At 58.3% G+C, this 114,764-nt stretch carries 101 protein-coding genes and 1 pseudogene (1 of these 102 running past the window's edge); 52 read left to right on the top strand and 50 right to left on the bottom strand.

What is annotated here, in order from left to right; all coding sequences use genetic code 11:
* Nucleotides 1-64: 64 nt before the first annotated feature.
* Complete coding sequence (locus RT657_RS01045; RefSeq protein WP_313651713.1) at nt 65-394, bottom strand: cupin domain-containing protein; 330 nt, start codon at nt 392-394, stop codon at nt 65-67.
* A 139-nt stretch (nt 395-533) separates the two neighbouring features.
* On the opposite strand from RT657_RS01045, the gene RT657_RS01040 reads away from it, so the two are divergent.
* The 6 genes from RT657_RS01040 (at nt 534) to RT657_RS01015 (ending at nt 7,367) form a co-directional block, all read left to right on the top strand.
* On the top strand, nt 534-1,172 hold the full coding sequence (locus tag RT657_RS01040; RefSeq protein ID WP_313651711.1) for an RpiB/LacA/LacB family sugar-phosphate isomerase: 639 nt from the start codon (nt 534-536) through the stop codon (nt 1,170-1,172).
* Between the two features lie 176 nt (nt 1,173-1,348).
* Nucleotides 1,349-2,464: an ABC transporter substrate-binding protein gene (locus RT657_RS01035; RefSeq protein ID WP_313651709.1), complete on the top strand. Its 1,116-nt coding sequence runs from the start codon at nt 1,349-1,351 to the stop codon at nt 2,462-2,464.
* Between the two features lie 164 nt (nt 2,465-2,628).
* Nucleotides 2,629-3,036: a DUF2231 domain-containing protein gene (locus tag RT657_RS01030; protein ID WP_313651708.1), complete on the top strand. Its 408-nt coding sequence runs from the start codon at nt 2,629-2,631 to the stop codon at nt 3,034-3,036.
* A gap of 12 nt (nt 3,037-3,048) precedes the next feature.
* A complete protein-coding gene (locus RT657_RS01025) occupies nt 3,049-4,350 on the top strand; it encodes a sorbosone dehydrogenase family protein (protein WP_313651706.1) in 1,302 nt (433 codons plus the stop codon).
* Nucleotides 4,351-4,973: 623 nt separating this feature from the next.
* Nucleotides 4,974-5,606, top strand: a complete 633-nt coding sequence (locus RT657_RS01020) for a DapH/DapD/GlmU-related protein (protein WP_313651704.1) — start codon at nt 4,974-4,976, stop codon at nt 5,604-5,606.
* Nucleotides 5,607-5,939: 333 nt separating this feature from the next.
* Nucleotides 5,940-7,367 carry a cytosine permease gene (locus RT657_RS01015; RefSeq protein WP_313651701.1) on the top strand — a complete coding sequence of 476 codons (1,428 nt, stop codon included), beginning with the start codon at nt 5,940-5,942 and terminating at the stop codon, nt 7,365-7,367.
* Nucleotides 7,368-7,426: 59 nt separating this feature from the next.
* On the opposite strand, the gene RT657_RS01010 is transcribed toward RT657_RS01015, so the two are convergent.
* Together RT657_RS01010 and RT657_RS01005 are read right to left on the bottom strand one after the other, a co-directional pair.
* Nucleotides 7,427-8,749 carry an MFS transporter gene (locus tag RT657_RS01010; RefSeq protein WP_313651699.1) on the bottom strand — a complete coding sequence of 441 codons (1,323 nt, stop codon included), beginning with the start codon at nt 8,747-8,749 and terminating at the stop codon, nt 7,427-7,429.
* A gap of 181 nt (nt 8,750-8,930) precedes the next feature.
* The gene (locus tag RT657_RS01005; RefSeq protein ID WP_313651697.1) at nt 8,931-9,944 is read right to left on the bottom strand and encodes a GT-D fold domain-containing glycosyltransferase; all 1,014 of its coding nucleotides are present in this window, start codon (nt 9,942-9,944) and stop codon (nt 8,931-8,933) included.
* Nucleotides 9,945-10,613: 669 nt separating this feature from the next.
* Here RT657_RS01005 and RT657_RS01000 point away from each other — a divergent pair.
* The 7 genes from RT657_RS01000 (at nt 10,614) to RT657_RS00970 (ending at nt 19,588) form a co-directional block, all read left to right on the top strand.
* Nucleotides 10,614-12,968: a membrane-bound PQQ-dependent dehydrogenase, glucose/quinate/shikimate family gene (locus tag RT657_RS01000; RefSeq protein WP_313651695.1), complete on the top strand. Its 2,355-nt coding sequence runs from the start codon at nt 10,614-10,616 to the stop codon at nt 12,966-12,968.
* A 298-nt stretch (nt 12,969-13,266) separates the two neighbouring features.
* Entirely contained in the window at nt 13,267-14,247 is a 981-nt protein-coding gene (locus RT657_RS00995; RefSeq protein ID WP_313651693.1) for a TIM barrel protein, read from the top strand.
* Nucleotides 14,248-14,304: 57 nt separating this feature from the next.
* Nucleotides 14,305-15,345, top strand: coding sequence for a substrate-binding domain-containing protein (locus tag RT657_RS00990; protein WP_313651691.1), 1,041 nt, complete (start codon nt 14,305-14,307; stop codon nt 15,343-15,345).
* Nucleotides 15,346-15,361: 16 nt separating this feature from the next.
* The gene (locus RT657_RS00985; protein WP_313651688.1) at nt 15,362-16,864 is read left to right on the top strand and encodes a sugar ABC transporter ATP-binding protein; all 1,503 of its coding nucleotides are present in this window, start codon (nt 15,362-15,364) and stop codon (nt 16,862-16,864) included.
* A gap of 32 nt (nt 16,865-16,896) precedes the next feature.
* Nucleotides 16,897-17,868, top strand: a complete 972-nt coding sequence (locus tag RT657_RS00980; protein ID WP_313651685.1) for an ABC transporter permease — start codon at nt 16,897-16,899, stop codon at nt 17,866-17,868.
* Nucleotides 17,868-18,725, top strand: coding sequence for a MurR/RpiR family transcriptional regulator (locus RT657_RS00975; protein ID WP_313651683.1), 858 nt, complete (start codon nt 17,868-17,870; stop codon nt 18,723-18,725). The genes RT657_RS00980 and RT657_RS00975 overlap by 1 nt, the downstream gene beginning before the upstream one ends.
* A gap of 2 nt (nt 18,726-18,727) precedes the next feature.
* Entirely contained in the window at nt 18,728-19,588 is an 861-nt protein-coding gene (locus tag RT657_RS00970) for a PfkB family carbohydrate kinase (protein ID WP_313651680.1), read from the top strand.
* Nucleotides 19,589-19,632: 44 nt separating this feature from the next.
* Here the strand turns inward: RT657_RS00970 and RT657_RS00965 are convergent, their stop codons facing one another.
* A complete protein-coding gene (locus tag RT657_RS00965; protein ID WP_313651677.1) occupies nt 19,633-20,664 on the bottom strand; it encodes an NADP-dependent oxidoreductase in 1,032 nt (343 codons plus the stop codon).
* Nucleotides 20,665-20,951: 287 nt separating this feature from the next.
* Between RT657_RS00965 and RT657_RS00960 the strand changes: the two genes are divergently transcribed.
* Nucleotides 20,952-21,353: a VOC family protein gene (locus RT657_RS00960; protein WP_313651675.1), complete on the top strand. Its 402-nt coding sequence runs from the start codon at nt 20,952-20,954 to the stop codon at nt 21,351-21,353.
* Between the two features lie 118 nt (nt 21,354-21,471).
* On the top strand, nt 21,472-21,990 hold the full coding sequence (locus RT657_RS00955) for a glutamate racemase (RefSeq protein ID WP_313652676.1): 519 nt from the start codon (nt 21,472-21,474) through the stop codon (nt 21,988-21,990).
* On the opposite strand, the gene RT657_RS00950 is transcribed toward RT657_RS00955, so the two are convergent.
* A complete protein-coding gene (locus RT657_RS00950) occupies nt 21,983-22,732 on the bottom strand; it encodes a DeoR/GlpR family DNA-binding transcription regulator (RefSeq protein ID WP_313652675.1) in 750 nt (249 codons plus the stop codon). The two genes, RT657_RS00955 and RT657_RS00950, sit on opposite strands and share 8 nt — an antisense overlap.
* 83 nt (nt 22,733-22,815) lie before the next feature.
* On the opposite strand from RT657_RS00950, the gene RT657_RS00945 reads away from it, so the two are divergent.
* Nucleotides 22,816-23,400 (top strand): NUDIX domain-containing protein, encoded by a 585-nt coding sequence (locus RT657_RS00945; protein WP_313651674.1) that lies wholly within the window; start codon nt 22,816-22,818, stop codon nt 23,398-23,400.
* A gap of 49 nt (nt 23,401-23,449) precedes the next feature.
* Here RT657_RS00945 and RT657_RS00940 read toward each other — a convergent pair whose 3' ends face one another.
* Entirely contained in the window at nt 23,450-24,550 is a 1,101-nt protein-coding gene (locus RT657_RS00940; RefSeq protein ID WP_313651673.1) for an NADH:flavin oxidoreductase/NADH oxidase, read from the bottom strand.
* A gap of 155 nt (nt 24,551-24,705) precedes the next feature.
* On the opposite strand from RT657_RS00940, the pseudogene RT657_RS00935 reads away from it, so the two are divergent.
* Nucleotides 24,706-25,041 (top strand): annotated as a pseudogene (locus RT657_RS00935) (LysR substrate-binding domain-containing protein); the annotation flags it as partial.
* Between the two features lie 18 nt (nt 25,042-25,059).
* Here the strand turns inward: RT657_RS00935 and uraH are convergent.
* Nucleotides 25,060-25,482, bottom strand: coding sequence for a hydroxyisourate hydrolase (gene uraH / locus RT657_RS00930; RefSeq protein ID WP_313651672.1), 423 nt, complete (start codon nt 25,480-25,482; stop codon nt 25,060-25,062).
* A 957-nt stretch (nt 25,483-26,439) separates the two neighbouring features.
* Between uraH and RT657_RS00925 the strand changes: the two genes are divergently transcribed.
* The 4 genes from RT657_RS00925 to RT657_RS00910 all read left to right on the top strand — a co-directional run bounded on the left by RT657_RS00925 (nt 26,440) and on the right by RT657_RS00910 (nt 31,330).
* Nucleotides 26,440-26,943 (top strand): sugar dehydrogenase complex small subunit, encoded by a 504-nt coding sequence (locus RT657_RS00925; RefSeq protein WP_313651670.1) that lies wholly within the window; start codon nt 26,440-26,442, stop codon nt 26,941-26,943.
* 20 nt (nt 26,944-26,963) lie between these two features.
* Nucleotides 26,964-28,568, top strand: coding sequence for a GMC family oxidoreductase (locus tag RT657_RS00920; RefSeq protein WP_313651668.1), 1,605 nt, complete (start codon nt 26,964-26,966; stop codon nt 28,566-28,568).
* Entirely contained in the window at nt 28,561-29,898 is a 1,338-nt protein-coding gene (locus RT657_RS00915) for a cytochrome c (RefSeq protein ID WP_313651666.1), read from the top strand. The genes RT657_RS00920 and RT657_RS00915 overlap by 8 nt, the downstream gene beginning before the upstream one ends.
* Before the next feature lie 1,096 nt (nt 29,899-30,994).
* Nucleotides 30,995-31,330: a gamma-glutamylcyclotransferase family protein gene (locus tag RT657_RS00910; RefSeq protein WP_313651664.1), complete on the top strand. Its 336-nt coding sequence runs from the start codon at nt 30,995-30,997 to the stop codon at nt 31,328-31,330.
* Nucleotides 31,331-31,602: 272 nt separating this feature from the next.
* On the opposite strand, the gene RT657_RS00905 is transcribed toward RT657_RS00910, so the two are convergent.
* The 4 genes from RT657_RS00905 to hipB form a co-directional block, all read right to left on the bottom strand.
* Nucleotides 31,603-33,648: an FUSC family protein gene (locus RT657_RS00905; RefSeq protein ID WP_313651662.1), complete on the bottom strand. Its 2,046-nt coding sequence runs from the start codon at nt 33,646-33,648 to the stop codon at nt 31,603-31,605.
* A gap of 399 nt (nt 33,649-34,047) precedes the next feature.
* Nucleotides 34,048-34,254: a type II toxin-antitoxin system MqsA family antitoxin gene (locus tag RT657_RS00900; protein WP_313651660.1), complete on the bottom strand. Its 207-nt coding sequence runs from the start codon at nt 34,252-34,254 to the stop codon at nt 34,048-34,050.
* Nucleotides 34,255-34,369: 115 nt separating this feature from the next.
* A complete protein-coding gene (locus RT657_RS00895; RefSeq protein ID WP_313651657.1) occupies nt 34,370-35,683 on the bottom strand; it encodes a type II toxin-antitoxin system HipA family toxin in 1,314 nt (437 codons plus the stop codon).
* Nucleotides 35,683-35,931, bottom strand: coding sequence for a type II toxin-antitoxin system antitoxin HipB (gene hipB / locus RT657_RS00890; protein ID WP_313651654.1), 249 nt, complete (start codon nt 35,929-35,931; stop codon nt 35,683-35,685). Before hipB ends, RT657_RS00895 begins: the two co-directional genes overlap by 1 nt.
* 184 nt (nt 35,932-36,115) lie before the next feature.
* Here hipB and RT657_RS00885 point away from each other — a divergent pair, with 184 nt between their 5' ends.
* On the top strand, nt 36,116-36,577 hold the full coding sequence (locus tag RT657_RS00885) for a GNAT family N-acetyltransferase (protein ID WP_313651651.1): 462 nt from the start codon (nt 36,116-36,118) through the stop codon (nt 36,575-36,577).
* A gap of 1 nt (nt 36,578) precedes the next feature.
* Here RT657_RS00885 and RT657_RS00880 read toward each other — a convergent pair whose 3' ends face one another.
* From RT657_RS00880 to RT657_RS00865, 4 genes are all read right to left on the bottom strand, one after another.
* A complete protein-coding gene (locus tag RT657_RS00880; protein ID WP_313651649.1) occupies nt 36,579-37,370 on the bottom strand; it encodes an inositol monophosphatase family protein in 792 nt (263 codons plus the stop codon).
* Between the two features lie 23 nt (nt 37,371-37,393).
* The gene (locus RT657_RS00875; protein WP_313651647.1) at nt 37,394-38,455 is read right to left on the bottom strand and encodes an ABC transporter ATP-binding protein; all 1,062 of its coding nucleotides are present in this window, start codon (nt 38,453-38,455) and stop codon (nt 37,394-37,396) included.
* Nucleotides 38,452-40,677 (bottom strand): iron ABC transporter permease, encoded by a 2,226-nt coding sequence (locus tag RT657_RS00870; protein WP_313651645.1) that lies wholly within the window; start codon nt 40,675-40,677, stop codon nt 38,452-38,454. Before RT657_RS00870 ends, RT657_RS00875 begins: the two co-directional genes overlap by 4 nt.
* Before the next feature lie 87 nt (nt 40,678-40,764).
* The gene (locus RT657_RS00865; protein ID WP_313651643.1) at nt 40,765-41,793 is read right to left on the bottom strand and encodes an ABC transporter substrate-binding protein; all 1,029 of its coding nucleotides are present in this window, start codon (nt 41,791-41,793) and stop codon (nt 40,765-40,767) included.
* A gap of 215 nt (nt 41,794-42,008) precedes the next feature.
* Between RT657_RS00865 and RT657_RS00860 the strand changes: the two genes are divergently transcribed.
* From RT657_RS00860 to RT657_RS00850, 3 genes are all read left to right on the top strand, one after another.
* Nucleotides 42,009-43,043: a substrate-binding domain-containing protein gene (locus tag RT657_RS00860; RefSeq protein WP_313651641.1), complete on the top strand. Its 1,035-nt coding sequence runs from the start codon at nt 42,009-42,011 to the stop codon at nt 43,041-43,043.
* A 263-nt stretch (nt 43,044-43,306) separates the two neighbouring features.
* The gene (locus RT657_RS00855) at nt 43,307-44,200 is read left to right on the top strand and encodes an SDR family oxidoreductase (protein WP_313651639.1); all 894 of its coding nucleotides are present in this window, start codon (nt 43,307-43,309) and stop codon (nt 44,198-44,200) included.
* 88 nt (nt 44,201-44,288) lie between these two features.
* A complete protein-coding gene (locus tag RT657_RS00850; protein ID WP_313651637.1) occupies nt 44,289-46,112 on the top strand; it encodes a glycoside hydrolase family 15 protein in 1,824 nt (607 codons plus the stop codon).
* A 92-nt stretch (nt 46,113-46,204) separates the two neighbouring features.
* On the opposite strand, the gene ampC is transcribed toward RT657_RS00850, so the two are convergent.
* The 3 genes from ampC to RT657_RS00835 all read right to left on the bottom strand — a co-directional run bounded on the left by ampC (nt 46,205) and on the right by RT657_RS00835 (nt 48,883).
* Nucleotides 46,205-47,359: a class C beta-lactamase gene (gene ampC / locus RT657_RS00845; RefSeq protein ID WP_313651635.1), complete on the bottom strand. Its 1,155-nt coding sequence runs from the start codon at nt 47,357-47,359 to the stop codon at nt 46,205-46,207.
* A gap of 30 nt (nt 47,360-47,389) precedes the next feature.
* Nucleotides 47,390-47,635: a hypothetical protein gene (locus RT657_RS00840; RefSeq protein WP_313651633.1), complete on the bottom strand. Its 246-nt coding sequence runs from the start codon at nt 47,633-47,635 to the stop codon at nt 47,390-47,392.
* Between the two features lie 66 nt (nt 47,636-47,701).
* Nucleotides 47,702-48,883, bottom strand: coding sequence for a glycosyltransferase family 4 protein (locus tag RT657_RS00835; protein ID WP_313651631.1), 1,182 nt, complete (start codon nt 48,881-48,883; stop codon nt 47,702-47,704).
* 638 nt (nt 48,884-49,521) lie between these two features.
* Here RT657_RS00835 and hpxO point away from each other — a divergent pair.
* Nucleotides 49,522-50,679, top strand: a complete 1,158-nt coding sequence (gene hpxO / locus RT657_RS00830) for an FAD-dependent urate hydroxylase HpxO (RefSeq protein ID WP_313651629.1) — start codon at nt 49,522-49,524, stop codon at nt 50,677-50,679.
* Nucleotides 50,680-50,720: 41 nt separating this feature from the next.
* Here the strand turns inward: hpxO and dcp are convergent, their stop codons facing one another.
* From dcp to guaD, 5 genes are all read right to left on the bottom strand, one after another.
* Nucleotides 50,721-52,766 carry a peptidyl-dipeptidase Dcp gene (dcp, locus tag RT657_RS00825; RefSeq protein WP_313651627.1) on the bottom strand — a complete coding sequence of 682 codons (2,046 nt, stop codon included), beginning with the start codon at nt 52,764-52,766 and terminating at the stop codon, nt 50,721-50,723.
* 61 nt (nt 52,767-52,827) lie between these two features.
* Nucleotides 52,828-53,604 carry a xanthine dehydrogenase accessory protein XdhC gene (gene xdhC / locus RT657_RS00820; protein WP_313651625.1) on the bottom strand — a complete coding sequence of 259 codons (777 nt, stop codon included), beginning with the start codon at nt 53,602-53,604 and terminating at the stop codon, nt 52,828-52,830.
* Nucleotides 53,591-55,957, bottom strand: coding sequence for a xanthine dehydrogenase molybdopterin binding subunit (gene xdhB, locus RT657_RS00815; RefSeq protein WP_313651623.1), 2,367 nt, complete (start codon nt 55,955-55,957; stop codon nt 53,591-53,593). The genes xdhC and xdhB overlap by 14 nt, the downstream gene beginning before the upstream one ends.
* Complete coding sequence (gene xdhA / locus RT657_RS00810) at nt 55,947-57,389, bottom strand: xanthine dehydrogenase small subunit (RefSeq protein ID WP_313651621.1); 1,443 nt, start codon at nt 57,387-57,389, stop codon at nt 55,947-55,949. The genes xdhB and xdhA overlap by 11 nt, the downstream gene beginning before the upstream one ends.
* Entirely contained in the window at nt 57,386-58,714 is a 1,329-nt protein-coding gene (gene guaD, locus RT657_RS00805) for a guanine deaminase (protein WP_313651619.1), read from the bottom strand. The genes xdhA and guaD overlap by 4 nt, the downstream gene beginning before the upstream one ends.
* A 398-nt stretch (nt 58,715-59,112) precedes the next feature.
* Here guaD and ydfG point away from each other — a divergent pair, with 398 nt between their 5' ends.
* Complete coding sequence (ydfG, locus tag RT657_RS00800) at nt 59,113-59,859, top strand: bifunctional NADP-dependent 3-hydroxy acid dehydrogenase/3-hydroxypropionate dehydrogenase YdfG (RefSeq protein WP_313651617.1); 747 nt, start codon at nt 59,113-59,115, stop codon at nt 59,857-59,859.
* Nucleotides 59,860-59,887: 28 nt separating this feature from the next.
* Here ydfG and RT657_RS00795 read toward each other — a convergent pair whose 3' ends face one another.
* Nucleotides 59,888-60,214, bottom strand: a complete 327-nt coding sequence (locus RT657_RS00795; RefSeq protein ID WP_313652674.1) for a YnfA family protein — start codon at nt 60,212-60,214, stop codon at nt 59,888-59,890.
* 249 nt (nt 60,215-60,463) lie between these two features.
* Here RT657_RS00795 and RT657_RS00790 point away from each other — a divergent pair, with 249 nt between their 5' ends.
* Nucleotides 60,464-60,787 carry a DUF1283 family protein gene (locus tag RT657_RS00790; protein ID WP_313651615.1) on the top strand — a complete coding sequence of 108 codons (324 nt, stop codon included), beginning with the start codon at nt 60,464-60,466 and terminating at the stop codon, nt 60,785-60,787.
* Between the two features lie 45 nt (nt 60,788-60,832).
* Nucleotides 60,833-61,129: a DUF1161 domain-containing protein gene (locus tag RT657_RS00785; RefSeq protein ID WP_313651613.1), complete on the top strand. Its 297-nt coding sequence runs from the start codon at nt 60,833-60,835 to the stop codon at nt 61,127-61,129.
* A 38-nt stretch (nt 61,130-61,167) separates the two neighbouring features.
* On the opposite strand, the gene RT657_RS00780 is transcribed toward RT657_RS00785, so the two are convergent.
* Complete coding sequence (locus RT657_RS00780) at nt 61,168-62,634, bottom strand: MDR family MFS transporter (RefSeq protein WP_313651611.1); 1,467 nt, start codon at nt 62,632-62,634, stop codon at nt 61,168-61,170.
* A gap of 393 nt (nt 62,635-63,027) precedes the next feature.
* Between RT657_RS00780 and RT657_RS00775 the strand changes: the two genes are divergently transcribed.
* The 4 genes from RT657_RS00775 to osmV are packed head-to-tail and all read left to right on the top strand — an operon-like array spanning nt 63,028 to nt 66,466.
* Entirely contained in the window at nt 63,028-63,744 is a 717-nt protein-coding gene (locus RT657_RS00775) for an ABC transporter permease (RefSeq protein ID WP_313651609.1), read from the top strand.
* 17 nt (nt 63,745-63,761) lie between these two features.
* The gene (locus RT657_RS00770; protein WP_313651607.1) at nt 63,762-64,673 is read left to right on the top strand and encodes a glycine betaine ABC transporter substrate-binding protein; all 912 of its coding nucleotides are present in this window, start codon (nt 63,762-63,764) and stop codon (nt 64,671-64,673) included.
* 9 nt (nt 64,674-64,682) lie between these two features.
* Nucleotides 64,683-65,330: an osmoprotectant ABC transporter permease OsmW gene (gene osmW, locus RT657_RS00765; protein WP_010244802.1), complete on the top strand. Its 648-nt coding sequence runs from the start codon at nt 64,683-64,685 to the stop codon at nt 65,328-65,330.
* The gene (gene osmV / locus RT657_RS00760) at nt 65,330-66,466 is read left to right on the top strand and encodes an osmoprotectant ABC transporter ATP-binding protein OsmV (protein ID WP_313651605.1); all 1,137 of its coding nucleotides are present in this window, start codon (nt 65,330-65,332) and stop codon (nt 66,464-66,466) included. The genes osmW and osmV overlap by 1 nt, the downstream gene beginning before the upstream one ends.
* A 476-nt stretch (nt 66,467-66,942) precedes the next feature.
* Here the strand turns inward: osmV and RT657_RS00755 are convergent, their stop codons facing one another.
* From RT657_RS00755 to RT657_RS00740, 4 genes are all read right to left on the bottom strand, one after another.
* Complete coding sequence (locus tag RT657_RS00755; RefSeq protein ID WP_313651603.1) at nt 66,943-68,319, bottom strand: nucleobase:cation symporter-2 family protein; 1,377 nt, start codon at nt 68,317-68,319, stop codon at nt 66,943-66,945.
* A 180-nt stretch (nt 68,320-68,499) separates the two neighbouring features.
* The gene (gene bioD, locus RT657_RS00750; protein WP_313651601.1) at nt 68,500-69,198 is read right to left on the bottom strand and encodes a dethiobiotin synthase; all 699 of its coding nucleotides are present in this window, start codon (nt 69,196-69,198) and stop codon (nt 68,500-68,502) included.
* Between the two features lie 112 nt (nt 69,199-69,310).
* The gene (locus RT657_RS00745; RefSeq protein ID WP_313651599.1) at nt 69,311-70,528 is read right to left on the bottom strand and encodes an ROK family transcriptional regulator; all 1,218 of its coding nucleotides are present in this window, start codon (nt 70,526-70,528) and stop codon (nt 69,311-69,313) included.
* Nucleotides 70,529-70,658: 130 nt separating this feature from the next.
* A complete protein-coding gene (locus tag RT657_RS00740; protein ID WP_313651597.1) occupies nt 70,659-71,552 on the bottom strand; it encodes a LysR family transcriptional regulator in 894 nt (297 codons plus the stop codon).
* A 95-nt stretch (nt 71,553-71,647) separates the two neighbouring features.
* On the opposite strand from RT657_RS00740, the gene RT657_RS00735 reads away from it, so the two are divergent.
* From RT657_RS00735 to RT657_RS00725, 3 genes are all read left to right on the top strand, one after another.
* Complete coding sequence (locus tag RT657_RS00735) at nt 71,648-72,895, top strand: MFS transporter (protein ID WP_313651594.1); 1,248 nt, start codon at nt 71,648-71,650, stop codon at nt 72,893-72,895.
* Nucleotides 72,896-73,053: 158 nt separating this feature from the next.
* The gene (locus RT657_RS00730) at nt 73,054-73,314 is read left to right on the top strand and encodes a hypothetical protein (protein WP_313651592.1); all 261 of its coding nucleotides are present in this window, start codon (nt 73,054-73,056) and stop codon (nt 73,312-73,314) included.
* A gap of 218 nt (nt 73,315-73,532) precedes the next feature.
* Nucleotides 73,533-74,717, top strand: a complete 1,185-nt coding sequence (locus RT657_RS00725; protein ID WP_313651590.1) for a sugar transporter — start codon at nt 73,533-73,535, stop codon at nt 74,715-74,717.
* A gap of 78 nt (nt 74,718-74,795) precedes the next feature.
* Here RT657_RS00725 and bhsA (RT657_RS00720) read toward each other — a convergent pair whose 3' ends face one another.
* Both bhsA (RT657_RS00720) and bhsA (RT657_RS00715) read right to left on the bottom strand, forming a co-directional pair.
* Entirely contained in the window at nt 74,796-75,053 is a 258-nt protein-coding gene (gene bhsA / locus RT657_RS00720; protein ID WP_313652673.1) for a multiple stress resistance protein BhsA, read from the bottom strand.
* Nucleotides 75,054-75,103: 50 nt separating this feature from the next.
* Complete coding sequence (gene bhsA, locus RT657_RS00715) at nt 75,104-75,361, bottom strand: multiple stress resistance protein BhsA (protein WP_313651588.1); 258 nt, start codon at nt 75,359-75,361, stop codon at nt 75,104-75,106.
* A 308-nt stretch (nt 75,362-75,669) separates the two neighbouring features.
* Between bhsA (RT657_RS00715) and RT657_RS00710 the strand changes: the two genes are divergently transcribed.
* Entirely contained in the window at nt 75,670-76,320 is a 651-nt protein-coding gene (locus RT657_RS00710; protein ID WP_313651586.1) for a TetR/AcrR family transcriptional regulator, read from the top strand.
* 32 nt (nt 76,321-76,352) lie between these two features.
* Here RT657_RS00710 and rhaM read toward each other — a convergent pair whose 3' ends face one another.
* From rhaM to rhaB, 4 genes are read right to left on the bottom strand one after another with little or no spacing between them, the layout of a single operon-like run.
* On the bottom strand, nt 76,353-76,667 hold the full coding sequence (rhaM, locus tag RT657_RS00705) for an L-rhamnose mutarotase (protein WP_313651584.1): 315 nt from the start codon (nt 76,665-76,667) through the stop codon (nt 76,353-76,355).
* Nucleotides 76,657-77,499: a rhamnulose-1-phosphate aldolase gene (gene rhaD / locus RT657_RS00700; protein ID WP_313651582.1), complete on the bottom strand. Its 843-nt coding sequence runs from the start codon at nt 77,497-77,499 to the stop codon at nt 76,657-76,659. The genes rhaM and rhaD overlap by 11 nt, the downstream gene beginning before the upstream one ends.
* Before the next feature lie 10 nt (nt 77,500-77,509).
* Nucleotides 77,510-78,766, bottom strand: coding sequence for an L-rhamnose isomerase (locus RT657_RS00695; RefSeq protein ID WP_313651580.1), 1,257 nt, complete (start codon nt 78,764-78,766; stop codon nt 77,510-77,512).
* A complete protein-coding gene (gene rhaB / locus RT657_RS00690; protein WP_313651578.1) occupies nt 78,759-80,231 on the bottom strand; it encodes a rhamnulokinase in 1,473 nt (490 codons plus the stop codon). The genes RT657_RS00695 and rhaB overlap by 8 nt, the downstream gene beginning before the upstream one ends.
* Before the next feature lie 291 nt (nt 80,232-80,522).
* Between rhaB and rhaS the strand changes: the two genes are divergently transcribed.
* Entirely contained in the window at nt 80,523-81,344 is an 822-nt protein-coding gene (rhaS, locus tag RT657_RS00685) for an HTH-type transcriptional activator RhaS (protein WP_313651576.1), read from the top strand.
* 10 nt (nt 81,345-81,354) lie between these two features.
* Nucleotides 81,355-82,221, top strand: a complete 867-nt coding sequence (gene rhaR, locus RT657_RS00680; protein ID WP_313651574.1) for an HTH-type transcriptional activator RhaR — start codon at nt 81,355-81,357, stop codon at nt 82,219-82,221.
* Between the two features lie 55 nt (nt 82,222-82,276).
* Here rhaR and rhaT read toward each other — a convergent pair whose 3' ends face one another.
* Nucleotides 82,277-83,311, bottom strand: a complete 1,035-nt coding sequence (gene rhaT / locus RT657_RS00675; protein WP_313651572.1) for an L-rhamnose/proton symporter RhaT — start codon at nt 83,309-83,311, stop codon at nt 82,277-82,279.
* Between the two features lie 359 nt (nt 83,312-83,670).
* On the opposite strand from rhaT, the gene RT657_RS00670 reads away from it, so the two are divergent.
* Nucleotides 83,671-83,994 carry a hypothetical protein gene (locus tag RT657_RS00670; RefSeq protein WP_313651570.1) on the top strand — a complete coding sequence of 108 codons (324 nt, stop codon included), beginning with the start codon at nt 83,671-83,673 and terminating at the stop codon, nt 83,992-83,994.
* Nucleotides 83,995-84,036: 42 nt separating this feature from the next.
* The gene (locus RT657_RS00665) at nt 84,037-84,135 is read left to right on the top strand and encodes a YoaK family small membrane protein (RefSeq protein WP_139805882.1); all 99 of its coding nucleotides are present in this window, start codon (nt 84,037-84,039) and stop codon (nt 84,133-84,135) included.
* 3 nt (nt 84,136-84,138) lie between these two features.
* Here RT657_RS00665 and RT657_RS00660 read toward each other — a convergent pair whose 3' ends face one another.
* A complete protein-coding gene (locus RT657_RS00660) occupies nt 84,139-84,405 on the bottom strand; it encodes a DksA/TraR family C4-type zinc finger protein (protein ID WP_313651566.1) in 267 nt (88 codons plus the stop codon).
* Between the two features lie 195 nt (nt 84,406-84,600).
* Between RT657_RS00660 and aldA the strand changes: the two genes are divergently transcribed.
* Entirely contained in the window at nt 84,601-86,037 is a 1,437-nt protein-coding gene (aldA, locus tag RT657_RS00655) for an aldehyde dehydrogenase (RefSeq protein ID WP_313651564.1), read from the top strand.
* Nucleotides 86,038-86,207: 170 nt separating this feature from the next.
* On the opposite strand, the gene RT657_RS00650 is transcribed toward aldA, so the two are convergent.
* Nucleotides 86,208-87,476 carry an MFS transporter gene (locus RT657_RS00650; RefSeq protein ID WP_313651562.1) on the bottom strand — a complete coding sequence of 423 codons (1,269 nt, stop codon included), beginning with the start codon at nt 87,474-87,476 and terminating at the stop codon, nt 86,208-86,210.
* On the bottom strand, nt 87,473-88,894 hold the full coding sequence (locus RT657_RS00645; protein WP_313651560.1) for a M20 family metallopeptidase: 1,422 nt from the start codon (nt 88,892-88,894) through the stop codon (nt 87,473-87,475). Before RT657_RS00645 ends, RT657_RS00650 begins: the two co-directional genes overlap by 4 nt.
* A gap of 137 nt (nt 88,895-89,031) precedes the next feature.
* Here RT657_RS00645 and RT657_RS00640 point away from each other — a divergent pair, with 137 nt between their 5' ends.
* Nucleotides 89,032-89,946 (top strand): LysR family transcriptional regulator, encoded by a 915-nt coding sequence (locus RT657_RS00640; protein WP_313651558.1) that lies wholly within the window; start codon nt 89,032-89,034, stop codon nt 89,944-89,946.
* 329 nt (nt 89,947-90,275) lie between these two features.
* Here the strand turns inward: RT657_RS00640 and RT657_RS00635 are convergent, their stop codons facing one another.
* Nucleotides 90,276-91,871, bottom strand: a complete 1,596-nt coding sequence (locus RT657_RS00635; protein WP_313651556.1) for an ABC transporter substrate-binding protein — start codon at nt 91,869-91,871, stop codon at nt 90,276-90,278.
* Between the two features lie 127 nt (nt 91,872-91,998).
* Between RT657_RS00635 and pepT the strand changes: the two genes are divergently transcribed.
* Complete coding sequence (pepT, locus tag RT657_RS00630; RefSeq protein WP_313651554.1) at nt 91,999-93,225, top strand: peptidase T; 1,227 nt, start codon at nt 91,999-92,001, stop codon at nt 93,223-93,225.
* Nucleotides 93,226-93,260: 35 nt separating this feature from the next.
* Here pepT and RT657_RS00625 read toward each other — a convergent pair whose 3' ends face one another.
* The gene (locus RT657_RS00625) at nt 93,261-94,037 is read right to left on the bottom strand and encodes a transporter substrate-binding domain-containing protein (RefSeq protein ID WP_313651551.1); all 777 of its coding nucleotides are present in this window, start codon (nt 94,035-94,037) and stop codon (nt 93,261-93,263) included.
* Nucleotides 94,038-94,101: 64 nt separating this feature from the next.
* Nucleotides 94,102-95,268, bottom strand: a complete 1,167-nt coding sequence (locus RT657_RS00620; RefSeq protein WP_313651549.1) for a methionine aminotransferase — start codon at nt 95,266-95,268, stop codon at nt 94,102-94,104.
* 121 nt (nt 95,269-95,389) lie between these two features.
* Here RT657_RS00620 and RT657_RS00615 point away from each other — a divergent pair, with 121 nt between their 5' ends.
* On the top strand, nt 95,390-96,271 hold the full coding sequence (locus tag RT657_RS00615) for a LysR substrate-binding domain-containing protein (RefSeq protein WP_313651546.1): 882 nt from the start codon (nt 95,390-95,392) through the stop codon (nt 96,269-96,271).
* Here RT657_RS00615 and RT657_RS00610 read toward each other — a convergent pair.
* The 4 genes from RT657_RS00610 to RT657_RS00595 all read right to left on the bottom strand — a co-directional run bounded on the left by RT657_RS00610 (nt 96,229) and on the right by RT657_RS00595 (nt 102,791).
* The gene (locus RT657_RS00610; protein WP_313651544.1) at nt 96,229-97,893 is read right to left on the bottom strand and encodes a methyl-accepting chemotaxis protein; all 1,665 of its coding nucleotides are present in this window, start codon (nt 97,891-97,893) and stop codon (nt 96,229-96,231) included. The genes RT657_RS00615 and RT657_RS00610 overlap by 43 nt on opposite strands.
* A gap of 216 nt (nt 97,894-98,109) precedes the next feature.
* On the bottom strand, nt 98,110-99,630 hold the full coding sequence (locus RT657_RS00605) for a carboxylesterase family protein (RefSeq protein WP_313651542.1): 1,521 nt from the start codon (nt 99,628-99,630) through the stop codon (nt 98,110-98,112).
* 415 nt (nt 99,631-100,045) lie between these two features.
* Nucleotides 100,046-101,389, bottom strand: a complete 1,344-nt coding sequence (locus tag RT657_RS00600; protein WP_313651540.1) for a VOC family protein — start codon at nt 101,387-101,389, stop codon at nt 100,046-100,048.
* Between the two features lie 67 nt (nt 101,390-101,456).
* Entirely contained in the window at nt 101,457-102,791 is a 1,335-nt protein-coding gene (locus tag RT657_RS00595) for an aromatic acid/H+ symport family MFS transporter (protein WP_313651537.1), read from the bottom strand.
* A 321-nt stretch (nt 102,792-103,112) separates the two neighbouring features.
* Between RT657_RS00595 and RT657_RS00590 the strand changes: the two genes are divergently transcribed.
* Nucleotides 103,113-104,033 (top strand): LysR substrate-binding domain-containing protein, encoded by a 921-nt coding sequence (locus RT657_RS00590; protein ID WP_313651535.1) that lies wholly within the window; start codon nt 103,113-103,115, stop codon nt 104,031-104,033.
* Here RT657_RS00590 and smrA read toward each other — a convergent pair.
* Nucleotides 104,030-104,596, bottom strand: coding sequence for a DNA endonuclease SmrA (smrA, locus tag RT657_RS00585; protein ID WP_128085869.1), 567 nt, complete (start codon nt 104,594-104,596; stop codon nt 104,030-104,032). The two genes, RT657_RS00590 and smrA, sit on opposite strands and share 4 nt — an antisense overlap.
* Before the next feature lie 316 nt (nt 104,597-104,912).
* Here smrA and RT657_RS00580 point away from each other — a divergent pair, with 316 nt between their 5' ends.
* On the top strand, nt 104,913-105,665 hold the full coding sequence (locus RT657_RS00580) for an FNR family transcription factor (RefSeq protein ID WP_313651529.1): 753 nt from the start codon (nt 104,913-104,915) through the stop codon (nt 105,663-105,665).
* A gap of 116 nt (nt 105,666-105,781) precedes the next feature.
* Nucleotides 105,782-106,738, top strand: coding sequence for a universal stress protein UspE (uspE, locus tag RT657_RS00575; RefSeq protein WP_313651527.1), 957 nt, complete (start codon nt 105,782-105,784; stop codon nt 106,736-106,738).
* A 46-nt stretch (nt 106,739-106,784) separates the two neighbouring features.
* On the opposite strand, the gene pntB is transcribed toward uspE, so the two are convergent.
* Both pntB and pntA read right to left on the bottom strand, forming a co-directional pair.
* Entirely contained in the window at nt 106,785-108,173 is a 1,389-nt protein-coding gene (gene pntB / locus RT657_RS00570; protein WP_313651525.1) for a Re/Si-specific NAD(P)(+) transhydrogenase subunit beta, read from the bottom strand.
* Between the two features lie 3 nt (nt 108,174-108,176).
* A complete protein-coding gene (gene pntA, locus RT657_RS00565) occupies nt 108,177-109,709 on the bottom strand; it encodes a Re/Si-specific NAD(P)(+) transhydrogenase subunit alpha (RefSeq protein ID WP_313651523.1) in 1,533 nt (510 codons plus the stop codon).
* Between the two features lie 537 nt (nt 109,710-110,246).
* Here pntA and ydgH point away from each other — a divergent pair.
* Both ydgH and RT657_RS00555 read left to right on the top strand, forming a co-directional pair.
* Nucleotides 110,247-111,200: a DUF1471 family protein YdgH gene (gene ydgH / locus RT657_RS00560; RefSeq protein WP_313651521.1), complete on the top strand. Its 954-nt coding sequence runs from the start codon at nt 110,247-110,249 to the stop codon at nt 111,198-111,200.
* Between the two features lie 205 nt (nt 111,201-111,405).
* Nucleotides 111,406-112,797, top strand: a complete 1,392-nt coding sequence (locus tag RT657_RS00555) for a basic amino acid/polyamine antiporter (protein ID WP_313651519.1) — start codon at nt 111,406-111,408, stop codon at nt 112,795-112,797.
* Here the strand turns inward: RT657_RS00555 and RT657_RS00550 are convergent.
* Nucleotides 112,794-113,207 (bottom strand): hypothetical protein, encoded by a 414-nt coding sequence (locus RT657_RS00550; protein ID WP_111139505.1) that lies wholly within the window; start codon nt 113,205-113,207, stop codon nt 112,794-112,796. The two genes, RT657_RS00555 and RT657_RS00550, sit on opposite strands and share 4 nt — an antisense overlap.
* Before the next feature lie 178 nt (nt 113,208-113,385).
* Between RT657_RS00550 and rstA the strand changes: the two genes are divergently transcribed.
* Entirely contained in the window at nt 113,386-114,111 is a 726-nt protein-coding gene (rstA, locus tag RT657_RS00545; protein WP_313651517.1) for a two-component system response regulator RstA, read from the top strand.
* A protein-coding gene (gene rstB, locus RT657_RS00540) for a two-component system sensor histidine kinase RstB (protein ID WP_313651515.1) crosses the window boundary here: on the top strand, nt 114,108-114,764 show its 5' portion. It continues 645 nt past the right edge of the window; 657 of the gene's 1,302 nt are visible here — the first part of the coding sequence; the start codon lies at nt 114,108-114,110; the stop codon falls past the right edge of the window. Before rstA ends, rstB begins: the two co-directional genes overlap by 4 nt.

Raw genomic sequence — 114,764 nt, 5'->3', positions numbered from 1 at the left:
GGGGCGGCGGGGAAACCCCGACGCTGGCGGAAGAGGAAAATGGCGGCCCGAGGAGCCGCATCTTTCACATTGTGGACAGAAAATCTTCCCTCTGCGGGGTGAAGGTATCCAGCAGCACGCCAGCCTCCAGACAGACACAGCCATGCACCACATCCGGCGCTTTATAGAGCGTGTCCCCGGCCCCGACTTCACGCGTTTCGTCGTTGATTGTGAAGGCAAAGCGGCCGCTGAGAACATAAGTCAGCTGCTCATGAGGATGATGGTGCAGCGGACCAATCGCCCCGGTCGCAAAAGTGACTTCGACCGCCATCAGGGTACCGCCATACGCCAGTACCCGGCGGGTCACGCCCTGTCCGAGGTCCTCGACTGGCTGCGCGTTATGATAGACAAACATCTGAACCTCCTGTGATGGCCGGGCGTGCGGTAGTCAATTTGTGATGGTACTCACAGCCTGCAGCCGAATTAATCCATGCACTTTAATCGCTTTTCATTAAAATGAAACGGTGTTTCATTTTAATTTGTGAGGACAGATCATGAAAATCGCGTTAATGATGGAAAACAGTCAGGCCGCTAAAAACGCCATCGTGCTGAAAGAGCTGGAAAGTGTGGCACAGCCGCTGGGGCATCAGGTCTTTAACGTCGGCATGAGCGACGAGCAGGATCACGCGCTGACCTATATTCATCTCGGCATTCAGGCCAGCGTGCTGCTGAACAGCCAGGCCGTGGACTTTGTGGTCGCGGGGTGCGGCACCGGCCAGGGTGCGCTGATGTCGCTGAACCTTCATCCGGGGGTGGTGTGCGGCTACTGCATCGATCCGGCGGACGCTTATCTGTTCGCGCAGATCAACAACGGTAACGCGCTCTCCTTGCCATTCGCCAAAGGCTTTGGCTGGGGCGCAGAACTTAACCTGCGCTTTATTTTTGAAAAAGCGTTTACCGGCGAAAAGGGGCACGGCTATCCCCCTGAGCGTAAAGAGCCGCAGGTGCGCAATGCCGGTCTGCTGAATCAGGTCAAAGCCGCCATGCTGAAAGAGAACTATCTGGACACCCTGCGCGCCCTCGATCCTGAGCTGGTGCGAACCGCCGTCAGCGGCCCGCGTTTTCAGCAGTGCCTGTCAGAACAGGGAAAAAATCAGGAGATTATCGCTTTTGTGCGTCAGCTGACGCACTGACGTTCACCCTGAGCGGAGGCCGGTGTGACCGGCCTTTTAACGTCCTTTCAGCGCCTCCGGCGCCCGCCGGTGTCGCAAAAACATTTCACTGAATGACTTCCCCTGACCGCCATTTTAGGTAATAGTAACGCCGCTTTACATTAATAATTCTCATTATCATTTATGTGGGTTTGACGATGAAAAAATGGTTTTTAGCGCTGGGAATGCTCGCGCTGGCAGGGACGGCTTCGGCCCGGATGATCACTGACGTCGCAGGTCGTCAGGTCGACGTGCCACAGGAAGCAAAACGCATCATTCTGGGTGAGGGGCGTCAGATCTATCTGCTGGCCGCGTTTGATACGGATGCGCCGTTCAGCCGGGTCATTGGCTGGCGTGACGATCTGCCGAAAGCGGACTGGGATGGCTATCAGGCCTATGAGAAACGCTACCCGGAAATTAAAAAATTACCGACCTTTGGCGGCGCAAAAGATGGCACTTTCAACGTTGAGCAGGCGTTAACCCTGAAGCCCGATCTGGTGCTGATGAACCTGGAGTCGAAGGCCGCCACCGATGAGGGCAGGCTGATTGAAAAACTGCAGGCCGTGGGTGTGCCGGTCGTGTTTATCGACTTCCGCGAAGCCCCGTTTGTGAACGCGGAGAAAAGTATCCGCATCATGGGCGAACTGGTGAATAAACCAGCGCGTGCCCAGGAGATCATCACCTTCCGCCAGCAGCAGATCGAGCGGGTCACTTCACGCCTGAAAAACTTCACCGGCTATCGCCCGAAAGTGATGATCGACCGTGCGGGTGGCTACAGTGATGAGTGCTGTATGTCCTTTGGCAGTGAGAACTTCGGACAGATGGTAGAGATTGCGGGTGGCCGTAATATTGCGAAAGGCATCATCCCGGGCACCTTCGGCACCCTGAATCCGGAGCAGATTATCGCCAGCCAGCCGGATGTGGTCGTCGTGACCGGCGCGAACTGGAAGAACTACAACACCGTGGGGAAATGGGTCGGCGTCGGCCCGGGGGCGAACGTTACCGACGCCACGGCGCGTCTTAAGGCGCTGATGACGCGCGATGCCTTTAAAACCCTGCCGGTGGCGCACAACGGCCATGTCCATGCTATCTGGCATCAGTTCTATGACAGCCCTTACCAGTTTGTCGCGATTCAGGCGCTGGCGAAGTGGCTGCATCCCGATCTCTTTGCCGATCTCGATCCGGATGCCACCTTCCGGGAGTTCCACGAGAAGTTTCTGCCGCTGCCTTATCAGCCAGGATACTGGGTCACGCTGCCTGCTGACAAATCCTGACCGGACAGGATGACAGGGACGTCATCCGTCAGAGTTGCAATTCCTACCGAATAAACCCTCTGTTTCTCTTCAGATTTACTAACCTTTTACAGGCGCGGGGTCGGTTGCTGTCAGTAGCGCGACGCCTGACCTGGTCCGCATTCACGTAAAAAATGGAGAGAAACATGCGTAATACCCTGGGAAGATCGGCGTTTGCCGTAACGCTGTATGCTCTGCTGGAGCCAGTGCCGCTGGGCTTTTTTGTCGCGGCCTGGCTGTTCGATATTCTCTATATGCAGACCTTTGTGCAGTTCTGGACTGATGCCGCAGGCTGGCTGATTGCGCTGGGGCTGATCCTGGCTATCGTACCGCGTATCATCGCACTGATTTACCTGTTCCGCGGCAGTGATAGCGCGGAAAAAGGCCATTTCTGGCTCTGGCTGGTCGCGATTGTAATTGCCATCGTTAATGCATTTATTCATAGCCGTGATGCGGCCGCGGTCATTCCGCTGGGCGTTACGCTTTCGACGCTGGTAGTGGCGCTGCTGCTGCTGGCTAATGTGCAACTTGCGTTACGCCACCGTAGCGCTTAGGGAGGAGCCATCATGAAGAGAACGCATAAAACGCTGCTGGCGCTGTCCGTGACGGCCCTGCTGGCAGGCTGCGATCAGGGCGCGCAGGTCGATCCACAGAAACAGATTGGTGCCAATCCCGAACTGCCGCAGGCGCGCAATTTCTTTATGCCGCCGATGCAGGTGCCGAAAGGCACACCCTGGAAAGCGGGCGAAATGCCAAAAGTGGCGCAGGGGCTGAAAATCGAGAAGATCGCGGAGAATCTGCAGCATCCGCGTCAGGTTTACGTGCTGCCGAATAACGATGTGCTGGTGGCGGAATCGAATGGCCCGCCTAAGCCGACCACCCGGCCGAAACAGCTGATTATGGGTATCGTGCAGAAAGCCTCCGGCAAAGGCGGTGCAGGCGGTAACCGCATTACGCTGCTGCGCAACGTCAACGGTAAATGGGAACAGCATCGCTTCATCGAAAATCTCCACTCCCCATTCGGGATGCAGCTGATCGGTAACACGCTCTACGTGGCGAATGCTGACAGCCTGGTGAAATTCCCCTATCGCGAAGGCGACACTGAGATCCGCACCGCGCCGGAAGAGGTGACGGAACTGCCGGGCGGACCGATCAACCACCACTGGACCAAGGCGCTGTTAGCCAGCCCCGATGGCAGCAAGCTCTATGTCGGGGTCGGCTCCAACAGTAACGTGACTGAGAACGGCATCGGTGCAGAGTATCGCCGTGCCGCGGTGCTGGAAGTGGACGCAGCCAGCGGAGCCAGCCGTATCTACGCCAGCGGATTGCGCAATCCTACCGGCCTGCAGTGGGAACCGCAGAGCGGCAAGCTCTGGGCGGTGGTTAACGAGCGCGACGAGATCGGCTCCGATCTGGTGCCCGATTATATGACCTCGGTGCAGGAGAAAGGCTTCTACGGCTGGCCCTACAGCTACTTTGGTCAGCATGTCGATACCCGCGCGGAACCGCAGCGTCCCGATCTGGTGGAGAAAGCGATCAAGCCTGACTATGCGCTGAGTTCGCACGTTGCGCCGCTGGGCCTGCTGTTCTACGGGGCTGATAACATGCCGCAGTACAAGGGCGGCGCGTTTATCAGCGAACATGGCAGCTGGAACCGCACCCCGCTGAATGGCTATAAGGTCATCTGGGTGAAATTTGAAAACGGTAAACCGGTGGGCGAGCCGCAGACGGTGGTCTCTGGCTTCCTGACGGATGATGAAAAACAGGTGCGGGGCCTGCCGGTCGGCCTGGCCAGCGATAAACAGGGCGGGGTACTGATCGCAGACGATGCGGGTAATACCGTGTGGCGCGTCAGCGCCGCTAACTAGCCTCTGCCCAAAGGGCTAAAGAGCGGGCATAAAAAAAGGATTTGGCGCGTTGCCAAATCCTTTATTTTTTTGTCCGCCAGCCCGGCTGGTAACCGCGCTGCAGACGAGGTGCTCAGCACTCTCCACAAAAGAGATTGTAAAATGTGCGGCTAAGGATTTCAAGTTTCGCCATAATGCTGTATGTTTATACAGGTGTTGAGTGTTGGGTATCGCCTCGTGATCGACTGGCCGCTCCCAGGGGCAGGTTTTTAAAATCCCGGCAGGCATCAGGTGGTGCTGGCCTGTGGCTTTAACCATGAGTGCCGCTCAGCCCTCTCCACAAGATGTGCTCAGGCGCCCGGCGGGTAGAGTCAAAGCCCTGGTTGCCGAAAAGCGCGCTCCTGTAAAAGGAGAAGGAAAGTGATGGAACTGACTAAGCTGATTCTGGATCTCATCCGGGTCATCTTGCAGATCATCGTTGCCCTTATGCAACTGACCGGTCAGGCAGGTTAACCGGAACTTGAAACAAGGCGGAGCTAACCACTCCGCCTTTTTTCTTTGTCAATTCTCTGTCATCAGAAGCGGATAAGGTGGTGCGGCAAAAGCACGCCGCAGGGGATGTGCTTATCCGGATTGGGAATGCAATGTCCATTATTGCCGTAATGCCTGCCCCCTTAGCCCACACCAGAATCGATGAGAGTGTGCGGATGCGGGAAACCTCCGTGGGTCAGCAGTGTGAAATCCTGGCGCACAGCCTGCTGGAATACAGCGAGCTGGGTGACTTCTCCTATGTCGGCGAGCACTGCTGCCTGGCTGACACCCAGGTAGGGCGCTTCTGCGCTATTGCCAACCAGGTGCGCATCGGTGCGCCGAACCATCCGATGGATCGCGCCTCTCAGCATCGCTTCACCTACTGCCCGGAGTATTACCATCCTGATGCCCGACGCGATCGGGACTTCTTTGTTGCGCGCCGGGCTGACCGGGTGATTATCGGTCACGATGTCTGGATCGGGCATGGCGTGATCGTACTGCCTGGCGTCACCGTCGGTGATGGCGCCGTGCTGGCCGCGGGCGCGGTGGTGACCCGCGACGTCGCGCCCTACAGCGTGGTGGGCGGGGTCCCGGCCCGGCCGCTGCGGATGCGGTTTTCGCCTGCTGTTGCTGCCCGTCTGCAGCGTATCGCCTGGTGGAACTGGCCGCTGGAGAAGCTGATGGCGAACCTGGCCGACTTTCAGCATGGCGACATTGAGGCGTTCTGCCAGCGGCACGCGGTATAGCCCCTGAGGGGGCATCAGGCGTGCAGGCCGATGCGGTGCGCCAGTCATAACCCATAGAGCCCTGTGGCCAGTCCGGACTCATCATCAGCGGGTGGTGGCGAAAGGGTAAACCTTCGCGTCCTGACGCCGCTATTTACTTCTTCTGAAAGGCCTGGCCGCGCGCGTTGCCGATCGGGCGTGCCGGTCTGTCGGTATCATCACATTTTCCAATGACCGCCTGTCTTGTAACTTCCCGCCGCGCATGACACTCTCCCTAATTGTATAGACATGTCATCTCAACCGGTCATCCGGCCCTGTTTGTTTTCTCTGATTCACTGCATCAGCGAGGGATCTATGTCGGTCAAATCATCTGCTACAGCGTATCCGGACGCGACGCAACCGCGCCTGTCAGAAACCCGCTCCATCGATTACATTCCGTTGCGCGAACGTCATGGGCATCCCTTCAGCCAGTTCACCCTCTGGTTTGGCGGCAACCTGCAAATCACGGCCATTGTCACCGGGGCGCTGGCCGTCGTACTGGGTGGCGATGTTGTCTGGTCGCTTGTCGGCTTACTGGTGGGGCAGATTATCGGCGCCGCAATCATGTCTTTGCATGCGCTACAGGGCCCGCGCCTGGGCTTGCCCCAGATGATCACCAGCCGCATGCAGTTCGGCGTTTACGGTGCCGTTATTCCCCTGGTGCTGGTCTGCATCATGTATGTGGGATTCTCCGCCAGCGGCACGGTACTGGCCGGACAGGCGCTGGCGAAACTGCTCGCGGTCAGCAATAGCACCGGGATGATCGTGTTCAGTGCCCTGATCGTGGTGATTGCGGTAATGGGGTACCGGGTGATCCATCAGCTGGGCAAGCTGGCGAGCATTATCGGTGCCCTGGCCTTCGCTTATCTCTTTATCACGCTCTTTGCGACGCATGACCTGGCGGCCGTCTGGCAGAATCGCCACTTCACCCTGGCAAATTTCCTGCTGGCGGTGTCGCTCTCGTCATCCTGGCAGATCGCCTTTTGCCCCTATGTTTCCGACTACTCGCGCTATCTGCCCGCAGACGTCTCCGCGAAGAAACTGTTCAGTGCAGTTTTTGCCGGTACCGTGCTCGGCACTCAGGCGTCCATGACGCTGGGTGTGATTGCTGCCGCACTGGCCGGAAATGCCTTCGCCGGCAATGAGGTCGGTTATATCGTCAGTCTGGGCAGTACCGCCGGCATGGCGATGGTGATCTACTTCGCCATCTGCTTTGGGAAAATTACTTTTACCACGCTAAACGCCTACGGCAGCTTTATGTCCCTGACCACCATCGTGTCGGGGTTTCGCCGGCAGACGACCCTGAGCCAGGGCGGGCGCATTCTGTTTGTTATCCTGATGGTTTCCGTGGCCTGCCTGATTGCACTGCTCAGTGAACCGGCCTTCCTGAAATCCTTCACCCACTTTCTGCTGTTTCTGCTGGCCTTTTTTGTGCCGTGGAGCGCCATCAGCCTGACCGATTTTTATCTGGTCACCCGCGGTCGGGTGGACGTCCCCGCGCTGGCCGATCCGGACGGTCGCTATGGCCGCTGGAACCTTGCGGGCATCGCGGTCTACTTTCTGGGGGTAATGGTGCAGTTACCTTTCATCGATAACCCGCTGCATCATGGTTCGCTGACCTGGATTTTTGCCGGAAATGATGTTTCGTGGATCGTGGGCTGGCTGGTCACGGCGCTGTTATGGCGGGTTGCCAGCCGCTGGGATCGCCGGGGAAGAGCTGAACAGATCAACAGCCACTTGTAACGCAATAAGCCGCCCGGGGGGCGGCTTACGTTTGTCAGCATAACGCTCAGCAAATCTGTTCAGGCCGTTGTCACCTCCACCGTGGCGGGCTGTGTCTCGGCTACCAGCGGTTTTTCCGGCTGCAGCAGCGTCATCGCCAGCATACTGCCGAACGCGATCAGCGCCGTCACCGTAAACATGGCGTTATAGCCATGATATTCCGCCAGCCAGCCGCAGAGCATCGGTGAGAGGATGGCGGCCAGGTTGGCAATCGCCAGCGTCATACCGCTGTAGGTGCCGACCGAGGCTTTGGGCGTCACGTCGATCACCACCGACCAGTAGACATTGTTCACCAGCGCATTCAGCGCATTGCCCAGCGTCATCAGGGCAATGATACCGGCGGCAGATCCCATATAGGGAATGGCCATAAAACAGCAGGCGGTGCCGCACAGCGTGACGGCAGCGAAAAGATTGCGCGCCAGTCGCAGATTGCGGAACCGGGCCAGCAGAGCGTCGGCGATTCGGCCGCCCAGCAGCACCGTGATGCAGGCACCGCTCCAGGGGATCATCGCCACGTACCAAAGCGAGTGCAGGTCATAGTGAAAATTGTCCTGCAGATACTTCGGCATCCAGGTCACCAGAGTAAAGGTGATGTAGAGGAAAGAGAAGTAGCCCAGCGCGTTACAGACCAGCGTCCGGCTGGTAAAAAAGCGCCACCAGGGCAGGGGAATGCTGTCGCCCGTGCTGCGGCGCTGACCGTTCTGTATTAGTGTGCGCTCGGCGGCGTTGGTGAAGCGACTCCTGTCCGGACTGTCGCTGAAGGTTCGGGCAAACAGCAGCATCGCCAGCAGCGAGATGACCCCCAGCAGGATAAACATCATGCGCCAGTCGTGGGTCAGCAGCAGCAGCCCAACCGCAATCGGCGCGGTCAGCAGGGCACCAACCTGCGTCGAGAGCAGGCCGATCCCCAGCGCAAACCCACGCTCGTTGTCCGGTGCCCAGTGCGCGATGGTTTTATTCATCAGCGCATAGGCGGGACCTTCGGCAAAACCGAACAGAATACGCAGCGCAGCAAACCCCATGAGGGCTGAGCCGCCAAACAGCGCTATCCCCAGCTCACCGGCCCACGCGGTAGCGATCTCCAGCAATGACCAGAGCACGCCCGCCAGCAGCCAGACTTTTTTCGTACCAATATGGTCAGCAAGAAAGCCGCCGCACAGCGACCCCAGCAGATAACCAAAGCCGAAATAGCCCAGCACGGCGCCAAGCTGGACTTTACTGAAGTGATACTCTGCGGCAATGGCGTTAGCGGCAAAGGAGAGGGCGCCGCGATCGATGTAATTAATCAGCGCGATCAGGAACAGCAGTGAAAACAGGGTATAACGGTAACGGCTTGGTTTCATTTCACATCTCCTGATGAAAGGTGTCAGGAGAGCAGAAGCAAATTTGATGCCGGAAAGTCAGTATTGTGAGCCAGCTCACGGCTGGCGGGCGCTGCGGGTGGCATAGGTGGCGGGCGCTGAGCCCGCTCATTATTTGCCTGCGCATCATTGCGGTGCAGGCCCTGCCTGCCGGTGGTGATGCTCAGGCAGCGTGATGCTGATTGCCGCTGGGATGCGGCAGCGGAACAATCACTGCATCCGCAGAGAGAACCGTCTCCGGCACTGTCCGGGCAGCGGCTTCGCCCACATGCAGCAGAATCTGCTGCTGGTAAGTCGCGTCTGCTATGCAGGTCTGTTCGCTTAACAGGACACCTGCCTCATTAACGTTTTTTCCCTCCACCTTTATTTTGTGGGTGGCACTGGCCAGCATCCACTCATATTCAATATCGACGTGACCACTATCAATACAGCGGATGCCGTGCTGACTTAAATCATGCGCCAGTACTGTAGCGGTCGGTCCTAATGAAATCAGGACCAGATCAAAATTAACGGCGTGGGCAAGCACGGCGTCAAACAGCGCCTCATAAACGGAAAAGGCGTTGCGGTTCAGCGTGGTAATTCTTTTCACTTCACTGGCGCCGTCCAGTAAATCATTGCCTAATCCCAGACGGGTTCCACTGCCTTCAACAATCAGGACCCTGCGGTTCTGATAAAGTTGTTTAAACTTGTCAAATATCCTGCCGGAGAGCTGCTTGCCTTTATAATCGTGATAAGGACGGGTGACCGATGTATTTCCATAGTGGTACTGTTTATTCAGCAGAGATTCATAATATTTAAAATAAAAAGATTTGTGAAAGAACCAGAACAGGGCCGACCCACTTCGCATATTTCGGGTAGTGCGAAACGCATCTGGCAGACAGATCAGGCAATTCGGATTTGCTGAAGAGCCCTGCTGCAGCACGGCTTTCAGCCTGGCTGAAAGTTTCGGGTCGAATGGCTGGAAACCGATGTTTTTATAGCGTGTCATTTCCAGTTCACCGTCGCCGTAACGGGCCAGCGATAACGTGGGTTCGCGTAATAGCAGATCGATAGTTTCCTCGATCGACATCACGGAATAACGTCTGACCCGTGCCTGCGCAGCAGGATAGCGAATTGCGGCATTGATAAACTTAAAGGGAAAACGAAACTTGCGATATATAGCGTGAAATGCGGACATAGTTAACCTGCCTGGTGAATTACTGCCAGAGAAAATCCCGCCTGACGGCCGGATAAATAGTGAGAATAATGAGGGAAGATAACACAAATAAATGCTGCATCCCGCTGCGGAATATCTTAAATCAGTTTTTCCGCGTAAAACTCACGCGTCATTAATCTATTCATAACGGCAGGCAGAATGGAAAAAATAATGAAATATCGGCGTCAACTGCCATTTTTAATAAATAAAAAAGCATTGACACCGCGCAGATGCTGCAATTTTCGACATTAATTATCGCGTACCCGATGTATTACCGGTTTTAGCAATAAGAGGTTCTCCGCAGCAGGAGATACAAATCATTATAATTATTTGATGCTTATTTCTGCTCTGTGACCCGACTTAAGCTGTTCTTACTGAAGCATTACTTGTCTGATATTTGTTCGCCTTTGAACAAAAGATGCGGTAACTGACCGCTTATGGTTAATTTATTGTGATGAATGTCGCGGTATCAGCCGTTCAGGCACGAAAAAAAGCCGCCGAAGCCCGCAGGAGTGCCGGATTTATAATAAATATTGCTAATCATTTACATATCAGCATGTTTTTACATATTTCATACATAAGTTAAGATCTCGTTGTAATTATGTTTTCATATTAGTTTTCTGATTGCCGCTAATGACCCGAGGATGGATCATGATAAATAAATTAACCAGTATAATCATGGCGATATTTGCTATTGCCCTGATTTACATGGGAGGGGAACTCCTGTCAGCAGGAGGCAGTGCTTTTTACATTGCGATAGGCGTGGGGGTTCTGGCCAGCGCAATACTGCTGCTGATGAACAGACGCAGTGCGCTGACACTTTATGCGCTGCTGATGTGGATAACGCTGTTCTGGATTATCCAGGAAGTGGGCTTTGATAAATGGCAGTGGATCCCGCGTGGCGATCTGTTCGGTCTGCTGGGCCTCTGGCTGGCTCTGCCGTGGGTAGTGCGCCCGCTCTATCAGGGTCAGCGCCGCTTTCATCCTTTGCTCGGCGGAACGGTCGGGCTGATGGTGCTGCTGGTTATCGGCCTCTGCTTCTACGATCCACTGCCGCAGCAGGGCACGATCACGACGCCACGCCAGAGTGCCGCCACCGGCGGTGCCGCTGACGCGTGGAGCGCCTATGGCGGAACCGCCGATGGTCAGCGTTTCTCAACGCTGAAGCAGATCACCCGGGACAACGTGAAAGATCTGGAAGTCGCCTGGACTTACCATACCGGCGATCTGCGTCAGGATGACGATGCCACCGAATACACCTTCGAAGCGACGCCGCTGAAAGCCAACGGCATGCTCTACTTCTGTACGCCGCACAACGAAGTCCACGCGCTCGACCCGGAAACCGGGGCGGTGAAGTGGAAAACCGCGCCGGATAAAAACCGCTCCTATCTGCAGCAGCACCAGACCTGCCGTGGTGTGAGCTACTACGACGCAGGCCAGGCCCAGGGGCAGACGGATACCGCGCCGGCGCTCTGCCGCAGGCGTATCTTCAATGCCACGACCGATGCCCGCCTGCTGGCGCTGGACGCAGATACCGGTAAACCCTGTGCGGACTTCGGTGACAACGGTGTAGTCAACCTGCGTGCCAACATGGGCGAGGTGCGTCCGCATGCGCTGATGCAGACCGCCGCGCCGCTGGTGGCGGGCAATCTGGTGATCGTCGGCGGCTCAGTGATGGATAACGGCTTCCACAGCGGCAACCCGTCGGGCGTGATCCGCGCCTATGATGCCGTCAGCGGTCGTCTGGTCTGGAACTTCGATCCGGCAAATCCGGAGAGCACCGCCCCGATCGCCCAGGACGCCACCTATCCGCAGGATACCCCGGTAGCCTGGGCGACCCTGAGCGCCGACCTGAAGAATGGTCTGGTCTACGTGCCCTTTGGTAACGCCTCGCCGGATGAGGTCGGTTTTGACCGCGATCCTGCCAGCAATACCGAAAAATTCCGGGATGCGCTGGTGGCGCTGGATCTGAAAACCGGTGCCTTTAAGTGGCGCTATCAGAGTTCGAACCACGATCTCTGGGACCGTGACAACCCGTCGCAGCCGTCGCTGGTGGATATCAACTATCAGGGCTCGCCGCAACCGGCGGTGATCCTGCCGACCAAAACCGGCAACCTGTTCGTGCTGAACCGCCTGACCGGCCAGCCGGTCTACCCGGTAGAGCAGGTTAAGGTCTCCGTGGATGGCATCAAAGGCGAGCAGTATGCGCCGACCCAGCCGGTCTCCAGCCTGAACTTTATTCCTGAGCCGCTGACGGAGAAATCCATGTGGGGCATCACGCCATTTGATCAGATGGCCTGCCGCACCACTTTCCGCAAGTTGCGTTATGACGGCAATCCGTGGACGCCGCCAACGGAAGCAGGCTCGCTGATCTTCCCGGGCAATATCGGCGTCTTTAACTGGGGTTCCGTGGCGGTCGATCCGCAGCGTCAGATGCTGATTGCCGCGCCGGTGCGTCTGGCTTACAAGTACAACCTGATCAAACGCACTCCGGAAACTGAAACCCAGCGTACCTTCACTAAAGACGGCACGCCGTACTGGAACGAAAACTTCCACGGTGAGTATGCGATTCATATCCAGCAGATGGCGTCAGGCCTCGGGATCCCATGTATCGCGCCACCGTGGGGTCGGATGGTTGGGGTGGATCTGACTACCGGCAAAACCGAATGGCTGCGCCGCGTGGGCACCACCCGCAACCTGAAGACCAGCTTCCTGCCTGGCCGTTTCCCGCTCGGCTTCCCGATGGGGATGGTCGCGCACGGCGGACCACTGCTGACGGCCGGTGATCTGGTGTTCCACGGGGCAACGGCAGATAACTACTTCCGTGCCTACGACAGCACCACCGGCGAACTGCTGTGGCAGACCGAGTTGAGCGCCGGTGCGCAGGCCACGCCATCCACCTTTATGGGTAAAGATGGCAAACAGTATGTGGTGATTGCCGCAGGCGGTCACGGCTCACTGGGCACCACGCCAGGCGACAGCGTCGTTGCTTTCCGGCTGAAATAATCCTGATCTGCTGAGCGCCGCCTGGCGCTCAGCGTTTTTTTGTCACCGCCGCCCGTTATCTCTTCCGTCCGCTTTTCTGCAGCAACCCGCTGTTTTTTACAGCCTGTACCGCGGTTTCCCGGCTTAAGGCTTTAATCACGCCCTGAAACTATTTCGTGATAGCTCTCCCAGTTTAGCGATTTGCTCCGTCCGGCAGGCTTGCGCATTCGGTCGCGAAGCGTAGATTAATACATAACTTCACAATTAGTCGTGAAAAAGAAAAGTACTTCACAATACGCTCTCTGAAGGATTGTCCTCTATGTCGGAACTGAAATTTGCAACCCGCCTCAACTCATTCGCCTCGGGCGCGCACCTCTACTGGCCCGATCAGCAGGGCAAACCTTCTGTGCTGCAGATGGTGGCCCGTGCCGGCAAGGTAAGGGGGTTAACGCATCTCGATCTCAACTTTCCGCAGCATCTCACCAGCGACATTCCCACGCTGCGTCAGGCGATTGACGATGCGGGCCTGGCCGTTAACGGCATGCAGATGCGCTGGGACGCTCCGCAGTTCAAAATCGGTGCCTTTACCCATCCGGACGCGAAAGTGCGTCGCGAAGCGATCGAGCTGACCAAACGCGGCATCGATGCAGGTCGGGAGTTCGGCTCACGGCTGATGACGCTGTGGATGGGGCAGGATGGTTTCGATTACTGCTTCCAGGCGGACTATAAGAAGATCTGGGAGGATGCGGTCAGTGCCGTGCGGGAAGTGGCGGAGTATGCGCCGGACGTTGATATCAGCATCGAATATAAGCCAAACGAGCCGCGCGCCTACAGCATCTTCCCCAACGCCACCACCTGCCTGCTGGCGGTGGAAGAGGCGGGCTGCCCCAATCTGGGGATTACGCTCGACTTTGCGCACGTGCTGTTTGCCAACGAGGTGCCGGCCTACGCCGCTGCAATGGTGGCGCGGCGCTCACGGCTGCTGGGGCTCGATCTTAACGATGGCTGGGGCAAACGCGACGACGGCCTGATGGTCGGCTCAGTCAACCCGCGCGCCACGCTGGAGTTTCTCTGGCAGATGCAGCGTGACGGCTATCGCGGGGCCTATTATTTCGACACCTTCCCTGATGCCAGCGGGCTGGACCCTATCCGGGAAGCGGAAAGCAATATCGCGACTGTGACCCGGCTGCTGCGGCTGTGCGATCAGCTGCACGGCAACATGGCGTTACTGGCGGCGATTGAGCGTCAGGATGCGGTCGCCTCCCAGCAGATCGTCAACGACATTCTGCTGGCACGATAACGGCTGATCCAGCCGCTCACATAAGAAAACCCTACCCAACATGCTGAGAATATAAAAATGAAAAAACTCCTGCTCGCTGTTATCGCCTCCTCACTGCTCTGCAGCACCGTCTATGCGGCCGAGCTGGCACCGCTGCAGTCCGACACTGAACCGGATCGTACCGACTGGACCCAGCTCGACAGCAAATATGGTGCACTGCCAAAAGTCGACAAATCGCTGAAGATTGGCGGCGTCTCCAAGACCCTGACCAATGAATACTGGCGTTCACTCGGCGAGGGCTACCAGAACGTGGCGAAAAAGTATGGCTTCACTCTGGCCTATCAGGCGGCGGCCAATGAAGATGACCAGCTTGGTCAGCTGTCGATTGCCGAAACGCTGATCTCGCAGGGTTTCAACGGCCTGCTGGTGTCGCCTCAGACCGATATCAACCTGGAGCCTGCGCTGGAGAGTGCCAGCAGCAAAAAGATCCCGGTGGTGAACGTGAATGATGCCGTGATGCCGAATGCGCGTTACTACGTCGGTAACGTGCAGAAAGATAATGGCGTGCGGGTAGCGAAGTGGTTTATTCAGCATCATCCGCAGGGCGGCAAGGTGGCGGTAATCGAGGGGCAGCCGGGCGTGTATGCCGCCGGACAGCGAACCCGCGGTTTCAAAGAGACGCTGGCGACGGCCGGTAAGTTCACGATTGTTGCCAGCGTGCCGGCAAACTGGAGTCGTGAGCAGGCCTTCAACGCCGCATCGACCATTCTGCAGCAGCATCCCGACCTGATTGGCTTCTACGCCAACAACGACACCATGGCGCTGGGCGTGGTGGAAGCGGTGCGGGCGCAGAATAAAGCGTCACAGGTTGCCATCTTCGGCACCGACGGGATCTCCGATGCCTACGCCTCTATTAAGCGCGGTGAACTCACCGGCACAGTGGACAGTTTTCCGGTGCTGACCGGCGAAGTGGCGATGGATGTGATGATTCGTCTGATCAACGGTCAGAAGCTGTCGCGCGTAGTGTCGACGCCGCAGGCGCTGATCACCAAAGAGAACGTCGATGCGTTCTCTACCAAAGACAACAACCGGCTGCGTCAGTTGCTGGCGCAGCAGTAAGTCAGCGGGAGCGGGTATGGAACAGTTTCGTTTAACGATGCGCGGCATCAGCAAAAGTTACGGTAACGCCGCCGCGCTGCAGGAGGTCGATTTCTCGGTGCGGCCCGGCGAGGTGCATGCGCTGATTGGGGAAAACGGCGCGGGGAAATCAACGCTGCTGAATATTCTCTCTGGCGTGCGCGGTGCGGACAGCGGAGAGATCAGCGTCGACGGCAGTCCGGTTCAGATCCGCTCGCCGCTCAGCGCCCGTCAGGCCGGGATCGCGATGATCCACCAGGAGCTGCAGCATGTGCCTGAGCTCTCTGTGGCACAGAACATGTTTCTGGGCCGCCCGCTGACCCGCGCCGGGGGCTGGTGGGTCGATAAAAAAGCGCAGCTGGCACGCGCCACCCTGATTCTGAAGACGCTGGATCCGACCATCGATCCCGACACGCCAATCAGAAACCTCAAGGTGTCGCAGCAGCAGATCGTAGAGATTGCCCGGGCGCTGCTGGATAACGCCCGCATCATCGCCATGGACGAACCGACCTCCAGCCTGACGCCACGCGAATTTGACCGGCTGGCGGCGTTAATCGGCGATCTCAAGGCGACCGGGGTGTCGCTGATCTACGTGTCACACAAGATGAATGAGATTTTCAGGGTCTGTGACCGCGCCACCATCATGCGTGACGGCAGGCAGGTTGGCGTGGTTAATATCCGCGATGAGGATGAGGAGAGTATCGTCGCCAGAATGGTCGGCCGGAAGATCGACAAGCCCGACCATCAGGCGTTCGTCAGCGACCGCGAAGTGCTGCGGGTCGAGGATCTGACGCGCGGCAGTGAGGTGGTCTCCGCCAGTTTCAGTGTGCGGGCAGGCGAGGTGCTGGGCGTGGCGGGGCTGGTCGGCGCGGGCCGCACCGAACTGCTGAAACTGATCGCCGGTATCGACAGGCGAACCCGCGGCACCGTGAGTGTTAACGGCAGGGCGGTCAGGAATTACAGCGTGCGCGCCGCAATTCAGGCCGGCATCGGCCTGGTGCCCGAAGATCGGAAAAAAGAGGGCATCATCAAAGCGCGGGCGGTGAAGATGAATATGGCCCTGCCGTCGATGCATCGCTTCACGGCGGCGGGCCTGATCAGTCAGTCCCGGCTGGGTCGCGAGGCGCTGCGGGTGATGGGCGATCTGCGCCTGCGGCCGCTCGACATCGAAAAGCCCATCGGCACGCTGAGCGGTGGCAACCAGCAGAAGGTGATCATCGGCCGCTGGGTAGCCGCAGATGCAGAGGTGTTCCTGTTTGATGAGCCAACGCGCGGCATCGACATCGGGGCCAAGTCGGAGATCTATCATCTGATTGAAAAGCTGGCCCAGGCGGGCAAAGCGATTGTGGTGGTGTCGTCGGAGATGACGGAGATCATCCGCATCTCCGACCGGGTGCTGGTCATGCGCGAGGGACGAATAACCAGAGAGTTAACCGGCAGCGCGATTACCGAAGAGAACATCGCCCGTTATGCCATTAAAGATATCGACCCAGGCGCCTGACCGCTGTCCTGACACTCATTAAGGTGATAATTATGACGACCCAGACCTCCACCAGGCCACGCAGCCGACCTGCACTGCGGCTGAAGTTTAATCTGCGCGATGCCGGCACCCTGATTGGCCTGTTTATTATCATGGTGACGTTTTCGTTTCTGTCGCCGGTCTTTTTTACCGTGCCCAATCTGCTGAACATCCTGCAGCAATCCTCCATTAACGCCCTGATTGCGCTGGGGATGACGATGGTCATCATTTCAGGCGGGATTGACCTCTCGGTCGGCCCGGCGGCGGCGCTCTCGGCGGTGCTGGGCGCAACGCTGATGGCGTCCGGCGTGCCGGTGCCGCTGGCGATCCTTGCAACGCTGGGGGTCGGCGCGCTGTGCGGACTCTTCAGCGGCACGCTGATTGCCTATGCCGGACTGCAGCCGTTTATCGTGACGCTGGGCGGCCTCTCGCTGTTCCGGGCCATTGCGCTGATTTACACTGGCGGCAATCCCATCTTCGGGATCCCACTGACGTTTCGCAGCCTGATCAACAGCGACATTCTGGGGATCCCGACACCCATTGTGATTGTAGCGGTGATTGCGCTGCTGCTCTGGACGGTGATGAACAAGACCCCGCTGGGAGAATATATTCTGGCCATCGGCGGCAATGAAGAGGCGGCGCGGGTTGCCGGGGTGCCGGTGAAGCGCACCAAGGTCACCGTCTATGTCCTGTCCGGCCTGCTGGCGTCGCTCGCCTCGCTGATCCTGATCGGCCGTCTTGGCGCGGCGGAGCCGACCATCGGTAACCTCTGGGAGCTGGATGCTATCGCGGCGGCGGCCATCGGCGGGGCTTCCCTGATGGGCGGCAAGGGCAGCATCTTCGGCACGCTGATCGGCGTGATCATCCTTGGCGTGTTACGTAACGGACTGACCTTGCTGAATATTCAGGCCTTTTACCAATTGCTCGCTACCGGCCTTATTATTATCATAGCGATGTTGATTGACCGGGCGACCCGAGGCAAATAATGAAGCAAGATCCGCGAGCCATTGGCGCTCAGATTCGCATGCGTTTGCCCCAGCTGACGCCGTTAGAACGGCGGGTCGCTGAGGCGATCATGGCCCGCACCGACATTACCGAGCACTCCTCTCTGAAAGAGATTGCGCAGGAGAATAATGTCTCTGAAGCGATGATCGTGAAGATAACCAAAAAGCTTAACTTCACCGGCTTCAGACACTTCAGAAGTGGTCTGATCTACTACAACCAGTCTGAAGTGGCGGGGCTGCATGCGGAAATTGAGCCGGATGATTCGTCGGAGCAGTTGCTGACCAAAGTGTTCAGAACCTCTATCCAGGCCATCGAAGAGACCTTATCGATCCTGGATGTCTCTGAATTCAATCGTGCGGCAGACATCATCTTTAAAGCGCGTCATATCGATCTCTACGCCGTGGGCGGTTCCGCCGCCGTCGCGCGGGATTTGTCGCACAAGATGCTCAAGATCGGCATCAAAACGACCGTCTATGACGACGCGCATATCATGCTGATGTCCGCCGCCGTGTTATCTGATGACGATGTGGTTATCGCTATCAGTCATTCGGGCGCCACACGTGCGGTGAACGATCCGGTCCGGCTGGCGGGAAAGAATGGCGCGAAGGTTATCGCCATCACCAACTACGCCGAATCCCCGATCGCGCAGAACGCCCATGTGGTCCTCAATTCAACCTCTCAGGGATCGCATCTGCTGGGTGAAAACGCCGCGTCACGCATCGCCCAGCTGAATATCCTGGATGCGCTGTTTGTCGCTATCGCTAAAAAAGATCTGAAGCGGGCGGAAAAAAACCTGATGAAAACCCAGCGTGCGGTTCAGGATTTGCGGGAATTCTAGCTATGAGCAAAATTGCAGTTACCGGCAGTCTTCATTACGACATTATGCTGGATGCGCCTCATCGCCCTGAAAAAGGCGAAACGGTAATGGGCAGCGCGTGCTGCTATAAGTCTGGCGGCAAGGGAGGGAATCAGGCGGTTGCGGCTGCGCACGCGGGTGCAGCGGTCCGTTTTGCCGGCGCCGTGGGCGACGACGCGCAGGGGCAGTTCCTGCGGGATCATCTGCAACAGGCGGGCGTAGACTGCGCGGCGGTCAGCGTGATCCCCGCGTCGCCCTCCGGGATGAGCGTCGCCATTACCGATGCTGAAGGCGATTACGGCGCGGTGGTGGTTTCGAATGCCAATCAGCATATCCCGCTGACGACCTTTGCAGAGCCCGGCTTCTGGCAGGATGTCTCGCTGCTGGTGCTGCAGAATGAGGTGCCGGAGGCCGTCAATCTCTGCGCCGCCCATGCTGCACGGCAGCGGGGGATTAGGGTCTGCGTCAATGCCGCGCCCGCCCGTGATTTATCGGCGGACTTTGAAGCCTGTATCGACCTGCTGGTGGTGAATGCCATTGAGGCGCGCGATATGTGCGGGATAAGTGTGCAGGATCTGCCCTCGGCGCGCGCAGCGGCCGACGCGCTGGCCAGCCGGTTTGCCCGCGTGGTGGTGACCGCTGGCGAACATGGGGTGGCGTACAGTGAATCAGGAGAGACCCGAACGTTGCCGGCAGAGAAGGTGACGCTGGTGAGTACCCACGGCGCGGGGGACTGTTTTGTCGGGGTGCTGTGTCAGCGCCTGAGCGGTGGCGCGACGCTGGCGGAGGCGGTCAGTGATGCGAACCGTGCGGCCGCCGGACATGTCTCCCGGCCGCCGCAGTAACGATCTCAGGCGTGCCACGCCACCGACGCGGCACGCGACCGTTATCAGGTACCGACCTTCACCACAGTCTTGCCGAAGTTTTTGCCGTTGAGCATATCGATAAACGCCTGCGGTGCATTCTCTAAGCCTTCGATCATGTGCTCGCGGTAGTGGATTTTCTTATTCTCTACCAGCGGCGTCATCGCTTTCAGGAACTCCGGATAGCGGTCGCCGTAATCCTGGAAGATAATAAAGCCCTGCATACGGATGCGTCGCTTCAGGATACCCGCCATGATCAGCGAGGTTCTGTCAGGGCCTTCCGGCAGCTCACGCTGGCTGTAAGCGGAGACCAGCCCGCAGACCGGCACGCGCGCTGCGGTGTTAAGCAGCGGGAAAACCGCGTCAAACACTTTGCCGCCCACGTTTTCGAAATAGATATCGATACCGTCCGGGCAGGCATTTTTCAGCTGCTCTTCGAAATCGGTGCTGTGGTGATCAATACAGGCATCAAAGCCCAGCGTATCGACCGCATAACGGCATTTCTCTTCACCGCCAGCCACACCGACCACGCGACAGCCTTTCTGTTTACCCAGCTGACCGACCGTGGCACCGACCGGGCCGGTTGCGGCGGCCACCACCAGTGTTTCACCGGCTTTGGGCTGGCCGATCTCCATCAGGCCCATGTAGGCGGTAAAACCTGGCATCCCGAGAATGCCCAGCGCCCAGGAGGGGTGCGGCAAATCATTGCCCAGCTTTGCAATCTCTTTGCCATCGGAGACGGCATACTCCTGCCAGCCACTCTGTGACAGCACCCAGTCACCGGTCTTAAAGTCGCTGTGTTCAGAGGCCGCGACCTGACAGACGGTGCCGCCGACCATCGGCTGATCCAGCTCGGCGGGCGCGGCGTAGGATTTACCCTCATCCATCCGGCCACGCATATAGGGATCCAGCGACAGGTAGATGGTCTTCAGCAGCACTTCACCCTCTTTGATTTCCGGCACGGGCTGCGCCACATGGCGGAAATTCTCTTTGGTCGGTTCACCCTGAGGGCGTGAAGCGAGTAACCAGGCGTGGTTCTGAGTTGCTTGTTCAGTCATCGTTTCTTCCTTTTATAGCCGGGCCATGCACGGAGCATCGCCGTTTGAATACCGGAAAGTGTAGATGACCACGGCGGGATTGCGTTTAGCGTGACGAGCGGTAAGCCACTGACGCTGCTGTGCGGGCAGGGCGCACAGGGTGCAGCGGCAGCGCGTCTGTGGAGAAATCACGGTGCTGATAATTCGTAGCAAATATTCACATCCGCTTGCAAAAAGGGTTACCGCACCCGGTGACACGGCGCAGAGAGCAACCTGTGATAGATGTGTCTTTTTAAAGGAGACGCGTTATGACGATTCAGCATCTGCGTATTGCCCGGCCGGTGACGGACCTGGCACTGAGCAGCCGGATCTGGTGTCACGGGCTGGGACTGCAGAATATCGGCGGATTTACCGGTCATCAGGGATTCAGCGGTGTCATGCTGGGGGCTGACGGGCTGGGCTGGCATCTGGAATTCACCCACTGTCCGGGCCATCCGCTTCTGCCAGCACCCACCGCGGACGACCTGCTGGTGCTCTATCTTCCCTGTCACGCGGAGTGGCGCGAACGCTGTGCCCGCATGGATGAGGCGGGTTTCCGGCGGGTGCCTGCGTTTAACCCTTACTGGGATCGGCAGGGCGTGACATTCAATGACCGGGACGGTTATCGTGTGGTGATCCAGCACGCAGCCTGGCTCTCTCAACCTTCCTGATAAACCGGAGCAGACCCTGAACATTCTTTGCTTACATACGGCGGCCAGCAATATTGCGATATTTGATGCGGCCGCGGCGGCCCTGGCGCAGAACGCGACACCGCTGAGCCATCTGGTGATGCCGGAACTGCTGGCGGAAGCGGAGCGCAGTGGCGGGATGACAACACCGTTACGTCAACGTCTCGCACAGCTGATCGCCTCGCTGCTGCCGTCGTTTGATGCCATCCTCATTACCTGCTCGACGCTGGGCCCGGTCGCCGACGATTTTCATCTGCAGGATCGCGTCATGCGCACGGATGCGATGCTGGCAAACGCGCTGCAACGTCATGCAGGCCCCTCGGTGGCGCTCTGTGCCGCAGAATCCACCCTGGCGGCGACGCGGGCGCTCTTCTGTCAGCCTGGCGGTCAGGTTGAGGTTGTGCTAGTGGAGGAGGCCTGGGCCGCGTTTAAGGCGGGGGAGATCACCCGCTATTTCTCGCTGCTTGCCGCAGCGGCGGAGCAGGCTTATCAGCAGGGCGCCGTTGCGGTGGCGCTGGCGCAAAGCTCGATGACGCCGGTCGCACAGCAGTTTCCTGCCGCGCAACGCCCGCTTACCGCGCCGTTTCTGGCTCTGCAGGCCTGTTACGATCTCAGATAATTGTCACGCCCTGCTGATGCAGCGCCTGGCTCAGCGCTTCGTCCGGCGCGGTTTCTGTGACCAGCGTGCTCGCCAGCGACAGCTCGCCAATGGCAAAGGCGGAGGCGGCGTTCAGCTTCTCTGCTGACGCCAGCACGACGGTTTCTGCGGCGCGGCCTGCCAGGGCCCGCTTAACCGTCGCCTCCTCAAAATTGCCGGTCGTCAGGCCCGCCGCCTGATGCACCCCGGTTACTCCCATAAAAAAGAGATCGGCGTTGATGCGGCTGAGTGACTCCAGCATCGCGGCCCCCACGGTGACGACGGAGTGCCGGTAGAGCTGGCCGCCCAGCAGAATAATCTCCACCTGAGGATGGCCGGCTAACGCCAGCGCCACGCTGGGGCTGTGGGTGATGGCCGTAAAGCGCAGCGTATCGGGCAAATGATTCACCAGTTCGGCGCTGGTGGTGCCGCCATCGAACAGCACAATCTGTCCGGGCTGGATCAGCGTCACCGCTTTCTGCGCGATGACCCGCTTCGAGGCGGTCTGCACGCTTTTGCGCGTTTCAAGCGTTCCCAGTGCAGCGGAAACCGGCAGCGCGCCGCCATGAACCCGTTGCAGCAATCCCTCGGCCGCCAGTTCACGCAGATCGCGACGGATAGAGTCCTCGGAAAGGCCGAAGCGCTGACTGAGATCGCGTGACTGCACCTGCTTTTCCTGCGCGAGCAGGGCGAGAATGGTCTGTTTACGTTGGCTGGAAAGCATAGAACGGGCCTGCATGTTTTTTCTTGAATTTGCACGATTCTGCATGATAGCGTGAAGGCTGTCTACTCATCCCGGAGATTACCATGCAGCCAGACGCCTCACGTGTGCGCATTATCCATGAGCAGTTACTGTCCGATAACTGGTATACCCTGAAAAAATATACTTTTTCGCTGCTGCGCCGCGATGGTCGCTGGCAGGAGCAGAGCCGTGAAGCCTACGATCGGGGTAACGGCGCGGTGATCCTGCTTTACAACCGTGATACCCGCCGCGTGGTGATGACCCGACAGTTCCGCTTTCCCGTCTTCCTGAACGGCCATGACGGTTTTCTGATTGAGGCGGCTGCAGGCCTGCTGGATAACGCTTTACCGGAAGCCCGTATCGTGGCCGAGGCGGAAGAGGAGACCGGTTTTCGCGTCACCAGGGTAGAGAAAGTGTTTGAGGCCTTCATGAGCCCCGGCTCCGTCACCGAAAAGCTCTACTTTTTTATTGCCGAATATGATGACAGACAGCGCAGCGGTGAGGGTGGCGGAATCGAGGAGGAAGGCGAAGATATCGAAGTGCTGGAGCTGGATTTCGACCAGGCGTTACGGGCGATCGATCAGGGGGAGATTGTGGATGCCAAAACTATCATGCTGCTGCAGCATCTGCGTCTGAAAGGAATTTTATAATTTCGCTTAACCGGGCAGACCGCTGTGCAGGCGGCCCGCCCGTTAAGGCTTACTGATCCTGCGTCAGGATGCCTTTCACATCGTGCGGTTCAGAACGCAGATACTGCGGCGGCACCTGAACTTTGCCATCCAGCGCGGCGGCGGCGTGCCACGGCCAGCGCGGATCGTAAAGAATACCGCGCGCCAGAGCGACCAGATCCGCTTCACCCTGTTGCAGCAGATCCTCAGCCTGCTGTGGCTCAGTGATCAGGCCAACCGCGATCACCGGAATTGACACCTGCTCACGGATATCCCGGGCAAACGGCACCTGATAATTCGGGCCGACATCAATTTTCTGGTCTTCAGACAGGCCGCCACTGGAGACATGGATATAGGCGCACTGCAGCGCTTCCAGTTCACGCGAGAAGGCAATCGACTGCTTAATTTCCCAGCCGCCTTCCACCCAGTCCGTGGCAGAGATACGTACGCCCACCGGCACCGAGGCAGGAACGGCATCGCGTACGGCTTTAAACACCTCCAGCGGGAAACGCATACGGTTCTCCAGCGAGCCGCCATACTCATCACTGCGCTGATTCGACAGCGGCGACAGAAACTGATGCAGCAGATAGCCATGCGCGGCGTGAACTTCGATAAGCTGGAAACCCAGACGCACGGCGCGCAGGGCGCTGTCGACAAAGGCCTGAGTGACCCGTGCCAGGTCGTCACGACTCATGGCAACCGGTTTGAACTCATCCGCGCTGTAGCTCAGATCAGACGGCGCGATAGTCTGCCAGCCGCCCGCATCCTGAGCTATCTGTTTACCGCCTTCCCACGGCACCGCACACGATGCTTTGCGTCCTGCATGACCCAGCTGAATACCGATCGGAATCGAAGAGTAGCGACGTACATCTTCCAGCACTGTTTTCAGCGCAGCCTCGTTGTCATCATTCCACAAACCGAGATCGCCGGGAGAGATGCGGCCAATGTCCTCTACGGCTGTGGCTTCAATAATCATCAGGCCCGCGCCGGAAAAGGAGAGCTGGCCAAGATGGATCCGGTGCCAGGCGGTCGCACTGCCCGCTTCAGCGGAGTACTGGCACATCGGCGCAATGACGATACGGTTATCCAGCGTAAGTTCGCCCAGCGAGACGGTGGAAAAAAGTTGGCTCATGTTATCTCCATGGTGTTATGACTGATGTGACAGGCAATAACTATAGCGGGGGATTGGCCGGGTCGGGGGGAATGCAACGTGACATTTTATGACGACGCGCTTTCCTGTGTTCATAGCAGCGGGGTTCTGGCGGGAGCCATTAAGAACGAGGGAACCTCTCGCCGCAGACCGGCAGGCCGTTTGCGTTTTGGTTTGAACGGCAGGGCAAAAAAATGGAGATCGTCACGCCGCATCGCATCGGGGTGAATGAGCGTCATGGCCATCTGGCGGCTGGGCTGGGAATTATTCAGGCGTTTAGTTACTGCCTGTCGCCGTTTCTGCAGCAGGGCCGCATGGTGGAAATCCTGCAGGCGTGGCATCCGGCGGGCTATCCGTTTCATCTGGTCTATCCGCATAACCGGCATGTTACTCAGCGGCTGCGGGTGTTTATTGAGTGGCTGGTGGCCTGTTTTCCGGCGAAAGTCGCGGGAGAGGGGGAATCCGGCACCTGAGTGCCGGATAAAGCGGGATCAGTTACCGCGATAGGTTGAGTAGCCGAAGGGGCTCAGCAGTAACGGAATGTGGTAGTGCTCGCCATTTGCGTCCATGTTGAACTCCACCGGGATTTCCGGGAAGAAGGTTTTCTGGTTGCTCTTTTTGTAGAAATCACCGGTTTTAAACACGACGCGGTAGCTGCCTGCACTGGCCATTTTATCCTGCGGGAAGAGGGCGCTGATGCGACCGTTATTATCGGTGACGCCCGAAGCCAGTTTCACCCAGTTATCCTGCTGCTTCTGGTCCAGTTCAACCTCAATTCCCGCCGTGGGCTGGCCGGTCTGCAGGTTCAGAACGTGGACGCTCAGGGGGTTTTTAGCGGCGGCAGGCTGCGCGGCAATAGCGGATGCGCCAGAGGTCATCAGTAAGGTGGCAATCAGAGCATAAGACGTTTTCATCAATGTTTCCTTTTATTGACTCGTTGGGTGACAGTGAGGAAAGCGTAAAGTGTCTGACAGCAAAGCGATATTTTTTGACGGCAAATGTGAAATTTCTGAGAGCAGGTAGCGTTACCTCTTTTAGTTACATCATACAAAACACTTTTTATACCAAAGCCCGGCGCACGCATTTAAAGCTGATCAGCAAAATGAATGGCTGATCGATCGTGTTATAAAAAGCGGGGCGGTAAGATGTTAACATCGATTTATATGAATTGAGTCAATAATTTACCAGCCGGACAGATGAATATAGCTAACCGTCCGGCCACTCCGGATCAGCGCGCAGCGCCATCACTGTCTGCAGGGCAGCGCAGTGGATCGTTGCCTGCTGAATCTCCAGATCATTGGGGCAGACAAGCGGGCCGTATCACGCGAAAAACGCACTCTTCAGGCCGTAATCGCCACCTTACGGCATTCTTATTTATGCACACCGGGCGTCTGAATGTATGACTGACTCACTCACGATGAAATAACGCTCTCTTAGACGAAATATATGGCAATAACACTTTCGTACTGTTTCTGATAATTAATCATTGCGGTTTTCCACTTTATTTCAGTGTCTGCTTTTAAGCCACGCATTGAAGCGGATTATTAACCTCCTGATAATCTGAATAACGCCGTGCGGTGCTTAATGGCGATCCCGGGCGCCGGTTGACGGGGGAAAGAAGAGGGCGACTGGCAACATTGAGAGGCGGTATAGCTGCTGTTTAATAACGGTTTAATATAATCGCCGCGCGCATAACGAGGAGCGTCTCAATTAAATAACGGTGCGCAATTAAATAATCAGCCAGCATCGTCTCGCTGTCGCGGCTTTATTTAACCGACAAGGCGTTGCTCTTTTATTGCTGGCAACCGCAGGCGCATTTGATTGACTTTGCTGCTCGCAGAAACACGAGCGGAAATTGACTGGACAACACTATGAATCACTATTCGCGCCGCCGCGCGCTGAAGATGATCGGGCTGGTCGCTGTCGCTACGGCTTCCGGTCATCTGCTGCCACTGCCGCGGCTCGATGCCGCCCAGCCGCTGGCACCGCTGACCGGACTGGATGATTTCATCCATGTTTCACGACTGCTGACTCAGCAGGACGATCTCAGCCCGGCTGTGGCACACGCGCTGATGCTGGCGCTGAACCAGAGCCATAGCACGTTCGCCCGTGATCTCGCGGCGCTGAACACACTGCTGCAAAATCAGCCCGGATTGCTGCATCAGGAGCGCCTGACGTTTTCGGCTGAAGATGCCGCCAGTGAGGCGCTGGCGAAGGCCATTCTCGGTGGCTGGTATACCGGCGTTGTTGGCAAGGGTAAAACTGCCCTGTATGTCACCTATGTGAATACGCTTTCCAGCCAGCTGGTCAGTGACAAAGTTGTGCCGCCCGGTTTTGCATACGGTCCTGTAGGAAGCTGGGCGAAACAGCCCTGACGAAGAGAGTTCTACTATCCATGAATAAACAAACCTCCCCCGACGTGGTCGTTATTGGTGCGGGTGTCAATGGTTCGCTACTGGCGACACGGCTGGCTAAAGCCGGTAAGCGCGTGCTATTGCTGGAGTCTGGCCCCAGAGTCGGCCGGGACGAACTGGTCGGGCGGTTTCGCGCTTCCGCGTTTAAGTCGGACTTTATGTCGCCGTATCCGTTTTCACCGCTGGCCCCACAGCCACGTTACACGCCGGAGCCCAATGATTATCTGCATCAGGCGGGCCCGCATCCGTTTGCCGCGCAATATATTCGTATCTTCGGCGGCACGAGCTGGCACTGGGCGGCGCAGCTCTGGCGCTTCGTGCCTAACGATTTCCGTCAGCACAGCCTGTATGGCGTGGGCAAAGACTGGCCGATCGGCTACCAGGATCTGGAAGAGTATTACTACCAGGCCGAGGCGATCGCCGGTGTCGGCGGCTCACCGGACAACGGTTCACCCCGCAGCAAGCCGTTTCCGATGGCGCGCGTTCCGGCATCCTGGCTGCAGCAGCGGGTGACGGCGCGGCTGGCGCCTGATTTTACGGTGCTGGATGACTGTACCGGGCGTAACAGCCGAAGCTTTGACGGCCGTCCTGCCTGTTGTGGCAACAATAACTGTATGCCTGTTTGCCCGATCGACGCCCAGTATCACGGCGGACTCGCGGCGCAGCAGGCAGAAGAGAGCGGGGTGCAGGTCATCACCGAAGCCGTGGTTTATCAGCTGGAGCATGATGCGCAGGGGCGGATCACGGCGGCCCGCTATTACGACTGGAACAAAGTCAGCCATCGGGTGACGGCAGAGACTTTTGTGCTGGCCGCCAACGCGATCGAAACGCCGAAGCTGCTGCTGATGTCCGCCAGCGACACATTCCCGCAGGGTATCGCCAACGCCCGTGACAACGTGGGCCGCAACCTCTGCGATCACCCGGCGATAAGCGTCACTTTTGATGTCGATGAGGAGATCTGGCCTGGCCGCGGGCCGGTCAGCCCGTGCTCGATAGGTCAGTTCCGCGATGGTGATTTCCGGCGGGAGCATTCGCCGTTCCGCATCGATATTTCTAACGCGTCGCAGGTCGCTGCGGTCACCAAAGAGGTGCTGGCAGAGGGCTACTTCGGGAAAAAACTGCAGGACGAAATCCGCTTCCGCGCGGCCCGGCGTCTCAGCATTAAAAATGCGCTGGAGCAGTTACCCGATCCCGATAACCGCGTCACCCTGAGCGACAACAAAGATGCGCTGGGTCTGCCGACGCCGTCGCTTTACTGGAATATTGATGATTACGTGGTCAGAGGCACGGCCAGAACGCGGGAGTGTTACGACGCCATCGCGAAACGGCTGGGTGCGACCAATATCCGGCACAGCAAAACCGGTAAATTCTCTAACCGTCAGCATATTACCGGCACACTCTCGATGGGCCGCGATCCGGCGACCAGCGTGACTGATGAATGGGGGCGGGCGCACGATCATCAGAACCTGTTTATGGTCGGAACCGGCGTCATGCCAACGGTCGGCACCTGCAATGTCACGCTGACGGCGATGGCACTGGCGCTGCGCACGGCAGACAGGATTCTGCAGGAGACCCGACATGGTTAAGTTCTGGTACGCTTTAGTGACTGCGGGCGCGTTACTGGCCGCCCCGGCCCAGGCGCAGTCGGCCGATCAGAATGAACTGATCCGGCGCGGTGAGTATCTGGCGATAGCGGGCGACTGCGGCGCCTGCCATACGGAGGAGGGCAAAGCGCCTTTCAGCGGCGGCCACGCCATTGTCAGTCCGCTCGGCACTATCTTCAGCACCAATATCACGCCGTCGAAACAGGCCGGTATCGGCGACTATACGGAAGCAGAGTTCGCGGCAGCGCTGCGGAAAGGGATCCGGGCCGACGGCAGCCGTCTCTATCCCGCGATGCCGTATACCGCCTACGCCAGACTCACCGATGAAGATGTCTCGGCGCTTTACGCCTACTTTATGCAGGGCGTCAAACCGGTGGATGAGCGGCCGCCACAGACGGCGCTGCCGTTTCCATTTAATCTGCGCATCAGCATGGCGGTCTGGGATCTGCTGTTCACCGACGACAGGGTTTATCAGCCCGATCCCACGCAGAGTGCGGCCTGGAACCGCGGTGCCTATCTGGTTCAGGGGCTGGCGCACTGCAGCACCTGTCATACCCCACGCAATCTGCTGATGGCGGAACAGCAGGATAACTGGCTAAAGGGCGCTTCGCTCGGCACCTGGTACGCGCCGGACATTACGGCACCGGCCCTGCAGGCAAAACCATACTGGACACAACAGATGCTGGCTGAGTATCTGTTGACCGGTCATGCGGCCAACGGCGCCACGGCAGGCGGTCCGATGCGGGAAGCGATCGACAAAAGTTTCTCGCGCATGACAGCGGAAGATCGTCAGGCGATCGCCACTTATCTGCTGCCCGCCGATGCTACCGTCACTAAAACCCCGGAGATGAGGGGATTGCAGCCGGTCGCGGGTGACGATCTGCCACAGACGCTGGCGACGCTCAGCCAGGGTGAACAGATCTATCGGGATAACTGTGCGTCCTGTCATAACTTATCGGGCCAGGGTCAGAACGGGCTGCCGGCACTGCAGAATCATCCCGTGCTGAATAAACCTGTGGCGGATAACGTGGCGATGGCCATTCTGGCGGGTATCTGGCCGGAAAAAGGTCAGGGCATGATTGGATTTGCCGGTTCACTGAACGACGAACAGATCGCCGCCGTGACCAACTACGTGATGCAGGATATGGGTCACAGTCAGGTACAAATCACGCCGGAGAGAGTTAATGCGCTGCGCGCTGGCGGTGACACGTCGCCGCTGAAACTCTTAGCACGCTTCGGCATGGGTGCAGCGGTGGTTGCGCTAATGCTGATACTGTTCCGAATCCGCAAGAAACGCGCAGCAAAAGTCTGAGTTGAAATCCCCGCAGGCGATTGTCGCGGGGATTTTATTTATCGGCCGGACTGCGTTCGTTAAAACCTGACTGTGGAGATGGCGGATTCAGGATGATGGCTGCTGACGCCGTTATCGATTCGACAATGCAGAGAGACAGTGAACGACACGGCAGGGAACAGCAGAGCAGGATAAGCCGGGACCCAATAACGCACCTTAATACCTTATTTAACATAATATACATTATGCGCTATTAAAGGTTATGATGGCCGGGCATCGCTGAACTGCTTCATTTCACTGAAACGGCCTTTTGACCCTGACTGCCAATCCGGTCCTCACTTCGGCCCACCTTCGACGATAGCCTCGCAGTTTATCCCATGATCCCGTTGGGCTTCTGATTTTCTGTTTTACGCGACGCGTCAGTCCGCCGCCACTGTTCTGACAGATTCTTCATGCTCTCTTTCCCGCTGATACGTCTGCTGTGTCGGACGCACTGATTCAACTGACTCGTGCTTTCAACGGCACTTATTCTGTTTAGGTTTCCGTTGCTAAGCGCGCTAATTCACTGGCGCGCATTCTGTGACGATCTCTTTTGCCGAATGCACTGATACTGCCCACTTTTAACGATGCGTATTCTGTTACGGCCTGCGATGCTGAACGCGCTCAGCCTACATGCACATTTTCGGTTGCCGCGAGTTCTGCGGATGAAGAAAAAACTGTGCAGATCTCTTCCCGCTTACGTGTCTCTGCCGATGTCTGCTGCTATGCAGACTTGCAGGCGTTCCCGCGCTGAATCTGAGGCGCTGACATGCGCGCACGTCCGATTTAATTACGTTGCAGCTGCTGATTATCATAAACGCCAGTTACGGTTCCGCTCGCCGCCCGCCCGTGCCAGCCCCTAATCCTGCTCTGGATTACACAGCGTACACACGAAAAATGACAACGCTACGTGAATTCTGAGGCAATTGTCTGGCCCACTGGCCCCGGAATTGATCAGAACGCGCCATTTCAGCCCCCCCTATTTTCGGTCCTGAATGGAAAATACCGGCGGCCGCATGACATCCGATTTCAGGCACGTTAAAGTTGCTGGCTCTGTGGGTTTGCTTAATGAGAGAAAATGAAACGCTTATTTGTCTATGGCACGCTCTGCCCGGGCCGCGAGAACGCCTATATCCTGGAAAAAATTGGCGGCGAATGGCTGGCCGGTTCAGTGAATGGCACGTATTACCCGCGTGGCTGGGGCGCGGCGGCCGATTTCCCCGGTATCATCCTGGACGAAAACGGCCCCGACGTGCCCGGCTATCTGTTTATCTCTGACCAGCTTGAAGCGCACTGGCCGATGCTGGATGCCTTCGAAGATGGCTATGACCGCGTACAGGTTCGCGTGCAGACGGACAAAAACCAGCAGCTAACCGCCTGGGTTTATCAGCTTCAGCCACCGGTCAGGGCCTGATCATTGCACCCTAACTAAGTGCGCGCGCCCTGCTCTTAAAATGTTTAAGGCGGGCGACGCCGTATCAGTATATGAAGCGTTAAATAGTGCAAGGTAATGATTTTAAACAGGTATAATGCCTTTCCTGATTTTCCCTCTCTGTCAGCCCTTTTTCCTGTAAGACTTTTTTATACAGGCACAATGCCAGACAGGTTTATAAGATCAGATCTAATGTATGATGTAACTAAAAAACCTGTTTTATTCAGCCTGGCAACTGGCACGGCCACCAGCGCCTACGCTGGCCAGCGCTGATGCGGAAACAGTGACACGCGAATGTTAAACAGATGAATCAGCGGCGCAACCGCCGCACGCTCCTGCCGGGCAATGCTCTCCAGCCGGAGCAGCAGCAGGTCCAGCTCCACCAGCAAATCCTGATGCGGCGCCAGCTGCAGCGTTTTCATCTTTCGCTTCAGATAGAGCGCCAGCTCATGAAACATCTGCCCGCTGTCGATACCGTGGCTCTCCAGCACCTCACGATAACGGGCATAGTAGTCATAGCAGTTAGCGCCCAGCCAGGTTTCAGTTATCAGATACCCTCCCACGACGATATCCGGTACCGGATCGAGCCGTTTACGCGGCAGGATGATGTTTACCCTGTCGAGCATCCGCGCAATAAATTGCTGGCGTGCCAGCAGCGTGGCGGCGTTGCGCTCCACCATTTTGGTAAAGCCCAGCAGATCACGCAGCCCCCGCTGCACCGCGCGTCGGGCAATCCATGAAGGCCGCTTATTGCGGATCAGCGCCGTCAGCACCACCGCAAACAGAATTCCTGTCATCGAGGAGATGGCCGCGTTGAGCGTCACAATCAGGTTCGGTACATAGTGATGGCTCAGCCCGATAAAACCGGGGATCTGAATCGCGACGCTCAGCCCAATCAGGTTGGTAGCCGGATTGGCGATAAGCAGACTCAGCAGCATCAGCCCCGGCAGCAGACAGATCATCAGCGCCTGCAGCGTATTAGCCTGCGGGATCAGAAACGCGATATAAAACAGACTGACCACCAGCGCAATCATCACCCCTTTCACAAACAGCTTCATCGGCGCTACCGGGGAGTCGACACCCGCGAAAAACGAGCTGACGATCGCCGCCATCAGGGGAGCATTCGCGCCGTCAGCCCAGCCGCTGCCAATCCAGAACAGGCTGGAAAGAAAGGTCGCGAGAAAAGCCGTCAGCGCCGACAGCCGCAACAGCCCTTTATCAATATGCCGGTGCTCACGAATATTGCAAATCGCGGAGCCGTCGCCGTGACTGTAGAGATCCCCGGCGCGCGCGCTGACGTTCTCATAGGCATCGGCAATACGCACAAAGTTCGCCATCCGTTCCAGCAGTCCTATCAGCAGCAGACTCTCTTCAGTTGCCAGCTGCCCTGCCCGCCACGCCTGTTCCAGCGTCTCCTGACCATCCGCAATCGCTTCACGCAGCCCGTGAATATCGTTAACCCGGTCGTGATGCAGCCACAAGAGAAACTGCTGAAAGAGATCGGTGACGCACGGCGGAAAACGGATATTCAGCTCAGCCAGCACGCCCAGCCGCGATTCAATGGCGGTCAGGGTGGGAAGCAGATAAGTCAGATGCTGATACTGCACGCTGACCAGACGGATAACGTTTCTGGCGGCCTCGCCCTCATAGACACAGTGGGTCAGCAGTGTTTCCACGTTCAGCGGATAGCCGGCCATCTGAATCAGGATATCTTCCCGCTCCAGCGATTTGTTCCTGGCCATTCCGCTGATCAGTTCATCGCACAATCGGCGGGCGTTCAGGAACCAGAGATTGACGCTCTGCCCCAGCAGATGGTGCATCGAAACCGGAAACACCAGCCGGTGAATCAGCGTACTGCAGAGGATCCCCAGCGTGATCTCTTCGATCCGTGAAATCACCGTATTGATGATGGCTGACGGCGTATCGACATCAGGAAAGCCCATAATGGCCGCACTGTAACCCGCCAGCATAAAGATATAGCTTTTAGGCGTACGGTCGTGCAGAGAAAGCCAGAGGCAAAGAGTCACCCATAGCGACACGCACAGGCTGAACAGCATCGGCGACTGCACCGTTTCAGGATAGATCAGCAGAATAAAGATGCCGCCCAGCAGTGTGCCCATCAGGCGAAACACGGATTTTGAGATGGTCGAGGCGGCATAAAGCTGCGAGGTGACGAAGACGGTGGTCAGCGCCCAGGCCGGTTTTTCAAAGTTAAGGAGCAGTGCGACAGAGAGTGCGATAAAGGCGGCAAGGGAGGTTTTGCAGGCAAACAAAAACGCGTTTTTGGTAAACCATTTCATCGAATGAGGGCAGCCAGAAGCTTTCTGAGGCGCGTATCCTGACAGATGCGCCCGTGTTTTACTCTCAGTTAAATTTTACAAATTATTACCAGCTTTACCGCATGCTCCTGCTGCGGACACGGTCGCGCATGGCGTGAAAAAAGTGTGCCTTTGCCCTTCTTCCCGATTGGCTTCCCGCCTAGTGTCTGTCTGCCAGATGTTCCCAGGCTAATCTTAAGGTTGGTCGTGTATGTTGCCACCCGCACACCGCAACGGCATGCTGTACTCAAAAGATGACTTATCTGCAATACGATTTTGCCTGCCTTGTGCAGGCTTTTTTTGCCGGAACGCTACCGCAGAACCGCACAGGCTGATAACGCCTGACGGACGCGTAAAAAAGCTCACTGACGGTAAGCTCACTTATCTGACCGGCACGCCTCCATTTTCCAGCGCTTCAGCCTTTTCCGGATACTGCTCAGCCGTTCCGGCGGTCATGATAACCGCCCCGCAGCGGATACAGTGATCGCCCTTCACATCCGGCACGACATCCGCCGGGTTCCCCGTATTCAGGCTGACATCACGCGTAGCGTAAACAAACGCTTCTCCTTCACATCCCGGACATTTCATCGCTGACTCCTTTGTTGACCCTGTCTGCTAAGGATAGACGACAGCGGCTGAGCCACGGTCAGCGGTCGACGCTTTCAGAATGGGCCCATGCCTGCGCCCCCGCTTTGACCGTCCGCTATGCCTGATGTCGTAACCGCTCCAGCATAATCAGTGAGTGACTGAAAATAGCGTCGGCGATATGCTGCGGAAAACCGGATGGCAGCGCATCGCGTACCGCCACAACCGCCTGGGGAAAAGCCCGGACAAAGAAGTCGAAAATTTGCTGCAGGGCATCCGTGTCGAAACTGACACTTCTGGCCGTGGCCATGAAATGACGCGGAAAGATTTTGTCGATCTCCGTTTTCTTTCCCCGGCTGGCGCGCAACCCCATCGCCAGCTTCAGGGCGCGCTTGTTCAGACCGGTGCCGCCCAGCACCGGATAGGCGGAAATCAGATCATAAAAGGGCGTCAGGCGATAGCTGCCGCCGCGCTCAATGAACAGGGAAAAATTCTTTGCGTGACCATCGGTTGCACCTATCAGCCACTGAAACACCTGAAACTGCATAAACCGGTAGCGATCCTCAATGGCGTTGCTCGACCCCATCAGGATCTGCATGATCTCCGCAATCCCCGGGCCGCCGTCCGACTCATATTTGGCCGACGACGGCAGGCCCAGCGCCTGACAGAAATCTTCCTGCGGCAGGCGAATAAGACGGGTTTTATCGCGTGACCAGCGGCGATCAAACCGTTCAACGGCCAGCGCACGCATCCTGCCAGCGCGGATCATGGTGGCCTGAGGCACATCGATACCGAGTGCGCGGGCCAGAGCCAGACAGAGGTACTCATTCTCCACGCTTTCGCGCATATCCAGCGTCGCAGCAGGCTGTTTAATCTCCCCAATCGGCAGCTTAATGATGTGCGATGTGGGCGTCGCGCCGGCCGGAATACTCCAGCCCTCTTCGGTCAGCAGCAGCGCAGTCTTCTCCTGCGCCCCGGCCACCGAAATACGGAAATCAGTCTCTTCACGCAGCATTCCCAGCGGAATCTCTGACTGATAGGCCGACAGCACGCTTTCGAGGCGGGCTTCATCCAGCACCTCATAGCGGGCGTGCAGCATGGGCAACGGCATATCGGGCGGCAACAGCATGGTCGCCCCCACGCTGTCCCGGCCTATCTCCTGCAGCAGATCGAACGGCTGGCGTGACCTGATCTGGTAACGTGCCACAATTCTGTCGCGGATCAGCGGGCTGTCCGGCAGCAGGTTATCGAAGAAATTGATCACGGCGTGAGAGGTGATCGCCCTTACCTGCAGCGGCATCGAGAGTGACAGCGGCCTTGAGAGCGGGTTACTCAGCCAGCCGGTGTCATACTGAAACTCATGTGCGCCGTTGCGCTGTCGGGTCAGTACGCCCACCCGCTCGCCGTTCATCCACGCTATCAGCCGCTGCATCACCACGCATCCTCATCGTCGACCTGTGGCGTTGCTGCCGCCGCTTTTTCCTGCACGTCCAGACTCAGTTCCAGCGACTGTAACAGTTTAAACAGCGTGGCCAGTGAGGTGTTGTCAGGTGCATTTTCGAAGTGAGAGATGGTGGCCTGTTTCAGGCCGACCTTCTTTGCCAGTTCACTCTGGGTCCAGCCATTACGCTGGCGGATCAGTTTCAGCCGGTTTGCCAGCTGAAGCGGGCTGTATATCATGGAACACTCCTCCGGAAAGCAGACGGTAAGCATAGCGCAATCATTTATCCCTTAAAGGGTATAAAGATTATTTTATCCCCGAAAGAGGATAAATGCAAAATTATACCTTGCGGGGGATAATGCGCGATTTATCCCTTTTGACGGATAAGCCGGAGGGTTCACTAACGGATGAAAGAGGAACAGGATGCAGGAATTTACCTTTATCCATCAGATGAATGACGGCGATCGGGCCGCCCTGCTCGCCGGCCTGGGCGACTATAACCAGACCTTTATCCAGCGTGATAACTGGGGACCCCTGGCGGTCGCCTGCCATGATCGGCTGGGAACACTGCGCGGTGGCCTGATTGCATCACGAAAAGGCAACTGGCTCTGTATCGATTATCTCTGGGTAGATGAAACGCTACGAAGTCACGGCGTGGGCAGCGCGCTGATCACTGCGGCGGAGCAGGAAGCGGTAAGAATGGGCTCGCGGTTTGCGCTGGTCGATACCTTCAGTTTTCAGGCCCTGCCGTTTTATCAGAAACAGGGCTATGCGCTGCAGATGTCACTGCCTGACTTTCCGCATGACGGTATGCAGCGCCACTATCTGACGAAAACGCTGGATCACGCTGAGGGTCAGTCCGCCAGCGTGACAGTGTCACAGTAGGTCAGAGGCCAGCGATACGGCGCAGATCGGCTTCCGCACCCGGTGCCACAGCCAGTACCTGTGCGCCTCGGGTGAGGCGGTCGCCCTCTGTATTAAACGGGTGGACCCAGCCGCCCGCCTCTTTCACCAGGCAATATCCCGCCAGGCAGTCCCAGGCGTGCATGTAAGGTTCGTAATAGCCGACCACCCGACCCGCCGCGACCCAGGCAAGCATCAGCGCCCCCGAACCAATCCGGATAAAGTTACCGCCCGCCGTCAGCAGCGCCGCCACGATCTCGCCCACCTGCTGCGGCGTCACATGACTGTTGGCACCAAAACCGGTGACGTGATTCTGCAGCGTCCGGGAAGGGTCGACGACCAGCGGGCGTCCGTTGAGCGTGGCACCCTGCCCCTGCGCCGCCACATAACACTCCTGATAGGTGGGCGCGAAGATCACGCCAATGACCGGCTCCCCGCCGCGCAGCACTGCCACCGACACACACCAGCTCGGCATCCCGTTGAGAAACGGACTGGTGCCATCGATAGGATCGACCACCCATGTATAGTCAGATTGCCCGGGCTGCAGGCCCGACTCCTCGCCCAGAAAACCATCCGCGGGAAAAGCCTCGCGGATGCGGCTGGCGATCAGCTGCTCCACGTCACGGTCAGCAATGGAAACAACGTCCTGCAGGTCATACTTCGTCTCAACCACCAGCGTCTCCCGGCGATGAAACCAGGATAAGGCGGTCGCGCCCCCTTCACGCGCTACAGCTTCAGCTAAAGCCAGGCGGGTCATGATTTCGTGCGTTTGCATAAGAGCTCCCAGAATTCATCAGATTAACGGGCAATAAGGGCCAGGCCCTGAGGCTTAAAGTTGATGCCGACCCTGGCCGCAAGCGGCAGGCGCTGCTCCATCTGCGGGTCAATAATGAACAGTGCGCCCAGCTCAGTCGCGACCTCATATTCGATATGGTCGCCCAGCCATGTACTATGGATCACTTCCCCCTGTAACGCGCCGGGGTCGCTATCCGACAGCGTGATAAACTGCGGCCGCACGGCTAACTGCGCAGGTCCGGTTCGGGCAGCCGGACTCCGGATCCGGAAGCGCTGCGTACCGAGGCGGATCAGCGCGTCCTCAACACCGGCCTCTTCCACCTCACAGGGCAGAATATTGGCTTCCCCCATAAAGTCGGCAATAAACACCGAGTTGGGCGCGTGGTAAAGCGTCTCCGGCGCACCCTGCTGGGCAATATCCCCCTCTTTCATGACAATAATCTTATCGGAGACGGCCAGCGCCTCCTCCTGATCGTGAGTGACATAGACAGCGGTAAAGCCGAGCCGCTGCTGCAGGTCGCGGATATCGGTGCGCACCCGACGGCGCAGACGTTCATCCAGGTTGGAGAGCGGCTCATCAAGCAACAGCACCTGGGGTTCCAGCACCAGCGCACGTGCGACTGCAATGCGCTGCTGCTGTCCGCCAGAGAGTTCTGATGGCAGCCGCTGCCCCTGATTGTCGAGACCGACCAGTTTCAGGCCTTCGTGCGCCCTTTCCTGCGCTTCGCGTTTGTTCATACCCGATGACAGCAGGCCATAAAGAATATTGTCGAGGGCGTTCATGTGCGGAAACAGCGCATAGGACTGAAAGACCATCGCCACGTCACGCTGATTAGCGGGCAGATGCGTGACATCTTTGCCACCGATCAGAATCCGGCCCGACGTGGGATGTTCCAGCCCGGCCAGCAGCCGCAGTGTGGTGGTTTTGCCACAGCCGGAGGGGCCGAGCAGCGTTACCAGCGTACCGGGCTCGACGCTAAGCGACAGATCCGGCAGCGCCGTAAAGCCGTCAAAGTGCTTGGTAACATGTTCAAAAACTACCGATCCGGCATGAAGGGTTGTCATACGGCGCTCTCCTGAGTCAGGGGGGGTGCAGAGGGTGCGGCAGCGATAACCGCAGGTCGGGTCGCACGGCGCAGGCGGCGTTCGCCCACCAGCAGCTGGAAGAGGCCAATGATCAGGAGCATGACGACGATCAGCACAGAGGAGTAGGCAATTGCGACGCCATATTCCCCATTCTCCACCAGGCCGACAATATAAGAGGTCGCCATATTGTACTGCGCGCTGACCAGGAAGATCACCGCACTGATCGAGGTGATGGCGCGCACAAAGGCGTAAACCAGCGCCGCGCTGATGGCAGGTTTCAGCAGCGGCAGCACCACTTTACGCAGGGTACGAAAACTGGTTGCGCCCAGCGTCAGCGAGGCTTCATCCAGGCTTTTGTCGAGCTGACTCATCGCTGCAATGCCGCCACGGACACCTACCGGCATATTGCGGAAGACAAAGCAGGCGATCAGGATCGTCGCCGTGCCGGTGATCTCCAGCGGTGGCAGGTTATACGCCATGACATAACTCACCCCAATCACCGTGCCGGGGATGGCAAAGCTCAGCATCAGCATAAATTCAAAGGTCTGACGACCGGCGAAGTTCTGCCGCACAATCAGCCAGGCAGTGAGCAGGCCCACGATGGCCGTGAGCGGCGCGGCGATCAGCGCAATCTCCAGCGTGGTCCAGAATGAATTCCAGGCGACCCCGCGCCAGACCAGCGTGCCCTGTTCAATACTGACGCTGAAAGCGCGGATGTAATGATCCAGCGTCAGCGCGTTATTCAGCCCCCATGACTGTACAAAGCCGCCGACCATGATCATGCCGTAGATCACCAGCGTAAAGAGGCCCCACGGGATCACCATGCCATATACGCCGTAGCGCACCGGGCGCGGCAGCTGTGCGTGACGGCCGCCGTCACCTTTACCGGTCACGGTGGCAAAACTCTTGCCCGAGAGCCACACGCGCTGCACCAGGAAAGCGATCAGAGTGAATCCCAGCAGAATCATCGCCAGCACCGCGGCGCGACTGGGATCGTTCTGTGCGCCAACCACCGAAAAGAAGATCTCTGTCGACAGCACGCCGTGACTGCCGCCCAGCACCATCGGATTACCAAAATCGGCCATGCTTTCGATAAAGCTGATCAGAAAAGCGTTGGCCAGCCCGGGTGCCATCAGCGGCAGCGAGATGCGGGTGAAAGTTCGCCAGCGGCTGCCGCGCAGCGTCTGTGAGGCTTCCTCCAGCGAGGGACTGATCCCCTCAACCACCCCAATCAGCACCAGAAAAGCCACCGGCGTAAAAGAGAGCACCTGGGCAATCCAGATGCCGGTCATGCCATAGAGCCAGCGGCCCGGCTCAACACCGAACAGCGTCGCCAGCGATTCCGTGACGACGCCGGAACGGCCAAATAGCAGAATAAGCGCCAGACCGATGACAAACGGCGGTGTAATAATCGGCAGGATGGTCAGCATCCGCAGTGCTTTTTTACACGGCAGTGACGTGCGGGTGGCCGCCAGCGCAAACGCCAGCCCCAGCAGTGTGGCCCCGCTGGCCGTCATCAGCGCCAGTCCCAGCGTACGCCAGGCAGTGCCGCAACTGCTGCCGGTGAAACAGCCGAGGCTCCAGATGGCCGGATCCTGCAGATTAGCGATCAGCCCGTCCGGCTTAAAGCTGCCATCGATATCCTGCACCGACGCGACAAACAGACTCAGGACCGGATAGATCACAAAGGTGGTGACCAGCGCCACCAGCAGCACAATCGACGCCACCACAAAGGCATCGCCCTTGAGCACACCGCGCTCGGCCAGCGCGAAGGAGAAGGTCAGTAAAAATAGCGTCAGCAGCAGCAGCGCACCGGCCCCCATCGCCGGTTGCCCCTGCGCCAGCGGCCCCGTGAGATGCTCCAGCCACAGCCAGTTCCAGCCACTGAAACCAATAGCATGCCCTTCCAGCACCAGAAACACGATGCCCGCGAGGCTGGATAACAGAAGCAGCGAGCTGCGGATGCGGCCGGACGGCAGGAAGAGGCAGGCTGCCGGGAACAGCCAGAGCCCCACGGCAATGGCGAGCCAGGGACGTAATGTCAGCTGGCCCAGCGCAGGGGCGCTGTTCTCATCGCGCCATAAACTGAAGATCCAGTCACCACTAAAAAAGCCCTGCTCCAGACTGTACCAGGGCAGCAGCGTCAGCGCGACAGCTCCTGCCAGCAGCACGCCGGTTAAGCGACGATTGTGCGCATTCATAAATCACCTCGATCGGGAAGCGGACATCAGGCTCGCGCCACCGCGGACTGGCACAGACCCGGCTCAGGCAGCCGGGCGCGCACCCTGTTACTGCGCGCTGGCACCAATCTCCTTGTCCCAGCGGCCCAGCAGCGCTTTGCGTTTGGCTGAGTCACCGTACGTTTTGAAGTCATAATCGATCAGCTTAATGCTCTCAAAGCGCGGCGCGTACTCGGAGATCGCTGCGTTGCGGTTGGAAGGCAGCTGGAACGATTTCGCCTCTTTCATGTGCGACTGCGCTTCTGCACTGAGTGCCCAGTCATACCAGCTTTTAGCATTGGTCAGGTTACGCGCCCCTTTGATGATCGACATCGAGCCTATCTCATAGCCGGTACCCTCACAGGGCGCGACAGGCTTGATCGGAAAGCCATCCACTTCCATGGCGACAGCATCATGCATAAAGACGATGCCGACGGTCGTTTCGCCGCGCGCGGCAGATTTGACGGGCGCCGAGCCGGACTTGGTGTATTGAGAGATGTTGGCATTCAGCTTCTTCAGATAGTCAAAGGCCTTGTCTTCACCCATGATCTGAACCAGTGTCGCCAGAGTGTTGTAAGCCGTACCGGAAGAGTTCGGATTGGCAATCTGAATTTCACCTTTGAACGCGGGATCGAGCAGGTCAGCCCAGCAGGCCGGAACCTTCAGCTTTTTCTCCGCCAGCAGTTTTGTGTTGTAGCCCCAGCCCAGCGCACCGGCATAAACGCCGACGGTGCGATAGCCGGAGATCTCTGCCACCTTTTGTGACCAGGGTTGCTGCTGGTCGAGCAGGGGTGAATGGTAAGCCTGGGTCAGGCCCTCTTCTGCAGCCTGCAGATGCGGGTCGCCAGTGCCTGCCCACCAGATATCAGTGCGGGGATTTCGCGCCTCACTGCGGATGCGGGCATAAGCCTCTCCGGCAGAGAGGCGCACCATACTGAGTCTGATATCGGGATGGGACTGACTGAACAGCGTGGTCATCTGTTCGCACACCACCACGTCCGCAGAACAGATCATATTGAGATTACCCGCAGCCGCAGCCGCAAAGGGCACCGCCGGGCAACTGGCAATTACAGCAGCAAGCAGAGAGGAATAACGCATGATGTTCTCCTGAAAGGCCGGATGACGCGGAAGCGCCATTTTTTGCACATGTGTGCAATCATTAGTACGGCTCGCCCTCCGGGCTGTCAATTGTGTTATTCCGCAATGACAGGTTCTGTCACAAATATGAAACATTAGTCGTTCCGTTATCTTTTGCACAGCCTTGCAATTTAGGGCAGACTCACTGCGGGCACTCTCGGGGGGAGGAAAAGAAAATGCAGCAGCTAAAAGCGGTCGTCAGCGCACAGGATGTGGCGGAGCGGGCAGGCGTCTCCCGCTCCGCGGTTTCGCGCACCTTTACGCCAGGTGCCAGCGTATCGGAATCCACCCGTCAGCGGGTGATAAAGGCGGCTGAAGAGCTGGGCTATCATGTTAATCACCTGGCACGTGGCCTGGTCAGTCATCGCAGCGGCATTGTCTGCTTAATCGCCTCTGAAGTGGATACCCCCTACCGCGCCAGCCTGGTGCGCTGGATGACACAGTATCTGCAGGAGGCGGGAAAGGTGGCGATGCTAATCAACACCGACCGCTCAGATGCGCGGGTGTCGGCGGCGCTGCAGCAGGCGATTAATTTTCGTGCCGACGCCTCTATTATTCTCTCCGGGATGCCGGACAGGGGTATTACCCAGCTTTGTTATAAGCATGGTCAGCACCTGGTGCTGATCAACCGCGATGAGTCCCTGCCCGGTACACTGAACATCAATCTCGACTCCCGCCCGGCTGCGGAGATGGCCGTCAATGCCTTTGTACGGGCCGGGTGCAGCCGCATTGCCTTCGTCAATTCACTGGCAGGCACGCCGAGCCTGCAGAAACGCGAAACCGATTTTCTGGCGGCTGCGCAGCGTGCAAACGTGGCCGTTCAGGTGGAACGGTTCGGCTCAACCTCCTATGAAACCGGGCAGATACTGGCGCAGCGCCTCCTGACACGCAATGTGCGCCCCGATGCGGTCTACTGTGCCACCGACCTGCTCGCCTGCGGATTTATGGATGAGGCACGGCACCGCTTCGCGCTACGTATCCCGGAGGATCTCTGCATCATCGGGCATGACAATATTGCCCAGTCGGGCTGGGCGTCTTACAACCTCACCACCTTTGCGCAGCCGGTGGAGCAGTTTGCCCGCGACGCTATCCGCTGGCTGGTGGAAACGGAGGCGCAGCCGGACGAACTGATACCGAAAACCGAACAGCATCAGGAGCGCAGAATATATCCGGTCGATGTTGTCTGGCGGGGTTCTGTCCGTGGTGGCTAATCGGCTTCTTTTTATTTTTCAATGGCACCGTTACCGGCTGAAATAATTTCCTGTCGGTTTTACGCTTCGTTTTAATTAATCCCGGCCTGCGCTGAAAAAATAGTGGGCCGCCCTGACACACAACCCCCATTTCTGTCTACGCTTTATCTGCATTATTCATTCACTCTGGTTTTATCTGCTCAATGAATCAGCAGTCAGATGTGACAAATATCACATTTGTGCCAGGCTTACTGTCTCAGATTACTCTGTTCAAGGAGCAAACAATGACAACACCAACGAATAATTCGCTCGAGATGAATCACTTCCCAAAACCTCCTTTTGAGGATCAGCCGCAGCAGGCACCAGGCCTGGCCAGCAAAATGATCCCGGTGCCGGATCACGGTGAAACCAGCTATCGCGGGGCCGGCCGACTGACTGGCCGCAAAGCGCTGATCACTGGTGGCGACTCCGGTATTGGTCGCGCCGTGGCGATTGCCTACGCCCGGGAAGGCGCAGATGTCGTCATTAACTACCTGCCGGAAGAACAGCCGGACGCCGACGAAGTGGTGAAATTAATCGAAGCAGAAGGCCGTAAAGTTTTCGCTATTCCCGGTGATATTCGCTCTGAAGCGTTCTGCCAGCAGCTGGTTAAAGAAGCTGCCGATAAATTAGGTGGTCTGGATATTCTGGTTAATAACGCCGGTCGTCAGCAATTTAATGAGTCCATCCGGACATTGAGTACGGAAGATTTCGACGCGACCTTTAAAACGAATGTTTATGCCATGTTCTGGATCACGAAAGCGGCGCTGGAATATCTGCCTCGCGGCGCGTCCATTATTAATACCTCGTCCGTACAGGCATTTAAGCCCAGCGATATTCTGCTGGATTATGCGCAGACCAAGGCCTGTATCGTCGCCTTTACCAAATCGCTGGCTAAACAGCTGGGTGGTGATGGTATCCGCGTCAATGCGGTCGCCCCGGGCCCGTACTGGACCCCGCTACAGTCCAGCGGCGGTCAGCCGATGGAGAAAGTCAAACAGTTTGGTGCGGATGCGCCGCTGGGCCGTCCGGGTCAGCCGGTTGAAATCGCCCCGCTCTATGTGACTCTCGCCTCAACTGAGAGCAGCTACGCCTCCGGCCAGGTCTGGTGCTCTGATGGCGGCACCGGCACGCTGTAATGCCCTGAAATGGCCGCCTGGTGCGGCCATTTTTTTGTCCTGCTTTTGTCACCCCATCCCCCGCCATACCGAACAGAGGAAAACGCGCATGCAGAACCCGATCTTTCATTCGCCCGTCAGAGAGGAGGGCTTTGCGGGGCTGGGCGACTATGCCGCAGTTGGCGAAGGCCGATCGGTCGCGCTGATTGCGCCGGATGGGTCGATAGACTGGTGGTGTGCGCCCAATCTCGACGCGAAACCGCTGTTTGACCGCCTGCTGGACGCCGGACTGGGCGGCTACTTTCAGATCGTGCCGACCGCGCCTTATCAGGTGTCCCGCTGCTACCGGGATAACAGTAACGTGCTGGAAACCCGCTTCGAAACGGAAAGCGGCACGGTGCTGCTGACCGAATCGATCAACAGTACGCTGGCGGGCCGCCTGCCCTGGTGCGAACTGGCCCGCCGCATCGAAGGCGTCAGCGGTGAAGTAACGTTAGCCATCACCCTGCGCTTTGGCACCGCGGCCGAAACCCGTTCGCCGTGGGTGGCGGACAATGAGAAAGGCAAAGTGTTTCACATCGCCGACATCATGACGATGTTTCGCACCAGCGACGACATCCGGATCACCCAACTTTCCGACGAACAGGTCTGCGCCACGCTGCGCACGACAGCGGGTTCCCGTTCGCTCTGTGCGCTACTGGTGACCGAAAGCGAGCCGCTGGCGGTGCCACCGCTGGAGGCGATCGATCAGCGCATCGAAACCAGCCATACCGGCTGGACCAGCTGGGTGGAAAATCTGAGTTATGCCGGCCGCTATCCGGCGCTGGTGAAGCGCTCTGCCCTGTCGCTGAAATTTCTCTGGTACTCACCGACCGGTGCGCTGGCTGCGGCGGCAACCACCTCGCTGCCGGAGGGCATCGGCGGCGAAAAGAATTACGACTACCGCTACGCCTGGGTGCGCGACGCCTGCCTGATTATCAAAGCCTTTGTCTATATCGGCGCACTGGAGGATTGCAAAGCGGCGTTCTCCTGGCTCTCCCAGACCATCATGCGGCACGGCGTCAGGCTGCGCGCCTGCTACGCCCTGAATGGAGATGAAGTGCCCGCCGAGCGTTATCCGGCGCTCACCGGCTATCGCCATTCACAGCCAGTTCGGGTTGGCAATAATGCCCGCGATCAGCTGCAGCTCAGCATGTATGGCGACATGCTGGTCACCGCACAGCACTTTATTGAAGCGGGACATGTGCTGGATATCACCACCTCGCGCATGCTGGGTGAGCTGGCGAACTGCTGTGCCGATCACTGGCGACAGCAGGATTGCGGCATCTGGGAATTGCCGGAGCTACAGCACTACACCCACTCGAAAATGGCCTGCTGGATGGCCCTGGATCGGGCCGTCGCACTGGCCGAAAACCAGCATATTGAACCGACCTGGCTGGGACGCTGGCAGCGGGAGCGCGACCGCATCCGCGACTGGATTGAATCTCACTGCTGGTCAGAACAGCAGCAGGCTTATCTCTTCTATGCAGGCAGTGAGGATCGTCTCGACGCCTCGCTGGCGCTGGTTCACAGCTACGGCAACGCGGTGAACCGGGAGCGTATGCTCGCCACCTGCCATGCTATCCGGCAAAACCTGGGCGATGGCAGCGCCATGCTCTACCGCTACAGCGGTGCCCGGGAAGAAGAAAGTACGTTTCTCGCCTGCGCCTTCTGGCTGGTGGAAGCCTGGGCGGAACTGGGCGAAACGGCGCAGGCAGACCAGGCGATGCGGGAGATTCTGGCGACGCTGGACGGTCAGGGCAACGTTGATATTTTCAATGAGATGTATGATGTGCGCACACAGCGCTGGCGCGGCAATATGCCGCAGGGACTGAGCCATCTGGCCCTGATCTGCGCGGCGCAGGCGTTGTCAGAAGCCGAAGCGCCGGCCTGAGGCCTGGCGCTTCTGTGGGCCGGCTGCAGCCGGAAGCGCGGGTCGAAGAAGAATGGCCCGATGACGCGTTTGCTGACGATCTCCGCCGACGATTACTCCGGGTTGCCCTGTTGCAAAGCCTGCAGAATCTGCCAGGCTGCCTGAACGCGCAGCGGATTCGGATAGTTTTTATTCGCCAGCATCACGATGCCGCAGTTTTTGGCGGGGATAAACGCAATGTAGGCCCCGAATCCGTTGGTCGCACCGGTTTTATGTACCCAGCTGGCGCGCTGCGACGGCCCGGCGGGCGTCAGCTGCGTCGCCGGACGAGCCTTCAGCGCCACGCTATTATCACTGTCGCCGATCAGCGTGTCGGCAGAGACAGGCCAGTCGTATATTTCCCAGCCCAGCCCCTGATAGAGCTTTCCAGCGCTGAAATAGCGCGACTGCGCGGTGCGCATGGCGTTCCGCAGCACCGCATTGCCTGCAGAAAGCCGGTTAGGATCCACGTTCGCCTGCATAAACGTGAGCATGTCACGTGCGGTTGATTTGATGCCGTAAGCTTCGGCATCCAGCATCCCGGGCGACACCCGCACTGGCTGACCGTTTTTATAGCCCCAGGCGTAGTTGATCATCATGGAAGTCGGCACGGTGATATAGGTGCGCGTCAGGTGTAAGGGCTGAAAAACATGCCGTTCCATCGCCTGCTCATAGTCGCCCTTCACCATCAGCGCGCCAAACAGGCCGATGCTGGCGTTGGAGTACTGACGCAGGGTGCCAGGCGCGGCCTGCGGCTGCCAGTTCTGATAGAAGCGCAGCAGCGACGTCTGGTCGGTCACCTCATCCGGCAGCTGCAGCGGCAGGCCGCCCGCCGTGTAAGTGGCCAGATGAAGCATCCGAACCGGCCGCCACTGGGCGCCAGTGAGCTGCGGCCAGTGCTTCTGTACGGCATCGCTGAGGCGGATGTCGCCATTGCGGATCTGCACGCCAGCCAGCGTGCCGGTAAACGTTTTACTGACGGAACCAAGTTCAAACAGGGTGTTTTCCGTGACCCGGCGGCGCGAATCGAGATCGGCCACGCCGAAATTCACAAACTGCGCCCGCCCTTTATAGAGCACCGCCACCGCCATGCCGGGGATCGACTGCTGCGCCATCAGCGGTTCGATCGTGGCTTTGACCAGAGAAGTGACCTGCTGTGAGGAGAGATCGGCGGCAACACAGCGGGCAGAAAGCGACAGCAAAACAACATAAAACAAGGACTTTTTCATCGGCAACCAGAGGTTCTTTACTGACAGAAATTACTTACATTGGCTGGCACAGGCCTGCACACACATCTGCGCCTCAGAGCTGCAGGATCCGTTGTCACGGGTATTGCAGTGAGACTGTTCAACGTAGCAGTTGGACTGGCAGGCGGAGAGGTCGCAGCGGGCCGCAGCGGGCGTCAGCTGAGGTACAGAGGCGCGGGCCGGAAAAAGCGGTGCGGGCTGAGCAAAGGCGCTGCTGCCCAGTAATCCGGACAACAGCAGAGTGACGATAAGTTTCATAAGCGTTCTCCTGTGGGACGTCCTCTGAGTATGGCTACTCTGGCGCGTCCCGTCAGAGAAATCTCACTAAACTGAGACAACCGGCGGGTGTTCAGTAGCATTCATCACGCCACGGCTGTAAATTTCGTTGAGCCGGGCAACATAACGCTGGGTGTCATGCTGCTCTCTGATGCGCAGAATGGCTGCCTCACCCTTCTCCTGCAGCATTTCAGGACGTTCAATAATGGCGAGCAGCGTCGATTTCAGCCCCTCCACCAGCGACCGGCGCAGCGCGGATTTCTGATCCGGCGAAGTGATACTGTATTCGCGGTCAGCATTCAGTGGACTGGTCAGCACCCAGCCTGCACTGACGGGATTGATCTCCGGCAGCGCCCGCACGTTACTGGTGATCACCGGGCAGCCGTTCGCCTGCATCTCCAGCACCGAAAAACCGTAGGTTTCCTGCCAGGTCGGTAATAATCCCGCATCACTCTGACGGAACAGCTGCATCAGCGCGCCGTTCTCCATCCGGGTGTGATGGGTAAAGCAGCGATAGCGTTTAATGCGGTTTTCGATGCCACGGCAGAACGCTTCATCATCCTGGAACTGACGATGCGCAACATTGTGGCGCCTGGCGAGATCGCCAATCAACTGCACATCCAGCTGCGACTCTTCCAGCCGGCGCTCTTCGAGCAGCTCACTGATGGCCAGCACCACTTCCGCGCCGCCTTTGCGGTAAAACTCATTACCGGCGAACGTCAGCTTAATCACGCCGGGCTTACGTGGGGCTTTCTGCTGCACAAACAGCTTCTGAGGCGGATGTATCACCACCGTTTTACGGCGAATCTGCTGCGCAACGTCCGGTCTGAACAGCTTCATCTGGATATTCAGCGTGGCATCGGAGATGGCAATCAGCCCCAGACAGTTATCTTTGAGCAGATAAGGGATCAGGCGCTGCAGCTCCGGGTTATCCTGTTTGGCGACGCCAGCCACAGGTAATACCCGCGGGAGCTCGGTTTCAAAGCTCGCCACCCACTTCTGGCGGGTGATGGCGACTTCGTTAAACAGATGCAGGATATCCGCCCGTGATGCGCCTGAAAACGGCACTGGCTGGAAAACAAAAATTTTATTTTTTTTAAGCAAACGCGTGCGTAACGGGTTAATAAAATAGAACAGGTTACGCGTCTTCAGATTGATATATTCATTATCCGGATTGACTAAAATATTGCGCTGCTCGGGATACTGGTTATTTGTGATTCCAATTTTCATGATTGCTTTCCGGAGTCCTTGTCATTGGCGTAATCTATATCATGTCAGGCTGAAAACTGCGTCCAGGCAATATCCTAAAAGCTTGTTCTGCCGCAGTTTGTCCGATTATTTTTAAACTTTTATCTGGCAACAAAATCGTCACAGTTATTTCTGTTTGTGAATTCCGGGCGGCTAATTACACGACTATCCGATTGTATCCTGAGCTTTTTTCACAGAATTAAATCGCGATCAGCATGTGATTGGCCGGACCAGTTGTTAATTAATTGTTTAAATATTTTTCGGACTTTTTAACGTTTTCCGTCCGCCTCATCGTTGATTATTTCTTAACTGACTTCAGGATGGCGGCAAACCTGCGTTAATGAGGCTCTCTGCCTGATAACACACGCCAATCATGCTCCGCACCCGGCCCCGGCCCCGGCCCCGGCGATGAAACGATTGATACAGCATTGCCGCAAATGCCCCCTGAGGAAACGGCGGTCTGCTTCATAACAGTGCGAGGACGTCGCCTGTCACACCGTATCTCCCTGTTCAGTAATCCTATAACCTCATGATTTAATTGGTGAGTAATGCTTTTATCATGCCGTGCACCTGCCTGGTACAAAAGTTGCAGGAGAGATGACAGGTATAAGGAGAGCATTATGAAAGCAATCGTGATTGGTGGCGGAATTGGCGGCATGAGCAGCGCCATTGCGCTGGAGAAAGCCGGGTTTGAGGTCGACGTTTTTGAAGCCGTAAAGGAGATGAAGCCGGTCGGCGCGGCGATTTCAGTCTGGCCCAACGGCGTCAAGTGCCTGAACGCGCTGGGCATGAAGGAGGCGCTGCGTAAGCTGGGCGGGAATATGGCTTACATGGCCTATCACGACGGCACCAGCGGAGCCGCCCTGACCCGCTTCAGCATGGCACCGCTGGTGCAGCAGGTCGGCGAATATCCCTGCCCGGTGGCGCGTGCAGAACTGCAGGCGATGCTGATCGACACCTTTGGACGCGAACGGGTACAGTTTGGCAAACGGGTAATCCAGGTCGAACAGAACGCACAGGGCGTCATCGCCACCTTCTCGGATAACAGCCAGGCTCACGGCGATTTTCTGATTGCCGCAGACGGCACCCATTCGGTGATCCGCGAATATGTGCTGGAGCAGAAGCTGGAGCGGCGCTATGCCGGTTACGTTAACTGGAACGGCCTTGTTACTATCGACGAAGCAATCGCGCCCGCCGACCAGTGGACCACCTTTGTCGGCGAGGGCAAGCGGGTGTCACTGATGCCGGTCAGCGGCAATCGCTTCTACTTCTTTTTTGATGTGCCTCTGCCAAAAGGATTGCCACAGGATCGCGCCACGGTAAAAGCGGATTTGACCGGTTATTTCCAGGGCTGGGCGGCGCCGGTGCAGCGGCTGATCGCCGCCATCCATCCTGAAACCACCAACCGGGTGGAGATCCACGATATCGAACCGTTCAGCCGGTTCGTTAAGGGCCGCATCGCCCTGCTGGGCGACGCCGCTCACAGTACCACGCCCGATATTGGTCAGGGCGGTTGTGCGGCGATGGAGGATGCGGTGGTGCTGGCCTCGACCCTCGCGTCCCATTCGCTGGGCATCGAGGATGCGCTGCTGCGCTATCAAACCCGACGGGTTGAGCGGGTTAAAGATCTGGTGCTGAAAGCCCGTAAGCGCTGCGATGTCACCCATGCACGCGACCCGGCCGTGACGGCAGCATGGTATGACTCCCTGAAAAGCGAAACCGGCGAGCGCGTGCTGGCCGGTATGTGTGAAACGATTGAGGGCGGGCCGCTGGGTTAGCCGGAGAAGCGGGCCGTCAGCATGACGGCCTGCTGCGTGGCTTAATCGTCCGTGAGACCGCGATTTTTCAGCATCGGCGCCAGCTCAGGCGCCGCGCCTCGCCAGCTTTCATAGAGGGTTTTGAGATCGCTGCTGTTACCCCGTGACAGAATCTTCTGCCGGAAAAGATCGCCGTTTTCCCGCGTCAGTCCACCCCGTTCGGCAAACCACTGATAGCCATCGTCAGCCAGCATCTGCGTCCAGATATAGGCGTAGTAGCCCGCCGCGTAGCCGCCACCCCAGATGTGCTGAAAATAGCTGGAGCGATAGCGCTGTGGTACCGCCTTCAGCGCCAGGTTGTCGCGCTCCAGCGCCTGCTGCTCAAAGTCGCCCACGCTTTGCGGCGCAGCATCAGCCCTGAGGCTGTGCCAGTGCAGATCCAGCAGCGCAGCCGCAAGCAGCTCACTCATTTCATAGCCTTTGTTGAACAGCGCGGCTTTTACCATCTTCTCGTGCAGCGCGGCAGGCATCGGCTCCTGAGTCTGATAGTGGCGGGCGTAGTGCCGGAACACCGCCGGCTCGCTGGCCCAGTGCTCGTTGATCTGCGAGGGAAACTCAACAAAGTCGCGCGGGGTTTCTGTGCCGGAGAGGCTCGGATAGCGCTGGCTGGCGAACAGACCGTGCAGCGTATGACCGAATTCATGGAACAGCGTAATGACGTCGTCCCAGCTCAACAGTGCAGGCTCACCGGCTGGCGGCTGGGTGAAGTTGCAGACGTTATAGATCACCGGCCTGCTCTCCAGCAGGGTCGACTGATTGACGAAGTTACTCATCCAGGCCCCGCCGCCTTTGCTGTCGCGCTTAAAAAAATCGGTGTAGAACAGCGCCAGCGGGGTATCGTCTGCATCGAAGATCTCATAAACCTGGACATCGGGATGATAAACCGGCAGATCCTGACGCTGTGTAAAACGGATGCCGTAGAGCTGTGTGGCCGCCCGGAAAACGCCATTGTGCAGGACCGAGTTAAGCTCGAAATAAGGTTTGATCTGGCTCTCATCCAGGTCGTAGCGGGCGCGACGCACCTGCTCAGCATAAAAACGCCAGTCCCAGGCCTGCAGGGTAAAACCGCCCTGCTGCTGATCAATAATCTGCTGGATAGCCGCCGCTTCCCGTCCGGCGCGCGCGCGGGCGGCGGGCACGATGTTGCGCATAAAGGCCAGCGCCGCATCAGGCGTTTTCACCATCTGATCCTGCAGCTTCCACTCCGCGTAGCTGGCAAACCCCAGCAGCCGGGCCTGCTCCGCCCTGACCTGCGCCAGCCGCAGAACCAGTTCGCGGGTGTCGTTTTCATCCCCTTTTTCCGTGCGTGTGGCACCCGCCGTAAACAGCGCCTCACGGGTGGCGCGGTCGGCGAGGCTCTGCAGCGCCGGTTGCTGTGTGGTGTTCTGCAGCACCAGCAGCCAGCGGTCCTCCAGCCCACGTGCACGCGCCTCCGCCTGAGCGACCGCGAGATCGGCGTATGACAGCCCCGCCAGCTGCTGCAGGTCACTGACCACCAGCCCGCCCGCCTTCGTGGCCGCCAGCAGCCGGTTGGTAAAGCGGGTGCTGAGGCGTGCCGCCTCCTGATTCAGCGCCTTAAGCGCCTGTTTCTGCGCTTCCGGCAGATTTGCACCCGCCAGCTGGAAGCGCTGCCAGATCACCTCAACCAGCCGTTTCGATTCGCTATCCAGTGTTGCGCGATCCAGGTAAACCGCGTCGAGCCGGGAGAAGAGCGACCGGTTGAGCATGATCTCATCGTTCAGCGCGGTAAGCTGAGGCGCGATCTCCTCATCGACCTGCTGCAGATAAGGGCTAGTGTGTGCGGAGGTCATGGCGCTGAAGACCAGATTCACCCGGTTCAGCAGCTGTCCGCTCTTCTCCAGCGCCTCGAAAGTGTTAAGAAAGGTAGGCGCGTCGCTGTTTCCGGCGATCGCGGCGATTTCCTGACGCTTCGCCTCAATGCCCGCCTGCAGTGCGGGCAGGAAATCCTGCTCCCTGATCTGGTCAAAGGGCGGAGCCTGGTAAGGCAGTGTGCTGACGCTAAAGAAGGGATTCTGACGGGCGTTCATGGTTCGCTCCTGATGGGCATCGCAAACTCTTATCCTGACAGGTTGCCGCCAGCGCGACAACTCAGCTGACTGGCTGCTGATAAACGCTGATGATTTCACCGGCAATCGCCACCGCAATCTCGGCGGGCAGCTTGCCTTTCACATCCGGCAGGCCAATCGGACAGCGCAGGCGCGTCAGCGTCTCGCTGTCGACCCCCTTGCCCGACAGCCGGTAGCGAAAACGCTGATTTTTGGTTTGTGAACCAATCAACCCGGCATAGCGAAAATCACCGCGCCTGAGCACCGCTTCGCACAGGGCGAAGTCGAGCGGATGATGATGAGTCATAATGATGAAGTAGCTGCCTGCCGGGGCCTGCGCTACGCAGTCGGCCGGGTCCTCCGGCTGGTGTGTCACGACGCCGGGCGGCACATGGCAGAACTGCGCCGCCCGGCTGTCGACCCAGTTTATGTGACAGGGTAACGTAGCCAGCAGATTAACCAGCGCCTGACCGACGTGCCCGGCCCCGAACAGCCAGATTTCCGGCTGCGCCTGCAGCAACGGCTCAAACAGCAGCGTTGTTCTGCCGCCGCAGCACTGGCCAAGCCGTGCACCGAGGCTGAACGCTTCAGTGCACGGCGCGCGGGTTCCACTCTGCAGCATCGCCCTGGCCTGGGCGATGCACTGAAACTCCAGATGCCCGCCGCCGATGGTGAGCCATGTCTCCTGCTGTGAGACAATCATCTTGCTGCCGCTGTCACGCGGCACCGATCCCTGTTCGCCGAGCACGGTGATCAGCACGCAGCTCTGACGTTTCTCCCGCAGCTGGTGCAATATGCCAATCCAGTCATGGTAGATCATCGGCGGCTCCTGTCAGGCGCTGCACGCCCTGGAAGATCCGTTCAGGTGTGGCGGGCGCATCCAGCAGCGGGTGCTGGCGGTAGTCGGCGACGCTGGCCACCGCATCCTGCAGGGCGCACCAGGCCGCGATTCCCAGCATAAAGGGAGGCTCCCCGACGGCCTTGGAATGAAACACCGTGTCTTTTGGATTTTTGCGGTTCTCTACCAGCGTGACCCGCAGATCGGCCGGAACATCGCTGATGGCCGGAATTTTGTAGCTCGCCGGGCCGTCGGTCAGCAGCTGCCCCTTGTCGTTCCACACCAGCTCTTCGCAGGTAAGCCAGCCAAGTCCCTGCACAAAGCCCCCTTCCACCTGACCGATATCGATGGCCGGATTCAGGGAGGCGCCGACGTCATGCAGAATGTCGGCCCGCAGCAGGCGGGACTCGCCGGTCAGCGTATCAATGATTACCTCGCAGCAGGCCGCGCCAAAAGCGTAGTAGTAAAAGGGTTTGCCCCGTCCCGCCAGCCGGTCATAGTGGATCCCCGGTACGCGATAGTAGCCGGTGGCCGAAAGCGGCACCTGATTCAGCCACGCCAGCTTCGCCACCTCGGCGAAGGTGTAATGTTTTTCCCCGGCACGCACCACGCCGTTGCGGAAACTCACTGCGGCGGCGTCGCACTGATGCAGTTCGCAGAGCATCGCAGTCATCCGGTCGCGCAGGATTTCCGCCGCATTCTGCGCCGCTTTGCCATTAAGGTCCGCGCCGCTGGAGGCGGCGGTCGGTGAGGTATTCGGCACTTTTCCGGTGTCAGTGGCGGTGATCTGGATCTTATCGACCTCAATCTGCAGCACTTCGGCAACAATCTGTGTCACCTTAGTGTTCAGACCCTGGCCCATTTCGGTTCCGCCGTGGTTGAGCTGCACGGTGCCGTCGGTGTAAATCAGGATCAGCGCGCCCGCCTGGTTGAGAAAGCTGGAGGTAAAAGAGATACCAAACTTCACCGGCGTCAGCGCCAGCCCGCGTTTCAGCAGAGGGCTGCGGGCGTTAAAGGCTGTGATCTCTGCGCGGCGAGCCGCATAGTCGCTGCTGCGTTCGAGCTGGTCCGTAATCTCATCCAGCAGGTTATCCTCCACCTGCTGGTGGTAATGGGTGATGTTGCGATCCTGCTTGCCGTAATAGTTACGTTTGCGCAGCGTCAGCGGGTCCAGACCGCGTTCGCGGGCAATATGGTCCATGATCTGCTCAATCGCCACCATGCCCTGCGGCCCGCCAAATCCGCGGTAGGCGGTGTTTGACGCCGTGTTAGTGCGGCAGCGATAGCCGGTAATCAGTGCATCCCCCAGGTAATAGGCGTTATCGGCGTGGAACATGGCACGATCGACAATCGATCCGCTCAGATCCAGCGAATAGCCGCAGTTTCCGGCCAGATCGATCCGGATGCCGCAGAGTCGCCCATCCTCCTCAACACCCGCCTCATAGCGTACGAAGAAGGGATGCCGTTTGCCGGTCACGCGCATATCGTCGCGGCGTGAAAGCCGCATTTTTGCCGCCCGCCCGGTCTGACGCGCCACGATGGCGCAGAGACAGGCGACGCCCGACGCCTGGGTCTCTTTGCCGCCAAAGCCGCCGCCCATGCGACGCATATCAATGGTGACCTGATTCAGGCTGATGCCCATCACCTCCGCCACCAGCTTCTGCACTTCAGTGGGGTTCTGAGTCGAAGAGAAAACCTGCAGCTGCTGGTCTTCCCCCGGGATCACCATCGCGGTCTGGGTTTCGAGATAGAAGTGCTCCTGACCGCCGATATGAAACGCGCCGCTGACCCGATACGGCGCACGCGCCAGAGCCGCGTCCACATCACCGCGCTGGTGAATATGCGGCTCCTGAACAAAACTGCCCTGTGCCAGCGCCTGCTCCACATCCAGCAGCGGCTCCAGTACCTCATACTCAATCACCGCCGCGGCCGCGCCCTGCCGGGCGGCGTCAGGCGTCTCAGCCGCTACTGCGATGACGATCTGACTCAGATACTCCACTTTCTCATGCGCCAGCAGCGGGTCGCCCGGCTCCAGTGGCCCGACATCATTAATGCCCGGCACATCCTGCCAGGTCAGGACGCTGACGACACCCGGCACGGCATAGCAGGGTTGCACATCAATATGCAGGATACGGGCGTGAGCGTGTTCGCTCAAACGCGGACAGAGGTGCAGCAATCCGGGCAGCTCCGGCTTGTCGTCGATGAACCGCGCTTCACCTGAGACATGCTTTTCCGCGCTCTCATGGCGGTTACTGCGACCCACGCCACTTTGCAGATCGGCGGCGTACTGCGCCTTGATAACCTCTTCGGTCAGTTCAGGACGGTTATGAGACATAGCGTGAGACCTCAAGACAGGTTATTTCGCCGTGATGACGATGCCAGAAGCGGCGGAGCAGGTTCTGCGCCACCTTAAGGCGATAGTCGCTGCTGGCGCGGAAATCGGAAAGCGGCTGGAAATCTTCAGCCAGCGCGGCTGCTGCCAGTGACACTGTCACGGCATCCAGAGGCTGACCGATCAGGGCCTGTTCACAGTGACGGGCGCGCTGTGGCGTTGCTGCCATGCCGCCAAAGGCGATGCGGGCGGCGCTGACGACACCCTGATCAAACTGCAGGTTAAAGGCAGCGAACACCGCTGAGATATCATCATCCAGCCGTTTAGAAACTTTCCAGGCAACAAAATTAGGTGACACCGTCACCTTGTCGATACGAATGGCGCGAATAAATTCCCCTTTTTCCAGCTGAGTCTGGCGATAGCCGGTAAAGAACTGGTCCAGCGGCAGGCTGCGCTGCGCATCGCCGTGCTGTAGCAGCAAGCTGGCATTCAGGGCCAGCAGCACGGGTGAGGCATCGCCAATCGGTGAGGCATTGGCAATGTTGCCGCCGAGTGTGCCCTGCAGACGAATCTGCAGTGAGGCGAAGCGCTGCAGCATCTCGCTGACGCCGGGAATGCGGCTGGCCAGAAAATCGCTGACCTGCTGCAGCGACGCGCCCGCCCCCAGCAGATAGTGGTCGTCAAATTCGCTGCAGACCTTCAGCGCGGCCACATGTTCAAGCGCAATCAGTACGCCGATCTTTTTATGCTGCTGTGTGATCTGCAGGCTGAGGTCGGTACCACCGGCAATCAGCTGCGCATCGGGATGCGCCAGACAGAGCGCGGCCAGCTGAGCGGGCGTTTTCGGCAGGAAGCAGCGGCGACCTTCACCGGCCAGCTCCTGTACCTCCGGACTGGCCAGCGCCTCAAGCCGCTGCACGGTGGTCACGGCCTGCTGCTCAAACAGATCGGACACCGGCTGCGAGCAGAGCTGTTCGGCGGCCGCCATAATCGGCCGGTAGCCTGTGCAGCGGCAGAGATTGCCGGCCAGCGCCGTTTCCGCCTCATGGCGATCCCAGCCTTCCGCCCGCTTTTGCAGGCTGAACAGCGACATCACAAAGCCTGGCGTGCAGAATCCGCACTGTGAGCCGTGGCACTCCACCATCGCCTGCTGCGCCGGATGCAGGGCGCGGCCATGACGCAGATCCTCCACCGTGATCAGCTGCCTGCCCTGTAAGGCGGAGACCAGCGTCAGACAGCTGTTGACCGTTTCATAGACCATTCTGCCGTCCACGACTTTGCCCAGGGTAACGCTGCAGGCGCCACAATCCCCCGAGGCGCAGCCCTCTTTGGTTCCGGTGCGCTGCTGCCGGGTGCGCAGATAGCTGAGTACCGTGAGGTTGGGATCGAGTGTCGCTTCCGTGACGAGCTGATTGTTTAACAGAAACTGGATCATGCGGCTTGCTCCTGTGATTCGCGTTGCCAGACCGGACGACCCGCGACCCAGGTCTGGGCAATATTACGGTCGTCGCCCAGCGTCATCAGGACAAACAGCTTTTCCCAGATATCTTTGCTGTTGCCAATCCGCAGCTGCTGCAGCGCAGAAACGGCCGGATCGAGCACCACGAAATCGGCCTCTTTACCCACGTTGAAATTGCCGATGGCCTGATCGAGATCCAGTGCGCGGGCGCCGCCCAGCGTGGCGTGATAGAAGGCTTCGGCGGCGCTGAGCCGGTAGTGCTGTAACTGCCCGACCTTGTAGGCTTCGCCCAGCGTCTGCAGCATGTTAAAGGTGGTGCCTGCGCCGACATCGGTGCCAATCCCGACGCTGACGCCCTGCTGCCAGCTGCGTTTCAGGTTGAACAGCCCGCTGCCGAGAAACAGATTGGAGGTGGGACAAAAGGCAATAGAGGATTCGGTATCATGCAGACATTGCCACTCCCGATCTTCCAGATGCAGGCAGTGCGCGAAGACGCTGCGACGGCCCGTCAGCTGATGATGGTGGTAGACATCCAGATAATTCTCCCGCTCCGGAAACAGCGCTTTCACCCAGGCCACCTCCTGCGGATTCTCGCTGAGATGGGTATGCACCCAGGTGTCCGGAAACTCCTGACGCAGCTGCTGGACTTTTTCCAGCAGCGCAGTAGATGAAGTCGGCGCAAAGCGTGGCGTCAGCGCATAGCTGAGCCGTCCGCGCTGATGCCAGCGTTCAATCAGCGCCCGCGTCTGCTGGTAACTCTGCTCCGGCGTCTCGGTCAGGTTATCCGGCGCATTGCGGTCCATCATCACCTTACCGGCAATCAGCCGCATGTTCAGGGCGTCGGCTGCGCTGAACAGGGCTTCAACCGACTGCGGATGAACCGTGCCAAACACCAGCGCGCTGGTGGTGCCGTTTGCGAGCAGCTGATGCAGAAAGAAGGCGGACATTCGTGCCGCGTGGTCGGGGCAGTGATACTGCGCCTCGACCGGGAAGGTGTATTGGTTGAGCCACTCCAGCAACTGCTCGCCAAAGGCGCCAATCATCTCGGTCTGTGGATAGTGAATATGCGTATCAACAAAGCCTGGCACAATCAGCTTACCGCGCAGGTCGGTGACGGGCTGGCCGGCAAGTTGTGTCGCGCAGTTTTCCCAGCTCTCCAGCCCCATCACATGCCCTTCGCGCAGCAGCAGTACGCCATCGTCCAGATAGCGGGCTTTACTGATGAGATCATCAGGATGCGTCACTGTGCCCATGAAATCGAAAAAGCTGGCGCGTATCGCCGTGTCGGTTGCTGAGAGCATGGTTTGTCCCTTCTGAATGCGCGATTAAGTATCTGCAAAATATCTCTGTTAAACATTGCAACCTGCGTGCCAGTTCTGAATATAAATAAAACCCTTACTAATCAGTTAAATGTGAAGAAATTCCGGCGTTGCGCAACAAAAACCCCTGGATGCAGGCAAGCAACCGTTTGCGAAACGGATGCAAACGGTTGCGATTCCGTTTCAGTTAAACAGTCTGATTTGAGTATGGCTAATCAGCGGAAAACCTGCCCCTTAACGGTGCAGCCTGCCCTGAAAAAGCGCAGCATTATGCCCGATAAAAACCGTTTACAGGCCTGGCTGCTTTTCTGCGCGCAGAAGCGGAAATGAAATGCTATGGTGAAGCCATCGATTGTGAAAATGGCATAAGGAACAGTGAGATGATTATTTTTGTCACCGGTGCAACCGCCGGTTTTGGTCAAAGCATCACCCGCCGCTTTATCGAAAATGGCCATAAAGTGATTGCCACCGGACGCCGCGCTGAACGTCTCAAAGCACTGAAAGAAGAGCTGGGTGACAACCTCTATACAGTGCAGCTGGATGTACGCAACCGGGCTGCCATTGAGGAGGCGGTCAGCCAGCTTCCGGCTGAATGGCGGAATATCGACGTACTGGTCAACAATGCGGGTCTGGCGCTGGGCATTGAGCCTGCGCACAAGGCTAACGTTGACGACTGGGAAAACATGATCGACACCAATACCAAAGGGCTGGTCTATATGACCCGCGCCCTGCTGCCGCAGATGGTGGAGCGCAACGTGGGGCATATCATTAATATCGGTTCAATTGCCGGTAACTGGCCTTATGCTGGTGGCAACGTCTATGGTGCGACGAAAGCCTTTGTGCGCCAGTTCAGCCTGAACCTGCGCACCGACCTGCATGGCACCGCGCTGCGCGTCACCGACATTGAACCCGGCCTGGTTGGCGGCACCGAGTTCTCTAACGTCCGGTTTAAAGGCGACGATGACAAAGCGGGTCAGGTCTATGAAGGTGCCACTGCCCTGACGCCGGAAGATGTGACGGAAGCCGTCTGGTGGGTCGCGACGCTGCCAAAGCATGTCAACATCAACAGCCTGGAGATGATGCCGGTCAGTCAGACCCTCGCGGGCCTGAAAGTCCACAAACCTTAAGTTTCATCAACGCCAGCACTGGCTGGCGTTATCCTCGTCCCCAGCCCAGCACAATAATCAGCATCCCGCTGAACGCGATCAGTGCCCCGCTCCAGTCCCATGCGCTTAACTTCACGCCGTCTACAATCCTCAGCCAGAGCAGCGCCGTCAGCACATAGACACCACCGTAAGCAGCATATACCCGGCCACTCGCAGCCGGATGCAGAGTCAGTAGCCAGACAAACAGCGCCAGGCTGACGGCCGCAGGCAGCAGCAGCCAGGCAGAGCCCCCTTTTTTGAGCCACAGCCACGGCAGAAAACAGCCGGTAATCTCCGCCAGCGCGGTAATGAAAAACAGTAAGGCGGTCTTAATCAGCACCGGTTCCTCTCCCGAACGTAAACAAATGACTCACCGCTGGTGAGCAAAGAAACGGCGATGATATACTAAAAGCCTCTGCCATCGGGCTGAAGTGTTGCAGAGCGACCGGGCTGATGCAGGCGCAGATCGCGCGCACGAGCCGGGTTCAGCGTCACCGCGGATCCCTCTGATGGGCCAGGTTCCAGGCATGCCCGCTGTTACCGCCGTCGCAGAGCGTATTGTTTGCGTTAACTAAAGGATAATGTAATGAAAAAAATAATCCCTGCCGTGCTGATGGTGCTGCTTTCCACCGCGGCCCTGACGGCGACAGCCAGTACCAATCGTCTGATCATTGAAGATGGCAGCTCTGCGCTGAGCAATGAGGCGGCGCGACAGGACAAAGAGCAATGGAATGACACGCGGATGCTGCGCAACAAGGTGAACACCCGTGTTGAAAAAGAGTTCGACAAAGCCGACCGGGCGTTTGATACCCGTGACAAATGCGAGCAGAGCCTCAATCTTAACGCCTACTGGGAACCCAACACCCTGCGCTGTCTGGACCGCCGTTCAGGCCGTCCGGTCACACCCTGAATTTGCGCTATAGTAATGACGGACGACTAACATAAGGAAGACGTGATGAAACTACAGAGAGTGTTGTTCACTGCGGCGTTGTGTACCCTGCCGCTGATGGTGCAGGCATCCTGTGAATCAGTTAAAGCCGATATCAGCCAGAAAATTATTCAGAACGGCGTACCCGAATCGGGTTTCAGTCTCGATATCGTCGCGAATGATCAGGTTGATCAGGCGGGCGGTCAGGTCGTCGGGCATTGTGATAACGATACACAAAAGATCGTTTACAAACGCTCAGGTAGCGACAGCGACGCCACTGTACCCGCCAGTGCCGGCAGTTCTCAGGACGCACCCGCCCAGTAGTCCGTTTCAGATCAGGGCGGCTTCTGCCGCCCTGCCTGCTAGTCCGAATGTTCCGGCCGCTGACGCGGCATCATCCACGCCACCCCTGGCGCCAGCAGCGCCGTCACCAGTGCCACAACAAAGACCCAGTGCAGGGATGCGGCAATCGCTGTCACCATCTGCTGCAGCGTCTCCGGCGACAACTGCTGACGGCTCTGGGCGGACATAATCTGCTGCACCGGATCCTGAATCTCTGGCAGACGCCACTGAAGATTCAGATTCAGCACCGCTCCCATAATGGCCGTACCCACCGCTGAGCCAATCATCCGGCTGAACATGATTGATGCGGTACAGATGCCGCGAATCTGATAATCCGCCTGATTCTGTACAGACACCAGAAAGGTGGTGCTGGTCATGCCCATACCGGTACCGATCAGGAAAGCGGTAAAGCCCGCCTGAAACAGTGAGCTTGCAGGCTGCAGAAGCAACAACAAGGCACTGCCGGTCACCAGCAGCAGTACGCCAAGCTGGGCGGTGAAGCGATAGGAGGTGCGCAGCATCAGTCTGCCACTGAGTGTACTGGCCAGCGGCCAGCCAATCGACATCATCGCCAGCACACTGCCTGCCTGCAGCGGTGAACCGCCACGGATGCCCTGAATCCAGGTTGGCAGAAAGGCGCTGATCCCCATCATGGCCGCGCCGATGATCAGATTGCCCGCATTTCCGGCCACCATCAGCCGGTTGCGCCAGATGACCAGCGGAAACAGCGGTGCCGTAGCGCGCTGCTCATGCCGTTTGAGCTGCCAGCCCGCAAACAGCGACACAAGCAGAAACGGCACCAGCCAGAAACCCAGCTGCTCCGCCTGCAGCAGCGCGATCAGCAAGGCAGTCACGCAAAGCATCAGCCAGCTGCTGCCCGCCACGTTCAGCGGCTGCGCCCTCTCTTCCTGCGGAGGCGACGGCAGCCAGCGCGCCAGCATCAGCATACTGATGACGCCTATCGGCAGATTAACCCAGAAAATTACCGGCCAGCTGAAGTGCTGCACAAGCCAGGCCCCGGTCAGCGGCCCAACTATCGCTGCTACCCCCCAGACGCTGGAAAGCCAGCCCTGAACGCTGGCGCGTTCGCGCGGTGAATAGATATCGGCCACGATGGTAGAGCTGAGCGGCATGATAGCGCCCGCGCCGAGGCCCTGAAAGGCGCGGAACAGAATGAGCCAGACCATAGAGTGCGCAAAACCGCACAGCACCGATCCCAGCAGAAAGATTGAGGTACCGATAAAAAACATCGTCTTACGGCCCACTCTGTCCGCCAGTCGTCCATAGAGCGGCACGCTGACCGCCTGCGTCAGCAGATAGATGGAGAAGACCCAGCCAAACTGCGAAAACCCGCCCAGATCAGCGATGATAGTGGGCATGGCGGTGGCGACGATGGTGACTTCGATAGCCGCCATAAACATCGCCAGCATACAGGCGATTAAGATCCAGTGGCGGTGTCCGGTCTGGCGTTGTGCGCTGACAGTCATAAGGTTCCTTTTTTTAACAGCAAGGCTAGCCGATAAACGGCTAACCGAATTTCCCGCACGTGCGCATTTTCTGCACCCTTTGTGACGGTGTCACTAAAAGTCGATGAATTTTTTTTATTGACGCATTAGCCCAGCCGCTACGTGGCTTTAACACCATTTTAACCTGTTTCTCCCCTGCCGCTTAAAGCCTGAAAAGCTGGCCTGTCAGGTAAAGGGCTGCTATAGCAATAAAGCATCTTATTCAGCATCGGCTGAATAAGCGTGGATAAACAGTCATTTTATCTACATTTTATCGCAGTTTCGGTTTTGGGTTCGGTGGTTATTATTTGCCGCATCTGTCGGACTGTTTATGGCAGTTATAACAATTGAGATCGTTATCAGGGAGAATTTCCTATGCAAAATGCTTCACTGGCGAAACGCGCCGGTCTGGCGCTGCTTGCAGTGGTCGCGGTAATCGCCCTACTGATCGCAGGCCTCGGCTGGGATCAGCTGGTGGCCCGCAAGGTCGATCTGCTCTACCTGGGGCAACAACACCTCTTCTTGGTGTTCTGGTCAATGCTGTGCGCGCTGCTGGTCGGTATTCCCAGCGGCATCCTGCTCAGCCGCCCTTTTGCCCGTCGCTGGGCTGAAACCGTCATGCAGATATTTAATGTCGGTAACACTCTGCCTCCGCTGGCAGTGCTGGCGCTGGCGATGGTCATCATCGGGATTGGCGACCGTCCGGCGCTGATTGCGCTGTTCCTGGCCTCGCTGCTGCCCATCGTCCGCAACACCTTCTCAGGTCTGAGCGCGGTGCCGCCGTCGCTGCTCGAAGCCGCAAACGGTATCGGCATGACCAAATGGCAACGTCTGCGTCAGGTTGAACTGCCCAATGCCCTGCCGGTGATCCTCTCAGGCGTGCGCATCGCCACCGCCATCAACGTGGGTACGGCGCCGCTGGCCTTCCTGATCGGTGCCAGCAGTTTTGGGGAGCTGATCTTCCCGGGCATCTACCTCAACGACTTCCCGACGCTGATCCTGGGCGCCGTCGCGACCGCCCTGGTGGCGCTGGTTCTGGATATGCTGCTGGCCGCGCTGGGCCGCTTTCTGAGTCCGCACGCCGCGGCCTGACCATAAGGAATTTTGCAATGCTAACGCGCTGGATCAAGAAAAGCGTTGTCGCGCTGACGGCAACCCTGCTGATAAGCCAGACGGCACAGGCCGCAACACCGCTGGTGATGGCGACCAAGAGTTTTACTGAGCAGCATATCCTTTCCGCCATGACGGTGCTCTGGCTGCAGAAGAAAGGCTTTGCGGTGGTGCCAAAACGCAATATCGCTACGACTATCGGCCGCAATGCGATGCTGAATAAGCAGATCGACATGGTCTGGGAATATACCGGCACCTCACTGATTATTTTCAACCACATCAGCCAGCCGATGTCCTCGCAGCAGGCCTATGAAACGGTAAAGAAACTGGATGCCAAACTGGGTCTGATCTGGCTGAACCCGGCACCGATGAACAACACCTACGCGTTTGCCATGACCCGGAAAGAGGCGGAAAAGCAGGGGATCAACACCATGTCGCAACTGGTGGCGAAGATTGAGCAGATCCGCAAAACCGACCCGGATAAAAACTGGCGGCTGGGTCTCGACCTGGAGTTCACTGGTCGTTCTGACGGCCTGAAGCCGCTGCAGAAGACCTACAACCTGGCGCTGGATCGGCCGCAGATCCGCCAGATGGACCCCGGTCTGGTCTATAACGCCATCCGCGACGGCTTTGTAAATGCGGGCCTGATCTACACCACCGATGGCCGGGTTAAGGGCTTCGATCTGAAAGTGCTGGCAGATGATAAGCACTTTTTCCCCAGCTATAACGTAACGCCCGTGGTGCGCCAGGATGTGCTGGCAAGCCACCCGGGGCTCGATACCGCACTTAATCAGCTCTCTGCGCAGATCACCGATGAGGCGATTACAGAGCTGAATAAGCGGGTCGATATCGATCATCAGTCTCCTGAAAAGGTGGCGCGTGATTTTCTTCAATCCAGAAACATGCTGTAAGGAGGCACTGTGGATACCCTTCACTACATCATGGATAACTGGAGCACTCTGCTGACCCTGAGCTGGCAGCACAGCTGGCTGGTTCTGGTGGCAGTTGGCCTGGCGATCGTCATCGGCGTACCGCTGGGCATTCTGATTGTCCGCGTCAGATGGCTGGCGACGCCGATTCTGGGTATCGCCACCGTGGTACTGACGATTCCAACCATTGCGCTGTTTGGCCTGATGATCCCGCTGTTTTCGCTGATCGGTCAGGGTATCGGTGCGCTACCGGCGATTACGGCCGTGTTCCTCTACTCGCTGCTCCCTATCGTGCGCAACACGCATACGGCCCTGGAAAATCTGCCGGATGGCCTGCGTGAAGCGGGTCGCGGTATCGGCATGACCTTCTGGCAGCGTCTGCGCTGGGTTGAGATCCCGATGGCGCTGCCGGTAATCTTTGGCGGTATACGTACCGCCGTGGTGATGAACGTTGGCGTGATGGCAATCGCGGCGGTGATTGGCGCAGGCGGCCTTGGCCAGTTACTGCTGGATGGCATCAGCGGCAGTGATATTCGTATGTTGATTGCCGGAGCACTGATGATTTGTCTGCTGGCTATTTTTCTTGACTGGCTGCTGCATCGTCTGCAGCAGGCGCTGACTCCAAAGGGGATTCGATAATGATAACGCTGGAAAACCTGACGAAAACCTTTACCCAGAAAAACGGCACCACCAACAAAGCCGTCGATAACGTCAGCCTGCATGTGCCAGCCGGGGAGATGTGCGTGCTGCTCGGTCCTTCGGGCTGCGGCAAAACCACCACGCTGAAGATGATAAACCGGCTGATCCCCGCGACCAGTGGCCGCATCTTGATCAATGGGGAAGATACCAGTACCCAGGACACCACCACCCTGCGCCGCAACATCGGCTATGTGATCCAGCAGATTGGTCTGTTTCCCAACATGACCATTGAGGAGAACATCACCGTGGTGCCGCGGATGCTCGGCTGGAACAAAAAGCAGTGTCATGAGCGGGCCACTGAGCTGATGAGCATGGTCGCACTCGATCCGAAAAAGTTTCTTCATCGCTATCCGCGCGAGATGTCAGGCGGTCAGCAGCAGCGTATCGGCGTGATTCGTGCGCTGGCGGCGGATCCACCGGTGCTGCTGATGGATGAGCCCTTTGGTGCGGTTGACCCGATCAACCGTGAAGTCATCCAGAACGAGTTTCTGGACATGCAGCGTCAGCTGAAGAAAACGGTGATGCTGGTGAGCCACGACATCGATGAGGCGCTGAAGCTGGGCGACCGCATCGCGGTATTTGGTCAGGGGAAAATCGTGCAGTGCGCCAGCCCGGATGAGCTGCTGGCGACCCCGGCCAATGCGTTTGTCGGCTCCTTCGTCGGCCAGGACCGCACGCTGAAACGTCTGTTACTGGTGCAGGCGGGTGACGTGACCGACCAGCAGCCGACCATCACCGTGCGGCGCTCAACGCCGCTGGAAGAAGCGTTTGGCACCATGGATGAGAATGATATGCGCTCGATTACCGTGGTGGATGAGGATGGCAAACCGCTGGGCTTTGTGAAGCGTCGTGAGGCGCGAAACGCCAGCGGCCGCTGCGAAGAGAAGCTGCACACTTTCAGGGTGACAGGTAAAGCGGAGGAGAACCTGCGCGTTGTGCTCTCTAAACTCTATGAGCACAACACTGTCTGGATGCCGATCGTCGATGAAGAGGGTCGTTATAGCGGAGAGATTTCGCAGGATTATATCGCGGACTACCTCAGTTCAGGCCGGACACGCCGTCGTCTGAATCCGTAATCCCGTCATATTCGTCATACCAAAAGGGCCATGCAGGCCCTTTTTTTGCATTCTCATCCCTGCCCAGGTAAAGCTGGCAGCGCGATACAAAGTAAAGCAGCGGTGTCTGAAGAGGAGAGCGTCCGCTGCATTAGCGCGTTGACAGATGGACCTCAGGGATAAGGTGCGTTATCACGCGGGCCGGGTACAGGATGGCTTTCACAACGTTCCGATCTGATTCTGCTCTCTTTTCAGGCTTTATCCAGCAGTCAGTGCAGGCAAAGCTGGTCAACGCCATTAAGTGGCGCATGGGCTTTTCTACCCGGTTAGCGCAGTTATGGCTCAGTAAGGCTGTGCCCTTCGCAAAGACGCAAAACAGGCCATTCCTGGCCCGCTATGCTTTACTACTGGTACAGGCTCCCTCCGCGTTAATTTCTGCGTCGTCAGTCAGAAACAGACCGGTCCGCATGTTTTCATTCACTTTCTGACTCTCTGCGTTAGCTCTCCTGCAGCGTCTCCGCCTCCACCGCGTCTGCCACCGGCCCTTCGTCGGGCAGCACCAGATTCAGCACGATTGCCAGAAGGCCGCCGGTCGTCACGGCATGACCAAACAGGCTGTTAATCAGCGGCGGGAACTGCTTCAGCACCTCCGGCACCCCTTCCACCCCCAGACCGATACCAAAGGCAATCGCTATAATCAGCATTTCGCGACGGCCCAGCGGCGTCTGGGTCATAACCCGGATACCGGCGGCCACTACGCTGCCAAACATCACGATAGTTGCCCCACCCAGCACCGGTGGTGGGATCTGTTGCAGCAGCGATCCGATCCCGGGAAAGAGCCCCAGCAACGCCAGCATGATGCCCAGCAGCATACCGACGAAACGACTGGCGACACCCGTCATCTGAATAACACCATTGTTCTGGGCAAAGGTCGTGTTGGGAAAGGCGGAAAACATCGCCGCCAGCACGCAGCTCAGGCCGTCGGCGACGATGCCGCCCTGCAATCGCTGCTGAAACGGCTTGCCGGTGATGGGCTGTTGAGAAATCAGGCAGTTGGCGGTGAGATCACCCACGGCCTCGATCACTGCAATAACGGCCACCAGGGCGATGGGCAGGAAAATCGTCCAGTCGAAGGCAAAACCAAAGCGGAACAGGGCCGGCAGCACGATCCAGTGCGCCGGCACCGTCATCTTCAGCGGCAGATGCCCGGTTAACGCCGCCGCCACACATCCCGCTGCGATACCCGCCACCACTGCCACCAGCCGTGCCCAGCGGCTTCGTGCACGGTTCAGCGCCACGATCACCAGCAGCGTCAGCGCCCCCAGCGCCAGATTGCCGGGCGATCCAAAATCGGTGGCGTTGTGCCCGCCCGCCCAGTCGGTAATGCTGACCTTGATCAGGCTGATGCCAATCAGGGTGATCACCGTACCGGTGACAACCGGCGTCAGCACTTTACGCAGCGAGCCGACGCAGCGGCTGATCAGAATCGGAATCAGCGCCGCTACCAGATTGCAGCCAAACAGCATTGCCATGATCTCTTCCGGTGAACCGCCACGGCCTTTCACCATCAGACCGCCCGACAGAATGACCCCCAGAAAGGCGAAACTGGTGCCCTGCAGACAGATCATGCCGGCGCCCACGCCACCAATACGTCTGGACTGCAGAAAAGTCCCCAGCCCGGAGACAAACAGCGACATGCTGATCAGATAGGAAATGTAAGCCTGTAACCCCAGCACCGAGCCGATAATCAGGGGCGGCGTGATAATCCCGACCACGCTGGCCAGCAGATGTTGCAAAGCGGCGATAAATGCCGGTACGGGGCCAATGCGGGCATCCAGCCCGTATAACAAACCTTGCTCGTGTGAGTGCGACATAATGGTGCTCCCCCTCTGGATGATAAGCGGAGGTAATGCATTTTCTGCGCCATAAGGTTATTTTTGCACGTCATTCCTGTCAGGGCTTTGATTTACTGACAGAATTACCTGAGAGGTGTCAGCGGTGAACCTGAAACTTCAGGCTCACCGCTGAGCCGGATGAAGAGATTTGTTTCATAATCAGGCGATTTTTGCACTCACAGCGTGCAGATCACTCTGCTCCAGCAGGGAAATATCAATATAAGAGGTCAGATCGCGCTGTTCAGCGCGGGGCAGATATGGCAGTTCACCCAGAAGCGGCGCGGCGATTTTTTCACGCAGCACCGCAATAATGTCGCTGTAGTGTGTCAGGCCCGGATTGATGCGGTTTGCGACCCAGCCCACCAGGGGCAGCCCATCCCGGGCTATCGCCTCTGCCGTTAACAGGGCGTGACTGATACAGCCCGACTGAATGCCGACCACCATCACTACAGGCAGTTGCTGCGCCACGACCCAGCAGGAAAGCGGCTGACCGTCATTCATCAGGCTGCGCCAGCCGCCCGTCCCTTCCACGATCACCCGATCGGCCTGCTGCGACAGGCTGCATAAACCCCGGGTGAGCAGACCATAATCGATGTGCTGGCCGGGATGGGTGCAGATCTCCTCCTCCTGAAAAACCAGCGGATTAATGGCCTGGTAGGGTAAATCCAGCGAGGAGGCGCTCTGCAGAACCTGTGCGTCCTTATTACGCAGGCCATCCGCAGTGATGACCGCACTTCGTGCGACAGGCTTGTAGCCAACGGCGCTCAGCCTGTGGTGAATAAAACTCTGTAACAGGGCCCGCGACACTACCGTTTTACCTACTGCGGTGTCGGTGCCGGTAATAAACAGTCTGTTCACTCAAGTTCTCCTCTCGAACCGTTGCGGTTAATCGGTGATTAACCTGCTGCGAACCGGCATTGTAAAGAAGGAGGAAGAAGCACGGATTGCGTTAGCGCAAGATTAAGCCTGCTTAACCTTGCAATAGCTTCACTAATAGATGGCCATTATAGAGTGCATCCTTGATCAGCGCCGCCGCGCCCAGCGTGCCCGGCTCGCTGAATTCGGTAGGTGCCAGCTGGATCGTTGCGCTATAGGCGGGCAGTGACTGTTGCAGAATGGTGTTACTCACGGCCGGAAACAGTACGTCGGCCGCAGCGTTGAGAGGAGAACCGATAAGAATATGTTGTGGATTAAAGATGTTGACCATCATCGCCAGGATCCGGCCAACGTGATGCCCCACGCTGGCGATGGTGTCGCGCGCCAGCCGATCGCCCGACTGAGCGGCCGCGCACAGTGACTGAAGCGTCAGCGGCTGCCCGTTGAGCAGGCTGTCGGGCTGTGCAGGCAGACGCTGAGCCGCCAGCGCCAGCAGGCTGCCGGTGCTGGCCACGGTTTCCAGGCAACCGTGATTGCCGCAGTAGCACTGCTGGCCATAAGGGTCGATCTGGGTGTGCCCAATCTCGACCAGCGCCCTGCCGCTCTTGTGAAGCAGCTGACCGCCGCTGATCACGCCCGCCCCTACGGTTTCATCAATCACGATCTGAATGACATCCTGCGCGCCGCGTGACGCGCCGAATAGCGACTCCGCCAGCGTCCAGGCTGAAATATCGTGCTGCACAAACACCGGCAGACCCGTGCGCGACGCCAGCGCATCGCCCAGCGGCATATCGCGCACCTGATAACCCGGCAGCCGGTGCACTACGCCGGACGCGGCGTTGATCAGACCGGGTAGCGTGATGGCAATAGCCGTCAGGCGCTCCAGCTTCTTCTGGTGGCGGATAAAGAAGGCATCGACCTGTTCAATCAGCGCGTTCAGCAGCGGCTGCGTAGTCTCATCAGGCAGCGGCAGGCTCTCTTCTGCCAGCGCACGGCTGCTGAGATCGCGCAGCGTAAAAGTCATGGCACCGCGGTGCAGGCGGATTGCCAGGTAGTGCCAGGCCTCGGTGTCCAGAATCAGGCCAATTGCCGGACGGCCACGGCTGCCCGGCTCCTGAAATTCGGTCTCCTGCACCAGATGGGCGTCCAGCATTTCCCGGACAATTTTAGTGATGCTGGCCGGGGCGAGCTGGGCACGGCGGGAGAGTTCGATACGCGAAACAGGACCATGACGGTCGATGAGTCGATATACGACGCCTGCATTGGTCTGCTTAATCTGGTCAATGTGGCCAGGTTGACTGTCCGGATTCACAACCCTGCTCCCGGTTATTTTCGCGCTTCTAAATAAACATGCGCCATGGTGATGCAGATCAGGCGATAGCGTCAAATATTTGATTAGAAATGTGATTTATCGCACAGATTGGCAGGATCAGGCGGCGGCTTTATCGCCGGTTTGTCTGCAGCAGCACCATCATGTTCTCCATTTGCGCACTCTTCTCCCGGGCGGCGGACCAGACCAGCCAGAGTTCAGAAATCGCATCCTCTTCCGTTAAGGGCAGCCAGACCAGATCGCTCAGCCGCGCACGACGAAAGGAGGCGGGCAGAATCGAGACGCCCAGACCGGTCGCCACCAGCCCCAGTATCGTCATCGCCTCACCCACCTCCTGGGTAATGTAAGGCTTGATCTGGTAGCGGTGCAGCAGCGCCAGAATATCGCTGTAGAGCGCAGTGCCCCCCTGCGGGTCAAAAAAGACAAAGGGCTCCGATGCCAGCGCCGACACCGGAATACGCGCTGCGTCAGCCAGCGGATGCGCCTTGTGCACCACAGCAAACAGCGGCTCACTCAGCAGTAACTGATGATGAAGTCCGGCAGGCAGGGATGTATTGCGCATCACGCCAAGATCGAGCCGTCCATCGAGCAGCGGCGCCAGCTGCTGGCGGGTGTTGATCTCCTGCATCTGAATGTGCACCTGCGGCCAGCTCTGCCGGAAACGGTAAAGCGCATCAGAAACCACCGCAGTAAAGGGCGCAGAAGAGGTAAAGCCTATACGCAGCTCGCCCTCTTCGCCCCGATGCAGGCGGGCGGCGCGTTCGGCAGCCTGTTCAACCTGCGACAGAATCGCCCGGGCATCACTCAGCAGCTGAGCACCTGCTGCCGTAAGCTGTACGCTGCGGTTGGTGCGATGGAAAAGTTTCGCCCCGGTTTCCGCTTCCAGCTGGATAATCTGCTGACTGAGCGGCGGCTGGGAGATATTGAGCCGCTGCGCCGCCCGCCCGAAATGTAGCTCTTCAGCCACCGCCACAAAGTAGCGCAGATGCCGCAGTTCAATATTCATAGGTTAAACGTCTTATTCGAGATTATTAATATATTAGACATCATAATGCCGCTTTCCTAAGCTGACGACAGATATTCTGACCAAAAGGAAAAGGTGTGAGTCGCTCAATACAGGCTACTGTGGATGACAACGCGGCGTCAGAGGCGCCGGCGTCTGCTGCCGCTACTTATATCCGCCGGGGCACGCCCCGGTTTATGCGCGTCACGCTGGCGCTCTTCTCTGCCGGGCTGGCCACTTTCGCCCTGCTCTACTGTGTGCAGCCCATCCTGCCGGTCCTCTCCCGGCAGTTTGGCGTTTCACCCGCTGCCAGCAGCCTGTCACTCTCTATTTCTACGGGCCTGATGGCCCTGGGACTGCTGGTTACCGGACCGCTCTCGGATGCGATTGGCCGTAAATCGGTGATGGTCACCGCCCTGATGCTGGCGGCGATCTGTACCCTGCTTTCGGCCACAATGACCAGCTGGCACGGCATTCTGCTGATGCGGGCGCTGATGGGGCTGTCGCTGAGCGGCGTCGCAGCGGTGGGAATGACCTATCTCAGTGAGGAGATGGATGTACGCGTCGTTGCCTTTTCGATGGGGCTCTATATCAGCGGCAACTCAATCGGCGGGATGAGCGGACGCCTGCTGAGCGGGGTGCTGACCGATCTCTTCACCTGGCGGATAGCTGTGGCAGCCATCGGCTGCTTCTCGCTGGCGTCGGCGCTGATGTTCTGGAAGATCCTGCCTGCCTCACGCCATTTCCGTCCTATTCCGCTGCGTCCGCGTAATCTGATGATCAACTTCCGGCTGCACTGGCGCGATCAAGGTCTGCCATGGCTGTTTGCCGAAGGCTTCCTGCTGATGGGGGCTTTCGTCACGCTGTTTAACTATATCGGCTATCGTCTGCTGGATGCGCCCTGGCACCTCAGTCAGGCGGTGGTGGGGCTGTTATCGGTGGTCTACCTGACGGGATCCTGGAGTTCACCCAAAGCGGGCGCCCTGACCAGCCGCCTGGGTCGCGGGCCGGTGATGCTGGGCGCCACCGCGATGATGCTGCTGGGCCTGCTGATAACCGCCTTTAACGTTCTCTGGCTGATCCTGCCCGGCATGATGCTGTTTACCGCCGGCTTTTTTGCCGCGCATGCCGTGGCCAGCGGCTGGATTGGCCCGCGCGCACGCCGGGCGCGGGGTCAGGCCTCGTCGCTCTATCTGTTCAGCTACTACGCCGGTTCCAGCGTGGCGGGCACCCTGGGCGGCTTCTTCTGGCATGGCTACGGCTGGAATGGCATTACGCTGTTTATCAGTTTTCTGCTGATACTGGCGCTGCTTGTCGCCTGGCGGCTGCACAGCAAAAACCTCTGACGACTCCCGCCGGATTCGGCTTTGCGCCGGGTCTGGCCCGGCCTTCTCCTGCCCCTCTCCCATTAATCCGCTCACCACAACGCATGCGTTTCCCGCTATAATCGTTCGTATTGAAATAATTCGTCTGCTTTGCCTTCTCACGGCAACAAGGAACGCCTGTGGCCCTCTACTATTACGTCAATAAACAATCGGGATTTAACGATAATCATGTGGTGCATGCAGCGGGGTGCACCTATCTGCCTGACATGGATAACCGGCTGTTTCTGGGCAGTTTTTATCATGTGAATGCCGCTATACTGCAGGCGAAGAAATATTATGCGGGGGCGATTGGCTGTGAGAACTGCTGCCCGGTTAACCCCCCTGACGCGCTGGACAGTCAGCAAAGCGTGGCCCTGAAGCATACGCCCTTTTCCCGCTAGTCATAAAGGCGGCAGGTGGCGGCCCGCGATGATCTTATCGCACCCGGGCGCCACTTCATGTGCCGAAACGCATTTGAAAATTTCCGCACGAAAAACACGTTATCAGGTTTCTCTTCCCGCTTTATTCACTACAATGTTCAGTAATTTGTGACGCAGGTCACTTTCATGGGATGGCCTGCGCCATCCTGACCCGCTGTACTGACTGATTTGACACTTCAATGCAACCAACAACTGTTTCACGTAAAACGGCCTGGCTTCGCGTCGTCCTGCTGGCCATCGCCGCCTTTGTTTTTAATACCACCGAATTTGTCCCAGTTGGCCTGTTGTCCGATATCGCGGCGGACTTCTCCATGCAGACGGCGGATGTCGGGATTATGCTGACGATCTACGCCTGGGTCGTGGCCCTGCTCTCCCTGCCGCTGATGCTGCTGACCCGCAACGTCGAGCGACGGCTGCTGCTGGGTGTGCTCTTCGCCGTCTTTGTGATCAGCCATGCGCTCTCAACCGTCGCGTGGGATTTCTGGTCGCTGATGGTATCCAGGGTTGGCATCGCCCTGTCGCACGCCGTGTTCTGGTCAATCACCGCCTCGCTGGCGATCAGGGTGGCGCCGGCCGGTAAAAAGACCCAGGCGCTCAGCATGCTGGCGACCGGTACGGCCCTGGCGATGGTGCTGGGAGTGCCAATTGGCCGCGTGGTGGGGCAGTATCTGGGCTGGCGCACCACCTTTGGTGTGATTGGCCTGTCGGCGCTGGTGCTGATGATTATGCTGGTGCGGATCCTCCCTCGCCTGCCCAGCGAACATACCGGTTCCCTCAGCAGCGTGCCGATGCTGTTTCGTCGTCCGGCGCTGGTCAGCATGTATCTGCTGGTGACGCTGGTGGTGACCGCGCACTACACCGCCTACAGCTACATCGAACCCTTTATGCAGAACGTGGCGCAATCCAGCGGCAATTTCACTACCCTGCTGCTGCTGCTGTTTGGCTCTGCGGGCATTGTCGGCAGCATTCTGTTCAGCACGCTGGGCAATAAATTCCCCTCTGCACTGCTGATCGCCGCGATTGCGCTGATTACCCTCTGCATGGGACTGCTGATTTTTGCGGCCATCCGCCCTGCCGCCATCTCAACGCTCTGCATTATCTGGGGGATGGCGATGATGATGATCGGTCTGGCGATGCAGGTACGGGTTCTGTCGCTGGCACCGGATGCCACGGATGTAGCGATGTCCCTGATGTCCGGCATCTATAACATCGGCATCGGCGCGGGCGCGCTGCTCGGTAATCAGGTGAGCCTGCATCTGGGTATGGCAGAGGTCGGTAACGTCGGCGGGATGATCGGTCTGATTGCCCTGCTCTGGTGTGTCTATATCTTCCGCCGTTATCCGCAGCTGCGCAGCAACGGCTAAACGCCCGCTGCGCCCACAAAAAAGGCTTCAGATACGCGGGTTATCTGAAGCCTGTTCGCCACACTCCGTGACTGACGTTTACCTATAAAGAATGGCGGTGCCATGCAGGTTGTTGTTGCCAGAGGTCGAAGTGATGCGGAAAGACTTTGCTCCGGCATCACTGGCCTTTTCTGACAACTGCTGCTCCAGCGACGTCAGGCTGGTGCTGCCTGTTGCGCTGATTACACCTGTTTTCTGCTGATCCAGCGGGGTCATACTGACCTGCTGCGCCGCGACGCTGGCAAAAGAGAAGCCGCTCAGCAACGCCGCCGTCATCATCATCGTGCGTCTTTTCATCATGTCTGCCTTCTGGTTTCAACGCGCTTCTGCTGGCTGAAAAAGCCCCGTTACTGGTAGATCACCGCAGTGCCGTGCAGCTTGTTCTGGCCGCTGGTTGAGGTGATGCGGAACGATTTCGCACCCGCTTCATCCGCTTTCGCACTCAGCTGCGCTTCAACCGAGTTCAGATTGCTGCCACCCTGGACCGCGATAGTGCCGACAGGCTGCTGATTCGCTGGTTCGCTTGTGACGAGGTCAGCGGCTGAAGCGCCAAACGTCAGGGTAGTCAGTGCCAGTGCCGCCAGCGTTGTTTTGATGGTGTTCATAATAATCTCTCTATTCAGTAATAAAGTTCAGTGGGTCTGAAACAGGATGTCGCTATTTAATTAACGACCGTTAAATAAATGATAGATCCTGGCGCCGCGGATCGTCAACATTTATTTAATGAGCGTTATTTTAATCGCGAAGTGGCGTGATTATGGGCTTCAACCCCTTTTCTGACTTAACCTCAGGAGCGAAAACGGGGCGCGAACGCACAAAATGGCAACGGCTGTCGCCATGAATTTCTGCAGGCCTTGCACGTTTTTATAATGATCGGTAATTTAATACTCTGTTTCAGAGAAAGTGAGGATGTATGCATCAGGTTCAGGATGGCGATGTAAAAAAATGCCGTGGCCGGCCAAAAGTGTTCGACCGCGATGCCGCTCTCGATAAAGCACTGACCCTGTTCTGGACGCACGGCTATGAAGGCACCTCGCTGGCTGACCTAGTGGCAGCGACCGGCGCGAAAGCGCCCACGCTCTACGCCGAGTTTGTGAATAAAGAGGGCCTGTTTCGTGCCGCGATGGAACGCTACATCGAGAAGTTCAGCGCGGAGCGAGACACAGCGTTAGCCGACGATCGGCTGGCGGTGGATCGGGCCATTGACGCCTATTTCCGCGCCACCGCCGCCTGTTTCACCGGGCGCGACTCGCCCGGCGGCTGCTTCTTTATCTGCACCTCCTCTGCGCTGTCGGCGGCGTCCACCGAGATTGCCGCCATGCTGCAACAGCAGCATCAGCTGCAGGAACATGGGCTGAAAGATTTCCTGCTGGCGCGTCAGCAGCGCGGAGAACTGGGCGAGGCGGTCAACATTCCGGCGCTCTCCCGCTATCTGGGCTGCATGCTGCAGGGGATGTCGGTGCGTGCGCGCGAAGGCGCGGATCGTGAAGATCTGGAGAGCATCATTGATACGCTGATGGCAATGTGGCCTACCCTGACGGGTCTGTGCCGGGCCAGGGGCTGAGACATCAGGGCGGCGTGGCCGCCCTTTTCATTTCAGCGCAGGAAAAACACCGGTTCCAGCGGCTGGCTGATGGGACTGTTGTCGGCATTCGACGGCATCAGATCCTTCATGGAGGCCCACCAGCGCTGGCAGACCTCTGTCTGCGCCACCGCGTTCCAGCGTTCTTCTGACGCAATCTCCACGCTGGCAAACAGCAGGTTTCGCCCGGCGTCCAGCCAGATGGCGTAATTGTGCGCGCCATGCGCTTTCAGGGTCTCTGCAAGTTCAGGCCAGATCGGCGCGTGACGACGCGCATACTCCGCATGACAGTCAGGATTCACCTGCATCACAAAGGCTTTACGCAGCATTGGCCGGCCCCGCATCCAGCGCCGGTTGCCACGGAGTAACGCCGAAACGTTCGCCCAGCGCAACCAGCTGTTCGGTGGTAATACTCTGCCGGATGCCGCCCATCGACAGCACTTTCACGATCACCTCGGACGATTTTTCTGCCGTGTCGATCAGGCCAAAGGCTTCGTCCAGGGTCGGTCCGGTGCCGAAGATACCGTGAAACGGCCACATCACCAGGGTGTGCGACTGCATCTGCCCGGCGGTGGCGCTGCCAATTTCATCGGTGCCTGGCACCATCCACGGCAGCACACCGACGCCATCCGGGAAGACCACCAGACATTCGGTACTGCCCTCCCAGAGCAGGCGGGTCAGTCGGGCAGAATCCAGCTCAACGACATAGCTCAGGGCCATAAAGTGGGTGGCATGGCAGTGCATGATTACCCTGTCCGCGCCCCCGCTGACCGCTTTGCGCACCGCGTGAGACTGGAAGTGTGACGCCAGCTCCGAGGTCGGTAAGCCGCCATTCGACAGCCCCCAGTGAATTTTAAACGAAAGCCCTTTGTCATCGACCTGCAGCAGCGCCAGACAATCTGCCGGATCGAGCTGGACGTTACGCATGAATTTTCCTGACCCGGTGACCAGGAACCAGTCGTTCGCCAGCGCCGGGGCGGGCTGGCTCAGCTCAACACAGCGCGGTGACGGATAAAAGTCGGCGGCAAAGGGGCTGACCTCCTCCTCTCGCAGACGCAGGCTGACGTTGCCGCCGTTTCGTTCATCCCAGCCCTTCAGCCACATATCGCTGGTCGCTTTGACCATTCCTTTAACAAACCCGGAAGAAAGAATGCTTTGCATAGTGAAATCCTTAACGTTGGCTCAAGATCTGTTGTTCGTAATGACGGACATCGCCTAACCAGCTGGCATCCGCCGGGACGTCATGCCGCAGGCACCACGCCTCCCATACCGCCTGCCACGGCAGAGATTTCTGCTCTTCCAACAGCGCCAGTCGGGTAGTGTAATCGCCGCTGCTTTCGGCCTGGCGCAGGCGTTCGGTTGGCTCCAGCAGGGCGCGCAGCAGCGCTTTCTGCGTGTTGCGGGTGCCGATCACCCAGGCGGCGATCCGGTTGATAGAGGCGTCGAAGAAGTCGAGCCCGATATGCACCCTGTCGGACAGCTGATGACGAACGATCTCGCTGGCGATCGCCTGGGTTTCATCATCCAGCAGCACCACATGGTCGCTGTCCCAGCGCACCGGACGGCTGACATGCAGCAGCAGGCGCGGCACATAGAGCATCGCCGCCGAGATTTTGTCGGAGATCACTTCGGTGGGATGGAAGTGGCCGGCGTCCAGGCAGAGCGCCGTCTGGCGGCTGACGGCGTACCCCAGGTAAAACTCATTCGAGCCGACGGTATAGCTCTCTGCGCCGATGCCGAACAGCTTGCTCTCGACCGCATCGATATGGTGCTGCGGGTTAAGCTTCTCTGCGATCACGTCATCCAGGGCGCTCAGCAGACGCTGACGCGGCGCCAGCCGATCCACAGTGATATCTTTCATGCCGTCCGGCACCCAGATGTTCATCACCGAGGGCGTACCGAGCTGCTCACCAAAGGAGGCGGAGATGCGGCGGCTCGCCTTGCAGTGATCTATCCAGAACTGACGCACGCTCTTGTCGGGGTGTGACAGCGTAAAACCGTCGGCGCTGAGCGGATGCGAGAAGCAGCTGGGGTTAAAATCCAGCCCCAGGTGGCGCTCTTTCGCCCACGCCACCCAGTTAGCGAAATGCACGGGTTCGATCGCATCCCGCGCGACCGGCTTGTCACTTTCCAGATAGAGCGCGTGCAGGTTCAGACGCTTAACGCCCGGGATCAGTGACATCGCCTTGTCGATATCGCTGCGGAGTTCGCCTGCATTCCGTGCCCGGCCGGGGTAATTCCCGGTTGCCTGAATACCGCCGGTTAATGCGGCCTGCGGATCCTCAAATCCACGGACATCATCGCCCTGCCAGCAGTGCATGGAAACCGGAATCCTGTCCAGCTGGCAGAGGGCCTGTTCAGCATCCACCCCACAGTCGGCGTAGCGTTGTTTAGCCAGTTCAAAAGCCTGTTCAATCTGCTTAGTCATAAGCGGGTTCCTTAGCGGGTTGGCTTAGCGTCGCGAAGCGCGCCTGACTGGCACGGAAGACGCTGTGCGGTTGCGGTTCAAAAGTTTCAAGCGGGAAGTTGCGGGTAACGCTACGGCGAAAATCGGCCACGTCAGTCAGTTCACCCAGCGCAATCAGCTGACCGCCGACGTTTCCCAGCGTGGAGGCTTCAACCGGCCCGGCCAGAACCGGGATCTGACAGGCATCGGCGCAGAGCTGATTCAGAAAGCGGTTCTGACTGCCGCCGCCTACCACATGCAGCTGCGTGAAAGGCTTGCCACGCAGCGCGGCCAGCTCCTGGATCACCTCACGATAGAGCAGCGCCAGGCTGTCAAAAATACAGCGCGCCAGCGCGGCGGCCGATTGCGGCACGGGCATCCCCTGCCCGGCGCAGGCGTTCTGGATCTCCCGGACCATACTGTCAGGATTGATGAAGCGGGCCGCGTTGGGGCTGATGAGCGACACACAGGCGGGCTGGCGGGCCGTTTCGTCGATCAGCGCGCCGAGATCCTCAATCTGCAGTTCAGCGCAGATGCGCTGCAGCAGCCACAGGCCCATGATGTTTTTCAGCACACGATACCCCTCCGCGCCTCCTTCATTGGTAATGTTGGCGCGCAGTGCGGCCTCGCAGGCATAGGGCTGCAGGCTCTCAAAGCCCATCAGCGACCAGGTACCGGAACTGAGATAGGCCGCATCCTCCTGCATCAGTGGCGTTGCCAGCACGGCGCTGGCGGTGTCGTGGGTGGCGACCGCGATCACCGGCACCGCTATTCCGGTGCGGTTGAGCCAGTGGCCGACAGTGTTGCCCGGTGCCTGCGGCTGCCTGAACCAATGCGGCTCTGCGCCCGCCCAGGCCAGCAAATCACGATCCCATTCGCCCGTATTAAGGTTAAGCATCTGCGTGGTAGTGGCATTGGTGTACTCCCAGTTCAGATTACCGGTCAGACGGTAGTGCAGATAGTCGGGGATCATCAGCGCGTGGGCCACGCGCGCGTGCCAGTCGGGCTGCTGCTGATGCAGGGCGCGCATCTGATAGAGCGTATTAAACGGCAGAAACTGAATGCCGGTCCGGGCGTAGATGGCGCTGCGGCTCAGCGTCTGTTCGGCCTGCTCCATCAGGCCGTGGGTGCGTGCATCGCGATAGCTGACCGCTTCGCCCACCCGTTCGCCCTCTGCATCCAGCAGCACCATATCCACGCCCCAGGTGTCGATCCCGAGACTGTCCGGAACGATCCCCTCGTCATCCAGCTGCGCCAGGCCGGCGCGTATCTCCTGCTCCAGCCTCGCCAGATCCCAGCAGTCATAACCGGCACGATGCTGACGCTGATTTTTAAAGCGCCGGACCTCACGCAGCACGAGATGACGCTGTGCGGTATCCCATCCGGCAAGCATGACGCGACCGCTGGATGCACCGAGGTCAATAGCAACAATGTTTCTTCGGGTCATAGCGGTGTTTCCCTGTGATGAAGTCGTCACAGAGTAAAAATCTGGCCGCATGAAGACCTTCCCCGGAGTGCCAGCGGTGCAGACGCACTGGCAGACCTGCAAAGAACTTCGTGAGGGAGATCACAGAGCCCGCACCCAGGAGGATGTGACCCCTGCCGCAAATCTGTTAACTGCCGGGGATATCTTGAAAAACCAGCGCGATTCCTGCTGAGCGCCGCTGAAAATTCAAGGTAAGGTAAGCAGCGCCTGATTAGACTGCGTTAAAGTTTTGTTAACCAGCGGGAGCCGATCATGACCATATTGCACAGTGCGGATTTCTTTCCGGAAGGCGATTACGCGATAGCGATTGAACCGCGTATCCCCCAGCCGGCCTTTCCCGAGCATCATCATGATTTTTATGAGATTGTGCTGGTTGAGCAGGGCTCGGGCATTCATGTTTTTAATGGTCAGCCGCAGACGCTCTGCGCCGGTTGCGTCTGTTTTGTCCGTGACCATGACCGGCATCTTTATGAACAGACCGACAACCTCTGCCTGACCAACGTGCTCTATCGCAGCCCCGGCGCATTTCGTTTTCTCTCCGGGCTGCAGGCTCTGCTGCCCGGCGATCGGGATGGGCACTACCAGCCGCACTGGCGTCTTAACCATAAAGTGATGGCGCAGGCGCTGAACGTGGCCGCGCAGATGCAACAGGATGATGCCTGGTCGCTGGAGAAGCAGGCGCGTCAGGAGCAGCTCTTTTTGCAGCTGCTCCTGCTGCTGCGTGAGACCTGCATCGACGGCCAGCGCCACGATCAGGAGGCACGACTGCATCACCTGCTCGACTGGCTGGGCGATCACTACAGTGATGAGATCGTCTGGGATGAGGTGGCCGATCGCTTCTCCCTGTCGCTGCGCACCCTGCACCGCCAGATGAAGCAGCAGACCGGCAGCACGCCGCAGCGTTATCTGAACCGACTGCGGCTGTTACAGGCCCGGCATCTGCTGCGTCACAGCGATATGCGCATTACCGATATCGCCTTCCAGTGTGGATTTGGCGACAGTAACCACTTCTCTACCCTGTTCAGGCGCGAATTTGGCTGCGCACCGCGAACGGAGCGTCAGCAGAGGGTATAAGGAACCCGGAATGGCTTTGATCCTCAGTCGTGAAGACTATTTTCCCGCGCCCAGCCTGCCGGTAGCGATTGCAGAAAGGATGCCCCAGCCCTCTTTCCCGCCGCACCGGCACGCGTTCAGTGAAATCGTTATTGTCTGGCGCGGCAACGGCCTGCACGTTCTCAACGATCGCCCGTGGCTGATCACCTGCGGCGACGTCTTCTATATCCGCGAGAGCGACTGTCACAGCTACGACAGCGTCAACGATCTGGTGCTGGATAATATCCTTTACTGCCGGGATCGCTTTGGCCTTGCGCTCGACTGGCATCAGCTGCTGCCGCAGCCGGGGCCGGATGCGCCCGCAAGCTGGCGTCTGACCACCCGCGGCATGTCGCTGGCGCGTGGCGTGATCGGCCAGCTGGAGCGTGAGAGCCGTAAAAGCGACCCGCTGTCGGTGCAGCTCACGGAAGCGCTGTTTTTACAACTGGCGCTGATCCTGCGTCGCCACGGCTATGCTGCTGACCGCCCCTGGGCATTGCCGGAGGGGGAGCAGCTCGATCTGCTGATGTCCGCGCTACAGGGCACGATTACCCGCCCCTTTGATCTGGCGGCGTTCTGCCAGCATAACCAGCTCAGTGAACGGGCACTGAAGCAACTCTTCCGTCAGCAGACCGGCATGACCATCGGTCACTACCTGCGTCAGCTGCGGCTTTGTCAGGCGAAATATCTTCTGCGCACTCAGGACTGCCTGATTGGTGAAGTCGCCGCCCGCTGCGGCTTTGATGACAGTAACTACTTTTCGGTAGTCTTTACCCGCGACACTGGCCTGACACCCAGCGCCTGGCGTCAGCGTTTTATCGCGCCGCGCCAGACGCTGAAAAACAGTGAGTCAGATTAAAAAGGGCCTGCTGAGCAGGCCCGTCCGATATCAACAAATACACGGATGTTCCCGATCAGGCCGCCATGCCCAGCCCCACAATATTAGCGGCGATGATAATCACCACGCAGCCGATCGAGAGCACGCTCACCGGCCGACGCCCTGCCGATTTCCACTCTTTCATGACCAGTCCCACCAGCCCGCCACACAGCACGTAGAGGCTCATGTGCAGCATCCAGCTGACATAATCGTATTGCGCGGGAATGCGGGCGTGTCCCCAGGCGTAGAAGAAGAACTGCAGATACCACATGGTGCCACCGAGCACGGCAAAGGCGATGTTCGCGATCAGCAGCGGCTTCGCGACCGAAAGATCGCTGCGCAGCGACAGCTCACGCCGGGTCGCCAGCCGCCAGAAACAGAAGCCCAGATTGACCAGCGCGCCGCCGCCCATGATGACCACGTAGCTGGGTAAAGCGACATAGAGCGGATCGATCCCCAGGTCGGCGGCGGCCTGATGCATGGGTTTCGCCGCATCCATGGCAAAGGACATACCGGCGGAGAAGATGCCGCACATCACCGCCAGCAACAGGCCTTTCCTGAGATTAAACTCTTCGGCGTTGATCCCCAGCGCCCGCTCCTTTAACAATCCGGCGCGTGAGACAATCGCGACACCCATCAGCGCCACCAGCACCCCCAGCAGGGTTAAGCGGCCACCAGACGAAGCGAAAAGCTCCCCAAAGCGCCCCTGCAACAGCGGTGTCATCAGTGTGCCGACCACCAGAGTTATCCCGATGGCGATGCCGATCCCCATCGACATGCCGAGATAGCGCATGGTCAGACCGTAGTTAATATTGCCGATGCCCCACATGGCGCCGAAGAGAAACACCGGCATCAGCTGTGACAGCGTGAAACTGCGGTAGTAAGCCATAAAGTCAGGCAGCAACACAGCACTGACCGCCCACGGCAGGATGAGCCACGACATCAGGCCACCTACCGACCACATGGTTTCCCATGACCATCTTTTTACCTGCTTAAAAGGCGCGTAGAAGCATGCGGCGCTGGCGGCTCCGACGAAATGCCAGAAGATACCCGCGATAATGGCACTGTTCATTGTTATTCCCCGGTTAGGTTAAGGCCTGTCGGAAAGCTGCTGCTTCCGCTCAGCAGGCAGTCTACGTTCAGCAGGAATTCCTCAGCCTTTAGATAAGTGCCGGAAGCCAGCGTGGAGTGGCAATATTTACCCGTTATGAACGTCAGGGATCACAGTTTCGCCGTTGTCAGTTAACCGGAGGAGCAAACAGGTAAGTTGCTTATTATTCAGCCTTTTTCACGATTCTGCTGTGTGGCGCAGCACAATTTCGTGCTGACTGCCAGCTTCGGTTACCAGGTGGCAAAGGGGCAAAGAAGCCTTTATTTCGGCCAGGTAAGGTCGTATAAACGGGGTCAAACTCAGCGGGATCAGGGAATGGGATGACAACGAAGTGGTTAACAGTGATTCTTTCGCAGTCGGTGAGCCAGGTCATGCTGGATGATCTCCGGGCGATACTGCCCGCAGAGGCGATAAAGGTATTCGTTAATCAGCTGGATGAAACTCACTACGTTACCCTTGAGTGCCTGCAGGCGGAGCAGCACTGCGCACTGATTGCCTCAGCAATTGTGGTCTGGCGGCAGCTTGGTCACGTCCATCATATTCTTTACAGAAAAGGCGACGTGCTGCGCGAGGAGCACGATGCCACGCAGTTCCAGCTTTTTACGCTGCTGAAAACCCATCGCGCACGCCTGCAGATCTCATGATAAGATCGCGGCCCCTCAATCGCGGTTTTCAGCAGGTAGAAAATGAGAATTGGCATTCTGTTTCCCATCGCCATCATTGTGGCGGGCGTGAGCTTTCTGGCGTGGTTTATCGGCAGCGGCCTGGCGATGCCAGGCTCCTAGACGTCAGCGCAGCTGGCTGTCTTTACTGCCGCGACGATTATATAAGCTGCTGGTCTGCTGCTGTTTATCGATCTTCTCCTGGCACGACACGCAGTAGCGTACCCCTTTCAGCGCCTGACGACGCGCTTCCGGAATCGGCTCGCCACAGAGTTCACATTCGGTTGCGCTCTCGCCCTGGCCGATCGCCTGCCTGACACGCTCAATGCCGTCGTTGACGGTACTGTCAATCTGCTCCTGTACCGCTCCTTCTGATGCCCATCCGTTAGCCATAATGCCCCCTTTTCTGCTCGTTTCACCTCTTTAAATTTACAACAGATTGCCGATTTTGCCGCAGAACTCACCGGGTTTTATGACTGGCTGCCAGCCGGGGCCGGTAGCTGGCAGCCAGCCAAAGGTTGCGCCGGGCGATCTGTTCCACCCTGCTATCACATTACTGCAACGTATCGATAGCGAAGAGGCCAACAAATGACAACGCATCATCAACATTACATTAATGGCGAATTTGTCACCCATCAGGGTGATCAGTGGATTGCGGTGACAAATCCGGCGACGGAGGCGCTGCTGTCACGCATCCCTCAGGGCAGCCGTGAGGATGCCTGCCGCGCCATCCGCGCTGCCGCCGCCGCGCAGCCGGGATGGGAAGCGCTGCCTGCGGTCCGGCGTGGCGTCTGGCTGCATAAGATCGCCAGCGCCATCCGTGAGGCGGAACCTGAACTTACCGCCGCCATCGTCGCGGAAGGGGGAAAAACCCAAGGCCTTGCGAAGACCGAAGTGCTGTTTACCGCCGACTATCTGGACTATATGGCGGAGTGGGCGCGGCGCTATGAGGGGGAGATCATCAACAGCGATCGCCCCAATGAGAACATCTTTCTGTTTAAAAAGGCCATCGGCGTTACCACCGGCATCCTGCCCTGGAACTTCCCTTTCTTCCTGATCGCCCGCAAAGCGGCCCCGGCCCTGATCACCGGCAACACTATCGTGATCAAACCCAGCGAACTGACGCCGAATAACGCCGCGCTGTTTGCCGGGATCATCCACCGGCTCGGCCTGCCCGCCGGCGTCATCAACATCGTCTATGGACTGGGGCCGGAAGTGGGCCAGGAGCTGGCGGCTAACCCGGGCGTCGGGCTGGTGAGCCTGACCGGTAGCGTCGGCGCGGGTATCGCGACCATGCAGGCCGCCGCGAAAAATGTCACTAAGGTCTCGCTGGAGCTGGGCGGCAAGGCTCCCGCCATCGTCATGGATGATGCCGATATCGACCTGGCAGTGCGTGCTATTACCGATTCGCGGATGATCAACAGCGGTCAGGTCTGTAACTGCGCAGAGCGTGTTTATGTGCAGGCGGGCATTTATGACCGCTTTATCTCTGCGCTGGCCACGGCATTTCAGCAGGTGACCTTTGGCGATCCTGCCGAACGCCAGGATATTGATATGGGGCCGCTGATCACCGCCGCCGCCCGGGATCGGGTTGAGCAGAAAGTCGCGGAGGCAGTCGCGGACGGCGCTCGCGTGGTGCTGGGCGGCAGGCGTGCCGGCGAGAAAGGCTTTTTCTTTGAGCCCACGCTGCTGACCGACGTGCGCCAGGAGATGGCCATCATGCAGGAGGAGATCTTTGGCCCGGTCCTGCCGGTCATGAAGTTCAGCACGCTGGATGAGGCGATCGCCCTGGCTAACGACTGCGAATATGGGCTGACCTCCTCACTCTACACGCGGGATCTCAACACCACGATGACGGCGCTGCAAAAGCTGAAATTCGGTGAAACCTACGTGAACCGCGAAAACTTTGAGGCGATGCAGGGCTTTCATGCCGGATGGCGCAAATCGGGTGTCGGCGGGGCCGATGGCAGGCATGGACTGGAGGAGTATCTGCAGACCCATGTCGCCTATCTGCAGTTCAGATAATCGCTTGCGATTTTGCGCGCTGAACCCGGCTTAACCCTCAGAGGAACCGGTGCCTGCCTGCGGGTACACGCGATGGCGCACCGTCCTGAATGCGGTGCGCCATCGCTGCCAGAAATAGCCGTTTTATGATCTGCGCGTGTGGGGCGGCGCAGTAAAACCGCCGGACGCTGTCAGACTACCCGCTGACGGCAGCGCAGCAGCGCAAGGCCGCTCAGTACCGCCACCGCCATCAGGTAGTAGCCTGGCGCCAGGCTGCTGCCGGTCGCGGTGATCAGCATGCTGCAGATCAGTGGCGCAAATCCGCCAAAGACCGTTACGGCCACGTTGTAGCTGATTGCCATGCCGCTGGCGCGGGTGGTCGCCGGAAAGAGATCGGCCATCACCGACGGCACCGTGGAGAAGTAGACCGACTTCAGCAGCGCCATCCATGCCACCAGCAGGATGAGCGTGGTAGAGGTGGTGTGGCTGACCATGCCCCGGAAAGCGGGATAGATGGTGATCATCAGTAACAGCAGCGCGCCCCACATCAGCGGCAACCGGCCGATGCGCTCCGCCCATAGGCCCATCAGCGGGGTCACTACGGTCAGAATAATGCCCGCCACCAGCGTCGCGGTGAAGGCCACGCTTCCCGGCAGATGCAACGTTCGGGTGGCGTAGGTCGGGATATAGTTAAGCATATAGTTCACGGCGGTTGAGATGACCATCACGCCAATCGCCAGCGTAATCAGCATCTTCTGCTGGCCGAACAGCGTCTTCAGCGGCGCAGCCTCCTTCTCCTGGGTGGCGAAGCTGGCCGGCTCCTGCACATGACGACGGATGTAGACCCCCAGTGGCCCGATCAGCAGGCCGAAAGCAAACGGAATACGCCAGCCCCACGCCTGAATCTCACTGTCGTTCAGCCAGTGGGTCAGTCCCAGCCCAAACGCTGATGCCATCAGCGTGCTGGCCCCCTGGGTCGCAAACTGCCAGCTGGCAATAAAGGCTTTGCGCTCCGGGAAATGCTCCACCAGAAAGGCGGTAGAACTGCCGAACTCGCCACCGGCTGAGAAGCCCTGAATCAGCCGCGCCAGGAGGATCAGCAGCGGTGCCGCCAGGCCCAGGGTGGCGTAACCCGGCATAAAGGTAATAATCGCCCCACCCAGCATCATCAGGTTAATCGACAACAGCAGCGCCTTTTTGCGGCCATGTCGGTCGGCATAGTTGCCCAGCACAACCGCGCCCAGCGGACGGATCAGAAAGGCGATGCCGAAGCTGCCAAAGGTCAGCAGCAGTGACACCGAGGGATCGCTGACCGGAAAAAAGGCGTGCGCGATGTAGCTGGCGAAAAAACCGTAAACCGCGATGTCGAACCACTCCAGCGCGTTGCCAACGCAGGTTGCGAACAGGGTTTTATGCAGATCCAGCTTTACCGGCGACACGGCTTGCATCAGGCTGCTCATCGTTCCCCCCTCCGCCACTGGTGGTGGCGCGCCATCAGCGATTCGCCCTCTTCACCCAGCTGCCAGAACAGTCGGGTCATGATTGCCAGCCCCTCACGGGCAATGCCGGTGAGCAGATGTTCGTTTACCCCGTGCTGACCGCAGGCGGGATAGGAGTGCGGCACCCAGAGCGTCGGCAGGCCAAGGATATCGGCAAAGACCTCGTTGGGAAGTGAGCCGCCCAGATTCGGCAATAGCGCCGGTTTCTTACCGCTGCTGCGGGCCAGGGTATCCAGCGCCCAGGTCACCAGCGGATCCTGCGGATCGAGCCGGGTGGCTGGTGAGCCGCGCATAAACTCTACGCTGACGTTGTCGAACCCATGCTGCCGCAGATGCTGTTCAACGTGCTGCACCAGATTCTGCCAGTCGGTGCCAACCACAAAGCGCAGCTGACACACTGCCGTGGCGCTGCCGGGAATCGCATTCATTGGTCGGGCCGGGTTACCGGTCTCGAAGGCCAGCACCTCCAGGGTGTTCCAGCCATAAAGACGCTCGGCTGCCGTCAGTCCCGGTTCGCCCCAGCCTTTAGCCAGCACCGGATCGCCCGGCATGCCGCCAGGTTCGATATCGCGCAGAATGGCACGCACCGCGTCGGTCAGGGAGTCCGGCTTCAGCGCGGCAACCTGCAGCACGCCCTGCGCGTTCACCAGGCAGGCCAGCGCGTTGGCCAGCTGGGTGCCGGGATTGCTTAACAGACCGCCCCAGTTGCCGGAGTGATAGGCGTTGTCGCGCGCACGAATGGTCAGGCGGAAGTTGGCCGCGCCGCGCGATCCCAGGAACAGCGTTGGCCGCAGCGCGTTGAGTCGCGGGCCGTCAGAGGCGATGAAGAGATCGGCTTTCAGCAGCGCCTGCTGCTGCTGGCAGATGGCCGCCAGCCCGGGGGAACTGATCTCCTCGCCCATTTCAAACAGGATTTTGCAGTTAAAGCCCAGCGTGCCGCCGCGCGCCTGCCACACCTGCTCCAGCGCCGCAAAATTGATGCAGTGCTGGCCTTTGTTGTCCGCGCTGCCGCGGCCATAGAGCCGATCGCCCTCTTCGGTGAGCTGCCAGGGCGATAATCCTTCGCGCCAGTTTTCATCGTCACCAAACACCACGTCGCCGTGGCCGTAGCAGAGCAGCGCAGGCTTTGCGGGGTCTTCAATGCGGGTGGCAATCAGAAACGGCGGGCTGTCGGGCTGCGGGTTCTCAAACGGGTGCAGCGTAAAGCCCATCGCCGCCAGCTGTGGCCCTATCTCCTGCTCCAGGTAGTGCGTCAGCGCCGCCTTTCGGCTGGCGTGCTGGCTTTCGGTGACGCAGGCGACCCGGCGTGCCAGCAGCGCCCGAAATGCCCCTGTGTCGAAGTAGTGCATGGCCTGTTCGACGGCCTGTTGCTCTGTCATGTTTGCGCTTCCTGTAATTTTTGTTCTTTATCTTTGACAAACTTCTTCCTTTGCCACAATTATCAATTTATCGAGTGTGCTTTGCTTTTTACGCAAAGCATTCCTGCCCTGTTATGAGGCGTTTTACCGGAGGCGCGATGTTAAGCAGCGAGATCCGCTACTTCCTGGCGGTTACAGAGTGCGGCTCCCTGAGCGCCGCCAGCGAGCAACTCTTTGTCGCGGTATCGGCTATCAGCCGACAGATTCAGCGCCTGGAGGCGCAGGTGGGTGCCCCGTTATTCCGGCGTCATGCGCGTGGCATGGTGCTGACTGAGGCGGGAGAGCTGTTTGCGCATCATGTGCGTAAAAGTCAGCGTGATATGGCGTATGCGCTGGCAGAGATCAAAGGGCTGAACGCGGTCCGTCGCAGCCTGATCCGCATTGCCTGTACCGATGGCATGGCGTTCAGTCTGCTACCCGGCCTGCTGGCCGAATTCCGGCAGCACCATCCGGGTGCGCTGTTCGCGCTGAACGTCACGCACGCTCAGGGGGTGGCGGCGTGCGTCCGGGCGGGCGAGTGCGATGTGGCGCTGCAGTTCAGCCTGCAGCCGGAGCGCAGTGTCGAGGTGCTCGGCTCATGGCCAGCGCCAGTGTTGCTGGCGATGCATCAGTCACATCCGCTGGCGTCCCGTCAGGTGACGCTGGCCGATCTTCATCGCTGGCCGCTGGCGCTGCCGGGCCAGCACACCACTGTGCGGCAGCTGTTTGACCTCTCCTGTCAGATGAACGACTGCGTGGTCGAACCGGTGCTGACCTGCGACTATTTCGCCGCCCTCTACCACTTTCTGCTGCACACGCCGCAGGCCGTTACCATCTGCAGTGCCTTCACCCTGCGGTTTGAGCGCGAAACACAGAATCTGGTGCTGCGGTCGATGGGCGTGGATCAGCTAAGTCAGCGCACGCTGCAGCTACAGACCCTGTCGGGCCGCCAGCGCAACGCGGCGCTGATGCTGTTCCTGCAGTTTCTGCAGCAGCGGCTGACGGAGATAGATCAGCAGGTCAGGCTGGGATAAGGCGATGTGATTAAAGGGGGCCTGTCCGGCATGAGGAAGGAATCGGGAGGGATGAAGCAATACGATTAGGGTCAGCCCTGCATGGCGCTAAGAGAGACCCGGTTAAGGAAACTGGCCACATCAGAACGTTACGCAAATCGCCATCCCTGGCATACTCGCCCCGCGCAATCACGCAATTTACCCGAAGAGACGTCCGTTAACGGGCCAGTGCGGGGCGTTGTTCCGGATGTCCTGTTCTGACCCTGTGCCCTGCGTGTATTGATTGCAGTCACCTCATCCCTGACCTTTGCGCATCAGCAGAGCCTCATCCGGAGGTGAATTTCAGTACCTTACTCCTTGATGTCGACCTGATAGAAGATGTGCTTGCCGAACGGGTCGACCTGATAGCCGCTGACCGATTTACGCACCGGTTCGAAAATGGTGGAGTGCGCGATCATGACGGCGGGCATCTGGTCGTGCATGATCTGCTGCGCCTGCAGGTAGAGCGCGGTGCGCTTGCCCTGATCCGGCTCGGCGCGCGCCTCGGTGATTAACTTCTCAAACGGCTGATAGCACCATTTCGAGGAGTTTGACCCGCCCTGCGCGGAGGTGCAGCTGTAGAGCGGACCAAAGAAGTTATCCGGGTCACCGGTCGCGGTCGTCCAGCCCATCAGCGCCGCCTGATGCTCGCCACTGCGCACCCGTTTCAGGTATTCGCCCCACTCATAGCTGACAATGCTGGCTTTAATGCCGACCTTAGCCCAGTCGGCCTGAATCATCTCCGCCATACGGCGGGCATTGGGATTGTAAGGCCGCTGTACCGGCATCGCCCAGAGCGCGATTTCGGTGCCGGGTTTGACGCCAGCCTGCTTCAGCAGGGCTTTTGCCTGTTCCGGGTCGTAGTCGTAATCTTTAAGGTCTTTGTCGGCGCTCCAGACGTCCGGCGGCAGAATATTTTTCGCCACCGTGCCGGTGCCTTTAAAGATTGCATCGATGATCGCCGGTTTGTTGATCGCCATCGCCAGCGCCTGACGCACTTTGACATTATCGGTTGGCGCTCTGGTGGTGTTAAACGCCAGGAAGCCGGTGTTCAGCCCTGCTTTCTGTTCCAGAGTAATATCCGGATTGGCACGCATTTTCCCGAGATCGGCCGGATTAGGGAATGGCATCACCTGACACTCGTTCTTTTCCAGTTTGGCATAGCGCACAGAGGCGTCGGGCGTAATGCTGAACACCAGCCGGTCAAGCTTCGCCTTGCCCTGCCAGTAGTCCGGGAAAGCTTTATAGAGGATGCGGGAATCTTTCTGGTACTGCACCAGCTCGAACGGACCGGTGCCGATCGGATTCATATCGACCTTTTCCGGCGTCCCCGCTTTCAGCATGGCGTCAGCATACTCTGCTGAGTGAATCGAGGCGAAATACCAGGCCAGGTCGGCCAGGAACGGCGCTTCGGGATGAGAGAGCGTGAAGCGCACCGTATGATCATCCACCCGATCGATACTTTTGATCAGCGTGGAGAGTTCCAGGCTTTCGAAATTGGAATAGGTGCCACCGGAGACATTGTGGTAGGGATTTTTCGGGTCCATCTGACGCATAAACGAGAAGATCACGTCGTCGGCGTTGAAGTCGCGGCTGGGACGGAACTGTTTGTTGCTCTGAAACTTCACATTTTTGCGCAGATGGAAGGTGTAGACGGTGCCATCCGGGCTGATCTCCCAGCTTTCCGCCAGGCTCGGCACCAGATGAGTCGTGCCGGGTGTGAAGTCGACCAGACGGTTAAACACCGGCACCGCGCTGGCGTCGACGCTGGTTCCCGAGGTATAAAGCTGAGGGTTAAAGTTCTCTGGCGACCCCTCTGAACAATAGACCAGCGTTTTAGCATTGACGCTGCCTGCCAGCGCGATTCCAGCCGTAACAAGCGCTAAGGTGGCTATCCTGATTTTCATTATCATCCTCGCTTTGTATTGACTTCCGGTGATCACAATATCTAAATGAATCATTCAGATGCTTTATTGATAGCACGATTCGGCACCATAGCGAACCCCGCGCGTGGCTGACTAATAAGGAATAGTGATGACAGACAAACTTGAGTCGCAACTCACCAGACGTTTTTTCCGTTACCTCGCCGTCAGCAGCCAGAGCGATGCAAAATCGACATCGTTGCCGAGCACCCCGGGTCAGCACGCCATGGCGGCTCTGCTGGCGGACGAACTGCGTGCGCTGGGGCTGGATGAGGTGGTGATCGATGACCACGCCACGGTGACAGCGGTGAAACGCGGCAACCGTCCCGACGCCCCGCGCATCGGCTTTATCACCCATATCGATACGGTCGATGTCGGCCTGTCGCCCGACATCCATCCGCAGATCCTCACCTGGCAGGGCGAGGATCTCTGCCTGAATGCAGAGCAGGAGATCTGGCTGCGCCGTGATGAACATCCGGAAATCGCGCCCTACATCGGCCAGCAGGTCATTTTCAGCGACGGAACCAGCGTACTGGGTGCGGACAACAAAGCCGCCGTGACGGTGGTGATGACGCTGATGGAGAATCTCCAGGGTGACCACGGCGACATCGTGGTCGCCTTTGTGCCGGACGAGGAGATTGGCCTGCGCGGCGCGAAAGTGCTGGATCTGGAGACGCGCTTTGACGTCGATTTCGCCTGGACCATTGACTGCTGCGAACTGGGCGAGGTGGTGTATGAAAACTTCAATGGTGCCGCCGCAGAAATCGTCTTTACCGGCGTGCCGGCGCATCCGATGTCGGGCAAAGGGGTGCTGGTGAATCCGCTGCTGATGGCTCACGACTACATCAGTCTGTTCGACCGGCAGGAGACGCCGGAACATACCGAGGGCCGCGAGGGCTATATCTGGTTCAATGAGATTCAGGCCAACGCCAGCCAGGCCACGCTTAAAGCTTCGATTCGCGACTTCGATCTGAGCCGTTTTGCGGCTCGCAAGCAGCAGCTACAGCAGGCCGCAGAGACGATTGCCGCGCGCTATCCCACCGGCGATGTCAGCATCACGCTCAGCGATATTTACAGCAACATCAGCAATGCGCTGGGCGAGGATCGTCGGGCCATTGACCTGATCTTCAGCGCCTTTGCTGCGCTGGAGATTGAACCCAAAGTGATCCCGATGCGCGGTGGCACGGACGGGGCCGCCCTCTCCGCGAAGGGGCTGCTGACGCCGAACTTCTTTACCGGAGCGCACAACTTCCATTCACGTTTCGAGTTTCTGCCACTGAAGTCGTTCGTGAAGTCCTACCAGGTTGCAGAGAAGCTCTGCCATCTGGCGGCGGGCTGAAGGGGAAACCGGGCGCAGAACGCGCCCGGTCAGCGTCAGGGTTTTGCGCTGACGTCGATACCCGGGAAATATTTTTCCGCCAGTTTTTTGAGGGTGCCGTCGTTCTGCACTTTGGCGATGGCCGCATCCAGCGACTGCTTTAACCGGGCATCATCCTTACGCAGGCCGTAGCCAATGCCTGCCCCCAGAATCGCGTCATCCTCTACCGGCTTGCCAGCAAAGCCAAAGCCTTTGCCCTGCGGTTTGTCCAGGAACCCGGACTGACCGGCCGCGGACATCACCAGCGTGCCGTCGAGGCGGCCTGCCACCATGTCGTTGTAAACCTGATTCTGATCCTGATAGGAGGTGACCGTCACGCCCTGACTTTCCCAGTGTTTCTTCGCATAGGTTTCCTGAATCGACCCCTGCAACACGCCGATGTTTTTACCACGCAGGCTTTCTGCCGTTGGCGCCAGATTTTCACCTTTCTTTGCCACCAGCATGGTCGGAATGCGGTAGATCGGCTGCGTAAAGGCGATGCTTTTTGCGCGCGCTTCGGTGATATTCATTGCCGAGTTAATCGCGTCAAATTTTTTCGCCTGCAGGGCCGGGATCAGCGCATCAAAACTGCTTTCCACCCAGTGGCAGGTGAAGTTTCCCGCCTTACAGATGGCATTACCCAGCTCGATATCAAAACCTTCCAGCTCGCCTTTGGCGTTGCGGCTCTCAAACGGCGGATATTGAGACTCCACACCGTACCGTAAATCCTGTGCCAGTGCCTGCACGGAGCTCATCATCCCCAGTGCGAGAAAAAGCGCGTTCAGTTTCTTCATTCTCTGTTTACCCCGGTAAGTCCTGGTTATCTGTTTCCCGGTCTGCCCCGCGCCGTGGCCCGGTTCAGTGGGAAAAAGCACTCAGCGCAGCCGCGCCCGCCTCAAGTGTCGCCTCGTCTTTGGCAAAAGAGAGACGAATCAGTTTATTGTCTGTGCCATCCATATAAAACGCCGACAGCGGAATGGTCGCCACGCCGTAATCGACGATAAGACGTTTTACCATTTCGCTATCCGGTTCGTCACTGAAATGTCCATAACTGGCGAGCATAAAGAACGAACCGGCGCCTGGTAGCAGCCGGAACGGCGAATGCTGCATCAGCGCCGTCAGCCGATCGCGCTTCTGCTGATAGAAGGCGTTAAGCGACAGATAGTTCTGCGGGTTTTGCAGATAGTGAGCAAACCCTACCTGCATTGGCGTATCGGCGGCGTACATCATAAACTGATGCACCCTGACCAGTTCGGTCATCAGTTCCGCCGGGGCCAGACAGTAGCCGACCCGCCAGCCAGTAACGTGAAAGGTTTTGCCGAATGAGGAGACGATCACGCTGCGCGCGGCCAGCTCCGGATGCGTCGCCATTCCGCAATGCGGACGGCCATCGAACAGAATATGTTCATACACCTCATCCGAGAGCACCACGATGTCGGTGTTGCGGATCAGCGCGGCCAGCTGATTCAGGTCTTCCGGAGTCAGCACCTGCGCGCTGGGGTTGTGCGGCGTATTGATGATAATCATCCGGGTGCGCGGCGTGATCGCCGCCCGCAGTTGATCCCAGTCGATGGCAAAGGAGGGCACCTGCAGCTTGAGGCCAACCGGCTTGCCGCCCTGTAACCGCACCACGGGCGCATAGCTGTCAAATGCCGGTTCAAAGAAGATCACCTCATCGCCCTGATGCACCAGAGCCGTAATCGCCATATAGAGCCCCTGGCTGGCGCTGCCGGTGATCAGCACTTCGCTGGCCGCGTCATAGCTCTGCCCATAGAGTGTCTGCACTTTACTGGCGAGCGCCTCGCGTAAGGCCGGCAGCCCCATCATGGCGGCATACTGGTTATGCCCCGCCGCCATCGCCTGGCTGACGGCGTCGATCAGCGCCGGATCGCAGGGAAAACTGGGCGCGCCCTGCGCCAGGTTGATTGCCTTATGCTGCGCCGACAGCTGGCCGATGACGCTGAAAATAGTGGTGCCGACGTCCGGCAGTTTCGGGTGGATCGCAACAGGCGTTTTCAGGGACATACACTCTCCATCAGGAAAAAACCGCTCTGGGCTGAACCGCTATTCAACGAGGTGTGGCTTGAGTCGGCAAGCGAAATGTCGTCATAATAGCCATGACAAAAATGCATAGCTGAGGTCTATTGTGTCCCGTACATCGCTGCCGCTGAATGCCATCCACGCGTTTCTGGTGACCGCCCGGCATCTCAATCTGACGCATGCCGCCCGCGAACTCTGCCTGACGCAGGGCGCAGTGAGCCGCAAAATCACCTCGCTGGAGCAGTGGCTCGGGGTGAGGCTGTTTGACCGCCATGCGCGCGGGCTGCGGCTGACCGCACAGGGTGCCGCCCTGCTGCCTGACCTGCAAGCGGGTTTTGAACGGATGGTTGAGGCCAGCGAAAAGGTTCGCCGCCCCCAGAGCAGCATCCGCCTGAAAGCGCCGACCTGCGCCATGCGCTGGCTGGTGCCCCGGCTGATTGCGCTGGAGCAGCAGCGCCCGGAACTGCATGTGGCGCTGACCACTACCCTGGATCATGCCTCACAGCTGGAGAATTTTGATGCGGCGATTGTCTATGGCAAGCCGCATCCCGAAGGGATCATCCTGTTCCGGGAGTCGCTGACGCCGGTGATGGCCGCGAATCTGCCCCTCCCCGCCACACCCGCCGCGCTGGAGGCGCTGACCTTTCTGCATCCGACCGCAGACACGCGCGACTGGCTCTGCTGGCTGCAGGCGCAGCAGGTGATGCCGTTAATGAAGCGGAACCAGTATTTTTCCACGATGGATCTGGCGATCAGCGCAGCGATTCAGGGATTTGGCGTGGCGATTGCGGACAGCAATCTGGTGGAGAGTGATATTGCCAGCGGCAGGCTGATTAAGCCCTTCGCTGGCGAGGTGATGACGGGGGCCGTTTACAGTCTGCTGCAACGGCCCGCCCGTGATGCGCCACCGCTCCTGGCGGAACTGGTGGCGTGGCTATGCCGGGATCAGAAGGTGACCCAGTCGCCATTATCGGCCGGTTTAGCCTGAGCCGCACTCAGCACAGCCGCTTTCGGCGCAGCCGGTTTACCGCTGACCAAAGGCGTGCTGTGAGCGGTGGCGGAGAGGCGGAACTTCGCCACCGAAGCCTGCAGCGCTTCCGTCTGCAGAGCCAGGGCGCTCGCGGCAGCCGAAACCTCTTCAACCAGCGAGGCGTTCTGCTGGGTCACGCTGTCCATTTCAGTCACCGCCGTGCCGACCTGAGAGATCCCCTTGCTCTGCTCTTCTGACGCAGAGGCGATCTGCTTCATAATCGCATCCACATCCTGCACCGACTTCAGAATGTTGTTCATGGTGCCGCCAGTGGTGCTGACCAGCTCGGCGCCTTTATCCACCCGCTGAACGGACTCTTCAATCAGAGTCGCGATCTCTTTGGCCGCATTGGCACTGCGCTGCGCCAGATTACGCACTTCCGATGCGACCACCGCAAAACCACGCCCCTGTTCACCGGCACGGGCCGCTTCGACGGCGGCGTTCAGCGCCAGGATATTGGTCTGGAACGCGATGCCGTTAATGACGTTAGTGATCTCGGCGATCTTCTTCGAGCTGCCGGAGATGCCATCCATGGTGCTGACCACTTCGCTGACCAGCTGGCCGCCGCGCTGGGCAGTAGTGGTGGCGGTTTCCGCCAGCAGGCTGGCCTGACGAGCGTTATCGGCGTTGAATTTTACCGTGGCGGTTAACTGCTCCATGCTGGCCGCCGTCTGCTCCAGCGCAGCAGCCTGCTCTTCGGTGCGTGATGAGAGGTCATTGTTACCGGCGGAGATCTCCGCAGCCCCGCGCGAGATATTTTCAGTGCCGCTGCGGATGGCGCTGACCGCCTCCCGCAGGCTGTCCTGCATCGCACTCAGCAGCGGCACCAGTTTGCCGACGCAGTTACGACCGAACTCATTGACTGGCTGGCTGAGGTCGCCCGTGGCAATCACGGCGAAATGGGTACGAATGCTCTCAAGCGGACGAACCAGCATGGCAACCAGATAACGGTCGGTAAACAGCAGGATCAGCAGGCCGATAATCACCGTGATGGTGATGATGGTTTTGGTCATCGCGGTCAGGTGATCCACTTCCACCCGGGTCGTGTCCAGCTTTTCGGCGGCGGCCTGGTTAAACTTCTCGGCGCTGACGCCAAATGCCCGGCTCAGCGGCGGCGTGCCGTTATTTGCCTGCTCGCGATAGGCGTCGGCCGACGCCTGGCGGGCGAGTTGCAGCTGCGGCGTCACGCCGTCATCCAGCAGCTTCTGCCAGCTCTGAATCACGCCATCCGCCACATCCGGATTCATCGGGCCGGGTGCCAGCTGTTTAAAGCGCGCCAGTTGCTGCGTCATGCTGTCCAGCGCCTGCTGAACCGGCGCATAGGCCTCATCCGTCAGTGCTTTGCCTGCGGCTTTGCTTTCCATCACGCGGGACAGACGGGTAACTACGCGGAAATATTGATCGTTGCCTTTGCTCAGTACCGTCATTTGTTCAACCAGATGACGGTCAACATCGTTGCCTTCGCTGAGCGCGCCAAGCGAATGGATGCTGTAAAGCCCGACGCCGCTCCACAGTAAACAAAACAGTCCCAGAATGGAGAGCATTACTGCGCGAATGGTGAAATTTTTGAGCATTCCCATACCAAAATCCTATGCATGTTGACCCGTAATCGTCGGGCATAACGATTTATCGGCAAAGGAATGTCAAAATGTAACGATTTTGTTACCTGAAATTTTACAGCGTTGGCACCGACCTCCTGAATAAAAAGCCTGTTTGTACAGCTAATTAGGCTTTCAGAACCAGTAACATTTCATTTGCAGAATTTCATGATTAGCAGGCTAAGCATCATGCTGGCCTCAGAGTTTCACTAACCGACTCATTAATAAGCGGAACAGCTGCATCCGGGCGCGCATAAAATTTTTTCGGAGCGAAAGGCCACTCTGCCCGCCCTCACCCAGTGACATTGTCACGTCATCGCCGGGATGCCAGGCGGGCCAGATGACCTCACCTTCCAGCTGATGCTTATATTCCGTTGCGTCGCGGGCAAAATGAAACCAGTATTCACTGACCCGTTTTGCAAAGGCGTGATCGCCCTGGCTGAAAGGTCGCCCATTATCAGGAACGGCTATCTGGCTCAGCGTATTCAGCGTATAGGGCACTTCATTGCCGTGCCAGGTGCCGTGCGGATAGAGGTCGCGGGCCTGCTCAGACACGTAATCAAACCAGTAGCGCCAGCCCGGCATACCTGCGCTGTGCTGCGCCCGCATCACCAGCCACGGCATCAGGCTGAACGCCATATCGCGAGCTACGGCGCGGCCCAGTAACCGATCGTCATGAATGTCATACATCCACTTCAGCGTCCGGTAAATAAGACGGTTTTTATCGCGCAACTGCTGCAGCACGGCAGTGGCGTCCACGCCGAAATAGTCCAGCACGCTGGCTTCGTCGCTGTTACTGCCCGCCATCAGCGGCACACGATGCTGTTTTGCCGCCAGAAAGGTGCGTAGCATGGGTTCAGGCAGCACGGCATCGCCAGCGATAGGCACCGGCGGGATCGACAGCGCCCCCTCCAGCGGCCAGAAGGCATCAGCAGGCAGCGCACGCAGGTCAGCCGCGCTGGCGTCCGGCGGCAGACCAAGATGCCGGGCCACCGCCACGCCCTGCTGACGCGCTTTTTTCAGCGGCGTGTCCGGCAGGCTGTAGGCGCTTTGTACAATACCTTTATGGAACAGCCCCTCCGCCAGCGGAGAACAGCAGAGTGACAGCACGCTACGCGCACCGGACGATTCGCCAAAAAGGGTGACGTTGCGGCGGTCGCCGCCAAAAGCCGGAATATTGCGCTGCACCCACTGCAGCGCGGCAATCTGATCCAGCAGACCAAAATTGTTCACCGTGCCGCCCGCAGGGTATTCCGCATCCAGCGCAGGATGTGAGAAGAACCCCAGGTGGCCCAGCCGGTAGTTAAGCGTCACCACTACCGCGCCACGTGACGCCAGCGGCTTGCCGCTGTAGGGTGCCAGTCCGCCCGCGCCGATGGTGAAGCCGCCGCCGTGCAGCCACACCATTACCGGCAGCGGCCTGGATGGCTCGGTATCGGGCGTCCAGACATTCAGGTAGAGCGCATCTTCGCTGAATTCACCGGGATCGCCCCCGCCAACGGCCTGACAGTAAGCCCGATTCTGCCAGCCGGAGGCGCTGAACGTGGTGGCATCGCGTACGCCCTGCCAGGGCGATACCGGCTGAGGCGGACGCCAGCGCAAGGCGCCCTCCGGGGGCGCTGCATAAGGTATGCCTCTGAATACGAAAAGGTCCTCATCCATGCATCCACGTAACTCACCCTCAGCCGTCATGATCCTCAGACCTGTTTCGTTTTTCATTCCTGTTTCCCTGTTCAGACGTTCTTCCATTATTTGCAGGCCCGCCAGCATTGTCTATGCGCGACGGGGATTTGCAGAATATACCGAAGTGTAAGGGTCAGGCATGAGCGCGATCGCCAGCCGGTCAGGTGCATGCATTAAGGCGATGCGTTAAGCACAGATAATCATTTTCAGGCCGGACTGTTCGCAGAGCGCGCGCGGATGCGCTCCACTGGCCGCCTGATCGGTGCGGGTTGCCGCCGCTACGTCGTTATTTCTTTAACCATTCAGGATATGCACGCAGAGAAATCTGCGTGCGCTGTTAACGGATTAACCTGCTTACGGCGGCCAGCAGAATTGTCCTGTTTATGCGGCTTCAGAGCCAGCCGACCAGGGAAACGTTGCCGGGCAACGGAGACGTTGTCCGGCAGACAACTCAGGCAGAGGCTAACCCACACTGCGCCAGCGAACGCCGCTGGCGCTCTTCATACAACGCCATCTCATCCAGCACGGCACACCCCAGCGCCGCCTCGAACGTCTGGCGGCTTGCCTGACCCGCAGAACGGATCTGCGCCCGGTCGCCCAGGTTGGACTGGAAAATACCCGCCGCGCTGACGGGCAGGAAATCTTCATAAGTCTGCGGCTCGGCCACTATGCGCCCTGCCGCGATTAGCGTCTCCAGCGACTCGCCCTGTGCAGGCGGCGTCGCCATGCCCTTTTCGCTCAGGCGATAGCGGAACCAGGCCAGCCCCTGCTGCCGCAACGTGGTCTCATCGTCGGGGAAATCACGGAAAATATCGGCCAGATGCTGCTGATGCTGCTGGTTATCCTGACCGCTACCCGCCTCGCTGAGCAGCCGATCGTAGAGGGCCCGCCCCTGAGGCGTCAGCGCCACGCCGCGCTGCTCTATCTCACCGAAGCGCGCCGTGTGGGTGCCCTGATGACCATCGCGAAAAACAATAGGCTCCTCCAGCGCTTTGAAGCTGGTCTGACGCAGGAGGATGGGCACCCTGCGACGTGGCGGCCCTTCAATCAGGGTTTTGGGATCGATGCCGCGTGACGGCATCAGCTGCTGAACGCGGTCGATATCCAGCGTGCGTGGCGTAAGATGATTGATGTGGCAGCCCGGGAAACAGACCACATCGGCAATCAGGCGGTGCTGCTGGTTCAGCGCCTGATAAGTCTGACTGTCAACGCTGCTGTGTGAATGCCAGCGGAAGGTTTCCAGCGCTTCGGTGACAAACTCGCTGGCCTGCGCGTCGGTCAGTCCGCCCTGCTGCGCATGGAGGTCCAGCAGCGCCCGGCAGCGGGGAGTAAAGATGTCGCGAGCCGCAAGGATTGCTGCAGCCTGTTCGCGCAACCTCTCGTCGTCGATCAGTTCAGGACGCAGCAGAGAGGTAAATACCCGGAAAGGATTGCGCCGCAGCGCCGCATCGTCGACTGGCCGGAAGGCAGTAGAGTGAACCGGCACGCCTGCCTGCGAGAGATCGTAATAACCGACCGGATACATGCCCATCACCGCAAACAGCTGCCGCAGCGTGACTAACTCCGCCGCCGTGCCCACGCGAATGGCACCGTGACGTTCAATGCTGAGCCGATCAATTTCATCCGCAGCCGCGAGACGATCTTTCAGTGCGCTGTTGGCTTCCAGCGTATGATCGTTAACGGTCGCCACCAGCTGCATCAGCGTGCCGTACTGCGGCACCTCCTGCTGATACATCGCGGACATCGCCTGAGAGAAACGGGTGCGGATCGCATCCGCACAGAGAAACTTGTCCATCCTATCCACCTGACACCATGAGCGTTGCTGCTACTGTAATGCAACGCGCCGGCCGCAGCGGAAAAAATCACGAATCTGTGATCGGCTTAAAGCCGAAGCGATTTTTTAACAGCAGCATCAGGCTGGTGATCACAGCCGGTATCGCCAGCAACAGGAAAATCAGGCTGAATGACCAGCCGAGTGAGAGCATCTCAGCCCCCACGAAAGCACTGAGAATGGCGCCAATGCGCCCGACACCATGCATCCAGCTTGAGCCGGTGGCCCGGGCATGTGTCGGATAGTAGCTGGCAGATAAGGCGTTCATACCGGTATTGGCTCCGTTGAAACAGAACCCGCTGCAAAAGGCGATGGTGCTCATTATGCCGACTTCCGCTGGCGAAAAGCCGAGCCCCACGATAAACAACCCGCCGCAGCCATAGATGGCAGCCAGCGCCAGGTTGGCGTTGAAACGATCCATCAGCCAGCCCGCAAACAGGGAGCCTAAGGTGCCGCCAGCCTGATACATCGCCGTGATAATGGCGGCCTCGGTGACTGACATCCCCAGCGTGTTGACCAGGGAGGGCAGCCAGCTGCCAATCAGATAGACCAGAAACAGCCCCATAAAGTAGCCGCCCCAGAGCATGATGCTGCCAAACAGATAGCGACGTGAAAGCACAGTGCCCACCGCGCCGCTGACCGGTGAGGTGGCTTCCGGGGCGTGAAACGCGCAGTCAGGCGGCGTTTTGCCCGGCATCATCCGGTCGAGGATAGCGTGAATTCGGGCGGCAGATGCACCCCGGCTGATAAGAAACCGCACGGACTCCGGCAGGCCACGGAACAGCAGCGGCAACACCAGCAGCGGCAGAATGCCGCCGAGCAGCAGCACCGAGTGCCAGTTGTAGCGCGGCAGCAGCCAGGAGGCGGCAAAGCCCCCGCTGGCGGCCCCAAAGGTAAATCCACAGAACACCACCGTGATGATAAAGGCACGGCGGCGTTCAGGCGCATATTCCGCCACCAGCGTGCCAACGTTAGGCATTGCCGCACCCAGTCCCAGTCCGGTCAGAAAACGGAACAACATCATCTGCTCAATGTTCTGTGACAGCGCGGTAGCCAGCGTCCAGAGACCAAAAAACAGGACACTGACCAGGATCATCACACGACGACCGTAACGGTCGGCCAGCGGCCCTGCCACCATCGCCCCCAGCGCCAGTCCGATCAATGCTGCACTGATCACCAGCCCGAGCTGATGGTTAGTGACGCCCCACGCCGCTTTCAGCGTGGGCGCAATAAAGCCCATAATCGCAATGTCCATGCCATCGAGTGCCACCACGATAAAACAGAGTGCGATAAGTCGCTTTTGCCAGCGGCTGAGCCCCTGCTGATTGATAAGCTGGCGGATATCTACCGCCTCGACGCTGGTCAATGAACACTCCCCGGGAGTAACGAATCCGCCATCAGTTTAAGTAAAAAAAACGGCGCTAATGATAGCCCATCGTTAACCTTAAGCGGTCAGTTTTTTTACGGAAAGAAGAGAATGATGCTGTCAGGACTCACTAAGCTATTGATAATACATTGCTCAGCAGAGCTTTCGTTCAGCTGTTTTTAAAACAAATAGCCTTTTTTCAGCAAGTTAACGGTAGAACCGCTTTTTTTACCCTGTTTGTTAAAATAATTTTGCAGCAAGGTTAACAGAATTCATTTTACACTCTTGCCTGAAGACGATGATTCTCATTAAGTAGAGGCTATGGAAAAAAATATCCTTTTCAATCAGCGCATTCGCTTGCGCCATCTGCATACCTTTGTTGCTGTCGCGCAGCAGGGTACCCTTGGCCGGGCGGCAGAGACGTTAAATCTGAGCCAGCCTGCGCTCTCTAAAACCCTGAACGAACTGGAGGAGCTGACGGGGGCGCGGCTGTTTGAGCGCGGCCGGCTGGGCGCACAGCTCACCACCATGGGCGAGCAGTTTCTGACTCATGCTATCCGGGTGCTGGATGCCCTTAATCACGCCGGACAGAGTTTCAATGAACAGCCGGGTGACGCCCCGGTCATTATCCGGCTGGGCGCCCTGACCACGGCGGCCATGGGTATGTTGCCGCGCATCCTTGACCGTTTTCATCAGCTGCAACCGAACACCACCATTCAGGTGGCGACGCTGCACAACAACGTCTTACTGGCTGGCCTGCGCGCGGGGGAATTTGACATCGGCATTGGCCGGATGGCTGATAGTGATATGATGACCGGGCTGACCTATGAACTTTTGTTTCTGGAATCGCTGAAACTGGTGGTCAGGCCTGAGCATCCTCTTTTAAGTGACAACGTCACTCTGTCCCGTGCTATGCAGTGGCCGGTGGTCATTTCACCTGAGGGCACCGCGCCGCGCCGGATTGCGCAGCAGATGCTGGATGAACAGGGCTGCACATTGCCTCCCCACTGCATCGAAACCTCATCGACCTCGCTGGCGCGCCAGCTCGCGCTCCGCTACGACTATATCTGGTTTGTTCCTTCCGGCGCGATTAAAGAAGATCTCAGCCACAATGCCGTGTGTGCCCTGCCCATCAACTCGTCCGGCCCGGGTGAGCCTGTCGGCATTATTACCCGCACCGGGGCAGCCCTGAGCCTCAGCGCCGAGGTGTTAATGTCCACCATCCGAAAGTTTCACAGCTAGCGGCTGCGTTTCGCATGCCGCTCGCGGTTTTCAAGACGCGCTTTATCCGTTTTACGTAACCCCACATAAAGCGCGCCGCCCCCCCCGTGCTGGGTCTGCGCCACGCAGAACGTCTGCACGTCCTCAAACTGCGGTAACCAGCGCGCCAGATAGCTGCGTACGATGTTGGCATGCGACTCATCATCACGTCCTTTGCCATGGATAATCAGCAGATTCCTCAATCCCTGCTTGTGTGCCTGCATCATAAAACTGAACAACGCCTGGCGGCAGGTCTCCACCGGCTGGCGCAGCAGGTTCAGGCTCGCATCGAGCGCATATTCACCTCTGCGCAGCTTATCCAGGATGCCCTGTTGAATGCCGTCGGCCTTGTACTCCAGCGGCGTATTGAGCGGCACGATCTCCAGATAGCCCCGGGTCAGAAAATTTTCCTGTTCTGACTCACCGGGCGGATGGCGCGGGGCTTTGGTGGAGGGCGATTTGAGCCATAAGGTTGTCGTGGTGTCTTTTAACGGCGTGACATCACCCATGGCATCCCGAAAGAGATCGTTATCATCAAGGTTCATGGTTTTCTCACACCGGGTTAAAATTGATGGTACGGGTAAATCAGGCTTATACCGTTAGCGTAGCAAAATCTGCAATCACCGGGCCACCCCGCTTTTTTGCCTGAATTTCGCGCAGCAGAACCGTGGAGCAGATCACAAAGGCGGAAAGTTTTCGTGACAGCAACACAGTGTGTATGCCGAAAAGCCCGCTACAGCGGCCTTTGACCCTGCCCGATACGACCCTGATTTTTGTAGGCGTAAAACTGCTCGGATGAGTTTCTTTGAACGCAAAAAATGTTAAAATTGACTCCAGTCAATAATCGTCGAGCAAACCATTATGATCCCTGAAAAACGCAGCATTCGTCGTATTCAGTCAGGCGGTTGTGCCATTCACTGCCAGGATTGCAGCATCAGTCAGCTTTGTATCCCCTTCACGTTAAATGAACATGAGCTGGATCAGCTCGACAACATCATTGAGCGTAAGAAACCAATCCAGAAAGGGCAAACGCTCTTCAAGGCCGGGGATGAACTGAAGTCTCTCTATGCGATTCGCTCAGGCACCATCAAAAGCTACACCATCACCGAACAGGGAGATGAGCAGATTACCGGTTTTCACCTGGCGGGCGACCTGGTGGGTTTTGATGCCATTATGGGGGCCAGCCATCCCAGCTTTGCGCAGGCGCTTGAAACAGCCATGGTCTGTGAAATCCCGTTTGAGACGCTGGATGACCTGTCGGGCAAGATGCCGGCTCTGCGTCAGCAGATGATGCGCCTGATGAGCGGCGAAATCAAAGGCGACCAGGATATGATCCTGCTGCTGTCGAAGAAAAATGCCGAAGAGCGGCTGGCAGCGTTTATCTGGAATCTTTCGCGCCGTTTTGGTCAGCGTGGTTTCTCGCCGCGTGAGTTTCGCCTTACCATGACCCGTGGCGACATCGGTAATTATCTGGGCCTGACCGTGGAAACCATCAGCCGTCTGCTGGGACGTTTCCAGAAGTCCGGCATGCTGGCGGTAAAGGGCAAATATATCACCATCGAAAACCACGCCCTGCTGGAAGAGTTAGCCGGCCAGAGCCATCAGGCCGCCTGATTCGCCGCCGGATCAATAAATCTTATTTTGTTGATCCGGCAGTAACTTTTTCACTTCTTCCGCTGTGAAACATAGGCTATCTTTATTCCAACGCTCGGGTTTAAGGAGAATGCCTCATGTCTCAGTACCAAAATATTCTGGTCGCCATTGATCCCCAGCAGGACGATCAGCCCGCGCTGCGGCGTGCGGTCTATCTTAATCAGCGGATCGGCGGAAGAATTAAAGCGTTCCTGCCTATTTATGACTTCTCGTATGAGATGACCACCCTGCTTTCGCCGGATGAACGCGCCTCAATGCGTCAGGGCGTGATTAGCCAGCGTACGGAATGGATCCGCGAGCAGGCGCACGCCTATCTCGATGCCGGTGTCGACATCGACATCAAAGTCATCTGGCACAACCGTCCTTATGAAGCCATCATTCAGGAAGTGCTCGCCCATCAGCATGACCTGGTGCTGAAAATGGCCCATCAACATGACCGCCTGGAGTCGGTGATTTTTACCCCGACCGACTGGCATCTGCTGCGTAAATGTCCATGCCCGGTCTGGATGGTAAAAGACCAGCCGTGGCCGGAAGGCGGTAAGGCGATCGTCGCGGTGAATCTGGCCAGCGAAGAGCCGCATCACGACGGCCTGAATCAGAAGCTGATCCGTGAAACGGTAAAGCTGGCGGAAAGGGTGAATCAGACCGAGGTGCATCTGGTGGGTGCCTATCCGGTTACGCCTATCAATATCGCGATTGAACTGCCCGATTTCGATCCCAGCGTCTACAACGATGCCATCCGTGGTCAGCATCTGGTCGCAATGAAGGCGCTGCGCCAGAAGTTCTCTATCGGGGAAGAGTTCACCCACGTCGCCAAGGGCCTGCCGGAAGAGGTGATCCCCGAACTGGCGGCGCATCTGGGTGCGGGCGTGGTCGTGCTGGGCACCATTGGGCGCACCGGCCTCTCGGCGGCGTTTCTGGGCAATACGGCGGAACAGGTCATTGACCATCTGCGCTGCGATCTGCTGGCGCTAAAGCCCGACGATTTCAAATCGCCAATCGACCTGGATGATGAAGAGGATGAGGAAGATTAACGCCTCCGGATAAGAAAACGGGCGGCTGATGAGCCGCCCGTTTTTATTACAGCGCGTTGAGAATCGCTTCCACGCTGGCTTTGGCATCGCCAAACAGCATCTGACTGTTCTCTTTAAAGAAGAGCGGGTTCTGCACCCCGGCATAGCCGGTATTCATTGAACGTTTAAACACCACCACATTCTGCGCCTTCCACACTTCCAGCACCGGCATACCGGCTATCGGGCTACGTGGATCGTCCTGCGCAGCCGGGTTAACGGTGTCGTTCGCACCGATCACCAGCACGGTGTCGGTGTGGCTGAAGTCATCGTTGATCTCATCCATCTCCAGCACTACGTCATAAGGCACTTTCGCCTCGGCCAGCAGCACATTCATGTGCCCCGGCAGACGCCCTGCCACCGGATGGATACCAAAACGCACGTTGATGCCGAGCGCCCGCAGCCTGGCGGTGATCTCCGCCACCGGATACTGCGCCTGCGCCACTGCCATGCCGTATCCTGGCGTGATGATGACCGAACCGGACGCCCTGAGCATCTCCGCAGTCTCCTGAGCGGTAATTTCGCGATACTCCCCCGCTTCCTGCGCGTCATCGCCGCTGCGCAAGTCGGTGCCAAAGCCGCCGGCGATCACGCTGATAAACGAGCGATTCATCGCTTTACACATGATATAGGAGAGGATGGCACCGGATGAGCCGACCAGCGCACCGGTCACAATCAGCAAATCGTTGCTGAGCATGAAACCGGCCGCTGCGGCCGCCCAGCCCGAGTAGGAGTTGAGCATCGATACCACGACCGGCATATCTGCGCCGCCGATAGAGGCGACCAGATGCCAGCCAAACGCCAGCGCAATCACCGTCATCAGCAGCAGGGCAAAGACCTGCGCTGCGCTGCTGCCGGTGTTCACAAACCAGAGCAGCAGCAGGAAAGAGACGACCAGTGCCAGCAGATTCAGCTTATGACGATGAGGAAGTGCCAGCGGCCGGGAGGAAACCTTGCCGCACAGTTTGCCAAAGGCCACCAGTGAGCCGGTGAAGGTCACCGCACCGATAAAGATCCCAATAAAGATTTCGCTGAGGTGGATATTTTCCAGCACGGCGGGCAGGCCAGGCGCGTGCTCGATGTAGCTGTTGATACCGACCAGTACGGCGGCCAGGCCGACGAAGCTGTGCAGAATTGCCACCAGCTCTGGCATTTCTGTCATTTCGACTTTCTTTGCCAGCCGAATACCTATCGCGCCGCCGATCACCATCGCCAGCAGGATCCAGGCAACATGGCCGCTGTCCGGACCAAAGATGGTTACCACCAGCGCAATCGCCATGCCGCTGATACCGAAAATATTGCCCCGCTTTGCCGTCTCGTGACGCGAGAGGCCCGCAAGGCTACAGATGAAGAGAATCGCAGCCACGATATAAGCTGCAGTGACAAATCCGCCAGACATGGCTTACCCCTTACGAAACATTTTCAGCATGCGCTGGGTGACGGTAAAGCCACCAAAAATATTGATGCTGGCAATCAGCACGGCAATAAAGGCGATAAAGGTGACCCAGCCACCGTGCCCCATCTGTAAAACTGCCCCGATAACGATGATGCCAGAGATGGCATTGGTCACCGACATCAGTGGCGTATGGAGCGCATGACTGACGTTCCAGACCACGTAGTAGCCCACCACGCAGGCAAGTGCGAACACGGTGAAGTGAGAAAGGAATTCCACAGGCGCGACGCTGGCCAGCCAGCCAGACAGCACAATGGCCAGCGCCATCAGCAGATAGTTGCGCCATGGCGACACGGGCTTCGTTTCAACCGGCGCGGCTGGCTTCACGGCTGCCGCGTGGGTCTGAGGCGCGACCGAGACCTGAATCGGCGGTGCCGGCCAGGTGATTTCGCCTTCGCGGACGACCGTCACGCCGCGCACGACCACATCGTCGAAATCGATATGAATCTCGCCCGGCTTTTCTTTGCACAGCAGCTTAAGCAGATTGACCAGGTTGGTGCCATAGAGCTGAGAAGACTGGGTCGGCAGACGGCTGGGCAGATCGGTGTAACCGATGATCTTCACGCCATTCGGGGTTACGGTCACCTGGTCGGCGACGGTCAGCGCACAGTTGCCGCCAGTCTGCGCGGCCAGATCCACAATTACACTGCCCGGCTTCATGCTGGCGACCATCTCTGCGGTAATCAGTTCCGGTGCCGGTTTACCGGGGATCAGCGCCGTGGTGACGATGATATCCACCTCTTTCGCCTGGCTGGCAAACAGCGCCATCTCGGCCCGGATAAAGGCCTCTGACATGACCCTGGCATAGCCATCACCGCTGCCTGCCTCCTCGTCGAAATCGAGTTCGAGGAATTCGGCGCCCATACTCTGCACCTGCTCTTTGACTTCCGGACGGGTGTCGAATGCCCGGACAATCGCGCCCAGGCTGCCCGCCGCGCCAATCGCAGCCAGACCCGCCACACCGGCCCCGATAACCATCACTTTTGCCGGTGGCACTTTACCCGCCGCGGTGATCTGGCCGGTGAAAAAGCGGCCAAACTCATGGGCCGCCTCAACGATGGCGCGATAGCCAGCGATGTTTGCCATAGAACTCAGCGCATCCAGCGATTGCGCGCGCGAGATGCGCGGCACCGAATCCATCGCCATCACCGTGACCTGACGTGCGGCCAGTTTCTCCAGCAGATCGGGATTCTGGGCTGGCCAGATAAAGCTGACCAGCGTACTGCCCGCGCGGGTCAGTGCGATCTCTTCATCATCCGGCGCATTGACCTTCAGCACGATATCGGACTGCCAGACCTGCTCTCTGTCGCTGAGTGTGGCACCGGCGGCGAGATAGCTTTCATCATCGAAGCTGGCGCGTTTACCCGCATCATGCTCAAGCGTGACGCTGAAACCCAGCCGGATCAGTTGTTCAACGGTCTTTGGCGTGGCGGCCACGCGCGACTCGTGTGGCAACCTTTCCTTGGGTATTCCAATTAACATAGTGTTTCCTTTCATCGGTTAAAGGATGAGGGCCCGAACAGGCACCGCGCCCGCGCAGCGGAATTGCAGACCGGGCTTACGGACGCAACGTCCCTGTTTCAAAGTGTTTATAACCTACTGAAAATGTGACAGCCGATCTACCGCCGCCGGGCCGGGCCGTGACATTCGCCTGATTATTCAGTGTTGCGCTAAAAAACCGGCGTTATCCCACTGCAAAATCGTGTGGCTGGCAGATTTTCTGCCAGAGATAATGGTCTACCGTCGAATAACACGTTATTAAAAACCTTTATTTAACAATGCATTAACTGAAAAAGCGTTAATCGTTACCGTTTTTACCGGTTAATCCCGGCTGACATCGCCATAGCACACTCAGATGACAAACAAATGAAAAACCGGTTTGTGAATAACGCGATGTGAGACAAAAAATCGCTGCGACAGTCTGTTTATAACATGCAATAATCAGCGGCTAATCTGTTATACATCAAGAGTCCAGCACGTTTTCGTACTCATTTTTGCGTAAGGCGAAGGATTATTTTTATGAAGCTGAAGAACACTATTCTGGCGTCCACTCTGTTGTCCCTGCTGGCAGCCAATGCATTCGCTGCGCAGGAGTTAACGCCAGAAAAAGCGGCCGCGTTGAAGCCATTCGAACGTATTAATATCACCGGCCGTTTCAACGCAATTGGCGATGCTGCCGATGCGGTGTCGAAGCGTGCGGATCAGATGGGCGCTGCCTCTTTCTACATTCAGGCCATCAATGATAGCAACGGTAACAGCGGTAACTGGCGCGTTACCGCCGACCTCTATAAAGCTGATGCCCCGGCAGCCACGGACACGAAAACCTATCGTCGCTTCAACGGCGTCAACGAACTGCCAAAAGCGGAAGCCTACCGACTGGAGCCTTTTGATACCGTTTCGGTCAGCGGCTTCTTTGCCAGCCAGCCAGACGTTAACGACGCGATCTCCAAAGCCGCAAAACAGAAAGGCGCCGCCTCCTTCTTTATCGTGCGCCAGATTGACGCGAACAGCGGCGGCAACCAGTACGTGACGGCTTACGTCTACAAAGCTGATGCAAAAGCGCGCGTGGTGCAGACCCCGAATGCTATCCCGGCCGATTCCGAAGCGGGTAAAGCCGCGCTGGCAACCGGTGGCGCAGCGGCGGCTAACGTCGAGATCCCAGGCGTAGCTTCCTCTGAAACGCCAAGTAATAAAGTGGGCCGCTTCTTCGAAACGCAAACCTCTACCGGTAAGCGTTACACGGTGAACCTGCCAAACGGCAAATCCGTGCAGGAAGTCAACGCGATTACGGCCGCGCAGATGCAGCCGTTTGATACCGTGACCTTTACCGGACACTTCGGCACCCCGACAGAGGTGTCAGAAGAAGTGGCGAAGCGTGCAGCCGACAGAGGGGCGAAGTTCTACCACGTCACCCGTCAGTGGCAGAACCAGAGTGGCGGCAACCTGACCGTCACTGCAGACCTGTTTAAGTAATCCCTTCAGGGCGGCGTCGGCCGCCCTGCTGTTTGCATAATTCCTGCACTGATTTGCATAGTCACGCATTGCCATCCCCTGCCACACTCCGTAAAATCTGCCGCCTGTTTTACCGGACATTGTCTCTGTCATTTGCGGCTGCGCTGCAATATCCCAGTGATGAAAGCCGATTTACCCAGCCATATATGCTAGCGGGAAGGTTGTTTTGGAGAAAAAATTAGGTCTCGGTGCGCTGACGGCGCTGGTGCTCAGCTCGATGCTGGGCGCGGGCGTGTTCAGCCTGCCGCAAAATATGGCCGCAGTGGCGGGTCCGGCGGCGCTGCTGCTGGGCTGGTTAATCACCGGCGTCGGCATTATTTTTCTGTCGCTGGCGATGCTGCTGCTGACCCGCCTGAAGCCCGAACTGGACGGCGGGATCTTTACCTATGCCCGCGCCGGATTTGGCGAGCTGATGGGGTTCTGTTCCGCCTGGGGCTACTGGCTCTGCGCCGTGATCGCCAACGTCTCCTATCTGGTGATCGTTTTCTCCGCCCTGAGCTTCTTCACTGACACGCCAGATCGGATAATCTTCGGTGACGGCAATACCTGGCAGGCCATGCTGGGCGCCTCGGTACTGCTGTGGCTGGTTCACTGGCTGGTGCTGCGCGGCGTACAGACCGCAGCCAGCATCAATCTGATGGCGACGCTGGGCAAGCTGGTGCCGTTGCTGCTGTTTATTGTGCTGGCGGTGATGGCGTTTAATTATGATCGCTTCCGTTTCGATTTTTCCGGCGTCACGCTCGGACAGCCGCTGTGGGAGCAGATTAAGCAGACCATGCTGATCACCCTCTGGGTCTTTATCGGGGTCGAAGGTGCAGTGGTCGTCTCTGCCCGCGCAAGGCAGAAAAAGGATGTGGGCCGCGCCACGCTGCTGGCCGTGCTGGCCGCCCTGCTGGTCTATCTGCTGGTGACGCTGCTGTCGCTGGGCGTGGTGCCGCGCGCGGAGCTGGCCGGAATGCGCAACCCTTCCATGGCCGGATTAATGACCCGACTGATGGGCAACTGGGGCGATGCGGTCATTGCAGCAGGCCTGATCGTTTCGGTGTGCGGCGCCTATCTGAGCTGGACAATTATGGCGGCTGAAGTGCCGCTGATTGCGGCGCAACAGGGCGCCTTTCCGCGCAGCATTGCCCGCCAGAACCGCCATAACGCACCGGCCGCCTCGCTGTGGCTGACCAACGGCAGCATCCAGTTCTGCCTGATTCTGATTGCGCTGACCGGGGCTGACTACAACAACCTGCTGACCATTGCGTCTGAAATGATCCTGGTGCCCTATCTGCTGGTGGGGTTATATCTGATCAAAGTTGTCTATGGGCAGCGCAGGCCGCTGGCGCTGGCAACAGGTATCGGCGCAAGTCTGTATGGTATCTGGCTGCTCTACGCGTCGGGGCCGCTGCACCTGATGATGTCTGTGGTGCTTTACACGCCTGGCCTGCTGCTGTTTCTGTTTGCCCGTCGTGGCGGCCGCGCAGAGATTGCGCTGACCACGCTGGAGCGGATTGCGATGGGATTACTGATTGCGGCAACGCTGCCCGCTGTGTGGCAGCTCACGAATTAATGTGACTGCAGTGGAATTGAGACGCACAGCAGGTCATCCTGCTGTGTCAGATTCAGCGGCTTCGCATATTCATGATGAATCGCGTCCAGCTGTTCCGCTGAAAGCGGATAGGGTAGCTGAATATCGAAGCGGCTGATGCGCTGTTGTTCCGCCAGCGTAATCAGGCGCGCGATATTAATTTCGTCGCTGACCTGAGTAGAAATGATTTGTAATGCTAATTCTTTTAACGGGTCGTCACTGCCCTGTAAGCGGTGAGCCGATTTCCGTGTCACCATGCCAAATATCGGCATCACACCATAAATAGCATCAACGAAGCTCCAGCGTTTTTTGCAGGAAGCAGAAAGAAAGTCACTGTAATTGAAGCAGATGCGGTCAGGGTATATGGCTGATGCCAGCTCTTTATCAGACACACTAACGCTCCTCATGGTAATCATCACTATCCCAAATCTGGCGCAGAAAGGCCGCGCTAATGATTACACATTTTGCCGGTTATATACCAGCAAGCTACGGATATTTCGTGCGATAACGTAGAGCTCAGGACCAGGAAAAGATATGCTTTCGCCTACCCCTGTCTCTGCTTTGTGAACTATGAACAAAATTGTTTATGTAGAAGATGAACCTGAAGTGGGTTCACTGATTGCGGCCTATCTGGGCCGTCACGACATTGAGGTCATTGTTGAAACCCGCGGGGATCGTGCTGAGGCAGTGATCGCTGAGCAGCAGCCCGATCTGGTGATGCTGGATATCATGCTGCCAGGTAAAGATGGCATGACCATCTGTCGCGATCTGCGGGCAAACTGGCAGGGCCCTATCGTGTTACTCACTTCGCTGGACAGTGACATGAACCATATACTGGCCCTGGAGATGGGCGCACAGGATTACATCCTGAAAACGACCCCACCCGCGGTGCTGCTGGCTCGCCTGCGCCTGCATCTGCGTCAGTCATCGCAGGCCCAGCCAGAGGAGACGCCCAGCGTACCGGCAGCCAACCGGATGCTGCGCTTTGGCTCGCTGACGATTGATGCCCTGAATCGTCAGGTCACGCTGTTTGATGAGCAGATTGCGCTGTCGACCGCAGACTTTGATCTGTTGTGGGTGCTCGCCAGCCATGCGGGACAGACGCTTAATCGCGATGCGCTGTTAAAAACCCTGCGGGGTGTCAGCTACGACGGGCTTGACCGCAGCATTGACGTCGCCATCTCGCGCCTGCGTAAAAAACTGCACGACAGCGCCACCGAGCCGTTTCGCATCAAGACTATCCGTAACAAAGGTTATCTGTTTGCTCCACAGGCCTGGGATACCCGCGCACGATGAGAAAACTCTTTATTCAGTTCTATCTGCTGCTGTTCGTCTGTTTTCTGGTGATGGCGCTGCTGGTGGGGCTGGTTTATAAGTTCACCGCAGAACGCGCGGGGCGTCAGTCGATGAATGACCTGATGGCCAGCTCGCTCTATCTCATCCGCAGCGAACTGCGTGAGATTCCGCCGCGCGACTGGAACAAAACCATCAAGAGTCTGGACCTCGGTCTGTCGTTCGACCTGCACATCGAACCGATGAACAAATTTCAGCTTGATGAGGGTAATATGCGCCGGTTGCGGGCCGGAGAGATCGTGGCGCTCGACGATCAATATACCTTCCTGCAGCATATTCCCCGCAGTCACTATGTCTTATCGGTCGGGCCGATTCCCTATCTCTTTTATCTGCATCAGATGCGACTGCTGGACATTGCCCTGCTGTTCTTTATTGGCATGTCACTGGCCCTGCCCGTGTTTATCTGGCTGCGGCCTCACTGGCAGGAGATGCAGCGGCTGGAAAAAGCCGCGCAGCGTTTTGGCCGTGGCGAGCTGGATGTCCGAACCCATTTTGACAGTGCCTCCAGCCTGTTCCGGCTCGGCATCGCGTTTAACCAGATGGCCGAGAATATTCACACTCTGGTCGCCAGCAAGAAACAGCTGATAGATGGCATC

The organism is Pantoea sp. (assembly GCF_032114055.1).
Lineage (GTDB): Bacteria > Pseudomonadota > Gammaproteobacteria > Enterobacterales > Enterobacteriaceae > Pantoea.
The sequence above is the reverse complement of the archived record's forward strand: the minus strand, read 5'-3'. Positions and strand labels throughout refer to the sequence as shown.

What these genes read in the sequence shown, in the direction of transcription:
- RT657_RS01045 (WP_313651713.1), bottom strand. Translation starts at nt 394, where the DNA reads ATGTTTGTCTATCATAACGCGCAGCCAGTCGAGGACCTCGGACAGGGC.
- RT657_RS01040 (WP_313651711.1), top strand. Translation starts at nt 534, where the DNA reads ATGAAAATCGCGTTAATGATGGAAAACAGTCAGGCCGCTAAAAACGCC.
- RT657_RS01035 (WP_313651709.1), top strand. Translation starts at nt 1,349, where the DNA reads ATGAAAAAATGGTTTTTAGCGCTGGGAATGCTCGCGCTGGCAGGGACG.
- RT657_RS01030 (WP_313651708.1), top strand. Translation starts at nt 2,629, where the DNA reads ATGCGTAATACCCTGGGAAGATCGGCGTTTGCCGTAACGCTGTATGCT.
- RT657_RS01025 (WP_313651706.1), top strand. Translation starts at nt 3,049, where the DNA reads ATGAAGAGAACGCATAAAACGCTGCTGGCGCTGTCCGTGACGGCCCTG.
- RT657_RS01020 (WP_313651704.1), top strand. Translation starts at nt 4,974, where the DNA reads ATGTCCATTATTGCCGTAATGCCTGCCCCCTTAGCCCACACCAGAATC.
- RT657_RS01015 (WP_313651701.1), top strand. Translation starts at nt 5,940, where the DNA reads ATGTCGGTCAAATCATCTGCTACAGCGTATCCGGACGCGACGCAACCG.
- RT657_RS01010 (WP_313651699.1), bottom strand. Translation starts at nt 8,749, where the DNA reads ATGAAACCAAGCCGTTACCGTTATACCCTGTTTTCACTGCTGTTCCTG.
- RT657_RS01005 (WP_313651697.1), bottom strand. Translation starts at nt 9,944, where the DNA reads ATGTCCGCATTTCACGCTATATATCGCAAGTTTCGTTTTCCCTTTAAG.
- RT657_RS01000 (WP_313651695.1), top strand. Translation starts at nt 10,614, where the DNA reads ATGATAAATAAATTAACCAGTATAATCATGGCGATATTTGCTATTGCC.
- RT657_RS00995 (WP_313651693.1), top strand. Translation starts at nt 13,267, where the DNA reads ATGTCGGAACTGAAATTTGCAACCCGCCTCAACTCATTCGCCTCGGGC.
- RT657_RS00990 (WP_313651691.1), top strand. Translation starts at nt 14,305, where the DNA reads ATGAAAAAACTCCTGCTCGCTGTTATCGCCTCCTCACTGCTCTGCAGC.
- RT657_RS00985 (WP_313651688.1), top strand. Translation starts at nt 15,362, where the DNA reads ATGGAACAGTTTCGTTTAACGATGCGCGGCATCAGCAAAAGTTACGGT.
- RT657_RS00980 (WP_313651685.1), top strand. Translation starts at nt 16,897, where the DNA reads ATGACGACCCAGACCTCCACCAGGCCACGCAGCCGACCTGCACTGCGG.
- RT657_RS00975 (WP_313651683.1), top strand. Translation starts at nt 17,868, where the DNA reads ATGAAGCAAGATCCGCGAGCCATTGGCGCTCAGATTCGCATGCGTTTG.
- RT657_RS00970 (WP_313651680.1), top strand. Translation starts at nt 18,728, where the DNA reads ATGAGCAAAATTGCAGTTACCGGCAGTCTTCATTACGACATTATGCTG.
- RT657_RS00965 (WP_313651677.1), bottom strand. Translation starts at nt 20,664, where the DNA reads ATGACTGAACAAGCAACTCAGAACCACGCCTGGTTACTCGCTTCACGC.
- RT657_RS00960 (WP_313651675.1), top strand. Translation starts at nt 20,952, where the DNA reads ATGACGATTCAGCATCTGCGTATTGCCCGGCCGGTGACGGACCTGGCA.
- RT657_RS00955 (WP_313652676.1), top strand. Translation starts at nt 21,472, where the DNA reads ATGCCGGAACTGCTGGCGGAAGCGGAGCGCAGTGGCGGGATGACAACA.
- RT657_RS00950 (WP_313652675.1), bottom strand. Translation starts at nt 22,732, where the DNA reads ATGCTTTCCAGCCAACGTAAACAGACCATTCTCGCCCTGCTCGCGCAG.
- RT657_RS00945 (WP_313651674.1), top strand. Translation starts at nt 22,816, where the DNA reads ATGCAGCCAGACGCCTCACGTGTGCGCATTATCCATGAGCAGTTACTG.
- RT657_RS00940 (WP_313651673.1), bottom strand. Translation starts at nt 24,550, where the DNA reads ATGAGCCAACTTTTTTCCACCGTCTCGCTGGGCGAACTTACGCTGGAT.
- uraH (WP_313651672.1), bottom strand. Translation starts at nt 25,482, where the DNA reads ATGAAAACGTCTTATGCTCTGATTGCCACCTTACTGATGACCTCTGGC.
- RT657_RS00925 (WP_313651670.1), top strand. Translation starts at nt 26,440, where the DNA reads ATGAATCACTATTCGCGCCGCCGCGCGCTGAAGATGATCGGGCTGGTC.
- RT657_RS00920 (WP_313651668.1), top strand. Translation starts at nt 26,964, where the DNA reads ATGAATAAACAAACCTCCCCCGACGTGGTCGTTATTGGTGCGGGTGTC.
- RT657_RS00915 (WP_313651666.1), top strand. Translation starts at nt 28,561, where the DNA reads ATGGTTAAGTTCTGGTACGCTTTAGTGACTGCGGGCGCGTTACTGGCC.
- RT657_RS00910 (WP_313651664.1), top strand. Translation starts at nt 30,995, where the DNA reads ATGAAACGCTTATTTGTCTATGGCACGCTCTGCCCGGGCCGCGAGAAC.
- RT657_RS00905 (WP_313651662.1), bottom strand. Translation starts at nt 33,648, where the DNA reads ATGAAATGGTTTACCAAAAACGCGTTTTTGTTTGCCTGCAAAACCTCC.
- RT657_RS00900 (WP_313651660.1), bottom strand. Translation starts at nt 34,254, where the DNA reads ATGAAATGTCCGGGATGTGAAGGAGAAGCGTTTGTTTACGCTACGCGT.
- RT657_RS00895 (WP_313651657.1), bottom strand. Translation starts at nt 35,683, where the DNA reads ATGCAGCGGCTGATAGCGTGGATGAACGGCGAGCGGGTGGGCGTACTG.
- hipB (WP_313651654.1), bottom strand. Translation starts at nt 35,931, where the DNA reads ATGATATACAGCCCGCTTCAGCTGGCAAACCGGCTGAAACTGATCCGC.
- RT657_RS00885 (WP_313651651.1), top strand. Translation starts at nt 36,116, where the DNA reads ATGCAGGAATTTACCTTTATCCATCAGATGAATGACGGCGATCGGGCC.
- RT657_RS00880 (WP_313651649.1), bottom strand. Translation starts at nt 37,370, where the DNA reads ATGCAAACGCACGAAATCATGACCCGCCTGGCTTTAGCTGAAGCTGTA.
- RT657_RS00875 (WP_313651647.1), bottom strand. Translation starts at nt 38,455, where the DNA reads ATGACAACCCTTCATGCCGGATCGGTAGTTTTTGAACATGTTACCAAG.
- RT657_RS00870 (WP_313651645.1), bottom strand. Translation starts at nt 40,677, where the DNA reads ATGAATGCGCACAATCGTCGCTTAACCGGCGTGCTGCTGGCAGGAGCT.
- RT657_RS00865 (WP_313651643.1), bottom strand. Translation starts at nt 41,793, where the DNA reads ATGCGTTATTCCTCTCTGCTTGCTGCTGTAATTGCCAGTTGCCCGGCG.
- RT657_RS00860 (WP_313651641.1), top strand. Translation starts at nt 42,009, where the DNA reads ATGCAGCAGCTAAAAGCGGTCGTCAGCGCACAGGATGTGGCGGAGCGG.
- RT657_RS00855 (WP_313651639.1), top strand. Translation starts at nt 43,307, where the DNA reads ATGACAACACCAACGAATAATTCGCTCGAGATGAATCACTTCCCAAAA.
- RT657_RS00850 (WP_313651637.1), top strand. Translation starts at nt 44,289, where the DNA reads ATGCAGAACCCGATCTTTCATTCGCCCGTCAGAGAGGAGGGCTTTGCG.
- ampC (WP_313651635.1), bottom strand. Translation starts at nt 47,359, where the DNA reads ATGAAAAAGTCCTTGTTTTATGTTGTTTTGCTGTCGCTTTCTGCCCGC.
- RT657_RS00840 (WP_313651633.1), bottom strand. Translation starts at nt 47,635, where the DNA reads ATGAAACTTATCGTCACTCTGCTGTTGTCCGGATTACTGGGCAGCAGC.
- RT657_RS00835 (WP_313651631.1), bottom strand. Translation starts at nt 48,883, where the DNA reads ATGAAAATTGGAATCACAAATAACCAGTATCCCGAGCAGCGCAATATT.
- hpxO (WP_313651629.1), top strand. Translation starts at nt 49,522, where the DNA reads ATGAAAGCAATCGTGATTGGTGGCGGAATTGGCGGCATGAGCAGCGCC.
- dcp (WP_313651627.1), bottom strand. Translation starts at nt 52,766, where the DNA reads ATGAACGCCCGTCAGAATCCCTTCTTTAGCGTCAGCACACTGCCTTAC.
- xdhC (WP_313651625.1), bottom strand. Translation starts at nt 53,604, where the DNA reads ATGATCTACCATGACTGGATTGGCATATTGCACCAGCTGCGGGAGAAA.
- xdhB (WP_313651623.1), bottom strand. Translation starts at nt 55,957, where the DNA reads ATGTCTCATAACCGTCCTGAACTGACCGAAGAGGTTATCAAGGCGCAG.
- xdhA (WP_313651621.1), bottom strand. Translation starts at nt 57,389, where the DNA reads ATGATCCAGTTTCTGTTAAACAATCAGCTCGTCACGGAAGCGACACTC.
- guaD (WP_313651619.1), bottom strand. Translation starts at nt 58,714, where the DNA reads ATGCTCTCAGCAACCGACACGGCGATACGCGCCAGCTTTTTCGATTTC.
- ydfG (WP_313651617.1), top strand. Translation starts at nt 59,113, where the DNA reads ATGATTATTTTTGTCACCGGTGCAACCGCCGGTTTTGGTCAAAGCATC.
- RT657_RS00790 (WP_313651615.1), top strand. Translation starts at nt 60,464, where the DNA reads ATGAAAAAAATAATCCCTGCCGTGCTGATGGTGCTGCTTTCCACCGCG.
- RT657_RS00785 (WP_313651613.1), top strand. Translation starts at nt 60,833, where the DNA reads ATGAAACTACAGAGAGTGTTGTTCACTGCGGCGTTGTGTACCCTGCCG.
- RT657_RS00780 (WP_313651611.1), bottom strand. Translation starts at nt 62,634, where the DNA reads ATGACTGTCAGCGCACAACGCCAGACCGGACACCGCCACTGGATCTTA.
- RT657_RS00775 (WP_313651609.1), top strand. Translation starts at nt 63,028, where the DNA reads ATGCAAAATGCTTCACTGGCGAAACGCGCCGGTCTGGCGCTGCTTGCA.
- RT657_RS00770 (WP_313651607.1), top strand. Translation starts at nt 63,762, where the DNA reads ATGCTAACGCGCTGGATCAAGAAAAGCGTTGTCGCGCTGACGGCAACC.
- osmV (WP_313651605.1), top strand. Translation starts at nt 65,330, where the DNA reads ATGATAACGCTGGAAAACCTGACGAAAACCTTTACCCAGAAAAACGGC.
- RT657_RS00755 (WP_313651603.1), bottom strand. Translation starts at nt 68,319, where the DNA reads ATGTCGCACTCACACGAGCAAGGTTTGTTATACGGGCTGGATGCCCGC.
- RT657_RS00740 (WP_313651597.1), bottom strand. Translation starts at nt 71,552, where the DNA reads ATGAATATTGAACTGCGGCATCTGCGCTACTTTGTGGCGGTGGCTGAA.
- RT657_RS00725 (WP_313651590.1), top strand. Translation starts at nt 73,533, where the DNA reads ATGCAACCAACAACTGTTTCACGTAAAACGGCCTGGCTTCGCGTCGTC.
- bhsA (WP_313652673.1), bottom strand. Translation starts at nt 75,053, where the DNA reads ATGAAAAGACGCACGATGATGATGACGGCGGCGTTGCTGAGCGGCTTC.
- bhsA (WP_313651588.1), bottom strand. Translation starts at nt 75,361, where the DNA reads ATGAACACCATCAAAACAACGCTGGCGGCACTGGCACTGACTACCCTG.
- RT657_RS00710 (WP_313651586.1), top strand. Translation starts at nt 75,670, where the DNA reads ATGCATCAGGTTCAGGATGGCGATGTAAAAAAATGCCGTGGCCGGCCA.
- rhaM (WP_313651584.1), bottom strand. Translation starts at nt 76,667, where the DNA reads ATGCTGCGTAAAGCCTTTGTGATGCAGGTGAATCCTGACTGTCATGCG.
- rhaD (WP_313651582.1), bottom strand. Translation starts at nt 77,499, where the DNA reads ATGCAAAGCATTCTTTCTTCCGGGTTTGTTAAAGGAATGGTCAAAGCG.
- RT657_RS00695 (WP_313651580.1), bottom strand. Translation starts at nt 78,766, where the DNA reads ATGACTAAGCAGATTGAACAGGCTTTTGAACTGGCTAAACAACGCTAC.
- rhaB (WP_313651578.1), bottom strand. Translation starts at nt 80,231, where the DNA reads ATGACCCGAAGAAACATTGTTGCTATTGACCTCGGTGCATCCAGCGGT.
- rhaS (WP_313651576.1), top strand. Translation starts at nt 80,523, where the DNA reads ATGACCATATTGCACAGTGCGGATTTCTTTCCGGAAGGCGATTACGCG.
- rhaR (WP_313651574.1), top strand. Translation starts at nt 81,355, where the DNA reads ATGGCTTTGATCCTCAGTCGTGAAGACTATTTTCCCGCGCCCAGCCTG.
- rhaT (WP_313651572.1), bottom strand. Translation starts at nt 83,311, where the DNA reads ATGAACAGTGCCATTATCGCGGGTATCTTCTGGCATTTCGTCGGAGCC.
- RT657_RS00670 (WP_313651570.1), top strand. Translation starts at nt 83,671, where the DNA reads ATGACAACGAAGTGGTTAACAGTGATTCTTTCGCAGTCGGTGAGCCAG.
- RT657_RS00665 (WP_139805882.1), top strand. Translation starts at nt 84,037, where the DNA reads ATGAGAATTGGCATTCTGTTTCCCATCGCCATCATTGTGGCGGGCGTG.
- RT657_RS00660 (WP_313651566.1), bottom strand. Translation starts at nt 84,405, where the DNA reads ATGGCTAACGGATGGGCATCAGAAGGAGCGGTACAGGAGCAGATTGAC.
- aldA (WP_313651564.1), top strand. Translation starts at nt 84,601, where the DNA reads ATGACAACGCATCATCAACATTACATTAATGGCGAATTTGTCACCCAT.
- RT657_RS00650 (WP_313651562.1), bottom strand. Translation starts at nt 87,476, where the DNA reads ATGAGCAGCCTGATGCAAGCCGTGTCGCCGGTAAAGCTGGATCTGCAT.
- RT657_RS00645 (WP_313651560.1), bottom strand. Translation starts at nt 88,894, where the DNA reads ATGACAGAGCAACAGGCCGTCGAACAGGCCATGCACTACTTCGACACA.
- RT657_RS00640 (WP_313651558.1), top strand. Translation starts at nt 89,032, where the DNA reads ATGTTAAGCAGCGAGATCCGCTACTTCCTGGCGGTTACAGAGTGCGGC.
- RT657_RS00635 (WP_313651556.1), bottom strand. Translation starts at nt 91,871, where the DNA reads ATGAAAATCAGGATAGCCACCTTAGCGCTTGTTACGGCTGGAATCGCG.
- pepT (WP_313651554.1), top strand. Translation starts at nt 91,999, where the DNA reads ATGACAGACAAACTTGAGTCGCAACTCACCAGACGTTTTTTCCGTTAC.
- RT657_RS00625 (WP_313651551.1), bottom strand. Translation starts at nt 94,037, where the DNA reads ATGAAGAAACTGAACGCGCTTTTTCTCGCACTGGGGATGATGAGCTCC.
- RT657_RS00620 (WP_313651549.1), bottom strand. Translation starts at nt 95,268, where the DNA reads ATGTCCCTGAAAACGCCTGTTGCGATCCACCCGAAACTGCCGGACGTC.
- RT657_RS00610 (WP_313651544.1), bottom strand. Translation starts at nt 97,893, where the DNA reads ATGGGAATGCTCAAAAATTTCACCATTCGCGCAGTAATGCTCTCCATT.
- RT657_RS00605 (WP_313651542.1), bottom strand. Translation starts at nt 99,630, where the DNA reads ATGAAAAACGAAACAGGTCTGAGGATCATGACGGCTGAGGGTGAGTTA.
- RT657_RS00600 (WP_313651540.1), bottom strand. Translation starts at nt 101,389, where the DNA reads ATGGACAAGTTTCTCTGTGCGGATGCGATCCGCACCCGTTTCTCTCAG.
- RT657_RS00590 (WP_313651535.1), top strand. Translation starts at nt 103,113, where the DNA reads ATGGAAAAAAATATCCTTTTCAATCAGCGCATTCGCTTGCGCCATCTG.
- smrA (WP_128085869.1), bottom strand. Translation starts at nt 104,596, where the DNA reads ATGAACCTTGATGATAACGATCTCTTTCGGGATGCCATGGGTGATGTC.
- RT657_RS00580 (WP_313651529.1), top strand. Translation starts at nt 104,913, where the DNA reads ATGATCCCTGAAAAACGCAGCATTCGTCGTATTCAGTCAGGCGGTTGT.
- uspE (WP_313651527.1), top strand. Translation starts at nt 105,782, where the DNA reads ATGTCTCAGTACCAAAATATTCTGGTCGCCATTGATCCCCAGCAGGAC.
- pntB (WP_313651525.1), bottom strand. Translation starts at nt 108,173, where the DNA reads ATGTCTGGCGGATTTGTCACTGCAGCTTATATCGTGGCTGCGATTCTC.
- pntA (WP_313651523.1), bottom strand. Translation starts at nt 109,709, where the DNA reads ATGTTAATTGGAATACCCAAGGAAAGGTTGCCACACGAGTCGCGCGTG.
- ydgH (WP_313651521.1), top strand. Translation starts at nt 110,247, where the DNA reads ATGAAGCTGAAGAACACTATTCTGGCGTCCACTCTGTTGTCCCTGCTG.
- rstA (WP_313651517.1), top strand. Translation starts at nt 113,386, where the DNA reads ATGAACAAAATTGTTTATGTAGAAGATGAACCTGAAGTGGGTTCACTG.